We start from the raw sequence: 115,343 nt of genomic DNA on the forward strand, positions 1-115,343 counted from the left end.
TTTGAATATTTTCAGATTGATGCACCGACACCGCAGGCACTGCTGTCCGAAATCGAAAAATGCTGGCATCGTCATCGCAAACTGTGGCCGGGCCGCACCATCAACCTGGCGCTGGCAATTCACGGTCAGGTTGATCCGGTAACTGGTGTATCGCAAACCATGCCGCAAGCACCGTGGACAACGCCAGTTGAGGTGAAGTATCTGCTGGAAGAGAAGCTCGGTATTCGGGTGATGGTCGATAATGACTGTGTGATGCTGGCGCTGGCGGAGAAATGGCAAAATAATTCGCAGGGACGGGATTTCTGCGTGATCAACGTTGATTATGGCATTGGCTCGTCGTTCGTGATTAACGAGCAAATTTATCGCGGTAGTTTGTATGGTAGCGGGCAGATTGGTCACACCATTGTGAATCCCGATGGTATTGCCTGCGGCTGCGGGCGTTATGGCTGCCTGGAAACCATCGCCTCATTAAGCGCATTAAAAAAACAGGCGCGAGTATGGCTAAAATCACAACCTGGCAATACTCAGCTTGATCCGGAAAAACTGACTACCGCGCAATTAATTGCCGCCTGGCAGAGTGGAGAACCGTGGATCACCAGCTGGGTTGACCGCTCTGCCAACGCCATTGGTTTGAGTCTGTATAACTTCCTCAACATCCTCAATATTAATCAGATTTGGCTGTATGGTCGCAGTTGCGCCTTTGGTGTGAACTGGCTTAATACCATTATTCGCCAGACAGGATTTAACCCGTTCGACCGTGATGAAGGACCGAGCGTGAAAGCGACGCAAATTGGCTTTGGGCAATTAAGTCGCGCACAACAGGTGCTGGGAATTGGCTATTTGTATGTTGAGGCGCAGTTACGGCAGATTTGATGGCGCGATAACGTAGAAAGGCTTCCCGAAGGAAGCCTTGATGATCACAAACGTAAGATTGCCTGATGCGCTACGCTTATCAGGCCTACACGGATATTGCAATATATTGAATTTGCAAGGTTTTGTAGGCCGAATAAGGCGTTCATGCCGCATCCGGCATGAACAACGAGCACATTATCAGCAAATCACCGTTTCGCTTACGCGTAAACCGGGTAACGTGCGCAGATGTCGAGAACTTTACCTTTGATGCGCTCGATAACCGCGTCATCATTGATGCTGTCCAGCACGTCACACATCCAGCCAGCCAGTTCTTTCGCTTCTGCTTCTTTGAAGCCACGACGCGTAATCGCCGGAGTACCTACACGAATACCAGAAGTTACAAACGGGCTCTTCGGATCGTTTGGTACGCTGTTTTTGTTCACGGTGATGTTGGCACGGCCCAGAGCGGCATCAGCTTCTTTACCAGTCAGGTTTTTATCAACCAGATCAACCAGGAACAGGTGGTTATCAGTACCACCGGAAACCACTTTGTAGCCGCGTTCCAGGAACACTTCTACCATCGCTTTAGCGTTTTTAGCGACCTGCTGCTGGTAAGTTTTGAACTCAGGCTCCATCGCTTCTTTCAGAGCAACAGCTTTACCAGCGATTACGTGCATCAACGGACCGCCCTGACCACCAGGGAAAACGGCAGAGTTCAGTTTTTTGTACAGTTCTTCGCTACCGCCTTTTGCCAGGATCAGGCCGCCGCGCGGACCCGCCAGGGTTTTGTGAGTAGTGGTAGTAACTACGTGAGCATGAGGAACCGGGTTCGGGTAGACGCCAGCGGCAACCAGGCCCGCAACGTGCGCCATATCAACGAACAGGTAAGCACCGATGCTGTCAGCGATTTCACGCATTTTCGCCCAGTCAACCACACCGGAATATGCAGAGAAGCCGCCGATAATCATTTTCGGTTTGTGTTCTTTGGCTTGTTTTTCCAGATCAGCGTAGTCGATATGACCGGTAGCATCGATACCGTAAGGAACGATGTTGTACAGTTTACCGGAGAAGTTAACCGGAGAACCGTGAGTCAGGTGACCGCCATGCGCCAGGTTCATACCCAGTACGGTATCACCTGGTTCCAGCAGCGCGGTGTAGACCGCAAAGTTAGCCTGGGAGCCGGAGTGCGGCTGAACGTTAGCGTAGTCAGCGCCGAACAGCTCTTTCGCACGATCGATCGCCAGTTGTTCGACGATATCAACATACTCGCAACCGCCGTAGTAGCGCTTGCCCGGATAACCTTCAGCATATTTGTTGGTCAGCTGAGAACCCTGCGCCTGCATTACGCGCGGGCTGGTGTAGTTTTCGGAGGCGATCAGTTCGATGTGCTCTTCCTGACGTACTTTTTCCTGCTCCATAGCCTGCCACAGTTCGGCATCATAATCGGCAATGTTCATTTCACGCTTTAACATCCGCATCTCCTGACTCAGCTAACAATAAAATTTTTTCGCCTAATTTTGGCGGTCCTTATGGACAACGGCGAACAGTATAACCGAATCATTGTGCGATAACAGGTCTTGACAAAGGAATTTACGCAAACGATTACCTTCAAGCTGTGCAAGGCTTTGGAGAATAAAGGGCCTGCAACCGGAAACGGATTTCTTTTCAGGTTTGTGATGCAAATTTTTCACTTCATCACATTCTTGATGAAAAACACCAAAAGAACCATTTACAGTGCAGGGCTATTTTTTATAAGATGCATTTGAGATACATCAATTAAGATGCAAAAAAAGGAAGACCATATGCTTGACGCTCAAACCATCGCTACAGTAAAAGCCACCATCCCTTTACTGGTGGAAACAGGGCCAAAGTTAACCGCCCATTTCTACGACCGTATGTTTACTCATAACCCAGAACTCAAAGAAATTTTTAACATGAGTAACCAGCGTAATGGCGATCAACGTGAAGCCCTGTTTAACGCTATTGCCGCCTACGCCAGTAATATTGAAAACCTGCCTGCGCTGCTGCCAGCGGTAGAAAAAATCGCGCAGAAGCACACCAGTTTCCAGATCAAACCGGAACAGTACAACATCGTCGGCGAACACCTGTTGGCGACCCTGGACGAAATGTTCAGCCCAGGCCAGGAAGTACTGGACGCGTGGGGTAAAGCCTATGGCGTACTGGCTAATGTATTTATCAATCGCGAGGCAGAAATCTATAACGAAAACGCCAGCAAAGCCGGTGGCTGGGAAGGTACTCGCGATTTCCGCATTGTGGCTAAAACACCGCGCAGCGCTCTTATCACCAGCTTCGAACTGGAACCGGTCGACGGTGGCGCAGTGGCAGAATACCGTCCGGGACAATATCTCGGCGTCTGGCTGAAACCAGAAGGTTTCCCGCATCAGGAAATTCGTCAGTACTCTTTGACCCGTAAACCTGATGGCAAAGGCTATCGTATTGCGGTGAAACGCGAAGATGGCGGGCAGGTATCCAACTGGCTGCACAATCACGCCAACGTTGGCGATGTCGTAAAGCTGGTTGCTCCGGCGGGTGATTTCTTTATGGATGTGACAGATGAAACGCCGGTAACACTGATCTCTGCGGGTGTAGGGCAAACGCCAATGCTGGCTATGCTCGATACGCTGGCAAAAGCAGGCCATAACGCCCAGGTAAACTGGTTCCACGCGGCAGAAAATGGCGATGTTCACGCCTTTGCTGATGAAGTTAAGGAACTGGGGCAAGCACTACCGCGCTTTACCGCGCATACCTGGTATCGCCAGCCGAGCGAAGCCGATCGCGCTAAAGGTCAGTTTGATAGCGAAGGTCTGATGGATTTGAGCAAACTGGAAGGTGCGTTCAGCGATCCGGCCATGCAGTTCTATCTCTGCGGTCCGGTCGGCTTCATGCAATTTGCCGCGAAACAGTTAGTGGACCTGGGTGTGAAGCAGGAAAACATTCATTACGAATGCTTTGGCCCGCATAAAGTGCTGTGATTTGATGTTGCCGGATGGAAACATCCGGCAACCATGACGCGGTTTAAATTGCCGCGTCGTCCTCTTCACCGGTACGGATACGAATGACCCGTGCCACGTCAAAGACGAAAATTTTACCATCACCAATTTTGCCGGTTTGCGCCGTACGAATAATCGTGTCTACGCAGATATCGACAATGTCGTCCGGCACGACGATCTCAATTTTCACCTTCGGCAGAAAATCCACCATATATTCCGCACCGCGATACAGCTCAGTGTGGCCTTTCTGGCGCCCAAAGCCTTTCACTTCGGTCACGGTCATGCCGGTAATACCGACTTCGGCCAGTGCTTCACGGACATCGTCCAGCTTGAAGGGTTTAATAATCGCATCAATCTTTTTCATGCTATTCCTTGAAAAGGTCGCCTGTCTTTTGATCTGCTAAACGTAACACATTACACCGATTCATTCCTTGAAATCGTTTGCATCCAGCTCGTGTCGGGAAAGCAGTTTATAAAATTCTGTCCGGTTGCGCCCCGCCATTCTCGCCGCGTGGGTGACGTTGCCTTTGGTGATTTGCAGCAACTTGCGCAAGTAATTGAGTTCAAACTGGTTACGCGCCTCAACAAAAGTGGGCAGCGCCGTGTTTTCGCCCTCCAGCGCCTGCTCCACCAGCGCATCACTAATCACCGGAGATGAGGTCAGCGCCACGCACTGTTCAATCACGTTGACCAACTGGCGCACATTACCCGGCCAGCTGGCGGTCATCAGGCGTTTCATCGCATCGGTGGAGAACGCGCGGACAAACGGTTTATGCCGTACTGCTGCCTGACGCAATAAGTGATTTGCCAGCAGCGGAATGTCTTCCGTACGCTCCGCCAGTGCCGGAATTTTCAGGCTTACCACGTTGAGGCGGTAATAAAGATCTTCGCGAAACTCCCCGCGCGCCATCGCTTTTGGCAGGTCGCGGTGGGTCGCAGAAATAATCCGCACGTCGATATCAATATCGCGGTTACTGCCCAGCGGACGGACTTTTCGCTCCTGCAATACGCGCAGCAATTTGACCTGCAAAGGTGCGGGCATATCGCCGATCTCATCGAGAAACAGCGTACCGCCTTCCGCCGCCTGGAATAAACCTTCGCGATTGCTGACGGCACCAGTAAACGCGCCACGCGCATGACCAAACAGCTCCGACTCCAGCAACTGCTCGGGCAATGCACCACAGTTAATAGCAATAAACGGTTTACTGTTACGCGGGCTGGCGTTGTGGATAGCCTGGGCGAATATCTCTTTCCCGGTGCCGCTCTGCCCGTTAATCAGCACGCTGACGTCTGATTGCGCCACCAGCCGGGCCTGTTCCAGCAAGCGCAGCATCAGCGGGCTGCGAGTGACAATCGCCTCGCGCCAACGTTCGTCGGTGGCTGGGGCGGATTGCTCCAGCGCATCATCAATTGCCTGATATAGCGCGTCTTTATCAACGGGCTTGGTGAGGAAACTAAACACGCCCTGCTGTGTCGCGGCAACGGCATCGGGAATGGAGCCATGCGCGGTGAGGATGATTACCGGCATACCTGGCTGCACTTTCTGGATTTCAGCAAACAGTTGCATACCATCCATTTCATCCATCCGCAGGTCGCTGATGACTAAATCCACTTTTTCACGATTCAGTATCCGCAGCCCCTCGGCACCACTTTCTGCCGTGACCACGCTGTAGCCTTCGCTGGTCAAGCGCAGGCCAAGCAATTTCAGCAATCCCGGATCATCATCGACCAATAACAAATGCGCAGGTTTATGGCTCATCAGGGGTGACCTCATTGGTGGATGGCGCGTTTTTTTCACTCTCGTGCGGCGTGTCCGGTGGGAAATTTCCGGCCGGTTTGCGAGTCGAGAGTTGGCGTTCAATATCCGTCAGGTTCTCCAGCTTGCGGGTGGTAAGTTCCAGTTGTTGCTGTAGAACGTGATGTTGCTGGCGCAGGGCGTCCAGTTCGCTGTCGCTGGATTGCTGGAGTTTACTGTAACGTTGGCGCTCTTCCGCCAGTTGCAGTTGCAGCGCCTGTCCGTCGCGCCAGAGTTGATACAATGGGCGAACCTGCGCCGGGATCTCAGTACTTAACGCATCAATGCGCGCGACCAGTTGGCGGCGCTCAAAAGGCGTGATTTTGGCATCGGCAAGCAAAATCCCCTGCTTAAAGGTATTTTGCCAGCTGCCATCACCATACTTGCGCGCTTCCTGACGCGACTGCGCTGGCATTAAGCGGTTGGCGCAATCCATCGCCCGTAGCCAGTAAAGCGGGTTAGTTTCAGTTGATTTACCTTGCAGCGCCCAGATGTCGCTACATTCAGTAGGAAGATAATCAGCCAGTTGATAAACCGGGATTTTTTCTTCTACTGGCGCATTAATGGCTGGCTTATTGTGATTCTGCACGCAGCCCAGCAGCGCCAGACAAGGCAACCCCGCCAGCCACAGCCGTCGGGATAAAAATCGTTGAAAAATGTGTCGCATATTCACCAGACTCAGAGCCTATCCCAGTGGGCGTAATTGTTGCAGGCAGTTTGGACACGGACAGCGCGGAGAAACCGGAGCGTACACGTAGTACGTGAGGATTTCGAGCACTGCCCAAGGCCGAACTGGCAAATAAAATAGCCTGATGGGATAGGCCTTAACATTATTTCGTGTTTTTCGACGAAGGCAATTCAATGCGGAAGCAAACGTCTTGCCCGCTCTCGTCGACCAGATACAGTTCCCCCTGCATACGGCGAATACAATCCCTGGCAATGCTTAATCCCAGACCGCTCCCCTTCACCGCCCCTTTTCGCTGGTGACTTCCCTGAAAAAAGGGTTCGAAGATCATGGCGCGTTCCTCTTGCGGAATGGGTGTGCCTGTATTGATTACATCAATATAAACCCGTGCGCCATGTAAACTGCTGCGAAGGCAAATGTTACCGGATTCAGCCCCGTAGTGCACCGCATTGGAGTAAAGATTATCCAGCACGCTCATCAGCAGCATGGGTTCCGCCAGGCATGCTGTTGCCTTGAGATCGACGTCGGTATGCATCATTTTAGCCCGTGCTGGCAGGCTGTGAGCAGAAACCACCATCTCCACCAACGGTGTCAGCTCAACGTTCTCAAGCGCCACCACGCCATCTGCCTGTTTGCGGTTGTAATCAAGCAGTTGTTCTATAAGTTTTTGCAAATTGCGGCTGCTGCTATCGAGGATGCTTACCACCTCTTTTTGCTCTGGCGTAAGCGGCCCGACAACCTGGTCAGCCAGTAATTCAGTGCCCTCGCGCATACTCGCCAGTGGCGTTTTTAATTCATGAGATAAATGTCTTAAAAATTGATGGCGCTGGGATTCCAGCCATGACAGGCGTTCACTTAACCAAAGAATACGTTGCCCTACCGAGCGTAACTCGCTCGGTCCACTAAACGAGACGCTATTACCCAGTGAGCGTCCTTCCCCCAGACGGTTGATCATCCGCTCGATATTTTTCACCGGACCAATAATCATTCGGGTGAAAAGCAGCACCATTATCAGACTCACCAGAAACAACACCAGTGACTGCCAGCCGAAATACTGTCCGCGTTCGGCTATCTCTCGCTGAAGTTGCTGCCCGCGTGAGAACACCACGGTGCGCGTGGCCTGTACCATCTCAGCATTGGCATTGGCAAAGGCTTCCAGACGCGCAGCGGCGGCCGCATCCGGCCCGCTGTTGTTACACTGGAGTTGGGCAAGATTGTTCAAATCCTGACGCAATGCCTGGTAAAGTTTATCGTCCGGCAGCACGCCTGCGTGGGCATCGAGCATTTCGCTGTAACGTTTACGCTGGCTTTGATAGACCTTCGCCAGGGTTGAGTCGTCCAGCACGCAATACTGACGGTAGCTACGCTCCATCTCCAGTGCCACATTAGTCATTGCCTCACTGCGCCGGGCGTCAATAAGCGTTGTGCGATTGACCAGCGCCGCCTGATCGCTAAGCGCATTAAGGCTTTGCCAGGCTTGCCATGCCAGTACCAACAGAGGCAGCAGAATCAGCAAGAATGCCAGCATGACTAATTGTCGTAATGAACGGGGAAAAACAGGCCAGCGTTTCAAGGTGTTACTCTCGTCAGACGCGAATAGCCTGATGCTAACCGAGGGGGAGTTCAGATACAACAAAGCCGGGAATTACCCGGCTTTGTTGTGGAATAAGGCGGTGCCTAACTCGACGTTTCGCCCGATGGTTGATATAGCTACGCTGATATCAGAAGTTGGACGGCAGGCACCTTGTTGTGCGTCATTCGAATTTTATGTAGCACGTCCCGAAGGGACTGACATAAGTGGGTGAATGAGCCACTGGTTATTATTATGCAGTAACTGTGCCAATAAATAAAATAGTTTGATAACGTACTGATAAAACATAGCTTTAATGAATTAATGGCTGTTCCACTGGTTGGCTATAAATCAGCCAGTGTGTCGCTTAAAAGAGACGCCCAAAGCTTAAATTATTTGTTTTAAATTAAATCAATAAGTTATATGTCACCTATAAGCGACACGGCAAACCACCCATTGTCGTGATTTACAGACACAAAAAAAGCTCCCGAGTTGGGAGCTTATAATTGTTGGCTAACTGGTTGTGTGTAATGCCGGATGCGGCGTGAAAACCTTATCCGGCCTACAAAACAATGGGTTGCGTGAAATTTCCGCAGCCTTACCCCAGCTGCTTACGCGCATTACGGAAAATACGCATCCATGGGCCATCCTCGCCCCAGTTTTCCGGATGCCAGGAGTTGCTGACAGTACGGAAAACACGTTCCGGGTGCGGCATCATAATGGTGACACGACCGCTTTCGGTAGTGACCGCCGTAATACCGTTCGGGGAACCGTTCGGGTTAGCCGGGTAGGTTTCAGTGACTTTGCCGAAATTATCGACATAGCGCAGCGCAACCAGCCCTTTGCTTTCCAGTGCCGCCAGATGCGCCGCGTCGCGTACTTCAACGCGCCCTTCACCGTGAGACACAGCAATCGGCATCTGCGAGCCCACCATCCCCTGCAACAGCAGAGACGGGCTTTGGGTCACTTCAACCAAGCTGAAACGCGCTTCAAAGCGATCGGAGGTGTTACGCACGAAACGAGGCCACAGCTCGCTACCTGGGATCAGCTCACGCAGATTAGACATCATCTGGCAACCGTTACATACCCCCAGCGCCAGCGTTTGCGGACGATGGAAGAAGGTTGCAAACTCATCGCGTACACGGTTGTTGAACAGAATAGACTTCGCCCAACCTTCACCGGCACCCAGCACATCACCGTAGGAGAAACCACCACACGCGACCAGGGCGTGGAAATCCTCCAGACCAGTGCGTCCAGCCAGCAGATCGCTCATATGCACGTCGATAGCGTCGAAGCCCGCACGATGGAAAGCTGCCGCCATTTCAACATGCGAGTTCACGCCTTGCTCACGCAGTACGGCAACTTTCGGGCGCGCGCCAGTAGCGATAAACGGAGCTGCCACATCTTCGTTGATATCGAACGACAGTTTCACATTCAGGCCCGGATCAGCGTCGTTGGATTTCGCCTGATGTTCCTGATCGGCGCACTCCGGGTTGTCACGCAGGCGCTGCATCTGCCAGGTGGTTTCTGCCCACCAGACGCGCAACGTAGTACGGCTTTCGCTGTATACCGACTGGCCGTTGGCGGTAATCACAAAACGATCGCCAGATACCGCCTGGCCGACATAATGGACGCACTCAGCAAGGCCATGCTGTGCCAGTACCGCTTCGACCGCTTCACGGTCAGCGGCACGAACCTGAATCACCGCTCCCAGTTCTTCGTTAAACAGCGCCGCCAGGTGATCGTCGCCCAGAGAGGCGATATCCGCTTCAATGCCGCAATGACCGGCAAATGCCATTTCCGCCAGCGTTACCAGCAGGCCACCGTCAGAGCGGTCGTGGTACGCGAGCAGCTTACGCTGTGCAACCAGCGCCTGAATCGCGTCATAGAAACCTTTCAGTTGCGCGACGTCGCGCACATCAGCCGGTTTGTCGCCAAGCTGACGATAAACCTGCGCCAGCGCCGTTGCACCCAACGCGTTAGTGCCAAGGCCCAGATCAATCAGCAGCAGTGCATTATCTTCGGTAGAAAGCTGCGGCGTGATGGTGTGACGTACATCTTCCACGCGGGCAAATGCAGAAATCACCAGCGACAGCGGCGACGTCATTTCGCGCTCTTCGTTACCTTCCTGCCAGCGGGTTTTCATCGACATTGAATCTTTACCCACCGGGATCGTCAGGCCCAGCGCCGGGCAAAGCTCTTCGCCCACAGCTTTAACGGCTTCATACAGGCCCGCATCTTCACCAGGGTGGCCTGCCGCCGCCATCCAGTTGGCGGAAAGTTTAATGCGTTTGATATCGCCAATTTGTGTTGCGGCGATGTTGGTTAACGCTTCACCGACCGCCAGACGGGCAGAAGCGGCGAAATCCAGCAGTGCAACTGGCGCACGTTCGCCAATTGCCATCGCTTCACCGTAGTAGCTGTCGAGGCTGGCAGTAGTGACCGCACAGTTAGCGACCGGCACCTGCCACGGGCCAACCATCTGATCGCGCGCCACCATGCCGGTTACGCTACGGTCGCCAATGGTCACAAGGAAAGTTTTCTCCGCCACGGTCGGCAGATGCAGCACACGTTTCACCGCATCAGCAATGGTGATCCCTTCACGGGCCAGCGCATCGCCTTTTGCTTTCAGCGTTTGCACATCGCGGGTCATCTTCGGCGTTTTGCCAAGCAGTACGTCCAGCGGTAGATCGATCGGCTGATTATCAAAATGACGATCGTGCAGAGAAAGATGCAGCTCTTCGGTCGCTTCACCAATCACCGCGTATGGCGCGCGTTCACGCTTACACAGTTCGTCAAACAGCGGTAACTGATCGGCAGCAACCGCCAGCACGTAGCGTTCCTGGGATTCGTTACACCAGATTTCCAGTGGGCTCATACCCGGTTCGTCGCTCAGGATATCGCGCAGTTCAAATTTACCGCCGCGCCCGCCGTCACTCACCAGTTCCGGCATGGCGTTAGAAAGACCGCCTGCACCAACGTCGTGGATAAACAGGATTGGGTTGGCATCACCAAGCTGCCAGCAACGGTCGATCACTTCCTGGCAGCGACGCTCCATCTCCGGGTTGTCGCGCTGTACGGAAGCAAAGTCGAGGTCGGCATCAGACTGACCAGACGCCATAGAAGACGCCGCGCCGCCGCCAAGACCGATGTTCATTGCCGGGCCGCCGAGAACGACCAGCTTCGCACCGACGTTGATCTCGCCTTTTTGTACGTGATCGGCGCGGATATTACCGATCCCGCCTGCCAGCATGATCGGTTTGTGATAACCGCGCAGCTCTTCGCCGTTGTGGCTGTTCACTTTTTCTTCATAAGTACGGAAGTAGCCGTTCAGCGCCGGACGACCAAATTCGTTGTTAAATGCCGCGCCGCCCAGCGGACCTTCAGTCATGATGTCCAGCGCGGTGACAATGCGCTCAGGCTTACCGAAATCTTCTTCCCACGGCTGTTCGAAGCCAGGAATTCGCAGGTTGGAAACGGAGAAACCAACCAGACCGGCTTTCGGCTTCGCGCCGCGCCCGGTGGCACCTTCATCGCGGATTTCACCGCCGGAACCGGTCGCCGCGCCCGGCCACGGAGAAATCGCCGTCGGGTGGTTGTGAGTTTCTACTTTCATCAGGATGTGAGCCGGTTCCTGATGATAATCGTAGCGGCCCGTTTCGTGGTCAGCAAAGTAGCGGCCCACTTCAGAACCTTCCATCACCGCGGCGTTATCTTTATACGCAGAGAGAACGTGATCCGGCGTGGTTTCGAAGGTATTTTTGATCATTTTGAACAGCGATTTCGGCTGCTGTTCACCGTCGATAATCCAGTCGGCGTTAAAAATCTTATGACGGCAGTGCTCAGAGTTCGCCTGGGCGAACATATACAACTCGATGTCGTTCGGGTTACGACCAAGCTTTGTGAAAGCATCTTGCAGATAGTCAATTTCATCTTCCGCCAGTGCCAGGCCAAGACGCAGGTTTGCGTCGATCAGCGCCTGACGGCCCTGCCCCAGTAAATCAACGCTGGTGACTGGAGTCGGTTGATGATGGGCAAACAGCTGCTCTGCATCATCTAAAGCAAAAAAGACCGTTTCCATCATGCGGTCGTGCAGTTCAGCGGTAACCTGCTGCCACTGTTCATTGGTCAGCGTAGCGGCTTCTACATAGTAAGCCACGCCGCGCTCAAGGCGGTTTACCTGTTGCAGCCCGCAGTTATGGGCGATATCGGTCGCTTTTGAAGACCAGGGAGAGATGGTGCCTGGACGCGGGGTCACCAGCAGTAATTTGCCTTCCGGGGCATGGCTGGCGAGTGCCGGACCATATTTCAACAGGCGTTCAAGTTGCGCGTGCGCTTCTTCGTTTAACGGCGCATTGAGGTCAGCAAAATGGACATACTCGGCGTAAATGTTGTGAACCGGGAGCCTGGCAGCCTGAAAACGCGCCAGCAGTTTATTGATTCGGAATGCCGACAGTGCAGGCGAACCACGCAGAATTTCCATCATAAGTCTCTCGTCTTCTAAGCTTTCGGTGTACCCAAGGGGGGGAAACGGGCGTCATTATAAAGAATCTGATGCGCTGACGAAACCGTTTGCGTGGAAATAAAATCACCATCGTGAATTAGCAACGCGTGCCGCCAATGGCTGTAATAAGTTGCCAACTGGCACAGGTTTACGCAAAATGCCGCTCATTGATGATTATACCTTTGTTTAGCATATCGTTTTTTCAAGCCAGGACACGAACGACACAGAGAATTAACTAATTGAAAAAATTAAAGATTAATTATCTGTTCATTGGCATTCTGGCACTGCTTCTTGCGGTAGCTCTCTGGCCGTCTATTCCGTGGTTTGGTAAAGCCGACAACCGTATCGCCGCCATTCAAGCGCGGGGAGAATTGCGCGTGAGCACCATTCATACTCCCCTCACCTGGAATGAGATTAACGGTAACTCTTCCGGGCTGGATTATGAGTTGGCCAAACAATTTGCCGACTACCTCGGTGTGAAACTGAAAGTGACCGTACGGCAGAATATCAGCCAGTTGTTTGACGATCTCGACAACGGCAACGCCGACCTGCTGGCAGCAGGTCTGGTTTATAACAGTGAGCGGGTAAAAAACTATCAGCCTGGTCCTACCTATTATTCCGTTTCACAACAACTGGTTTACAAAGTGGGTCAATATCGCCCACGCACGCTGGGCAATTTGACGGCGGAACAGCTCTCCATCGCACCAGGACACGTCGTCGTTAACGATCTACAAAGACTGAAAGAAACTAAATTCCCGGATTTAAGCTGGAAGGTGGACGACAAAAAAGGCTCAGCGGAATTACTGGAAGATGTCATCGGAGGTAAGCTGGATTACACCATTGCTGATTCTGTCGCCATCAGCCTGTTCCAGCGAGTTCACCCGGAACTCGCCGTGGCACTCGATATCACCGATGAACAACCAGTGACCTGGTTTAGCCAGTTAGATGACGATAATACCCTTTCCGCAGCTCTGCTCGACTTCTTCAACAAAATGAATGAGGACGGCACGCTGGCACGCATTGAAGAGAAATACCTGGGGCATGGCGATGATTTTGATTATGTCGATACGCGCACATTTTTACGCGCCGTCGATGCGGTGCTGCCACAATTAAAACCTTTGTTTGAGAAATACGCCGAGGAAATTGACTGGCGTTTGCTGGCGGCTATTGCTTACCAGGAATCACATTGGGACGCGCAGGCCACCTCGCCGACCGGTGTGCGCGGCATGATGATGTTGACCAAAAATACCGCGCAAAGCCTGGGCATTACCGATCGTACCGATGCTGAACAAAGCATCAGCGGCGGCGCGCGTTATTTGCAGGATATGATGAGTAAAGTGCCGGAAAGCGTGCCAGAAAATGAACGGATTTGGTTTGCGCTCGCCGCTTACAATATGGGTTATGCGCATATGCTGGATGCACGCGCCCTGACGGCAAAAACCAAAGGTAATCCAGACAGCTGGACCGATGTTAAACAACGTCTGCCTTTACTTAGCCAGAAGCCCTATTACAGCAAGCTGACTTACGGTTATGCACGGGGACATGAAGCTTACGCCTATGTCGAGAATATCCGTAAGTATCAGATTAGTCTGGTGGGGTATCTGCAAGAGAAAGAAAAGCAGGCAGCAGAAGCGGCGATGCAGCTGGCTCAGGATTATCCGGCAGTGTCACCAACAGAATTGAGTAAAGGGAAATTTCCTTTTCTCTCGTTTCTTTCACAGTCGTCATCTAACTATCTGACACACTCCCCTTCGCTGCTGTTTTCCAGGAAGGGAAGTGAAAAGAAACAAAATTAATCCGCAGAAGATTTCGCTTTTTTCTGCGCTTTGATTTCCTGACGGCGCATGCGAAAGAAGTCGCTGAGCAGCGCTGCACACTCTTCCGCCAATATCCCTTCCGTGATTTCCACCCGGTGATTCATGCCCGGATGGTGCAACACATCCATTAATGATCCGGCAGCCCCCGTTTTCGCATCTCGTGCACCAAAAACTACACGACCAATGCGGCTGTGAATCATCGCTCCGGCGCACATCACACACGGCTCCAGCGTGACATATAATGTGGCGTCGATCAGGCGATAATTTTGCATCACCAGACCGCCCTGACGCAGGGCCATGATTTCAGCGTGCGCGGTAGGATCATGCCGCCCAATCGGACGATTCCAGCCCTCGCCGATTACCCGGTTGTTATGCACTAATACCGCGCCGACCGGTACTTCCCGCTCGTCCCAGGCACGCTTTGCCAGCGTCATGGCATGACGCATCCAGTATTCGTGACTAAATTCGACTTCAGACAAAAAGAAAACTCCGGTTATAAAAGCGCGGCGCATTATACACGGACGCTATGCTTTACTCTATTCCAGTTGCTGGAGTTCACCGCGCGGGGTTACTCGCCAACGATGCTGGCAGAAATAAAGCAGCGGGTTGTCCTGATTACTGTCGCTGTAACCACTGTACAACCGCAGTGGCGTGCCGATTTTGCGTTCCAGTTGCGCGACCTTCTCATGCCCGAGGCAACGCATCGTCAATACCCAGCCGCCATAACCACGCTGAATTTGGCTGGCGATAAGATTCACCCGAGGTAACCAGGGCGTATCGAAATAGACCGCTTCAACCAGCGGCTGTGGAGAACCGGTAATCAACCAGATATCAGCATCGGAACTGAGCAAGTAGGTGGTCAGGCGCTCTTGCACCAGCGGAAAGGCAGTAACATTGTCGCGAAACCAGTGTACAAAATCGGCTTGTAATGCCTGTAAACGCGCTTCGCTGTGACCAAAAGTGCATCCCCACAATAGCAGACTCATCGGCCAGCGCGCAGCACGGCCTTTTATCAATAATGCCATGGCAATAACCGGCAATAGCGGCAGGACAAGCAGTGTATTCAGCGGTTGGCGACGCAGTAAGTAGCGCAGAAAACTACCGAACATATCCTGTTGATGCAATGTTCCATCTAAGTCAAAAAACACCACACGACGCTCGTGAGTTGCCAAACCATACTCCTCTGGACTGAAACATCCTGATTAATCATCGCTACCACATAGCCTAACAGATAGATCATCACTTTTCCGGCAACAATCTACCGTATAATGCTGAATGGAATTTTTAATTCATAGATCTTACAAGCTATGGAATATAATATTCACTCGCTTGTGTCTCATATTGCCTGTTGTCGCCATTATTTCATCGCGAGGAAAGATATGAACGGCTTACTTCGTATTCGTCAGCGTTACCAGCAGCTTGCCCAGAGTGATAAAAAACTGGCGGACTATCTCCTGCTACAACCTGATACGGCGCGCCATTTAAGTTCGCAGCAATTGGCCAACGAAGCTGGGGTCAGTCAATCCAGCGTAGTGAAATTCGCACAAAAACTCGGCTATAAAGGTTTTCCAGCCTTAAAACTGGCGTTAAGCGAAGCTCTGGCGAGCCAGCCGGAATCCCCTTCTGTCCCCATTCATAACCAAATTCGCGGTGATGATCCGCTGCGACTGGTCGGTGAAAAGCTCATAAAAGAAAACACGGCGGCCATGTATGCAACGCTGAACGTTAACAGTGAAGAGAAATTGCATGAATGCGTGGTGATGCTGCGTTCTGCGAGGCGGATTATTTTGACTGGCATTGGCGCTTCGGGTCTGGTAGCGCAAAACTTTGCCTGGAAACTGATGAAGATTGGTTTCAATGCTGCCGCAGAACGCGATATGCATGCGTTGCTCGCTACTGTACAGGCATCTTCACCGGACGACCTGTTATTAGCCATCTCTTACACTGGTGTACGACGTGAGTTAAATCTCGCGGCAGATGAGATGCTGCGCGTGGGTGGAAAGGTGCTGGCAATTACCGGTTTCACGCCGAATGCTCTGCAACAACGAGCGTCCCACTGCCTGTATACTATTGCCGAAGAACAGGCGACGAATAGTGCATCGATCTCCGCTTGTCACGCTCAGGGAATGCTTACAGATTTGCTGTTCATTGCGCTAATCCAGCAGGACCTGGAACTGGCGCCTGAGCGCATTCGCCACAGCGAAGCACTGGTGAAAAAACTGGTTTGAGCAAAGAATGCGCGTATAATGCCCGCCCGGTTTGTGTTGTTTTGAGAGTTTCCTTATGGCGCTGTTAATCACTAAAAAATGCATCAATTGTGATATGTGTGAACCTGAATGCCCGAATGAGGCGATTTCAATGGGAGATCATATCTACGAGATTAACAGCGATAAGTGTACCGAATGCGTAGGTCACTACGAGACGCCAACCTGCCAGAAGGTGTGTCCGATCCCTAATACTATTGTGAAAGATCCGGCGCATGTCGAGACAGAAGAGCAGTTGTGGGATAAATTTGTGCTGATGCATCACGCAGATAAAATTTAATATTCTGCTCTGGAAGTAGAGTATTAATTATTTATAGACAAAAGCTTAACACTATTATATTTATTCAAATAATGACAACAGCATAATCATTCACCAAATGAATTCATATAATATCTGCGCAGACATTTATTTATAATTATTAAAGGCGCGCCTGGCTGGTTAACCTGACGCGCCTTAAGTACGTTTCCTTGTGTTATAAGAACAGAAGGATCAGCTGTAAAACAGCAATGATGACTTTAATGACCCGTTTAAACAGGTATCGACAATCAGTCATTCGTTTTTCCTTAAACAAGGAATGCAGCCGTTCAGATTAGCCCTTACATCTCCCCAAAACTGAACGTGCGAGTTATTGAGGATGCATGCTGCACTCCACACCAGAGCTTTGACGACACCACTCGTTTCAATGGGGGAATTCAGTGGCATGGTGTAAAGCACAGCAAAATCTCCAATAACGAAGCCAATTTTAATGTACTTACGAATTTGCAGTCACGTTAATATTTCCATCAATATCGCTTTCTTCGTAAAGGCTCGAGTTTTTATGATAAAGATTGCAAGTTGCTTGTAAAAGATAACCACCCTGATCCATAATCGCTGTTGTTGAGGGTGCATGCTGCACAAAATTAAAGTTGTAAAGTAAAACCCCCGTTCCTTACCAGTTCGGGGGTTTTACTTTATAAAGAGAACGGTATTATTTTAACTTTCAATAATTACCGTGGCGCAAGCATAATGACGTTCATCTGCCAGCGTCACATGCATATGTGCGACGCCCAGCTTTTCCGCGAGTTTTAATGCCTCGCCCCACAGTCGCAACCGTGGCTTACCAAGCTCATCATTGAACACTTCAAACTGATTAAACGCCAGACCATTGCGGATCCCGGTTCCAAACGCTTTTGCCGCCGCTTCTTTCACAGCAAAACGCTTCGCCAGAAAACGCACTGGCTGTTGGTGCGTTTTCCAGATTTCCCATTCGTTATCGCTTAATACGCGGCGAGCCAGGCGCTCACCGGATCGGGCGATCACCGCTTCAATGCGAGCGATCTCCACGATATCCGTGCCTAAACCTAATATTGCCATTAGCCACGCGCTTCCAGCATCAGACGCTTCATTTCTGCCACCGCATCTTTCAGTCCGGTCATCACTGCACGACCAATAATGGCATGGCCGATATTCAGTTCATGCATCTCAGGAATGGCGGCAATGGCTTTCACGTTGTGATAGGTCAGACCGTGGCCGGCGTTAACTTTCAGACCGAGACTTGCAGCAAAGATCGCGGCTTTAGCAATGCGCGCCAACTCTTGCGCCTGTTCAGCTTCAGTTTTTGCATCGGCATAACAACCGGTGTGGATCTCGATAAACGGGGCGCCTACCTCTGCTGCAGCTTTGATCTGCTCTTCATCTGCGTCGATAAACAGAGAAACCTGAATCCCGGCATCCGCCAGACGTTTACAGGCATCGCGCATTTTGTCACGCTGACCTGCGACGTCCAGGCCACCTTCGGTTGTCACTTCCTGGCGCTTTTCCGGTACCAGGCAGCAAAAATGAGGCTTCGTCTCAATGGCAATCGCCAGCATCTCTTCGGTCACCGCCATTTCCAGATTCATGCGGGTATCCAGCGTCTGACGCAGGATGCGCACGTCGCGGTCAGTAATGTGGCGACGATCTTCACGCAAATGCACGGTAATGCCATCCGCGCCAGCCTGCTCGGCAATAAACGCGGCCTGCACCGGGTCGGGGTAAGCAGTACCACGTGCATTACGCAGCGTTGCGATATGGTCAATGTTGACGCCCAACAGTAATTCAGCCATGACAATCCTCATCAGTCATTATGTGTTTGCACTGTTCGCTTAGGTATAAACTGCCGGAACAGTTCCCTGCTCTTTAAAGGTTTACCGCCAAGATACGGCTTAAGCGCCATGCGGGTAAAGCGTTTCGCGGCACGCAATGTGTCTGCGTCAGGAAATTCCCGCGTGTGTAACGCTTTCAACTGCCTTCCGGTGAACGTTTTATTGTCGATAACGACACTGGCGATAAACCCTTTTTCTTCGCGATAACGATACGTCATGGTGTCATCCACCGGTTCGCCGCTACCTGCACAATGGGTAAAATTGACGCCATAACCCAGATGCCCGAGCAATGCCAGTTCAAAGCGGCGCAACGCGGGTTCCGGTGTGCCTGTGGCGCCAGCCAGAGACTGGATGCAGTGCAAGTAATCGAAAAAGAGTTCCGAGAAGCGCGTCTCGTATTCCAGCACGCGGGAGAGAAGTTCGTTGATGTACAGACCGCTGTAAAGCGTGATACCGCTTAATGGTAGCGCCAATGAGACAGCTTCGGCACTGCGCAATGTTTTAACTTCACCGCGCCCACTGAAGCGAAGCAAGAGAGGTGTGAAAGGCTGTAATGCACCTTTCAGGGTAGAGCGTTTAGAGCGTGCGCCTTTGGCAACCAGACGCACGCGACCCGATTCCTCCGTGAAGACGTCCAGCATCAGGCTGGTTTCGCTCCACGGGCGACTATGCAATACGAATGCGCGCTGCCAGCCTTCCATCATACTCGTCGCCTTTCAAGTTGCAGGTGCCTTGGCTGCACCCGTTCCCCCTGGTCACTTACTTTAGTAAGCTCCCAGGGATTCACGGTCTTGCCGCCTTCCTGCACCTCGAAAGTCATAGAGTATGCTAATTAAAGATCGTCAACGTAACCGAGACTACGCAGTGCGCGTTCGTCATCAGCCCAGCCGGATTTCACTTTCACCCACAGCTCAAGGTGGACAGGCGCTTCGAACATTTCCTGCATGTCTTTACGCGCTTCAATACCGATGGTTTTGATCTTGGCTCCTTTGTTGCCAATGACCATCTTCTTCTGCCCTTCGCGCTCAACGAGAATCAAACCGTTGATGTCATAACCACCACGTTCATTGGTGACAAAACGTTCGATCTCCACGGTCACGGAGTACGGCAGTTCTGCACCGAGGAAACGCATCAGTTTTTCACGGATGATTTCAGAGGCCATAAACCGCTGTGAGCGATCGGTGATGTAATCTTCCGGGAAGTGATGGGTCGCTTCAGGCAGATGCTTACGCACGATTGCTGCGATAGTGTCGACATTCAGCCCGGTTTCGGCAGAGATCGGCACAATATCGAGGAAGTTCATCTGGCTTGCCAGGAACTGCAGATGCGGCAGCAGATCGGCTTTCTCCTGCACGTTGTCCACTTTATTCACCGCGAGGATCACCGGCGCTTTGCCATCACGCAGCTTGTTGAGCACCATTTCATCGTCCGGCGTCCAACGGGTGCCTTCAACGACAAAAATCACCAGCTCAACGTCGCCAATGGAGCTACTCGCCGCTTTGTTCATCAGGCGGTTAATAGCACGCTTCTCTTCCATATGCAGGCCCGGGGTATCGACGTAGATCGCCTGATACGCGCCTTCAGTATGGATACCCACAATGCGGTGACGAGTTGTCTGCGCTTTGCGGGAAGTGATGGAGATTTTCTGCCCCAACAGTTTGTTCAGCAGTGTGGATTTGCCAACGTTCGGACGTCCGACGATGGCAATAAATCCGCAGTAACTTTTATCGATGCTCATTCCAGCTCCAGTTTTTTCAACGCCTGTTCGGCGGCAGCCTGTTCAGCCTTACGACGGCTTGAACCTGTGCCAACCACCGGTTCGCTCAGGCCGCTAACCTGGCAGTGGATAGTAAATTCCTGATCGTGCGCTTCGCCACGTACCTGAACTACCAGATAAGTTGGCAGAGGTAGATGGCGCCCCTGCAAATATTCCTGCAAGCGCGTTTTCGGATCTTTTTGTTTATCGCCTGGGCTAATTTCGTCCAGGCGGGTTTGATACCAATTAAGGATTAATTTCTCGACGGTCTGAATATCGCTGTCGAGGAATACGCCGCCAATTAATGCTTCGACGGTGTCGGCGAGAATTGACTCACGACGAAATCCACCGCTTTTAAGTTCACCCGGCCCTAAACGTAAGCACTCGCCTAACTCAAATTCGCGTGCCAGTTCTGCCAGCGTATTGCCACGGACCAGCGTGGCGCGCATCCGGCTCATATCACCTTCATCCACTCGCGGGAAACGGTGATACAGCGCATTGGCGATAACGTAGCTCAAGATTGAGTCGCCTAAAAATTCTAAACGCTCGTTATGTTTGCTGCTGGCGCTGCGGTGAGTTAATGCCTGCTGCAGCAGTTCCTGATGATTAAAAGTGTAGCCCAGCTTCCGTTGAAGCCGATTAATTACGATGGGGTTCATGCGATACCAATAAATAAATGCGTCAACAATTCAGCACACGAAACAGACCTGATACACATAGGCTCTGTTAACCGCTTTGTCGCGGATTCATTACGCCATATATGGAAACCAACGCTGTTTCGTGTGCCGTGGCAACCAGAAGGCGCCAACCTTAAACTTCGGGGGAATATTCTATACACAACGATAAGGGATGTCGTTAGCCTGGGGAGATTTATCTCATAAATAATTCACGTTGCCGCCAGAATGACGACAACGTGAACGAGAAGCAGCAATTAATGGATGCCACCAATGCGACTTAAGCGCACACCTGTCGGCCATTCACCTTCTTGCTTATCGAAACTCATCCAGATTGCCGTTGCCCGACCTACCAGATTCGCTTCCGGCACAAAGCCCCAGTAACGGCTGTCCGCGCTGTTGTCGCGGTTATCGCCCATCATGAAGTATTGACCCGGCGGGACAATCCAGGTTGCCAGTTGTTGTCCTGGTTGCTGGTAATACATCCCTACCTGATCCTGGGCGATTGGCACAGTCAGGATACGATGCGTTACATCGCCCAACGTCTCTTTACGTTCGGAAAGACGAATACCATTTTCTTTGGTTTCGTTTTTCGGCACTTCAAAGAAGCCACTGGTCGCTTCCCCGCCGTTACGACGCGAGAAGGTCTGTACGAAATCGCTCGGTTCAACGTTGGAATAAGTTACCGGCAGCGCGTTTTCACAAGCCTGACCAGAACTGCATCCAGGTTGAATGGTCACTTCTTTCGCGACCGGATCATAAGTGACTTTATCGCCCGGTAAACCTACCGCTCGCTTGATGTAATCAAGCTTCGGATCTTCCGGGTATTTGAAGACCACGATATCGCCACGTTTCGGATGGCCGGTTTCGATCAATGTTTTCTGGTAAATAGGATCTTTAATGCCATAAGCAAATTTCTCTACCAGAATGAAGTCACCGATTAACAGAGTCGGCATCATCGAACCTGACGGAATCTGGAACGGTTCATAAATAAATGAACGCACAATCAATACGATAGCCAGCACCGGAAATACAGAAGCCCCGGTTTCCAGCCAGCCTGGCTTCGGCGCAACCTTTTTCAGTGTTGCTTTATCCAGTGAATCCCCGGCAGCAGCTTGCGCCGCTGCCTGACGTTCCCGTCGTTTAGGTGCGAAAAAGAATTTATCCACGCACCATAAAATGCCCGTCACCAGTGTGGCAATCACCAGAATCAGGGCAAACATATTCGCCATGCCAACTCCTAAGGGTTATTTGTTGTCTTTGCCGACGTGCAGAATGGCAAGGAACGCTTCCTGCGGCAGCTCAACGTTACCGATCTGCTTCATACGTTTCTTACCTTCTTTCTGCTTCTGCAGCAGCTTTTTCTTACGGCTGATATCACCACCATAGCATTTAGCCAGTACGTTTTTACGCAGCTGCTTCACGGTAGAACGCGCAATGATGTGCGTTCCAATCGCTGCCTGAATAGCGATATCAAACTGCTGGCGTGGAATCAGATCTTTCATCTTCTCCACCAGCTCACGACCACGGTTTTGCGAATTATCACGGTGGGTGATCAATGCCAGCGCATCAACACGTTCACCGTTGATTAAGACGTCAACACGCACCATGTCAGAAGCCTGGAAGCGTTTGAAGTTGTAATCCAAAGACGCATAACCACGCGAGGTAGATTTCAGTCGGTCGAAGAAATCAAGCACCACTTCCGCCATCGGGATCTCGTAGGTCAGCGCTACCTGGTTTCCGTGATAGACCATGTTGGTCTGTACACCGCGTTTTTCCACGCACAGGGTAATGACGTTACCGAGATACGCTTGCGGCAGCAGCATGTGACACTCTGCAATCGGCTCGCGCAGTTCGTAGATGTTATTTACCGCTGGCAGCTTGGATGGGCTGTCGACGTAGATAACTTCTTTTGCCGTAGTTTCAACTTCATACACTACTGTCGGTGCTGTGGTAATCAGGTCAAGATCGTATTCACGTTCCAGACGTTCCTGAATGATCTCCATGTGCAACAGGCCGAGGAAGCCGCAGCGGAAACCAAAGCCCAGCGCCGTTGAGCTTTCTGGCTCATAGAACAGTGAAGCGTCGTTCAGGCTGAGTTTGCCCAACGCGTCACGGAAGGCTTCATAGTCGTCGGAACTTACCGGGAACAGACCGGCATATACCTGCGGTTTAACTTTCTTAAACCCAGGCAACGCTTTTTCTGCCGGATTACGCGCCAGCGTTAAGGTATCGCCTACCGGTGCACCATGGATGTCTTTGATCGCACACACCAGCCAGCCTACTTCGCCGCATTTCAGTTCAGTACGATCAACCTGTTTCGGCGTGAAGATCCCCAGGCGGTCGGCGTTATAAGTCTGCCCGGTGCTCATAACTTTCACTTTGTCGCCCTTACGCAGGATGCCGTTTTTAATACGGATAAGTGAAACAACGCCCAGGTAGTTATCGAACCAGGAGTCGATAATCAGCGCCTGTAACGGACCTTCTGGATCGCCTTCCGGCGGCGGAATGTCGCGCACCAGACGTTCGAGAACGTCCTGCACGCCAACGCCGGTTTTCGCTGAACAGCGCACCGCATCGGTGGCGTCGATACCAACAATATCTTCAATTTCTTCCGCCACGCGTTCAGGATCGGCTGCCGGCAGGTCAATCTTGTTCAGTACCGGCACCACTTCGAGATCCATCTCCATCGCGGTGTAGCAGTTCGCCAGAGTTTGCGCTTCTACGCCCTGCCCGGCGTCAACCACCAGCAATGCACCTTCACAGGCAGCCAGCGAACGGGAAACTTCATAGGAGAAGTCTACGTGGCCCGGGGTGTCGATAAAGTTAAGCTGATAGGTTTCACCGTCAGACGCTTTGTAGTCCAGCGTCACGCTTTGCGCTTTGATGGTAATGCCACGCTCACGCTCAAGATCCATGGAATCGAGAACCTGCGCCTCCATTTCACGGTCAGACAGGCCACCGCAGATCTGGATAATACGGTCAGACAGCGTCGATTTACCGTGGTCAATGTGAGCTATGATCGAAAAGTTACGTATATTCTTCATAAAGTATGATTATTGTGCCTTAACGCCCGGTTAACCAGGCTTTTAGAAGTCGCTGTTCTGAGCTTAACGTCTGTATTAATAGAAAGGCCGCATTCTACACTACAACATTGAGGCGAGGAAATGTTCATACCGTATGGATTGTGGTATCTGGAAACGTCCTCGCATTTGTTATGCAAAATGCAACAAAGCCAGTGAAATCACTGGCTCGCGTCTTCCGAAGATGTTTCAAACCGCACAAGGCCTGGCGGCAATGCCACGCTTAAAATGATCGGTTGCCATTCAGCCCGGGCAGCAAGCTTTCGCGAGTAGCCGCGCGCAATCAGGAATCCACCAACGCCACCAAGAATTGCGCCGCATAACGCCGCGATGTCTGAAGCAAAGAGTAGCTGAAATAACGAAGCAACAAGGAATAATCCCACCAGTGGCGACATATAAACCAGTAATGCGGAACTAAGCAGGCTACCTTCAGCGATTCCTAATTCCACTTTTTGCCCCGGCACTAACGGCTCATCACAGGGTACGACGATGGTATGTGTCGTTTGCGGACCAAGTTTATTCAACACGCGACTGCCGCAGCCAGCGCGGGAAGCGCAGCTGCTGCATGAGGCTTTGACATCACAACTGACCAGCGCCTGCCCGTTTTGCCAGGAGACGACGGTAGCCCACTCTTTGATCATTGCGCGGTCCCGAACTTAATGTTCTCGGCAATGCGTTTCGCCGTTTGCGGCGGTAGTTCACCAACAATAGTGATTTCCGCGTTGTCACGTATGCTGGTGCTGACTGTTCGGCGTCCGGTACGCAACATCTGATCGGTGCTCGATGGCGTCGCGCGGTTAACGTTCACCGAGAAGCTGAACAAGCCGTCGGAATAGAGACGTGATTCGATGGGCATATTGTCCATCGTGGGCAACGGGCGTCGGCTACTGGAGACTTCGCTAAACCCTTGCGGCAACCAGGTTGGAGTCCAGTTGAATTTGGCTTTTTCACCTACAGGAACAGAAAGCAGTGGAGGCAAGTTCGCCTTCGCCAGCGTCTGCATACTGCTGCTGATATCCTGATTGACATTAAAAGCAATCACGCGAAATTGTTCCAGCGTTTCACCATCGCGATCAAGGAGATCAACCCGCATCGGTAATTTCGATTCGGTGTCCATCCACACAATGTAGCTGTAGCGTGTGCCATCACGGGCGACTACGCGAATGACTTCGCAAAGACGATCAGCAATACGCGTGCGTCCCACGGAGATAAAGTCGTAGTAAGGAGAAAGGCGTTTGAAATCGGTATAAATGAGCGATGGCAGAGAATCAACAATGTAATCGCCATTAAGCGTGAACGGTTCAAGGCCCGGCTCAAAGTAGCTGATTTCATTGCCGCGCTGTACCACTTCCCGGCGCGGGCCATCCATTTGCAACAGCTGTGCAAGCGGACGGTTATCGAGGCGTGCATGTCGATAACGCAGAGACTCAACACCCTGTTTATTGATGCTGATGAATGACAGCTCGTAATTCAGTGACTGACTGGCCAGGTTCATCTGCTGTAATAACGCCCCGGACGCGGGAGTGGCCGAGGCGTTAGCAGAGAATAACAGGCTACCTGTCACTAATGACATGGCAAACCAAAGTTGCTTCATTACTGCGATTGCGTTCCTAAAGTTTGAATTCCTGGCACCTGTACAGCGGCTTGCTGTGTTTGTGCCTGCTCAAACTGAAGCTGTTCAGAGTGGAGTCGACGTTGCAGTTCGTAATCCTGCAACATGGCATTAATGCGACGACGCTGCTCCTGTACCTGCTGCTGTTGACCATTGTTTGCGGTCGCTTCAGAAGGTACTCCCAGACTTACCGGACTGGCTTTCCCCATCATCGGCAGAGTATTAAATACCGGTGTTTCGGGCTGCTGGGACGTTTCAGATTGTCCATTATAGTGCTGGACGCCAACGATAACTGCAAGCGATACACATGCCGCTACGCCCATTTGGGTAAGCTGTGCCGCCCATGGACGTACTTTCTGCCAGAATGGCATTTTCTGCCATTGATGCGGCGCAGGCTGGGCCTCTGGGATCAATGTCGTCGGTTGACGAACGGGCTCTTCTTCAATGGCGGCCATCACGCGTGATGAAATATCGAAATGAAGCAACTCAGGAGTATCACCCCGCATAGAGTCACGGATTAAGTGATAGCTTTCCCAGGTTTTCTGCATTTCCGGGTTGTGAGCCAGTTCGTTAAGCAGCTCACTATCCAGCGTTTCGCCATCCATTAAAGCGGAAAGTTGTTCTTTCTGCATGCCTAATACCCTTATCCAGTATCCCGCTATCGTCAACGCCTGATAAGCGGTTGAACTTTGTTATCAATAGCTTCCCTCGCTCGGAAGATACGTGAACGCACCGTACCTACCGGACAATCCATGATAGCGGCTATCTCTTCATAGCTCAGGCCATCCAGCTCCCGCAAGGTTATTGCCATGCGTAAATCTTCCGGGAGGGACTCAATAGTTCGGAAAACTATCTGTCTCAGTTCTTCTGACAACATTAAGTTCTCAGGGTTCGAAATTTCTTTCAGCGCGCCGCCACTTTCGAAGTTTTCTGCTTCAATGGCATCCACATCACTGGAAGGTGGACGACGCCCCTGAGCAACCAGGTAATTTTTCGCTGTATTTACAGCAATCCGATACAGCCATGTATAAAAAGCACTATCTCCCCGGAACGAATCCAGCGCACGATAGGCTTTAATAAAAGCTTCTTGTACCACATCGGGAACATCACCCGACGGCACATAGCGGGAAACCAGACTCGCCACTTTATGCTGATAGCGCACTACCAGTAAGTTAAAAGCTTTCTGATCTCCCTTCTGGACCCGTTCAACCAGGACCTGGTCCGTTAACTGCTCGCTCATCCGAGGTAAAGTCTCCCCAAACCAAATTTCCACGCGCTATCGAAACGCCACTCCATTAGCTGCAATTTGAGCAAGCAAAACGTTAGAGTGTCTCGTTTTTGTAAAGTTCCGTAACGCATCTGTTTTTGTTTGTCATGCTGTAGACGGATCATTATCTATCATTATAAGTCTACAGAATCTGAACATCGCATTATCTGTGTAGAAATGCCCATTTAACTGCCTGAAGAGTACCCCAACGGCCTTTTTATTTCACCACCTAATCCTCTGCCGACGAGCAACTTCTCTTTTTTCCACCACCCAGGATCTCCCTGTTTAGCCATTGTAACAAATATTAAAATAGCAGGTGTTTAATTACACAATGTGATGCTATGCTGACCAAACTGTGTTTAGTAAATTAAACAAATAAAATGAATACTTTTCCCGAACATTCTTGTGATGTGTTGATTATCGGTAGCGGCGCAGCCGGGCTTTCACTGGCACTACGTCTGGCTGACCAGCATCAGGTCATCGTTCTTAGCAAAGGCCCGGTAACGGAAGGCTCAACATTTTATGCCCAGGGCGGAATCGCCGCCGTGTTTGATGAAACTGACAGCATTGACTCGCATGTGGAAGATACATTAATTGCTGGCGCCGGTATTTGCGATCGCCATGCTGTTGAATTTGTTGCCAGCAATGCGCGTTCCTGCGTGCAATGGCTAATCGACCAGGGGGTGTTGTTTGATACCCACGTTCAGCCAAATGGCGAAGAGAGCTACCATCTGACTCGTGAAGGTGGGCATAGTCACCGTCGTATTCTTCATGCTGCCGATGCCACTGGTAGAGAAGTAGAAACCACGCTGGTGAGCAAGGCGCAGAACCATCCGAATATTCGAGTGCTGGAACGCAGCAATGCGGTTGATCTGATCGTTTCTGACAAGATTGGTCTGCCTGGAACGCGACGGGTTGTCGGCGCGTGGGTGTGGAACCGTAATAAAGAAACCGTGGAAACTTGCCATGCTAAAGCGGTGGTGCTGGCAACTGGCGGAGCATCCAAGGTTTATCAGTACACCACCAATCCGGATATTTCCTCTGGTGATGGTATTGCCATGGCCTGGCGTGCTGGTTGCCGGGTCGCCAATCTCGAATTTAATCAGTTTCACCCTACCGCACTGTATCACCCACAGGCACGGAATTTCCTGTTAACGGAAGCCTTACGCGGCGAAGGCGCTTATTTGAAACGCCCGGACGGCACACGTTTTATGCCTGATTTTGATGATCGCGGCGAACTGGCCCCGCGCGATATTGTCGCCCGCGCCATTGACCATGAAATGAAACGCCTCGGCGCGGATTGTATGTTCCTTGATATCAGCCATAAGCCCGCCGAATTTATTCGCCAGCATTTCCCGATGATCTATGAAAAGTTGCTCGGGTTGGGTATTGACCTCACGAAAGAACCGGTGCCGATTGTGCCTGCTGCGCACTATACCTGCGGCGGCGTAATGGTTGACGATCATGGACGTACGGACGTTGATGGCCTGTATGCCATTGGCGAAGTGAGTTATACGGGCTTACATGGTGCTAACCGCATGGCCTCTAATTCCTTGCTGGAGTGTCTGGTCTATGGCTGGTCGGCAGCGGAAGATATTACAAAACGTATGCCTTATGCGCGTGGCGTCAGTACGTTACCGCCGTGGGATGAAAGCCGTGTTGAGAATCCTGACGAACTGGTGGTGATTCAACATAACTGGCACGAGTTACGCCTGTTTATGTGGGATTACGTAGGCATTGTGCGCACAACAAAACGCCTTGAGCGCGCTCTGCGGCGTATCAATATGTTGCAACAGGAAATAGACGAATATTACGCACACTTCCGCGTATCAAATAATTTGCTGGAACTGCGTAATCTTGTGCAGGTTGCCGAGTTGATTGTTCGCTGCGCAATGATGCGTAAGGAAAGTCGGGGGTTGCATTTCACGCTGGATTATCCGGAACTGCTCACGCATTCCGGTCCGTCGATCCTTTCCCCCGCCAATCATTACATAAACAGATAAAAAGCCTGGGTCAGCGCCGTATACGCTTCGGAATAGTTCTGGTCTGGCCCACGAATCACTAAGCGATCGCTAAAGCATTCTCCCGCCTGCGGGGAGAATGCCAGCAGCACCCGATGCGGCAGTCGCGCTTCGTTTTCCGCCACATCCGTTCGCAAACGTAAATGCCACCCCATGCTTAATGCCAGCTCCGTAAAACTATTACCGATTTGCTCTGGCAGCACCACGCAGAAAAATCCCTCTTCGGTAATGCACTCTGCCGCGCAAGTCAGCAAGGATTGATGATCCAGCGTGGTGGTATAGCGCGCCTGTTCCCGCTGCGGTGTTGCACACTCCACTCCCTGCTGATAATACGGCGGGTTGCTGATGATTAAATCGAAGCGTGCTGTCTGCTGTGTGATCCACTGCTGAATATCCGCCGTATGGACATTAATCCGCTCTGCCCACGGAGACTGGTTAATATTCTCCTGCGCCTGAGCTGCAGCTTCACTTTCCAGTTCAACTGCATCAATCATCACACTGTCATCGGTTCGCTGCGCCAGCATCAGTGCCAACAACCCGCTACCAGTGCCGATATCAAGGCAGCGTTTTACCCCTGCCACCGGAGCCCATGCGCCAAGCAAAATTCCATCCGTTCCCACTTTCATCGCACATCGTTCGTGGCCGACAAAAAACTGTTTAAAAGTAAATCCATTACGACGAAGCACGGATGTAGACTGTGACATGTAAATAAAACCTTGCTGAAAAAACGGCGATAGCACCGGGTAAGAACAATACCTGAGAAGCGATATCCATACAAACAGATGAAGATTGCAGCCGTAACGTCTATAATCAGCGCCCCACACAGAGGTAGAACATGACTGTAACGACTTTTTCCGAACTTGAACTCGACGAAAGCCTGCTGGAAGCCCTCCAGGATAAAGGTTTCACTCGCCCGACCGCCATTCAGGCTGCCGCCATTCCGCCTGCGCTCGATGGCCGTGATGTACTCGGTTCTGCGCCGACAGGCACCGGTAAAACGGCGGCGTATCTGCTGCCAGCGTTGCAGCACCTGCTCGATTTCCCACGTAAGAAATCCGGTCCGCCGCGTATTTTGATTCTCACCCCAACTCGCGAGCTGGCGATGCAGGTGGCCGATCATGCCCGCGAGCTGGCGAAACATACGCATCTGGATATCGCCACTATCACCGGCGGCGTGGCCTATATGAACCACGCAGAAGTTTTCAGCGAAAACCAGGACATCGTGGTCGCCACGACCGGGCGTCTGCTGCAATACATAAAAGAAGAGAACTTCGATTGCCGCGCAGTTGAAACGCTGATCCTCGACGAAGCGGACCGTATGCTGGATATGGGCTTCGCTCAGGATATCGAACATATTGCTGGCGAAACGCGCTGGCGTAAACAGACCCTGCTCTTTTCCGCAACGCTGGAAGGCGATGCTATTCAGGATTTTGCCGAGCGGTTGCTGGAAGATCCGGTGGAAGTTTCTGCGAATCCGTCTACCCGTGAGCGCAAAAAAATTCATCAGTGGTATTACCGCGCCGATGATCTTGAGCATAAAACCGCATTGCTGGTGCATCTGTTAAAACAGCCTGAAGCGACTCGCTCAATCGTATTTGTGCGTAAGCGTGAGCGTGTGCATGAGCTGGCAAACTGGCTGCGCGAAGCGGGCATCAACAACTGCTATCTCGAAGGTGAGATGGTACAAGGCAAGCGTAACGAAGCGATCAAGCGTTTGACCGAAGGCCGCGTAAACGTACTGGTTGCAACCGATGTTGCCGCGCGCGGTATTGACATTCCTGACGTCAGCCACGTCTTTAACTTCGATATGCCGCGCAGTGGTGATACTTATTTGCACCGTATCGGGCGTACCGCTCGCGCCGGTCGTAAAGGCACCGCAATTTCACTGGTTGAAGCTCATGACCATCTGCTGCTGGGCAAAGTTGGTCGCTATATTGAAGAGCCAATTAAAGCTCGCGTAATTGATGAGTTACGCCCGAAAACGCGTGCGCCAAGCGAGAAGCAGACCGGCAAGCCATCGAAGAAAGTACTGGCAAAACGCGCCGAGAAGAAAAAGGCTAAAGAGAAAGAGAAGCCGCGGGTGAAAAAACGCCATCGCGATAGCAAAAATATTGGTAAACGCCGTAAACCAAGCGGAACGGGCGTGCCACCGCAAACAACAGAAGAGTAATCATAATGCCGGGTTTAAGCCCGGCATTTTTTTATCCAGCCACAAAACACTCTTCAACACACTGAATAAAAGTGTACATCGCCGGGCTAACCGCTTTTCCGGCATGGTGTGCGCACATTGCTGTAATGGTCTGCGACTGCTCGCCAAAGGGCAATTCAATTAATTCACCGTTCGCCAGTTCTTTTGCTACCGCAAAGCGTGGCAGGTAGCTGACACCGATATTTGCCGCGACACAACGCTTGATGCTTTCGATACTTATAAGTTCAATGGTGTTTTCCACCGTGATCCGCCGCTGGCGAAGCGTGCTCTCAAATATCTGACGGAAGACACATTGTGGTTCATTGATAATAAAGCTACAGGCGTTATGTCTTCCCGACTCAGTAAAATCGACATCTGCAATTTGCGGTGAAGCCACCAGCACTAGCGATTGTTCACCCAACTCACGTCGGTTCAGGGCATCATCATTCCCTACGCGATAAAAGATGCCGACGTCTGCCTCATCATTCAGTAGTGCATCACGAATCACGTAACAGTTCAGTGACTGCAATGATAAACGCACTTTTGGCGCTCGTTGCCGAAAACGCTGCAACACCTCCGGCATACGGTAAGAGAGCAACGTTTCGCCCGAAACAACGCGTAGTTCCCCGTCCGGATCCGACTCTTTTTTGGCAGCCTCACGAAGGGTATCCATCACTCTGGTGAGTTCATAAATGTGCGGCAGCAGCTTTTTTCCTTCGCGGGTAAGGCACATCCGTCGACCAATTTTCTCAAACAACTGGACTGAGAACTCTTGCTCAAGCTGCTGAATATGAAAAGTCACCGTCGACTGTGTGCAGCACAATTTTTGCGAAGCTCGCAAAAAAGAACCCTCTTCCACCACGGTTTTAAGCGTAATAAAACGGCGCAGATCCATAACTCCAAACCTATCGAAAATATCGAATTTAGAATGTGAAAACATTCATTTTTTTAAATGTTCCGTGTCGGGTACTGTCTACCAAAACAGAGGAGATAACAAGTGACACCGACCCTTTTAAGTGCTTTTTGGACCTACACCCTGATTACCGCCATGACGCCAGGACCGAACAATATTCTCGCCCTTAGCTCAGCCACAACGCATGGGTTTCGTCAGAGTACCCGCGTGCTGGCAGGGATGAGTCTGGGATTTTTAATCGTCATGTTGCTGTGTGCGGGAATTTCGTTTTCACTGGCTGTTATTGACCCGGCAGCAGTGCATCTGTTGAGTTGGGCGGGGGCGGCATATATTGTCTGGCTGGCGTGGAAAATCGCTACCAGCCCAACAAAGGAAGACGGGCTTCAGGCAAAACCGATCAGCTTTTGGGCAAGCTTTGCGCTACAGTTTGTGAACGTCAAAATCATTTTGTACGGCATTACGGCACTATCGACGTTTGTCCTGCCGCAAACGCAGGCGTTAAGCTGGGTAGTTGGCGTCAGCGTTTTGCTGGCAATGATTGGGACGTTTGGCAATGTGTGCTGGGCGCTGGCGGGGCATCTGTTTCAGCGACTGTTTAACCGCTATGGCCGCCAGTTGAATATCGTGCTGGCGCTGTTGCTGGTCTATTGCGCGGTACGCATTTTCTATTAATGAAAAAAAGCGGAAGAGGTCGCCCTCTTCCGCTTAGTAACTTGCTACTTAAGCCTTACAGGCTTTCAGTAAAGGTACGAGCGATAACGTCGCGCTGCTGTTCCGGAGTCAGAGAGTTAAAGCGAACTGCATAACCGGATACACGGATAGTCAGCTGCGGATATTTTTCCGGATGCTTAACTGCATCTTCCAGAGTTTCACGACGCAGAACGTTTACGTTCAGGTGCTGACCACCTTCAACGCGAACTTCTGGTTTAACTTCTACTGGAACTTCACGGTATTCAATGTCACCCAGTTTGCTTACTGCAACCACTTCATCTTCTGCAAAACCTGCTTTCGCAACGATGCAACGCGCTTCGCCTTTTTCGCTGTCCAGCAGCCAGAAAGAGTTCAGCAGATCGTCGTTAGCGGCTTTAGTAATCTGGATACCTGTAATCATATGATGCCTCCCCGGCAAAATTATTTGATTTGTTCAGCCTGTCGCGGCCAATTGGTAAAACCATTGTTGCTTGAGTGTATATATACTCCTCAAGGACCCCTGATTCCTTGATTTAAATCAATAAAAAACACACACCAAATGTAGCGCCAAGTGGATTTTATTGTTTTACATCAACTTATGCGGGTGTGAAATTTTACCAATTTACATTTTTTTACAGTCGATTATGTCTATAAAATGAGCTTGATTTTGTTCTGTAGAAAGAAGCAGTTAAGCTAGGCGGATTGAAGATTCGCAGGAGAGCGAGATGGCTAACGAATTAACCTGGCATGACGTGCTGGCTGAAGAGAAGCAACAACCCTATTTTCTTAATACCCTTCAGACCGTCGCCAGCGAGCGGCAATCCGGCATCACTATCTATCCGCCACAAAAAGATGTCTTTAACGCCTTTCGTTTTACCGAGTTAGGCGATGTCAAAGTCGTGATTCTCGGCCAGGATCCTTATCACGGCCCCGGACAGGCTCACGGCCTGGCGTTTTCTGTTCGCCCCGGTATCCCCACTCCGCCGTCATTACTGAATATGTATAAAGAGCTGGAAAATACCGTTCCAGGCTTTACCCGCCCGGCGCATGGCTATCTCGAAAGCTGGGCGCGTCAGGGCGTTCTGCTGCTCAATACCGTATTGACTGTACGCGCAGGCCAGGCGCATTCCCACGCCAGCCTCGGTTGGGAGACGTTTACTGATAAAGTCATCAGCCTCATAAATCAGCATCGCGAAGGCGTGGTGTTTTTGTTGTGGGGATCTCATGCGCAAAAGAAAGGGGCGATTATAGATAAGCAACGCCATCACGTACTGAAAGCACCGCATCCGTCACCGCTTTCTGCGCATCGTGGATTCTTTGGCTGTAACCATTTTGTGCTGGCAAATCAGTGGCTGGAACAACGTGGCGAGACGCCGATTGACTGGATGCCAGTATTACCGGCAGAGGGTGAGTAAATTTGCAGGAAAACGCCGGATGGCAGAGTTGCCACCCGGCTAATTTATCAGGCTTTATTCTGACGCCACCATTCGCCAAGCAGAACGCCAGTTGCGACAGAAATATTCAGTCCAGCAACGTTGCCAGTACCGTCAATCTTCACGCGCAAATCGTTCGGATCGCGCGCGGCATCCGGTAACCCTTCATATTCCTGCCCCAGCACCAGCACCATTTTTTCTGGCAGACTGGTTTTGAACAGCGGTTTACCTTGCTCGCTGGAAGTGGTCACCACGGTGTAGCCCGCCTGACGGAAATCATCCAACACGTCAACAATGTTGTCGCCAGTAATCGGCTGAACATGCTCTGCGCCGCCTTCTGCGGTACGGATAGCCGCCCCCGACTCCAGCAGTGCCGCATCCTGCACCACAACACCTTTCACGCCGAAGTGCGCACAGCTGCGCATCATGCCGCCCAGGTTATGCGGGTTAGATTCGTTTTCCAGCGCCAGTACACAATCCTGCGCACCTGCCTTACTTACCCACTGCTGCACGGTTGTACCGTTACGCTTTTTGATCAGGAAGCACACGCCTCCGTGATGCTCCGTACCTGACGCCTTTGTCAGTTCCGCTTCATCCACCACATGGTACGCTTTGCGGTTTGCCGCCATCCAGCGCAAGGCTTCTTTAAAACGTGGCGTTACGCTCTGGATAAACCAGGCGCGAACAATTGCTTCCGGACGGCTCTGGAACAGTGCCTGACATGCATTTTCGCCGTAGACGCGGGTTTCTTCCGCACGCTGACGACGCAACACTTCCGGATCAATAAAACTTTTACCACTGATGCCACCGTGATCGGCCTTTTCCGGCGCATCATCACCAGGCGCGCGGGAAACTGTGCGCCACGGCGACTCTTCCCACTTGCGGTCACGGGGCTGATTCTGTTTGTCATCGCGGGCGGGGCGACGGCCACCGTCGGCACGAGATTTTCCTGGACGCCCGCCCCCTTTCCCGGTACGCGGGTTATGGGTACGTTTATCAGAATCATCATCACTGCGGACATACATCACTTTGACCTTGCCGCTTTTGCTTTTCATTTCATCGTTCATGCTTTTCTCCACCAGCGCTGCGCGAAGCGCGCAGATTACCCGAAGTGCGCGCGGTTCGCCATGATTTCGTTCCAAAGCCTGCGTCTATCATACCCATTGAATAAAACAGATTGTTGTCTTGAACAATGTTCTCGATAATATGCAACACATTAGAAACATACCGGTGTCATTACCGATAAGTCTCCTTACTCATCCCGAGGTTAGTTATGAATACCGTTTGTACCCATTGTCAGGCCATCAATCGCATTCCCGACGATCGGATCGAAGATGCGGCAAAATGCGGACGCTGCGGTCACGACTTGTTTGACGGAGAGGTGATTAATGCGACCGGTGAAACGCTCGACAAATTGCTGAAAGATGATCTACCTGTGGTGATCGACTTCTGGGCACCGTGGTGCGGCCCCTGCCGTAACTTCGCGCCAATTTTTGAAGATGTTGCGCAAGAGCGTAGCGGTAAAGTGCGCTTTGTGAAAGTGAATACCGAAGCTGAACGTGAATTAAGCAGCCGCTTTGGTATTCGCAGTATCCCGACGATCATGATTTTCAAAAATGGTCAGGTTGTCGACATGCTTAATGGCGCAGTGCCGAAAGCGCCGTTCGATAGCTGGTTGAACGAATCTCTTTAATCTTACCGGGGCGCATCTTGTGCCCCGTTTTCTCCTCTGCGACAATGGCGTTTTTTCGACGCTCTCTTATGACCGAAAACGCTGTTCTCCAGTTACGCGCCGAACGTATTGCGCGCGCAACACGTCCTTTTCTTGCCCGCGGTAATCGCGTTCGTCGCTGCCAACGCTGTCTTTTGCCAGAGAAATTATGTCTCTGTTCGACAATTACCCCAGCGGAAGCAAAAAGTCGCTTCTGTTTGCTGATGTTCGACACCGAGCCAATGAAGCCAAGTAACACCGGGCGTCTGATTGCTGATATTTTGCCTGATACCGTTGCGTTTCAATGGTCGCGTACCGAACCCTCGCAAGATTTACTGGATCTGGTACAAAACCCGGACTATCAGCCAATGGTGGTCTTTCCCGCCTCATATGCTGATGAGCAACGGGAAGTGATCTTCACCCCGCCTTCCGGTAAGCCACCGCTGTTTATCATGCTCGATGGCACCTGGCCGGAAGCGCGCAAGATGTTTCGTAAAAGTCCGTATCTGGATAATCTCCCCGTCATTTCCGTCGATCTTTCCCGGCTTTCTGCCTATCGCCTGCGTGAAGCCCAGGCTGAAGGACAATATTGTACCGCTGAAGTGGCTATCGCACTTTTAGATATGGCGGGCGATACCGGGGCTGCGGCCAGCTTAGGCGAGCATTTCACTCGCTTTAAAACACGCTATCTGGCAGGAAAAACGCAACATCTGGGTAGCATCACAGCAGAACAGTTAGAAAGCGTTTAAAATCATTCGGTCACTTCTGCGGGAGACCGGTATGAGTCAGCGAGGACTGGAAGCACTACTGCGACCAAAATCGATTGCGGTAATTGGCGCATCGATGAAACCCAATCGCGCAGGTTACCTGATGATGCGTAACCTGCTGGCGGGAGGCTTTAACGGACCGGTGTTACCGGTGACGCCGGCCTGGAAAGCGGTACAAGGCGTACTGGCCTGGCCGGATATCGCCAGTCTGCCATTTACGCCCGACCTTGCTGTGCTGTGTACCAATGCCAGCCGCAATCTGGCGCTTCTGGAAGAACTCGGTGAAAAAGGCTGTAAAACCTGCATTATTCTTTCTGCCCCGGCATCGCAACACGAAGATCTCCGAGCCTGCGCCCAGCGTCATAACATGCGCCTGCTTGGACCAAACAGTCTGGGATTACTGGCGCCGTGGCAAGGTCTGAATGCCAGCTTTTCGCCTGTGCCGATTAAACGCGGCAAGCTGGCGTTTATTTCGCAATCGGCAGCCGTCTCCAACACCATCCTCGACTGGGCGCAACAGCGTGAGATGGGTTTTTCCTACTTTATTGCGCTCGGCGACAGCCTGGATATCGACGTTGATGAATTGCTCGACTATCTGGCGCGCGACAGTAAAACCAGCGCCATCCTGCTCTATCTCGAACAGTTAAGCGACGCGCGACGCTTTGTTTCGGCGGCCCGTAGTGCCTCGCGTAATAAACCGATTCTGGTAATTAAAAGCGGACGTAGCCCGGCAGCACAGCGACTGCTCAACACGACGGCAGGAATGGACCCGGCATGGGATGCAGCTATTCAGCGTGCCGGTTTATTACGAGTGCAGGACACTCACGAACTGTTTTCGGCAGTGGAAACCCTTAGCCATATGCGCCCATTGCGTGGCGACCGACTGATGATTATCAGCAACGGTGCAGCGCCAGCTGCGCTGGCGCTGGATGCCTTATGGTCACGCAATGGCAAGCTGGCAACGCTAAGCGAAGAAACCTGCCAGAAACTACGCGATGCACTGCCAGAACATGTAGTAATCTCTAACCCGCTCGATCTGCGCGATGACGCCAGCAGTGAGCACTATATTAAAACGCTGGATATTCTGCTCCACAGCCAGGATTTTGATGCGCTGATGGTTATTCATTCGCCCAGTGCTGCTGCTCCAGCCACAGAAAGCGCACTGGCATTAATTGAAGCGGTAAAGCATCACCCTCGCAGCAAGTATATCTCTCTGCTGACGAACTGGTGCGGCGAATACTCCTCGCAGGAGGCGCGACGTTTATTCAGCGAAGCCGGGCTGCCGACCTACCGCACCCCGGAAGGAACCATCACCGCTTTTATGCATATGGTGGAGTACCGACGTAACCAGAAGCAACTACGCGAAACGCCGGCGCTGCCCAGCAATCTGACCTCTAATACCGCAGAAGCGCATCTTCTGTTGCAACAGGCGATTGCCGAAGGGGCAACGTCACTCGATACCCATGAAGTACAGCCAATCCTGCAAGCGTATGGCATGAACACGCTTCCCACCTGGATTGCCAGCGATAGTACCGAAGCGGTGCATATTGCTGAACAGATTGGTTATCCGGTGGCGCTGAAATTACGCTCGCCGGATATTCCACATAAATCGGAAGTTCAGGGCGTCATGCTCTACCTGCGTACAGCCAATGAAGTCCAGCAAGCTGCGAACGCTATTTTCGATCGCGTAAAAATGGCCTGGCCGCAGGCGCGGATCCACGGTCTGCTGGTACAAAGTATGGCTAACCGTGCTGGCGCCCAGGAGTTGCGGGTAGTGGTCGAGCAGGATCCTGTTTTCGGACCGTTGATCATGCTTGGTGAAGGCGGTGTGGAGTGGCGTCCAGAAGATCAAGCCGTCGTCGCATTACCGCCGCTGAACATGAATCTGGCCCGCTATCTGGTCATTCAGGGAATAAAAAGTAAAAAGATTCGTGCGCGCAGTGCGCTACGCCCATTGGATGTTGCAGGCTTGAGCCAGCTTCTGGTGCAGGTTTCCAACTTGATTGTCGATTGCCCGGAAATTCAGCGTCTGGATATTCATCCTTTGCTGGCTTCTGGCAGTGAATTTACCGCGCTGGATGTCACGCTGGATATCGCGCCGTTTGAAGGCGATAGCGAGAGTCGGCTGGCAGTGCGCCCTTATCCGCATCAGCTGGAAGAATGGGTAGAATTGAAAAACGGTGAACGCTGCTTGTTCCGCCCGATTTTGCCAGAAGATGAGCCACAGCTTCAGCAATTCATTTCACGAGTTACTAAAGAAGATCTTTATTATCGCTACTTTAGCGAGATCAACGAATTCACCCATGAAGATTTAGCTAACATGACGCAGATCGACTACGATCGGGAAATGGCGTTTGTGGCGGTGCGACGTATTGATCAAACGGAAGAGATCCTCGGCGTCACGCGTGCGATTTCCGATCCTGATAACATCGATGCCGAATTTGCTGTGCTGGTTCGCTCGGATCTCAAAGGGTTAGGCTTAGGTCGACGCTTAATGGAAAAGTTGATTACCTATACGCGAGATCACGGACTGCAACGTCTGAATGGTATTACGATGCCAAACAATCGTGGCATGGTGGCGCTGGCCCGCAAGCTCGGGTTTAACGTTGATATCCAGCTCGAAGAGGGGATCGTTGGGCTTACGCTAAATCTTGCCCAACGCGAGGAATCATGAGTAAGGTACTGGAAATGTTGACCACTTAATCGGGACTGGTGTTATTATTGCCCGCTTATGTCGTCTGCATTGCACAGAGGACCCTTCAATGAACAGAGAAGAAATGCACTGTGATGTTGTCAAAATTTAAGCGTAATAAACATCAACAACACCTTGCCCAACTACCCAAGATTTCTCAATCAGTTGATGATGTCGATTTCTTTTACGCTCCCGCCGACTTCCGGGAGACGCTGCTGGAAAAAATAGCCAGCGCGAAGCAGCGCATTTGCATTGTCGCCCTGTATCTCGAACAGGATGACGGTGGCAAAGGCATTCTGAACGCGTTGTATGAAGCTAAAAGGCAGCGTCCGGAACTGGATGTGCGGGTGCTGGTCGACTGGCATCGTGCACAACGTGGACGCATTGGCGCTGCGGCATCTAACACTAACGCTGACTGGTACTGCCGCATGGCGCAGGAAAATCCGGGCGTAGATGTTCCGGTTTATGGCGTTCCAATCAATACCCGTGAAGCTCTTGGTGTTCTGCACTTTAAAGGCTTTATCATCGACGATAGCGTACTTTATAGCGGTGCCAGCCTGAACGATGTTTACCTGCATAAGCACGATAAATATCGCTACGACCGTTATCATCTGATCCGTAACCGTAAGATGTCAGACATTATGTTTGAATGGGTTACACAGAATATTATGAATGGCCGCGGCGTTAATCGTCTGGATGATGTTAATCGGCCAAAAAGCCCGGAAATCAAGAACGATATTCGTCTGTTCCGCCAGGAGCTGCGTGATGCCGCTTATCATTTCCAGGGCGATGCCGACAACGATCAGCTTTCCGTAACGCCGCTAGTGGGGCTGGGGAAATCGAGTCTGTTGAACAAGACCATTTTCCATCTTATGCCTTGTGCCGAGCAGAAACTAACCATCTGTACGCCATACTTCAACCTGCCAGCAATCCTTGTGCGCAATATTATCCAGTTGCTGCGCGAAGGGAAAAAGGTCGAAATTATTGTTGGTGATAAAACCGCGAACGACTTCTACATTCCGGAAGATGAACCTTTCAAGATAATTGGCGCATTGCCTTATCTCTATGAGATCAATCTGCGTCGTTTCCTGAGCCGTTTGCAGTATTACGTCAATACTGACCAGCTAGTGGTTCGGTTATGGAAAGATGACGACAACACCTATCACCTAAAAGGGATGTGGGTTGATGATAAGTGGATGTTGATCACCGGTAATAACCTGAACCCGCGCGCCTGGCGTCTGGATCTGGAAAACGCCATTTTGATCCACGATCCACAACTGGAGCTTGCGCCGCAGCGAGAGAAAGAACTGGAGCTGATCCGCAAGCATACCACCACCGTTAAGCACTATCGCGATCTGCAAAGTATTGCCGATTATCCGGTGAAGGTTCGTAAACTCATCCGCCGTTTGCGCCGTATCCGCATCGACCGATTAATTAGCCGCATCCTGTAATCACAACCCCGTCCTGTACGGGGTTTGTTTTTTGGAGGCCACGTTTTGCGTATTCTTTTTGTCTGTTCGCTATTGTTACTTTCTGGATGCAGCCATATGGCTAACGATAGCTGGAGCGGGCAGGATAAAGCTCAACACTTTATCGCCTCGGCGATGCTTTCCGCCGCCGGAAATGAATATTCACAGCATCAGGGGATGAGCCGGGATCGCAGTGCCATGTTTGGATTGATGTTCTCTGTCAGTTTGGGGGCGTCAAAAGAGCTTTGGGATAGCCGCCCCGAAGGGAGCGGCTGGAGCTGGAAGGATTTGGCCTGGGATGTCGCCGGTGCAAGCACCGGCTATACCGTCTGGCAACTGACCCGTCACTAAAGACGCATCCCCTTCCCTTTGCGATGTAGCATCAAAGAAACCAGAAACGCCACCACGGCCATCAAGGTCACATACCAGAAGAAGGCTGTTTCCATTCCTATTGATTTCAGCGACAACGCTACGTACTCCGCCGAACCACCAAATATAGCATTAGCGACCGCATATGACAGACCAACGCCTAATGCGCGAACCTGTGCCGGGAACATCTCAGCCTTCAGTATTCCACTGATTGATGTATAAAAACTCACTATCAGCAGGGCACACATCACCAGACCAAAAGCGGCATAAGGCGAGGAAACGTTTTGCAATGCTGAGAGAATAGGAACGGTAAAAATGGCTGCCAGCGAACCGAAACATAACATTGAGGTACGGCGACCAATCTTATCCGACAGCGCGCCAATGAGTGGTTGAATAAGCATGAATACAAACAATGCGGCAGTCATAATGCCACTCGCCACGTTGGCATGCATTCCCGCAGTATTTACCAGATACTTCTGCATATAAGTGGTGAAGGTATAGAAACAAAGGGAGCCCGCAGCGGTAAAACCGAGAACCATGATGAATGCACGGCGATTGCGCCATAATCCTTTCAGAGATCCAGCTTCTTTTAAAGCGCGCGTTTCTTGTTGCGAAGTTTCATCTAACTGACGACGTAACCACAACGCCACAACAGCTAACACAGCTCCTAACGCGAAAGGAATACGCCATCCCCACTCTCTGAGTGCAGCGTCTTCCATGGTGTGTTGTAAAACCACGACAACCAGTAGGGCTAGCAGTTGTCCGCCGATCAACGTCACATACTGAAATGATGCGTAAAAACCTTTGCGCCCTTCAACGGCAACTTCACTCATATAGGTGGCGCTGGTGCCATATTCTCCGCCAACGGATAATCCCTGAAATAAACGCGCGAGAAGCAATAATGCCGGAGCCCACGTACCGATTGTTTCATAACCAGGCAAACAGGCGATTACCAGTGAGCCGAAACACATCATACACACCGATAGCAGCATCGATTTTTTGCGACCATGTTTATCGGCTATGCGGCCAAATAGCCAACCGCCTATTGGGCGCATCAGGAATCCCGCAGCAAAAACACCTGCTGTTTGTAGTAGTTGAGTCGTCGTGTTCCCGGAAGGGAAGAAGATGTGGGCAAAGTAGAGTGAACAGAACGAGTAGACATAGAAATCGAACCACTCGACCAGATTACCTGAAGAGGCCCCCACAATCGCCCAAATGCGGCGACGAGTATCACTACTTGTCAGTTTGCTGTCTGCCGTTACAGTACTTTCAGCCATGCCATTATGTCTCCTGCCGTAATCCGATGCTTTTGTCGGTCGATGTTGTTTATTATTTGGTAAGATAAATGTTATACATTTGTTACTTATGTTTATGCAACCATAACTGCGAATTTAGTTAGCAGGAGAATGATTATTCTGGATGACCAAGAAGGATTTCAGGTGAGGTTGTCGTATGGAAATGGGCGAACATCTGGCGTATGCAAGGGAATGGTAGGGTCTTTATTTCTTAGTCAGAACCACATCAAGTGGTTTTTACTGCCTACGCTATTCAGGACGGATGACAGATAAAACAAAAGGCCCAGTCTTCCGACTGGGCCTTTTGTTTTATTTGATGCCTGGCAGTTCCCTACTCTCGCATGGGGAGACCCCACACTACCATCGGCGCTACGGCGTTTCACTTCTGAGTTCGGCATGGGGTCAGGTGGGACCACCGCGCTAAGGCCGCCAGGCAAATTCTGTTTTATCAACACGTCTTTCTTCGACATGTCGATGTAATCTGTATCAGGCTGAAAATCTTTCTCTCAATCCGCCAAAACATCTTCGGCGTTGTAAGGTTAAGCCTCACGGTTCATTAGTACCGGTTAGCTCAACGCATCGCTGCGCTTACACACCCGGCCTATCAACGTCGTCGTCTTCAACGTTCCTTCAGGACTCTCAAGGAGTCAGGGAGAACTCATCTCGGGGCAAGTTTCGTGCTTAGATGCTTTCAGCACTTATCTCTTCCGCATTTAGCTACCGGGCAGTGCCATTGGCATGACAACCCGAACACCAGTGATGCGTCCACTCCGGTCCTCTCGTACTAGGAGCAGCCCCCCTCAGTTCTCCAGCGCCCACGGCAGATAGGGACCGAACTGTCTCACGACGTTCTAAACCCAGCTCGCGTACCACTTTAAATGGCGAACAGCCATACCCTTGGGACCTACTTCAGCCCCAGGATGTGATGAGCCGACATCGAGGTGCCAAACACCGCCGTCGATATGAACTCTTGGGCGGTATCAGCCTGTTATCCCCGGAGTACCTTTTATCCGTTGAGCGATGGCCCTTCCATTCAGAACCACCGGATCACTATGACCTGCTTTCGCACCTGCTCGCGCCGTCACGCTCGCAGTCAAGCTGGCTTATGCCATTGCACTAACCTCCTGATGTCCGACCAGGATTAGCCAACCTTCGTGCTCCTCCGTTACTCTTTAGGAGGAGACCGCCCCAGTCAAACTACCCACCAGACACTGTCCGCAACCCGGATCACGGGTCTACGTTAGAACATCAAACATTAAAGGGTGGTATTTCAAGGTCGGCTCCATGCAGACTGGCGTCCACACTTCAAAGCCTCCCACCTATCCTACACATCAAGGCTCAATGTTCAGTGTCAAGCTATAGTAAAGGTTCACGGGGTCTTTCCGTCTTGCCGCGGGTACACTGCATCTTCACAGCGAGTTCAATTTCACTGAGTCTCGGGTGGAGACAGCCTGGCCATCATTACGCCATTCGTGCAGGTCGGAACTTACCCGACAAGGAATTTCGCTACCTTAGGACCGTTATAGTTACGGCCGCCGTTTACCGGGGCTTCGATCAAGAGCTTCGCTTGCGCTGACCCCATCAATTAACCTTCCGGCACCGGGCAGGCGTCACACCGTATACGTCCACTTTCGTGTTTGCACAGTGCTGTGTTTTTAATAAACAGTTGCAGCCAGCTGGTATCTTCGACTGATTTCAGCTCCACGAGCAAGTCGCTTCACCTACATATCAGCGTGCCTTCTCCCGAAGTTACGGCACCATTTTGCCTAGTTCCTTCACCCGAGTTCTCTCAAGCGCCTTGGTATTCTCTACCTGACCACCTGTGTCGGTTTGGGGTACGATTTGATGTTACCTGATGCTTAGAGGCTTTTCCTGGAAGCAGGGCATTTGTTGCTTCAGCACCGTAGTGCCTCGTCATCACGCCTCAGCCTTGATTTTCCGGATTTGCCTGGAAAACCAGCCTACACGCTTAAACCGGGACAACCGTCGCCCGGCCAACATAGCCTTCTCCGTCCCCCCTTCGCAGTAACACCAAGTACAGGAATATTAACCTGTTTCCCATCGACTACGCCTTTCGGCCTCGCCTTAGGGGTCGACTCACCCTGCCCCGATTAACGTTGGACAGGAACCCTTGGTCTTCCGGCGAGCGGGCTTTTCACCCGCTTTATCGTTACTTATGTCAGCATTCGCACTTCTGATACCTCCAGCATGCCTCACAGCACACCTTCAACGGCTTACAGAACGCTCCCCTACCCAACAACACATAGTGTCGCTGCCGCAGCTTCGGTGCATGGTTTAGCCCCGTTACATCTTCCGCGCAGGCCGACTCGACCAGTGAGCTATTACGCTTTCTTTAAATGATGGCTGCTTCTAAGCCAACATCCTGGCTGTCTGGGCCTTCCCACATCGTTTCCCACTTAACCATGACTTTGGGACCTTAGCTGGCGGTCTGGGTTGTTTCCCTCTTCACGACGGACGTTAGCACCCGCCGTGTGTCTCCCGTGATAACATTCTCCGGTATTCGCAGTTTGCATCGGGTTGGTAAGTCGGGATGACCCCCTTGCCGAAACAGTGCTCTACCCCCGGAGATGAATTCACGAGGCGCTACCTAAATAGCTTTCGGGGAGAACCAGCTATCTCCCGGTTTGATTGGCCTTTCACCCCCAGCCACAAGTCATCCGCTAATTTTTCAACATTAGTCGGTTCGGTCCTCCAGTTAGTGTTACCCAACCTTCAACCTGCCCATGGCTAGATCACCGGGTTTCGGGTCTATACCCTGCAACTTAACGCCCAGTTAAGACTCGGTTTCCCTTCGGCTCCCCTATTCGGTTAACCTTGCTACAGAATATAAGTCGCTGACCCATTATACAAAAGGTACGCAGTCACCCCATAAAGAGGCTCCCACTGCTTGTACGTACACGGTTTCAGGTTCTTTTTCACTCCCCTCGCCGGGGTTCTTTTCGCCTTTCCCTCACGGTACTGGTTCACTATCGGTCAGTCAGGAGTATTTAGCCTTGGAGGATGGTCCCCCCATATTCAGACAGGATACCACGTGTCCCGCCCTACTCATCGAGCTCACAGCATGTGCATTTTTGTGTACGGGGCTGTCACCCTGTATCGCGCGCCTTTCCAGACGCTTCCACTAACACACACACTGATTCAGGCTCTGGGCTGCTCCCCGTTCGCTCGCCGCTACTGGGGGAATCTCGGTTGATTTCTTTTCCTCGGGGTACTTAGATGTTTCAGTTCCCCCGGTTCGCCTCATTAACCTATGGATTCAGTTAATGATAGTGTGTCGAAACACACTGGGTTTCCCCATTCGGAAATCGCCGGTTATAACGGTTCATATCACCTTACCGACGCTTATCGCAGATTAGCACGTCCTTCATCGCCTCTGACTGCCAGGGCATCCACCGTGTACGCTTAGTCGCTTAACCTCACAACCCGAAGATGTTTCTTTCGATTCATCATCGTGTTGCGAAAATTTGAGAGACTCACGAACAACTTGCGTTGTTCAGTGTTTCAATTTTCAGCTTGATCCAGATTTTTAAAGAGCAAATATCTCAAACATCACTCGTAAGTGAGTTTTGAGATACAGTGGTCGGCGACTTTCACTCACAAACCAGCAAGTGGCGTCCCCTAGGGGATTCGAACCCCTGTTACCGCCGTGAAAGGGCGGTGTCCTGGGCCTCTAGACGAAGGGGACGTATCAGTCTGCTTCGCAAGACGCCTTGCTTTTTACTTTCTATCAGACAATCTGTGTGAGCACTGCAAAGAACAGTTCTTTAAGGTAAGGAGGTGATCCAACCGCAGGTTCCCCTACGGTTACCTTGTTACGACTTCACCCCAGTCATGAATCACAAAGTGGTAAGCGCCCTCCCGAAGGTTAAGCTACCTACTTCTTTTGCAACCCACTCCCATGGTGTGACGGGCGGTGTGTACAAGGCCCGGGAACGTATTCACCGTGGCATTCTGATCCACGATTACTAGCGATTCCGACTTCATGGAGTCGAGTTGCAGACTCCAATCCGGACTACGACGCACTTTATGAGGTCCGCTTGCTCTCGCGAGGTCGCTTCTCTTTGTATGCGCCATTGTAGCACGTGTGTAGCCCTGGTCGTAAGGGCCATGATGACTTGACGTCATCCCCACCTTCCTCCAGTTTATCACTGGCAGTCTCCTTTGAGTTCCCGGCCGGACCGCTGGCAACAAAGGATAAGGGTTGCGCTCGTTGCGGGACTTAACCCAACATTTCACAACACGAGCTGACGACAGCCATGCAGCACCTGTCTCACGGTTCCCGAAGGCACATTCTCATCTCTGAAAACTTCCGTGGATGTCAAGACCAGGTAAGGTTCTTCGCGTTGCATCGAATTAAACCACATGCTCCACCGCTTGTGCGGGCCCCCGTCAATTCATTTGAGTTTTAACCTTGCGGCCGTACTCCCCAGGCGGTCGACTTAACGCGTTAGCTCCGGAAGCCACGCCTCAAGGGCACAACCTCCAAGTCGACATCGTTTACGGCGTGGACTACCAGGGTATCTAATCCTGTTTGCTCCCCACGCTTTCGCACCTGAGCGTCAGTCTTCGTCCAGGGGGCCGCCTTCGCCACCGGTATTCCTCCAGATCTCTACGCATTTCACCGCTACACCTGGAATTCTACCCCCCTCTACGAGACTCAAGCTTGCCAGTATCAGATGCAGTTCCCAGGTTGAGCCCGGGGATTTCACATCTGACTTAACAAACCGCCTGCGTGCGCTTTACGCCCAGTAATTCCGATTAACGCTTGCACCCTCCGTATTACCGCGGCTGCTGGCACGGAGTTAGCCGGTGCTTCTTCTGCGGGTAACGTCAATGAGCAAAGGTATTAACTTTACTCCCTTCCTCCCCGCTGAAAGTACTTTACAACCCGAAGGCCTTCTTCATACACGCGGCATGGCTGCATCAGGCTTGCGCCCATTGTGCAATATTCCCCACTGCTGCCTCCCGTAGGAGTCTGGACCGTGTCTCAGTTCCAGTGTGGCTGGTCATCCTCTCAGACCAGCTAGGGATCGTCGCCTAGGTGAGCCGTTACCCCACCTACTAGCTAATCCCATCTGGGCACATCCGATGGCAAGAGGCCCGAAGGTCCCCCTCTTTGGTCTTGCGACGTTATGCGGTATTAGCTACCGTTTCCAGTAGTTATCCCCCTCCATCGGGCAGTTTCCCAGACATTACTCACCCGTCCGCCACTCGTCAGCGAATCAGCAAGCTGATTCCTGTTACCGTTCGACTTGCATGTGTTAGGCCTGCCGCCAGCGTTCAATCTGAGCCATGATCAAACTCTTCAATTTAAAAGTTTGATGCTCAAAGAATTAAACTTCGTAATGAATTACGTGTTCACTCTTGAGACTTGGTATTCATTTATCGTCTTGCGACGTTAAGAATCCGTATCTTCGAGTACCCACACAGATTGTCTGATAAATTGTTAAAGAGCAGTTGCGACGCGGCTTTCAGCTCACTGTCGCGAGGTGGCGTATATTACGCTTTCCTCTTTCAGAGTCAAGCGTTTATTTTCGCTTTTCTCTGCCAGAATTCTCAGGAGAATCCCGCTGACCCGGCGGCTTGTTCGCCGTTGTTCCGTGTCAGTGGTGGCGCATTATAGGGAGTTATTCTGAAGAGACAAGCGGAAAATATAAAAAATTTATCGTTCGTTCAATTCTTAAGCAAAACACCTTAAAAACGACCATTTCCGGTTGGAAATTAGACAAAAAGCGAGCCCCGAAGGGCTCGCTTTTCTTATTTACTGGACGGCGACAATCCGGTCTTCATTAACTTCCAGGCGAATAACTTTACCCGGAACCAATTCACCAGACAGTATTTGCTGTGCCAGCGGGTTTTCGATCTGCTGCTGGATTGCACGTTTCAGAGGACGTGCACCATAGACCGGATCGTAACCGTTCTCGCTCAGCAATTTCAGCGCCTCGTCAGAAATGTGGATTTCATAACCACGTTCTTCCAGACGTTTGTACAGACGTTTCAACTGAATCTGCGCAATCGACGCAATGTGCTGTTCACCCAGCGGATGGAAGACCACCACTTCATCGATACGGTTAATGAATTCCGGACGGAAGTTATGGCTTACCACGCCGAGCACCAGCTCTTTCATGTGCGCATAATCCAGTTCACCGAAGCGTTCCTGAATCAAATCGGAACCGAGGTTAGAGGTCATAATAACCACCGTATTACGGAAGTCGACCGTTCTACCCTGCCCGTCAGTCAAACGTCCATCATCCAGTACCTGCAACAGAATGTTGAAGACATCCGGATGCGCTTTTTCCACTTCATCCAGCAGGATGACGGAATACGGACGACGACGCACCGCTTCGGTCAGGTAGCCACCTTCTTCATAACCGACATATCCCGGAGGCGCACCAACCAGACGAGACACCGAGTGTTTCTCCATAAACTCGGACATATCGATACGGACCATCGCCTCGTCGCTATCAAACATAAAGTTCGCCAGCGCCTTACAAAGTTCAGTTTTACCCACACCAGTTGGGCCGAGGAACAGGAATGAACCAATCGGGCGATTTGGATCCGCCAGCCCCGCACGGCTACGACGAATAGCGTTAGATACCGCATCAACCGCTTCGTTCTGACCAATAACGCGCTGGTGCAGTTCTTGCTCCATACGCAGCAGTTTTTCGCGCTCGCTTTCCATCATGCGAGAAACCGGAATCCCCGTCCAACGCGCCAGCACTTCAGCAATTTCGGCGTCGGTCACTTTATTACGCAACAGACGCATAGTTTTACCTTCGAGCTGCGTTGCGGCTTCCAGTTGCTTTTCCAGTTCCGGGATTTTGCCGTATTGCAGTTCAGACATCCGCGCCAGGTCACCCACACGGCGAGCCTGTTCAATAGCGATTTTCGCCTGTTCCAGTTCCGCTTTAATGGTCTGCGTACCAGAGAGCGACGCTTTCTCTGCTTTCCACTCTTCTTCTAACTCGGAGTACTGACGTTCTTTGTCGCTCAGTTCTTCGTTGAGCATATCCAGGCGTTTTTTACTGGCTTCATCAGACTCTTTCATTAACGCCTGTTGTTCCAGTTTGAGCTGAATAATACGACGATCGAGGCGGTCGAGTTCTTCCGGTTTTGAGTCAATCTGCATACGAATGCTGGATGCCGCTTCATCGATCAGGTCGATGGCTTTATCCGGCAGCTGACGGTCAGCAATGTAGCGATGAGACAACGTCGCCGCTGCAACAATTGCCGGGTCAGTAATTTGCACATGGTGGTGCAGTTCGTAACGTTCTTTCAGGCCACGCAGAATCGCAATGGTATCTTCAACAGAAGGCTCGGCAACAAACACTTTCTGGAAACGACGTTCCAGCGCAGCATCTTTTTCGATGTACTGGCGATATTCGTCCAGCGTCGTGGCCCCCACGCAGTGCAGCTCACCACGTGCCAGTGCCGGTTTGAGCATATTCCCGGCGTCCATTGCGCCATCCGCTTTACCTGCGCCAACCATAGTATGTAATTCGTCGATAAACAGGATGACGTTGCCTTCCTGCTTGGAGAGATCGTTAAGCACGCCTTTTAAACGTTCTTCAAACTCACCGCGATATTTCGCCCCAGCCACCAGCGCGCCCATATCCAGCGCCAGTACGCGGCGGCCTTTCAGCCCTTCCGGCACTTCGCCATTGATAATACGCTGCGCCAGACCTTCAACTATGGCAGTTTTACCAACACCAGGTTCACCAATCAGCACCGGGTTATTTTTAGTACGACGTTGCAGTACCTGAATAGTACGGCGAATTTCTTCATCACGACCAATCACCGGATCGAGTTTGCCTTGTTCGGCTCGTTCGGTAAGGTCGATGGTGTATTTTTTCAAAGCCTGACGTTGGTCTTCAGCTCCTTGATCGTTCACGCTTTCACCTCCGCGCATTTGTTCAATCGCTTGAGTAATGTTGGCGGTGGTCGCCCCTGCTGCTTTCAGGATATCGGCCAGCGTGCCGCGAGACTCAAGTGCCGCCAGAACGAACAGTTCTGACGAGATAAAGTTATCACCACGTTTTTGCGCCAGCTTGTCGCAAAGATTAAGAACGCGCACCAGATCCTGTGATGGCTGGACATCGCCACCTGTACCTTCAACCTGTGGTAAACGGTTTAATGCCTGAGTGATATCTGTGCGCAACTGGCCAGCATTGATGCCAGCAGATGTTAATAAAGGACTAACCGAACCCCCTTCCTGATTCAGCAGGGCGCTCATTAAATGAAGTGGTTCGATGAATTGGTTGTCGTGCCCGAGTGCAAGTGATTGGGCATCGGCAAGAGCAAGCTGGAATTTATTAGTAAGACGATCCAGACGCATAACTCCTCCCATAACGGATCAAAGTTGCTACTGGAGATTAAATGAGGTCATCCCTCAATTATTCAAGGTTATTGACCAGATTAATGTGAAAAGAAAATCACGCGTACCGGATCGTCTTGATTCTTTAGGTTATATCAGCCAAATGAAACTTGCCATACGACCGGTGGTCTTGTCGCGACGATAAGAGAAGAAAGTCTCATTTTCCGTATATGTACAACGGTCGCCGCCGAAAATTTGCTCAACACCAATGCTCGCCAGACGCTGTCGGGCAAGCTGATAAATATCCGCCAGATACTTATCACCATGCTGAATGAAAGCTGTACTCGCTTTGGCGTCTACTGCCATAAACGCCTCGCGAACCTCCGGCCCCACTTCAAACGCGCGTGGACCAATTGCCGGCCCCAACCAGGCAAGAATGTTTTCGGGCTTATCGGCAAAACAGGAAACCGTCTCTTCCAGAACGCCAGCGCACAATCCGCGCCAGCCTGCATGGGCAGCCGCGACTTCCGTTCCTGCCCGATTGCAAAACAGCACGGGCAGGCAATCGGCTGTCATTACGGCACAAACCGTGCCGGGTGTGTTGCTATACGAGGCATCCGCCCGTTTTGAGGTATAAGGTTCGCCAGTAAGCTTAAGCACATCTTTACCGTGTACCTGCTCAAGCCAGACCGGTTTTGAAGGCAAATTACCCGCAGCAAAAAGTCGCTTGCGATTTTCCTCGACGTGCTCCGGGTTATCACCACAATGAGCACCGAGGTTGAGCGAGTCGTAGGGCGGCAAGCTCACGCCGCCGACACGGGTAGAGCTACAGGCCGCAACACCTTTTGGCAGCGGCCACTGCGGGACAATCAGCTTACTCATAACCAGTCCACTTCATCCTTATGCTCTTCGAAATCGGCGCGCATCACCTCAATCAGCTCCACCATATCTTGTGGAATAGGCGCATGCCATTCCATTTCGATGCCGGAGATCGGGTGATAAAGACGCAGCATGGTTGCATGAAGCGCCTGACGATCAAACTTACGCAGCGTGGAGATAAACGCTTCCGAAGCCCCTTTTGGCGGACGCGGACGGCCACCATAAACCGGATCGCCCACCAGCGGATGGGTGATATGGGCCATATGCACGCGGATCTGGTGCGTACGTCCAGTTTCCAGACGCAGCCGCAGACGCGTGTGCACACGGAAGTGTTCCATAATGCGATAGTGAGTGACCGCCGGTTTGCCCATCGGATGCACCGCCATATGTGTACGTTTGGTCGGATGGCGACTGATTGGCTCGTCCACCGTGCCACCAGCAGTCATATGACCAATTGCCACCGCTTCGTACTCACGAGTAATTTCACGCCGTTGCAAAGATTCTACTAAACGCGTCTGAGCCGGAACGGTTTTTGCGACAACCATCAGGCCAGTGGTGTCTCTATCCAGACGATGGACAATGCCCGCACGCGGTACATCGGCAATGGGCGGATAGTAATGAAGCAACGCATTCAATACCGTGCCATCCGGGTTACCCGCGCCAGGATGTACCACCAGGTCGCGCGGTTTATTAATGACGATAATGTCTTCATCTTCATAGACGATATCCAGCGGGATATCCTGCGGTTCAAAACGCGCTTCTTCTTCAATCTCGGCGTTGATGGCAACCTGCTCGCCACCCAATACTTTTTCTTTCGGCTTATCACAAACTTTGCCGTTAACCAGCACGCGCTGGTCCAGGATCCATTCTTTTATTCGCGAACGTGAATAATCCGGGAACATTTCGGCTAAAGCCTGATCTAAGCGTTGACCGAGTTGGTTTTCGGACACTGTTGCAGTGAGTTCTACTCGTTGTGCCATATATACTGCTTCTTCGTTTATCGTTGGGGTTTTACGGCTTTGCCGTTTAATATAGTGTGCTATTGTAGCTGGTCTTAACCGGGAGCAGGAACAGAGAATCTCCCGTATTACATTTTGAGGAAAGTCAAAACGTCATGACGCGCATGAAATATCTGGTGGCAGCCGCCACACTAAGCCTGTTTTTGGCGGGTTGCTCGGGGTCAAAGGAAGAAGTACCTGATAATCCGCCAAATAAAATTTACGCGACTGCACAACAAAAGCTGCAGGACGGTAACTGGAGACAGGCAATAACGCAACTGGAAGCGTTAGATAATCGCTATCCGTTTGGTCCGTATTCGCAGCAGGTGCAGCTGGATCTCATCTACGCCTACTATAAAAACGCCGATCTGCCGTTAGCACAGGCTGCCATCGATCGTTTTATTCGCCTCAACCCGACCCATCCGAATATCGATTACGTCATGTACATGCGTGGCCTGACCAATATGGCGCTGGATGATAGCGCATTGCAAGGGTTCTTTGGCGTTGACCGTAGCGATCGCGATCCTCAACATGCCCGAGCTGCGTTTAGTGACTTTTCCAAACTGGTGCGCGGCTATCCAAACAGCCAGTACACCACTGATGCAACCAAACGTCTGGTGTTCCTGAAAGATCGTCTGGCGAAATATGAATACTCCGTTGCAGAGTACTACACCGAACGTGGCGCATGGGTTGCCGTCGTCAACCGCGTCGAAGGCATGCTGCGTGACTACCCGGATACCCAGGCTACGCGTGATGCGCTGCCGCTGATGGAAAATGCTTACCGCCAGATGCAGATGAACGCTCAGGCTGAAAAAGTCGCGAAAATTATTGCCGCTAACAGCAGCAACACTTAACAGGTGTGATAGACGCAAAACGGCAGCCCTGGAGCTGCCGTTTTTTTATTCGATTTAAACGCTAACTAAAGCGATTCAGTCGCGACTGATCCTATCAAATATGGCTCGCTTTGAGACATTCCTCAAGTAAAAAAACACCTCTTCCTGCGATTTCTCACAAAAAAACTTCGTTGACAAAAAGTGACAAAATTATGAGATTTTCATCACACATTTTGACATCAGGAGCGGTATGCTGAATTCACCAAGACGGGAAGACAAGAGGTAAAATTTATGACAATGAACATTACCAGCAAACAAATGGAAATTACTCCGGCAATCCGCCAACATGTCGAAGACCGTCTCGCCAAACTGGAAAAATGGCAAACGCACCTGATTAATCCGCATATCATTCTGTCCAAGGAACCACAAGGGTTCGTTGCTGACGCCACTATCAATACACCTAACGGCGTTCTGGTTGCCAGTGGTAAACATGAAGATATGTACACTGCAATTAACGAATTGATCAACAAGCTGGAACGGCAGCTCAATAAACTGCAGCACAAAGGCGAAGCACGTCGTGCCGCAACGTCGGTGAAAGACGCCAACTTCGTCGAAGAAGTTGAAGAAGAGTAGTCCTTTATATTGAGTGTATCGCCAACGCGCCTTCGGGCGCGTTTTTTGTTGACAGCGTGAAAACAGTACGGGTACTGTACTGAAGTCGCTTAAGGAAACAAACATGAAACACACGCCGTTCTTCTTCGCATTCTTTTTTACCCTCCCCTGAATGGGAGGCGTTTCGTCGTGTGAAACAGAATGCGAAGACGAACAATAAGGCCTCCCAAATCGGGAGGCCTTTTTTATTGATAACAAGAAAGGCAACACTATGACATCGGAAAACCCATTACTGGCGCTGCGCGAGAAAATCAGCGCGTTGGATGAAAAATTGCTGGCGTTACTGGCAGAGCGGCGCGAGCTAGCCGTTGAGGTGGGAAAAGCCAAACTGCTTTCTCATCGCCCGGTGCGTGATATCGATCGTGAGCGCGATTTGCTGGAAAGATTAATTACGCTTGGTAAGACACACCATCTGGATGCCCACTACATTATTCGCCTGTTCCAGCTCATCATTGAAGATTCCGTATTAACTCAGCAGGCTTTACTCCAGCAGCATCTCAATAAAATTAATCCGCACTCAGCCCGCATTGCTTTTCTCGGTCCCAAAGGTTCTTATTCACATCTTGCGGCGCGCCAGTACGCTGCCCGTCACTTTGAGCAATTCATTGAAAGCGGCTGCGCCAAATTTGCCGATATTTTTAATCAGGTGGAAACCGGCCAGGCCGACTATGCCGTCGTACCGATCGAAAACACCAGCTCCGGCGCAATAAACGACGTTTACGATCTGCTGCAACATACCAGCTTGTCGATTGTTGGTGAGATGACGTTAACTATCGACCATTGTTTGCTGGTTTCCGGCACCACCGATTTATCGGCTATCAACACGGTCTACAGCCACCCGCAGCCGTTCCAGCAATGCAGCAAATTCCTTAACCGTTACCCGCACTGGAAGATTGAATATACCGAGAGTACGTCCGCGGCAATGGAAAAGGTTGCGCAGGCAAAATCACCGCATGTTGCTGCGTTGGGAAGCGAAGCTGGCGGTTCCTTGTACGGTTTACAGGTACTGGAGCGCATTGAGGCGAATCAACGACAAAACTTCACCCGATTTGTGGTGCTGGCACGTAAAGCCATTAACGTGTCTGACCAGGTTCCGGCAAAAACCACACTGTTAATGGCTACCGGACAACAAGCTGGTGCTCTGGTTGAAGCGTTGCTGGTATTGCGCAACCACAATCTGATTATGACCCGTCTGGAATCACGCCCGATTCACGGTAATCCGTGGGAAGAGATGTTTTATCTGGATATTCAGGCCAATCTTGAATCCGTGGAAATGCAAAAGGCGTTAAAAGAGTTAGGGGAAATCACCCGTTCAATGAAGGTATTGGGCTGTTACCCAAGTGAGAACGTAGTGCCTGTTGATCCAACCTGATGACAAAAGCCGGATGATGTGAATCATCCGGCACAGGATTATTACTGGCGGCTATCGTTCGCCTGACGCAATAATACGCGGCTTTCATTCTGGAAGCGTTGTGCGTAATCGCCGAACCAATGCTCCACCTTGCGGAAGCTGTCAATAAACGCCTGCTTATCGCCCTGCTCCAGCAACTCAATCGCCTCACCAAAACGCTTATAGTAACGTTTGATCAACGCCAGATTACGTTCTGAAGACATAATAATGTCGGCATAAAGCTGCGGATCCTGGGCAAACAGTCGCCCGACCATCGCCAGCTCAAGACGATATATGGGCGAAGAGAGTGCCAGAAGCTGCTCAAGCTGAACATTTTCTTCTGCCAGATGCAGGCCATAAGCAAAAGTGGCAAAGTGGCGCAACGCCTGGATAAACGCCATATTCTGATCATGTTCGACGGCGCTAATGCGATGCAGTCGCGCGCCCCAGACCTGAATTTGTTCAAGAAACCATTGGTACGCTTCTGGCTGACGTCCATCACACCAGACCACGACCTGCTTCGCCAGGCTGCCGCTATCCGGACCAAACATCGGGTGAAGCCCCAGCACTGGACCATCATGCGCCGCCAGCATGGCCTGTAACGGCCCATTTTTCACTGATGCCAGATCGACCAGAATACAGTCTTGCGGTAAACGTGGTAATTTGGCGATGACCTGTTCAGTCACATGAATAGGCACGCTGACAATTACCATACCGGCATCGGCAACAATCTCAGCCGCGCGATCCCAGTCATGTTGTTCAAGAATCCGCACCTGATAGCCAGACAGCGTAAGCATCTTCTCGAACAAGCGCCCCATCTGACCGCCGCCACCAACAATGACTACGGGACGTAGTGAAGGACAAAGCGTTTTAAACCCTTTGTCGTTTTCACTGGAGTAGGACTCACGCATTACCCGACGCAGAACATCTTCAATCAGATCTGGCGGCACGCCGAGGGCTTCCGCTTCAGCGCGCCGCGAGGCCAGCATCGATGCCTCGCGCTCCGGAACATAAATGGGCAACCCAAAGCGACTTTTCACCTCGCCGACCTCGGCGACCAGTTCCAGACGCTTCGCTAATAACTTCAGCAGTTCTTTATCGACTTCATCAATTTGATCGCGTAACGCGGTCAACTCAGCAACCATAATAAACCTCTTAAGCCACGCGCGCCGTCAGCTGCCCGTTCAGATCCTGATGAATCTCACGCAGCAAGGCATCGGTCATTTCCCAGCTTATGCAGGCATCTGTTACGGATACACCGTATTTCATTTCACTGCGCGGTTGCTCGGAAGACTGATTGCCTTCGTGGATGTTACTTTCGATCATCAGACCAATAATTGAGCGATTGCCATCTTTAATTTGAGCAACCACGGATTCTGCCACCGCAGGCTGACGGCGATAATCTTTATTGGAATTACCGTGGCTGCAATCTACCATCAGTGAGGGGCGCAGTCCCGCCTGTTCCATCTCTTTTTCACATTGCGCGACATCCGCAGGGCTGTAGTTCGGTGCTTTACCGCCGCGCAGGATCACATGTCCGTCAGGATTACCCTGAGTTTGTAGCAGCGCCACCTGTCCTGCCTGATTAATACCAACAAAGCGATGCGGTTGTGCAGCGGCACGCATAGCATTGATTGCTGTCGCCAGACTGCCATCAGTGCCGTTTTTAAAACCAACCGGCATGGAAAGCCCGGATGCCATTTCACGGTGCGTTTGCGATTCCGTGGTACGAGCCCCAATTGCCGACCAACTAAACAGGTCACCCAAATATTGCGGGCTGTTTGGATCTAACGCTTCCGTCGCCAACGGTAATCCCATATCTACCAGTTCCAACAGCAACTTACGTGCAATCTTTAATCCTGTTTCAACATCAAAGGAGCCATCCATATGTGGATCGTTAATCAACCCTTTCCAGCCGACAGTAGTACGGGGCTTTTCAAAATAGACGCGCATCACCAAATAGAGGCTATCGCTGACCTCTGCGGCAAGGGCTTTAAATCGACGAGCATATTCCAGTGCAGTTTCAGGATCATGAATGGAACAAGGACCACACACCACCAGCAGCCGGGGATCGTGCCCGGCGATGATATCTGAAATAGTTTTACGCGAATCAGCAATCTGGGCCTCTTGTTGTCGGCTTAATGGAAAAGCTGCCTTCAACTGTTCCGGGGTCATCAGAACCTGTTCGTCGGTAATATGTACGTTGTTCAGCGCGTCTTTTTGCATGATGGCGATCCTGTTTATGCTCGTTTGCGATAGTTGATCCTCAGCGAGGATGACGCAACGATATCACAACGAGTAAAGATTTCAATCCATATTTCGTAAATAATAGTTTACAGAAGCAATTCATATGCGTTTTAACCATCAATAAATGTACAAATAAATTTACACACACAATAAAAACAATCCGCTATGCTTTGAAAAAGGAGAAAAAACAATGAAACACTTTATCGCACCTTTGTTAGCTTTGGTTGTTAGCGGCTGTCAGATTGATCCCTATACTCACGCACCAACCTTGACCAGCACTGACTGGTATGATGTTGGTATGGAAGATGCGATATCAGGCGTTGCTATAAAAAATGACGATGCTTTTAACGATTCACAGGCTGATCGGGGGATATATCTTAAAGGATATGCCGAAGGGCAAAAGAAAACCTGCCAGGTCGATTTTACTTATGCCCGAGGGCTTTCCGGTAAAAGTTTCCCTGCCAGCTGCAACAATGTAGAAAATGCCAGCCAATTGCATGAAGTATGGCAAAAAGGAGCTGATGAAAATGCCCGCACGATGAGACTTAATTAATTTAAATCCCACCACAAAATTAATCATAAGATTTAACTTATTCGATTTTTAATTCTCTTCTGGATGACGACTACACAAAAGAATGATATTTTAATGAACATTCTGAAAAATTTTCGATGCGTTTCGAGCGAAGATGGTGAGGATCCCTGAATGCGCTTTTCTCACCTACTGTTCTTACTGCTGCTATTCCTTCTGGCAGGCGCGCCATTACTCGCTCAGGAAACCACTGACGTTGCGAAAAATGTGCGTTTAATGGTTTCCGGTATCGTAAGCTACACTCGCTGGCCGACGGTATCTGGCCCGCCAAGACTATGTATTTTTTCATCTTCACGATTTAGCACCGCCCTGCAAGAGAAAGGTGCGACGCCTTTACCTTATCTGCCTGTCATCGTTAACAACAAACAAGAGGCGATGATTTCAGGCTGCAATGGTTTTTATTTTGGCAGCGAGTCACCGACATTCCAGACAGAATTAATCGAACAATATCCGTCTAAGGCGTTATTATTAATTGCCGAACAAAATACCGAGTGCATTATTGGCAGCGCATTTTGTCTGGTCATCAACAATAATAACGTCAGGTTTGCCGTAAACCTGGATGCCTTATCGCGTAGTGGTGTTAAGGTCAACCCGGATGTCTTAATGCTCGCACGGAAGAAAAACGATGGATAACGATAATTCTCTTCATAAGCGCCCCACGTTTAAAAGAGCATTACGCAACATCAGCATGACTAGCATATTTATCACTATGACGCTGATCTGGCTGCTGCTTTCCGTGACGTCAGTACTAACCCTGAAACAATACGCGCAAAAAAACCTGGCACTAACCGCTGCAACAATGACTTACAGCCTGGAAGCTGCGGTCGTTTTTGCCGATGGTCCTGCAGCAACAGAAACTCTGGCCGCACTAGGTCAGCAAGGCCAATTTTCAACCGCAGAAGTGCGTGATAATCAGCAAAACATTATTGCTTCCTGGCACTACACTGCCAGAGAACCGGGAGATACCTTCAGTAATTTCATTAGCCACTGGCTCTTTCCGGCTCCCGTCATTCAACCAATTCGCCACAATGGCGAAACCATTGGCGAAGTGCAGTTAACCGCACGCGACAGCTCAATTAGCCATTTTATCTGGTTTTCACTCGCTGTCCTGACTGCATGTATTCTGCTGGCATCAGGCATCGCGATTACCCTCACCCGCCATTTGCACAATGGTCTGGTTGAAGCGTTAAAAAACATCACCGATGTCGTACATGATGTGCGTTCCAACCGCAATTTTTCCCGACGAGTTTCGGAAGAACGTATCGCAGAGTTTCACCGCTTCGCTCTCGACTTCAACAGTCTGCTAGATGAAATGGAAGAGTGGCAGCTTCGTTTACAGGCCAAAAATGCGCAGCTTCTACGTACCGCGCTACATGACCCATTAACCGGGCTGGCTAACCGCGCAGCGTTTCGTAGCGGCATCAACACGTTGATGAACAGTTCCGATGCCCGAAAAACGTCGGCATTACTGTTTCTTGATGGCGATAATTTCAAATATATCAATGATACCTGGGGTCATGCGACGGGAGATCAGGTCTTGATTGAAGTGGCAAAACGATTAGCTGAATTTGGTGGGCTGCGACATCAGGCATACCGCATTGGCGGCGATGAATTCGCTATGGTCCTCTATGGCGTGCAGTCGGAATCTGAAGTGCAGCGGATTTGCACGGCACTGACGCAAATTTTTAATCGACCATTCGATCTTAATAATGGCCATCAAACCACTATGACATTAAGCATTGGTTACGCGATGACCATTGAGCACGTCTCCGCCGAAAAATTACAAGAGCTGGCCGACCATAATATGTATCAGGCCAAACACCAGCGCGCTAAAAAGCTGGTGAAATAACAAGGAAATATCTACATGATAAAGCAACTGGTAGTTCCCCTGATGTTCTCTTCACTGATACTGACTGGCTGCCAGTCACCACAAGGGAAGTTTACTCCAGAACAAGTCGCCGCTATGCAGTCTTATGGTTTTACTGAATCCGCTGGCGACTGGTCGCTGGGCTTATCTGATACCATTCTGTTTGCTAAAAATGACTACAAACTGCTCCCGGAAAGTCAGCAACAGATCCAGACCATGGCCGCAAAACTGACCTCCACGGGCTTAACCCATGCCCGTATGGATGGACATACCGACAATTACGGCGAGGACAGTTACAACGAAGCTTTATCGCTGAAGCGGGCAAATGTCGTCGCCGATGCGTGGGCAGAAGGTGGACAAATTCCTCGCAGCAATCTCACCACTCAGGGCTTAGGGAAAAAATACCCCATCGCCAGTAACAAGACCGCACAGGGTCGCGCCGAGAACCGTCGCGTCGCTGTGGTGATCAGTGCACCGTAAACGCAATTTCAATAAATAAAAAAAGGGCCAGCCAATTGGCCAGCCCTTCTTAACAGGATGTCGCTTAAGCGAAATCTTAGTTAAGACGCTCTTTGATACGAGCAGCCTTACCAGTACGCTCACGCAGGTAGTACAGTTTAGCTTTACGAACAGCACCACGACGTTTGACAGAAATGCTGTCAACTACCGGAGAGTGAGTCTGGAAGACACGCTCAACGCCTTCGCCGTTGGAAATTTTACGAACAGTGAATGCAGAGTGCAGACCGCGGTTACGAATAGCGATAACCACGCCCTCGAATGCCTGCAGACGTTTTTTGGAACCTTCAACAACCCATACTTTCACTTCCACGGTATCACCCGGACGGAAGGAAGGTACGTCCTGCTTCATCTGCTCTTGTTCAAGTTGCTTAATAATGTTGCTCATAATTTAATCTCTTATCCTGGGTAAACTGATATCTCGGGGGCTTACGCCATCCCATCATGTTTATGTTGCTGTTGTGCGTGTTCCGTTTTGAACTCCGCCAGCAACCTTGCTTGCTCTTCAGTCAGAGCCAGGTTTTCCAGAAGTTCAGGTCTTCTAAGCCAGGTACGGCCCAGCGACTGTTTCAAACGCCAGCGACGTATCTCGGCATGGTTGCCCGACAGTAACACTGACGGAACTTCCATCCCTTCTAACACCTCAGGCCGCGTATAGTGCGGGCAATCCAGCAATCCTTCAGCAAAGGAATCTTCCGTTGCTGAGGCTTCATGTCCCAATACTCCCGGAATAAACCGGGAAACCGAGTCAATCAGCGTCATTGCTGGTAACTCACCACCACTGAGAACGTAATCGCCGATTGACCATTCTTCGTCAATTTCGGTTTGGATCACGCGCTCATCTATACCTTCGTAGCGACCGCACACCAGAATCAATTTTTGATTCGTTGCCAGTTCGCTGACGCCCGCTTGATCAAGCTTGCGTCCCTGTGGTGACAGATATATCACCTTTGCGCCTTCACCCGCCGCGGCTTTTGCTGCATGAATGGCGTCCCGCAAGGGTTGCACCATCATTAACATCCCCGGTCCGCCGCCGTAAGGACGATCGTCCACGGTACGGTGCCGGTCATGCGTGAAGTCGCGAGGACTCCAGCTCTGGATGCTCAGCAGGCCATTTTTAACTGCCCGGCCAGTTACCCCGTAATCGGTAATTGCGCGGAACATTTCAGGAAACAGGCTAATTATGCCAATCCACATAGCGCCGTCTTTTACCGTTTATCCGGTGGTTTAAAAACCAGGATCCCAATCTACTTCGATTGAACGAGTAGTGAGATCGACTTTCTTGATAACCTGCCCATCGAGGAACGGTACGAGACGTTCCTTGATACCAAACGCATCTTTCAGGTTTGCCTTAATGACGAGAACGTCATTAGATCCGGTTTCCATCATATCGACGACTTTACCGAGATCGTAGCCTTCAGTGGTTACTACCTGGCAGCCCATCAGGTCTTTCCAGTAGTAGTCACCCTCTTCAAGCTGAGGCAGTTGCGATGAATCCACGACAATTTCACAATTCGTCAGCAGGTTCGCCGCATCACGATCGTCAACGCCTTTCAGCTTGATGATCATGTCCTGATTGTGGTGCTTCCAGCTTTCCAGCTGGACTTGCTGCCACTGACCCGCCTTCTGGATAAACCAAGGCTGATAGTCAAAAATGCTTTCGGCGTCTTCGGTGGAAGAAAACACTCTGAGCCACCCACGAATACCGTAAGACGAACCCATTTTTCCCAAAACGATGGGATCAACAGGTGCTTGCGCGGTGAGTTGTTTGCTCATCATGACCACCGTGACAGATTAAGCTGCTTTGTTTACTTCTTTGATCAGCGCAGCAACGCGATCAGAAATAGTTGCGCCCTGGCCAACCCAGTGAGCGATGCGATCCAGATCCAGGCGAGTGCCTTCTTCTTTTTCGCTAGCGATTGGGTTGAAGAAACCAACGCGCTCGATGAAGCGACCGTTGCGTGCATTACGGCTGTCAGCGACAACAACCTGGTAGAACGGACGCTTTTTAGCGCCGTGACGTGCTAAACGAATAGTTACCATAACATCCTCTTGTGTGAATAAAACAACCGGACCCCATCGAGGAACGGAGTCCGGTGTCATATTAAAAGCCCGAAAATTTTACTGATTTCTGGAGAAAATGCAATCAGCAGTTAATAACTCTGTCGCATAAGGTCATTTAGCGACCAGGAAATCCCGGCGGCATCATCCCTTTCATGCTTCTCATCATCTTCGCCATTCCGCCCTTCTTCATTTTCTTCATCATGCGCTGCATGTCGTCGAACTGCTTCAGAAGGCGGTTAACATCCTGCACCTGCATACCGCAACCGGCAGCGATACGACGCTTACGCGAACCTTTGATGATTTCTGGCTTAGCGCGCTCTTTCATCGTCATCGAGTTGATGATGGCTTCCATACGCACCAGCACTTTATCGTCCATCTGCGACTTGACGTTATCCGGGATCTGCCCCATGCCCGGCAGCTTGCCCATTAGGCTGGCCATGCCGCCCATATTTTTCATCTGGCGCAGCTGCTCAAGGAAGTCGTTGAGATCGAAGCCGTCGCCTTTTTTCAGCTTGCTGGCTAATTTCTCAGCCTGCGCGCGGTCAACTTTGCTTTCGATATCTTCGATCAGCGACAGAACATCGCCCATGCCGAGAATACGGGAAGCGATACGGTCCGGGTGGAACGGCTCCAGCGCCTCTGTTTTCTCGCCAACACCGAGGAACTTGATAGGCTTGCCGGTAATATGGCGAATAGAAAGCGCCGCACCGCCACGCGCATCACCGTCCACTTTGGTCAACACTACGCCGGTAAGCGGTAACGCTTCATTGAACGCTTTTGCCGTATTGGCCGCATCCTGACCGGTCATAGCGTCAACCACAAACAGGGTTTCAACCGGATTAATCGAAGCGTGGACTTGTTTGATCTCGTCCATCATCGCTTCATCAACGTGCAGACGACCAGCGGTATCCACCAGCAGCACGTCGTAGAATTTCAGTTTGGCTTCTTTCAGCGCCGCGTTAACGATATCTACCGGCTTCTGACCAACATCTGAAGGGAAGAAATCAACGCCCACCTGCTCTGCCAGCGTCTCAAGCTGTTTGATTGCCGCCGGACGATAAACGTCGGCAGAAACCACCAGCACTTTCTTCTTGTGCTTCTCGCGCAGGAACTTACCGAGTTTGCCCACGCTGGTTGTTTTACCGGCACCTTGCAGGCCCGCCATCAGCACGACCGCAGGCGGTTGCGCAGCCAGGTTCAGGGTCTGGTTCTCTTCGCCCATCGCCGCAACCAGTTCGTTACGGACGATTTTGACGAACTCCTGCCCCGGCGTCAGGCTCTTATTAACTTCATGACCAACCGCTTTCTCTTTTACGCGATTGATAAACTCACGCACTACCGGCAGAGCGACGTCCGCCTCCAGCAGCGCCATGCGCACTTCGCGCAGCGTATCTTTTACGTTGTCTTCAGTGAGGCGTCCACGGCCACTGATATTGCGCAGCGTGCGCGACAAACGATCGGTTAAATTATCAAACATTGTCTCTCGCCTGGGGTGGAAACGGTTGGCCGCAATCGCGACACATCATCTGTATTTTGCCGCAGTATAACATGAAGGCGTCTTTGTTGTTATGCAACGGTTGGAGCAGCGTTCACCTGACGCTATACTGCTTCTCTTTCTTATTGCTCAAACTGTCGACATTACTATGCCCGTTTTTGCTCTGCTCGCGCTTGTCGCCTACTCCGTCAGTCTTGCGCTGATTGTTCCCGGTCTGCTGCAAAAAAACGGCGGCTGGCGGCGCATGGCTATTATTTCTGCGGTCATCGCGCTGGTCTGCCACGCTATCGCTCTTGAAGCCCGCATTTTGCCAGGCGGCGATAGCGGACAAAACCTCAGCCTGCTGAACGTTGGTTCATTGGTCAGTTTGATGATTTGTACGGTAATGACCATTGTGGCTTCTCGCAATCGTGGCTGGTTGCTGCTACCCATTGTCTATGCATTTGCGCTTATCAACCTGGCGCTGGCGACCTTCATGCCCAATGAATACATCACCCATCTGGAAGCCACGCCTGGGATGCTGGTGCACATTGGCTTATCGCTCTTTTCCTACGCCACGCTGATAATTGCCGCCCTGTACGCGTTGCAACTGGCATGGATTGATTACCAACTGAAGAATAAAAAGTTGGCATTCAGTCAGGAAATGCCGCCATTGATGAGTATCGAGCGAAAAATGTTCCACATTACGCAGATTGGCGTGGTGCTGTTAACGCTTACTCTTTGCACTGGCCTGTTCTACATGCACAACTTATTTAGCATGGAAAATATCGACAAGGCTGTGCTCTCTATCGTGGCGTGGTTTGTCTATATTGTGCTGCTGTGGGGACATTATCATGAAGGATGGCGTGGACGCCGCGTCGTCTGGTTTAACGTTGCGGGTGCAGTCATTCTGACACTGGCCTACTTCGGCAGTCGAATTGTCCAGCAGTTAATCAGCTAAACCCAGAAAAGGAGTTTCCCCTGGAACACATTTCTACTACTACGTTGATCATTATTCTGATCATCATGGTGGTCATTTCAGCCTATTTTTCCGGGTCCGAAACCGGAATGATGACACTCAACCGCTATCGTCTACGGCATATGGCGAAACAGGGCAATCGCTCGGCCAAACGCGTCGAAAAATTGCTGCGTAAGCCAGACCGCCTGATAAGCCTGGTGTTAATCGGCAATAACCTGGTCAATATTCTTGCCTCCGCGCTCGGCACTATTGTCGGGATGCGTTTGTACGGCGATGCGGGCGTGGCAATTGCGACTGGTGTGCTGACTTTTGTCGTACTGGTTTTTGCTGAGGTATTGCCGAAAACCATTGCCGCGCTGTACCCGGAAAAAGTCGCTTATCCGAGTAGTTTTCTGTTAGCACCTCTGCAAATTTTGATGATGCCGCTGGTCTGGTTGCTGAATGCTATTACCCGCATGTTAATGCGCATGATGGGCATCAAAACCGATATCGTGGTTAGCGGCTCTTTGAGCAAAGAAGAGTTGCGTACTATCGTGCACGAATCGCGCTCACAAATTTCCCGTCGCAATCAGGATATGCTGCTGTCGGTACTCGATCTGGAAAAAATGACCGTCGATGACATCATGGTGCCGCGCAGTGAAATTATCGGTATTGATATCAACGATGACTGGAAATCGATTCTGCGCCAACTCTCCCACTCACCTCACGGACGTATCGTGCTCTACCGTGACTCGCTGGACGACGCCATCAGTATGCTGCGAGTACGTGAAGCCTGGCGGTTGATGTCGGAGAAAAAAGAGTTCACCAAAGAAACCATGCTACGCGCCGCGGACGAGATCTATTTTGTCCCGGAAGGTACGCCGCTCAGCACGCAGCTGGTGAAGTTTCAGCGCAACAAAAAGAAAGTCGGCCTGGTCGTCAACGAATACGGAGATATTCAGGGACTGGTGACGGTCGAAGATATTCTCGAAGAGATAGTTGGTGATTTCACCACATCCATGTCGCCGACCCTCGCCGAAGAAGTCACGCCGCAAAACGACGGTTCGGTGATTATCGATGGCACCGCCAACGTGCGAGAAATTAACAAAGCCTTTAACTGGCATCTACCGGAAGATGATGCTCGAACTGTTAACGGCGTCATTCTGGAAGCGCTGGAAGAGATCCCTGTTGCAGGCACCCGCGTACGTATTGGCGAGTACGATATCGATATTCTCGACGTACAGGACAATATGATTAAGCAGGTAAAAGTTTTTCCTGTGAAACCGCTGCGCGAGAGTGTGGCGGAGTAACACAATGGCGAACTCCGGTTCGCCTTTTTTATCGCCGTCTTTTAGGATTCCATCAATTCCTGTCATTTACTTAGCAATGTAATAATGTCTTTTCAAGCATTCGGAAAGGATATTGATGTTATGTCAGAAGACTATGTAATTGAATGGGATAAGGATTTTGCAGACGACCTCAACGTCGTCGCCAGCGTTTTTTTACAGCACACCCCAACCTTATGGCCCACTATTTTCGCTCAACTTTCGACGCAACCTGAAATCTTTGAAGACGAAGATGAATATGGATTGCAAGACGTCCTCGATTGCAGTGGAGGCGCTCTCGGAAATCATGACCTGGCGCAGGCATTTTTACAGGTTCTACGCGGTGAAGGATTAATTCAACTCGTTGACTGGAAAGGTGAAGATGAAGAAGGTGAGCTGGCTAATTTTGCTGCAGATCGCTTTTATGGGCTCACAAAAAACCTGACAGCTTCTGAGGAATTAAGGAGTCTTCTTGTCGAAATAACCCAAGAGGATGAAATCTCCGATGTCTGTGAAGCCGGAGACCGCTACCTTGACGAAATCTTTGAACGCATCCAAACCGAACTCAATAAAAGGGGCTTTCAGATTTTTGATCTGAATGAAGGATCTGACACCTATAACGTGGTCGTTTTGCCAATGAGCGAATATGAAAAAATAGATGATTTCAACACGCCGTGGCTGGAAGTGCAGGATTTTTTAAGCTAAAAAATGGCCGACTTAACGTCGGCCATCAGACATTTACTTCGCCTTCGCTACAGTAACCATCGCTGCGCGAATCGTACGACCGTTCAGCGTATAACCTTTCTGCATGATACCCAATACGTTACCCGGTGCAACGTCGTCAGATTCCACCATTGCGATGGCCTGATGCACGTTCGGGTCCAGCGGTACATTCGTTTCGGCAATCACATCAACGCCAAATTTACGTACTACATCCAGCATCGACTTCAGCGTCAGCTCAATGCCTTCAACCATCGCAGACATATCCGGGTTAGCTTTATCAGCCACTTCCAGCGCGCGATCCAGGCTATCAATTACCGGCAGCAATTCGTTGATGAATTTCTCCAGCGCGAATTTATGCGCTTTTTCGATATCCAGTTCAGTACGACGACGCAGGTTTTCCATTTCGGCTTTTACGCGCAAAATACCGTCACGTTCACGGGTCTGAGCTTCAGCCAGCTGAGCTTCGAGATTCGCAATTTTTTCATCGCGCGGATCCACCTGCTCAGCAGAAGCTTCTGGCTCAACTGCCTCAATCTCTTCGTGCTGATCCATGATAATTTCTTCCGGGGCTTGCCCCTCAGGCGTTTTCTGTTCTTTACTACTCATGAATTTCTCCGCGTTTTTTTTCGCATTCATCTCGCTAACTTCGCTTATTATGGGGATCAGTTTCAGGGTTTCAAGGGAAGCACTCACATTGTCATCAATCTTCGCAACAAGGACCTCGGAAAAATGAATAATCATTTCAAGTGTATTGGCATTGTGGGACACCCACGGCACCCTACTGCACTGACAACACATGAAATGCTCTACCGCTGGCTGTGCACAAAAGGTTACGAGGTCATCGTTGAGCAACAAATCGCTCACGAACTGCAACTGAAGAATGTGAAAACTGGCACGCTCGCGGAGATTGGGCAACTGGCTGATCTCGCAGTAGTCGTTGGTGGCGATGGCAATATGCTGGGCGCAGCGCGCACACTCGCCCGCTACGACATAAAAGTCATCGGTATCAACCGTGGCAACCTGGGTTTCCTGACCGACCTTGATCCCGATAACGCACAGCAACAGTTGGCCGATGTACTGGAAGGTCATTACATCAGCGAAAAACGTTTTTTGCTGGAAGCGCAAGTTTGCCAGCAAGATTGCCAGAAACGCATCAGCACCGCGATTAATGAAGTGGTACTACATCCTGGCAAAGTGGCGCATATGATTGAGTTCGAAGTGTATATCGACGAGATCTTTGCGTTTTCTCAGCGATCTGATGGACTAATTATTTCAACGCCAACAGGCTCCACTGCCTATTCCCTCTCTGCGGGCGGCCCGATTCTGACACCCTCTCTGGATGCAATTACCCTGGTGCCAATGTTCCCGCATACATTGTCAGCGCGACCACTGGTCATAAACAGCAGCAGCACGATCCGTCTGCGTTTTTCGCATCGCCGTAACGACCTGGAAATCAGTTGCGACAGCCAGATAGCACTGCCGATTCAGGAAGGTGAAGATGTCCTGATTCGGCGCTGTGATTACCATCTGAATCTGATTCATCCGAAAGATTACAGCTATTTCAATACATTAAGCACAAAGCTCGGCTGGTCAAAAAAATTATTCTAATTTTACGCCAGCCTCTTTACTGTATATAAAACCAGTTTATACTGTACACAATAACAGTAATGGTTTTTCATACAGGAAAACGACTATGTTGGCACAACTGACCATCAGCAACTTTGCTATCGTTCGTGAGCTTGAGATTGATTTTCACAGCGGCATGACCGTAATAACCGGTGAAACCGGCGCGGGTAAATCTATTGCGATAGATGCCCTCGGCCTTTGTCTCGGTGGTCGCGCTGAAGCCGACATGGTGCGTACCGGCGCTGCTCGCGCTGACCTGTGCGCCCGTTTTTCACTGAAAGATACGCCAGCAGCTCTGCGCTGGCTGGAAGAAAACCAACTGGAAGATGGCCATGAATGCCTGCTTCGTCGCGTAATCAGTAGCGATGGTCGCTCCCGTGGTTTTATCAACGGTACAGCTGTTCCTCTGTCACAACTGCGCGAACTGGGTCAGTTGCTGATTCAGATCCATGGCCAGCACGCTCATCAATTACTCACCAAACTCGAGCACCAAAAATTCCTGCTTGATGGCTACGCAAATGAAACCTCTCTGCTCCAAGAAATGACCGCACGTTATCAGTTGTGGCATCAAAGCTGCCGCGACCTCGCGCACCATCAACAACTAAGTCAGGAACGCGCCGCCCGTGCGGAACTGCTGCAATACCAATTAAAAGAACTTAACGAATTTAATCCGCAGCCCGGAGAGTTTGAGCAAATTGACGAAGAGTACAAACGTCTGGCGAACAGCGGTCAATTACTGACTACGAGCCAGAATGCATTGGCATTAATGGCCGACGGTGAAGACGCAAACCTGCAAAGTCAGCTTTACACGGCTAAACAGCTGGTGAGCGAATTGATTGGCATGGACAGCAAACTGTCCGGCGTACTTGATATGCTGGAAGAAGCTACTATCCAGGTTGCTGAAGCCAGCGACGAACTGCGCCACTACTGCGATCGTCTGGATCTCGACCCTAACCGCTTGTTTGAACTTGAACAGCGCATCTCAAAACAGATTTCGCTGGCACGTAAACATCACGTCAGCCCTGAGGCATTGCCACAGTATTATCAGTCGCTACTGGAAGAACAGCAGCAACTGGACGATCAGGCCGACTCACAAGAAACGCTCGCGCTGGCGGTAACGAAACATCATCAGCAAGCACTGGAAACGGCACGCGCGTTACACCAGCAACGCCAGCATTATGCAAATGAGTTGGCACAGCTGATCACCGATAGTATGCATGCACTCTCTATGCCGCATGGCCAGTTTACGATTGATGTTAAATTTGACGAGCATCACCTGGGCATTGACGGTGCCGATCGTATTGAGTTTCGGGTAACCACCAACCCTGGTCAGCCAATGCAGCCTATTGCCAAAGTCGCATCCGGTGGTGAATTGTCCCGCATCGCATTGGCAATCCAGGTCATTACCGCGCGTAAAATGGAAACCCCGGCACTGATTTTTGATGAAGTGGATGTTGGGATTAGCGGTCCAACAGCGGCAGTTGTCGGCAAACTGCTACGTCAGCTTGGCGAATCAACCCAGGTGATGTGTGTTACCCATTTGCCACAAGTCGCAGGATGCGGTCATCAACACTATTTTGTCAGCAAAGAAACCGATGGCGCGATGACCGAAACTCATATGGAGTCGCTGGACAAAAAAGCGCGGTTACAGGAGCTGGCGCGCCTGCTTGGTGGCAGTGAAGTCACACGTAACACACTGGCGAATGCGAAAGAACTGCTTGCGGCGTAAACTTTTTTCCTGCTTCACGGTCAGAGTAAACAGCAAAACGCCGTAAGACCGGAAAGCAAAAGGTTTTAAAGTGATGAAAGGTCTATTATCATCGGCATATTACAGATGAGCCACGTACTGCTCGGGCCCGAAAAGGAATCAAATCACTATGCGCTGTAAAACGCTGACTGCTGCAGCAGCAGTACTATTGATGTTGACCGCAGGCTGTTCCACTCTGGAGCGAGTGGTTTACCGTCCTGACATCAACCAGGGGAACTATCTGACCGCTAACGACGTATCCAAAATACGTGTTGGCATGACGCAACAACAAGTTGCGTACGCATTGGGTACACCGCTGATGTCCGATCCATTTGGTACGAATACCTGGTTCTATGTGTTCCGTCAGCAACCAGGTCATGAAGGTGTAACGCAGCAAACGCTGACGCTGACCTTTAACAGTAGCGGTGTGTTGACCAACATTGATAACAAACCCGCGCTGACTGGCAACGAATAAAATTTGCTGTTTATAGCGATTAAAAAAAGGTGCTCAATGAGCACCTTTTTTTTGCCTGCTATTTATTCGCCGATTTTTCTGCGCGCTGTCTACGAAGCTCTTTCGGATCGGCAATCAGTGGTCGATAAATCTCTACACGATCGCCATCGCGCACGATATCGCTCAGTTTTGCCGGACGGCTGTAAATGCCGACTTTGTTTTTAGTTAAATCGATATCGGTACGCAATTCCAGCAAGCCACTGGCGCGAATTGCTTCTTCAACCGTCGCGCCCTCCTGCAATGTTACCCGTTGCAGGTATTGTTTCTCGGGTAATGCGTAAGCCACCTCAACGGCAATTTTACCTGGCACTGTAGACCTCTTTTGCACGAACAGTAAAAGCCTGCACCATATTAGCTGCCAGCTCTTTAAACACGCGACCAAAGGCGAGTTCAATCAACTTATTGGTAAACTCAAAGTCGAGATGAAACTCAATACGGCACGCGTCCTGGCTCAACGGCGTAAACTTCCAGCCGCCGATCAATTTCTTAAACGGTCCATCAACCAGACTCATCAGAATACTTTGGTTACTGGTCAACTGGTTGCGGGTTGTAAACGTTTTGCTGATCCCAGCCTTAGAGACATCTACCGCAGCGGTCATCTGCCCAGGAGTGGACTCCAGAATCCGGCTTCCAGTGCACCCTGGTAAAAACTGAGGATAAGACTGAACGTCATTCACTAACTGATACATTTGCTCCGCGCTGTAGGGTACCAGTGCGGTCCGGCTAATCTGAGGCATAACAATTTCCATCAACAAAAATCCAACAAATAATATCATTTATCCTGCCGTAAAAAAACGCTATCCCAACGCTGGGTAACATCCGGTTCATGCTAAGATAGAGCCTTGTCCCCCGCAGGATTGATATGGGGTATTTTCGATTTCAGATTACCGATGATTCACGACGCTTATGACGAAGAAAAAAGCACATAAACCTGGTTCAGCGACCATCGCGCTTAACAAGCGCGCCCGTCACGAATACTTTATTGAAGAAGAGTTCGAAGCGGGACTTGCCCTGCAAGGCTGGGAAGTTAAATCCCTGCGCGCAGGAAAAGCCAATATTAGCGACAGCTATGTCCTTCTGCGCGACGGAGAAGCGTTCCTGTTTGGAGCAAACATCACGCCGATGGCAGTGGCTTCCACGCACGTGGTGTGCGACCCTACTCGCACCCGCAAACTGCTTCTCAACCAGCGCGAACTTGACTCTCTCTATGGCCGAGTGAACCGTGAAGGTTATACCGTAGTGGCGCTCTCCCTGTACTGGAAAAATGCCTGGTGCAAAGTAAAAATCGGCGTCGCGAAAGGTAAGAAACAACACGATAAACGTTCTGATATCAAAGAACGCGAATGGCAGGTTGATAAAGCACGTATCATGAAAAACGCGCACCGTTAAACCTATATAAGCGATACTAATCAAATCTTCACCGCGCCTCCCTATCCGGTGGCGCGAATGAACATCTTGTCGACTGTCAAATCTGACACTGATGTAGCCATCCTATTGCTTAATCGAAGAAAAATCATACTATGCAGGCGCTAATTCCAGGATGATAACGCCTTTGGGGCTAGTCATGGCGCTCAAAAATCTGGTATACTTAACGTTACACATTGGGGCTGATTCTGGATTCGACGGGATTTGCGAAACCCAAGGTGCATGCCGAGGGGCGGTTGGCCTCGTAAAAAGCCGCAAAAAATAGTCGCAAACGACGAAAACTACGCTTTAGCAGCTTAATAACCTGCTTAGAGCCCTCTCTCCCTAGCCTCCGCTCTTAGGACGGGGATCAAGAGAGGTCAAACCCAAAAGAGATCGCGTGGAAGCCCTGCCTGGGGTTGAAGCGTTAAAACTTAATCAGGCTAGTTTGTTAGTGGCGTGTCCGTCCGCAGCTGGCAAGCGAATGTAAAGACTGACTAAGCATGTAGTACCGAGGATGTAGGAATTTCGGACGCGGGTTCAACTCCCGCCAGCTCCACCAAATAAATCAAGGGGTTACGTGAAAGCGTAGCCCCTTTTTCTTTGGTAGTGGCGGCAAAATGGCGACGAATTTTACGACCCCGTATTGCTCTTTCTGCTTTACGCTTATAGCCTTCCCTCTCCTTTTTCAATAGAGAGAAAACCATCGCCAATGTAACAAAGATCTGGCTGTATTCTCTGTGTCCCGTACTGAATTGCATTAATACGTTCCTGACTTAAATCCGAACTTTTTAGTCCATTAATAGACCCAACGAAAATCCCCCTTGTGTTCGTTGAGCCTAAACGCAAGGAGGCACTCTTGTTACCCCTCTGCAAAAAGAATGCTGTGCTAAAAATTCCCTGCTTACAATGGGTTATAGAAAATTGACTCACCTTGCATTAAATCGCAGGGTAAGTTTATTTTAAAGTTTGAAATCATGCTTATACACGCCCCTACAATCAACAATAGAGTAATGTTTTAACTCGTTATTCCCCTAAAAAAGCATCTGGTACTCACCAAACCAAATGTTAATCATTTGTTGCTTTCGATCACAATAAGAAAACAATATGTAACTTTTGTGCGCATTTTTCAGAAATGTAGATATTTTTAGATTATGGCTACGAAATGAGCATCGCCATGTCACCCTACATCTCATAAGAGGATCGCTTCTGATGAATGCACTGACCGCCGTACAAAATAACACTGTCGATTCAGGCCAGGACTATAGCGGATTCACCCTCACCCCGTCGGCGCAATCCCCGCGTCTGCTGGAACTCACCTTCACCGAACAGACGACCAAACAGTTCCTCGAACAGGTTGCCGAGTGGCCCGTGCAGGCGCTGGAGTACAAATCGTTTCTGCGTTTTCGGGTAGGCAAAATTCTTGACGATCTCTGTGCGAACCAGCTGCAACCGTTGCTGTTGACGACGTTGCTAAACCGCGCTGAAGGTGCGCTGCTAATCAACGCCGTGGGGGTCGATGATGTGAAGCAGGCGGACGAGATGGTGAAGCTGGCAACGGCGGTAGCGCATCTGATTGGTCGTTCCAATTTCGATGCGATGAGCGGTCAGTATTACGCGCGTTTTGTGGTGAAAAATGTCGATAACTCAGACAGCTATCTGCGTCAGCCGCACCGCGTGATGGAGCTGCACAACGACGGCACCTACGTTGAAGAAATCACCGACTACGTGCTGATGATGAAAATCGATGAGCAAAACATGCAGGGCGGAAATTCGCTGCTGCTGCATCTCGATGACTGGGAACATCTGGACCACTTTTTCAGCCACCCGCTGGCGCGCCGTCCGATGCGCTTTGCCGCGCCGCCGAGTAAAAACGTCAGCAAAGATGTATTCCATCCAGTGTTCGACGTCGATCAGCAGGGTCGCCCGGTGATGCGCTATATCGACCAGTTCGTCCAGCCAAAAGACTTCGAAGAAGGCGTGTGGTTGAGCGAGCTTTCCGATGCCATTGAAACCAGCAAAGGCATTCTTTCTGTGCCCGTTCCCGTTGGCAAATTCCTGTTGATTAACAACCTGTTCTGGCTGCACGGTCGCGACCGCTTTACCGCGCATCCGGATCTGCGTCGTGAACTGATGCGCCAGCGCGGCTATTTCGCTTACGCCACTAACCACTACCAGACGCATCAGTAAGCGCAAAGGAATTGAGCGGATGTATGATTTTGTGATTATTGGCGGCGGCATCATCGGCATGTCGACCGCCATGCAACTGATTGATATCTATCCGGACGCCCGCATTGCGTTGCTGGAAAAAGAGTCCGGCCCGGCCTGTCACCAGACGGGCCACAACAGCGGCGTGATCCATGCCGGGGTTTATTACACGCCCGGTAGCCTGAAGGCGCAGTTTTGCCTGGCGGGAAACCGCGCCACCAAAGCCTTTTGCGATCAAAACGGCATCCGCTACGACAACTGCGGCAAGATGCTGGTCGCCACGTCCGATCTCGAAATGGAACGGATGCGCGCGTTATGGGAACGTACAGCGGCGAACGGTATTGAACGCGAGTGGTTAAACGCCGACGAACTGCGCGAGCGCGAACCGAATATCACCGGGCTCGGCGGTATTTTTGTGCCGTCCAGCGGCATTGTCAGCTACCGCGAAGTGACAGCGGCGATGGCAAAAATCTTCCAGGCCAGAGGAGGTGAGATTATCTATAACGCCGAAGTCAGCGGCCTTAATGAGCATAAAAATGGCGTGGTGATACATACCCGTCAGGGCGGCGAATATGAAGCGTCGACGCTGATTAGCTGTTCCGGGCTGATGGCTGACCGGCTGGTAAAAATGCTCGGCCTCGAACCGGGCTTTATCATCTGCCCGTTCCGTGGCGAGTATTTCCGCCTTGCGCCGGAGCATAACCAGATTGTTAACCACCTGATTTACCCCATTCCCGACCCGGCAATGCCCTTTTTAGGCGTTCATCTCACCCGGATGATCGACGGCAGCGTGACCGTAGGGCCAAACGCGGTGCTGGCTTTCAAACGCGAAGGCTATCGCAAGCGCGACTTCTCATTTAGCGACACGCTGGAGATTTTGGGCTCGTCGGGGATTCGCCGGGTGCTGCAAAACCATCTACGCTCAGGACTGGGCGAGATGAAAAACTCGCTGTGCAAAAGCGGCTATCTGCGGCTGGTGCAAAAGTATTGTCCCCGGCTTTCGTTAAGCGATCTCCAGCCCTGGCCCGCCGGTGTGCGGGCGCAGGCGGTATCGCCGGACGGCAAGCTGATTGACGATTTTCTGTTTGTCACCACCCCGCGCACGATCCACACCTGCAATGCGCCCTCCCCGGCAGCGACATCAGCAATTCCTATTGGTGCGCATATTGTCAGCAAGGTACAAACGCTGTTGGCAAGCCAGAGTAACCCCGGACGCACGCTGCGAGCGGCACGTAGTGTGGATGCCTTACACGCCGCATTTAATCAATAACCTTTGAAAACAGGACGTAACAATGCAACTTAACGACAGTAACTTATTCCGCCAGCAGGCGTTGATAAACGGGGAATGGCTGGACGCCAACAATGGCGAGGTCATCGACGTTACCAATCCGGCGAACGGCGACAAGCTGGGTAGCGTGCCGAAAATGGGCGCAGATGAAACCCGCGCCGCTATCGACGCCGCCAACCGCGCCCTGCCCGCCTGGCGTGCGCTCACCGCCAAAGAACGCGCCAATATTCTGCGTAACTGGTTCAATTTGATGATGGAGCATCAGGACGATTTAGCGCGCCTTATGACCCTCGAACAGGGTAAACCGCTGGCTGAAGCCAAAGGCGAAATCAGCTACGCCGCTTCCTTTATTGAGTGGTTTGCCGAAGAAGGCAAGCGTATTTATGGCGACACCATTCCAGGTCATCAGGCCGATAAGCGCCTGATTGTGATCAAGCAGCCGATTGGCGTTACCGCCGCTATCACGCCGTGGAACTTCCCGGCGGCGATGATTACCCGTAAAGCTGGCCCGGCGCTGGCGGCAGGCTGCACGATGGTGCTGAAACCCGCCAGTCAGACGCCGTTCTCTGCGCTGGCGCTGGCGGAGCTGGCGATCCGCGCGGGCATTCCGGCTGGCGTATTTAACGTGGTTACCGGCTCGGCGGGCGCGGTCGGTAACGAACTGACCAGCAACCCGCTGGTGCGCAAGCTGTCGTTTACCGGCTCGACCGAAATTGGCCGCCAGTTAATGGAACAGTGCGCGAAAGACATCAAAAAAGTGTCGCTGGAGCTGGGCGGCAACGCGCCGTTTATCGTCTTTGACGATGCCGATCTCGATAAAGCCGTGGAAGGCGCGCTGGCCTCAAAATTCCGCAACGCCGGGCAAACCTGCGTTTGCGCCAACCGTTTATACGTGCAGGACGGCGTGTATGACCGTTTTGCCGAAAAATTGCAGCAGGCGGTGAGCAAACTGCACATCGGCGACGGGCTGGATAAAGGCGTCACCATCGGGCCGCTAATCGATGAAAAAGCGGTAGCAAAAGTGGAAGAGCATATTGCCGATGCGCTGGAGAAAGGCGCGCGCGTGGTTTGCGGTGGTAAAGCGCACGAACGCGGCGGCAACTTCTTCCAGCCGACCATTCTGGTGGACGTGCCGGCCAACGCCAAAGTGTCGAAAGAAGAGACGTTCGGCCCCCTCGCCCCGCTATTCCGCTTTAAAGATGAAGCCGATGTGATTGCGCAGGCCAATGACACCGAGTTTGGTCTTGCCGCCTATTTCTACGCCAGTGATTTAAGCCGCGTCTTCCGCGTGGGCGAGGCGCTGGAGTACGGCATCGTTGGCATCAATACCGGCATTATTTCCAATGAAGTCGCCCCGTTCGGTGGTATCAAAGCCTCGGGTCTGGGTCGTGAAGGTTCGAAGTATGGCATCGAAGATTACTTAGAAATCAAATATATGTGCATCGGTCTTTAACTGGAGAACGCGAATGAGCAGCAATAAAGAGTTAATGCAGCGCCGCAGTCAGGCGATTCCCCGTGGCGTTGGGCAAATTCACCCGATTTTCGCTGACCACGCGGAAAACTGCCGGGTATGGGACGTTGAAGGCCGTGAGTATCTTGATTTCGCGGGCGGCATTGCGGTGCTCAATACCGGGCACCTGCATCCGAAAGTGGTGGCGGCAGTGGAAGCGCAGTTGAAAAAACTGTCGCACACCTGCTTCCAGGTGCTGGCTTACGAGCCGTATCTGGAGCTGTGCGAAATAATGAATCAGAAAGTACCGGGCGATTTCGCCAAAAAAACGCTGCTGGTCACCACGGGTTCGGAAGCGGTGGAAAACGCGGTGAAAATCGCCCGTGCTGCCACCAAACGCAGCGGCACCATCGCCTTTAGCGGCGCTTATCACGGGCGCACGCACTACACGCTGGCGCTGACCGGCAAGGTGAATCCGTACTCTGCGGGTATGGGGCTGATGCCGGGCCATGTTTATCGCGCGCTTTATCCTTGCCCGCTGCACGACATCAGTGAAGACGACGCTATCGCCAGTATCCACCGAATTTTTAAAAATGACGCGGCGCCGGAAGATATCGCCGCCATCGTGATTGAGCCCGTTCAGGGCGAAGGCGGTTTCTACGCCGCGACGCCAGCCTTTATGCAGCGTTTACGCGCGCTATGTGACGAGCACGGGATCATGCTGATTGCCGATGAAGTACAGAGCGGCGCGGGGCGTACCGGCACGCTGTTTGCGATGGAGCAGATGGGCGTTGCGCCGGATCTCACCACCTTTGCGAAATCGATCGCAGGTGGCTTCCCGCTGGCGGGCGTCACCGGGCGCGCGGAAGTGATGGATGCTGTCGCACCGGGCGGCCTGGGCGGCACCTATGCCGGTAATCCGATTGCCTGCGTGGCGGCGCTGGAAGTGTTGAAGGTGTTCGAGCAGGAAAATCTGCTGCAAAAAGCCAACGACCTGGGGCAAAAGCTAAAAGACGGCTTATTGGCGATCGCCGAAAAACACCCGGAGATTGGCGACGTACGCGGGCTGGGGGCGATGATCGCCATCGAGCTGTTTGAAAATGGCGATCACAGTAAACCCAACGCCAAACTCACCGCCGAGATCGTGGCACGCGCCCGTGATAAGGGCCTGATACTTCTCTCCTGCGGCCCGTATTACAACGTGCTGCGCATCCTGGTACCGCTCACCATTGAAGATGCTCAGATTCGTCAGGGTCTGGAGATCATCGGCCAGTGTTTTGCTGAGGCGAAGCAATAGCTATGTCTGTTTGTAAGAGTTAACCGTTGCTAAGGGAATGATAACGATACAGTAAAAAATAATAACGATGAGGCGATCGACAAAGTTAACAATGGCTGCGGACTGTCCCCTCGCCCCTCTGGGGAGAGGGTTAGGGTGAGGGGTAAACACGCTGCTAAACCCTCACCCCGGCCCTCTCCCTAAGGGAGAGGGAGAAAACCATCCCGCTTTCGCTTTTGAGAATTTGTTGACCGCCTCAATTAAACGCGTGACCCGACGCGGGAAATGTCGGGGCGCTCTCCCAAGTGACACACTTTCGAGAGGATTCAGGATGGGGCAATCATCGCAACCACATGAGTTAGGCGGCGGGCTGAAATCACGCCATGTCACCATGTTGTCTATTGCCGGTGTTATCGGCGCAAGTCTGTTTGTCGGTTCCAGCGTCGCCATCGCCGAAGCGGGCCCGGCGGTATTACTGGCCTATCTGTTCGCCGGATTACTGGTGGTTATGATCATGCGGATGCTGGCGGAAATGGCGGTTGCTACGCCCGACACCGGCTCCTTTTCCACCTATGCCGACAAGGCAATTGGCCGCTGGGCAGGGTATACCATCGGCTGGCTGTACTGGTGGTTTTGGGTACTGGTTATCCCACTGGAGGCTAACATCGCCGCTATGATCCTGCATTCATGGGTTCCCGGCATTCCCATCTGGTTATTTTCTCTGGTCATCACCCTCGCTTTAACCGGCAGTAATTTATTAAGCGTCAAAAACTACGGCGAATTTGAGTTCTGGCTGGCGCTGTGCAAAGTCATCGCCATCCTGGCCTTTATCGCGCTGGGCGCAGCAGCGATTAGTGGTTTCTACCCGTATGCCGACGTGAGCGGTATTTCAAGATTGTGGGATAGCGGTGGCTTTATGCCGAACGGCTTTGGCGCGGTATTAAGCGCGATGCTAATCACCATGTTCTCGTTTATGGGCGCGGAAATTGTCACCATCGCAGCAGCAGAATCTGACACGCCGGATAAACATATTGTACGCGCCACCAACTCGGTTATCTGGCGTATCTCTATTTTCTATTTGTGTTCAATTTTTGTCGTCGTGGCACTCATTCCGTGGAATATGCCAGGACTGAAAACTGTGGGTTCCTACCGTTCCGTGCTGGAGCTGCTGAATATTCCGCATGCCAAATTCATCATGGATTGCGTTATTTTGCTGTCGGTAACCAGCTGCCTGAACTCGGCGCTGTATACCGCGTCAAGAATGCTCTACTCCTTAAGCCGTCGCGGGGATGCGCCAGCGGTAATGGGTAAAATCAACCGCAGCAAAACCCCGTATGTGGCAGTATTACTCTCAACCGGCGCGGCGTTTTTAACGGTGGTAGTGAATTATTACGCGCCTGCGAAAGTGTTTAAATTCCTGATCGACAGCTCAGGCGCTATTGCCCTGCTGGTTTATTTAGTCATCGCCATTTCGCAGTTGCGGATGCGTAAAATCCTGCTGGCGGAAGGCGGCGAAATTCGCCTGCGCATGTGGCTTTATCCGTGGCTTACCTGGCTGGTGATTGGCTTTATTACCTTTGTGTTGGTGGTGATGTTATTCCGCCCGGCGCAACAGTTAGAAGTGATCTCCACCGGCTTATTAGCGATAGGGATTATCTGTACCGTGCCAATTATGGCTCGCTGGAAAAAGCTGATAATGTGGCAAAAAACACCCATTCATAATACGCGCTGATAATGATCAGGAGTCACACCATGACCATTACCTCTCTGGATGGCTATCGCTGGCTGAAGAACGATATTATTCGCGGCAATTTTCAGCCGGATGAAAAATTACGGATGAGTTTGCTGACATCGCGTTATGCACTTGGCGTCGGGCCGTTGCGGGAAGCGCTTTCGCAACTGGTGGCAGAACGACTGGTCACGGTGGTGAATCAAAAAGGGTATCGGGTGGCGTCTATGTCAGAGCAGGAGTTGCTCGATATTTTCGATGCCCGTGCCAATATGGAAGCGATGCTGGTAAGCCTGGCGATTGCCCGCGGTAGTGATGAGTGGGAGGCAGACGTTCTTGCGAAGGCGCATCTGCTCAGTAAGCTTGAGGCCTGTGACGCCAGTGAGAAAATGCTTGATGAGTGGGATCTGCGTCATCAGGCGTTTCATACTGCAATTGTGACAGGCTGTGGTTCTCACTATTTGCTGCAAATGCGTGAACGGTTGTTTGATCTGGCGGCGCGCTATCGCTTCATCTGGCTGCGGCGAACGGTACTTTCCGTGGAAATGCTGGAAGATAAACACAACCAACATCAAATTTTAACCGAAGCTGTGCTGGCGCGGGATGCCGCGCGCGCCAGTGAGTTAATGCGCCAGCATTTGCTGACGCCGATTCCCATTATCCAGCAGGCGATGGCGGACTAACCGCTATTACTCTGGAATACGCAACACTTGTCCCGGATAAATTTTATCCGGGCTTTTCAGCATCGGTTTATTCGCTTCGAAGATTTTATTGTACAGATTGGCGTTGCCATAGACCTGTTTGGAAATGGCGCTAAGAGTGTCGCCAGACTTAACGGTATAAAACTGGCTGGCAGTGGCTGGTGTCGCAGTTTTTACCTGATCGTCTACGCTGGCGATACCAGAAATATTCCCCACCGCAACAAGGATTTTTTCCTTCGCTTCCTGGCTCAAACCATCACCAGTCACCGTCGCTTTGCCATCGGTAATTTGGATATTTACTTTATCCGCATCTGGAATGCCGGTTTTGTTCAGATGCTCCTGCACCTTCTTCGCCTGATCGTCTTTATCATGCTGACCAGTAACTGTATCCCAGAGTTTTTCTCCGGCATCTTTCACAAAATTGAACAGACCCATAGTTACCTCGTTCGTTAACGGAAACACTCAGAAAGTGTAGCAGAGGAACGCGGCGCACTAACGCCGCGGAGTAAGCACAGAGTTAATCGCGGGTTTGCACCCAGAAAGCGTGAATTAAGCCAGGGATATACCCAAGCAGCGTCAACAAGATATTAATGATGAACGCCCAACCAAATCCTTTGCCCAGCAGCACGCCGAGCGGCGGCAAAATGATGGTGATGACGATTCTCCAGAAACCCATATGTACTCCCTATAAGAAAATTAACCATTGTTTAAAAAGAGATTTTATCTCCTAAGCGAAATAATTTTAGCGGAACCTGACAGTTTCAGCCTACACGTTTACCCTCATTTACGCTGCTGACGCTGGTATACGTTGAACTTTTAGTTTAGAATTTACTTAATTTAGAAAAAACTTAAATAACTATGACTGAACTCGCCCAACTACAGGCCAGCGCCGAACAGGCTGCGGCCTTACTGAAAGCAATGAGTCACCCCAAACGGTTGTTGATTCTGTGCATGCTTTGCGGATCACCAGGGACCAGCGCCGGAGAACTGGCTCGCATTACCGGACTTAGCGCCTCCGCCACGTCACAGCATCTGGCTCGCATGCGTGACGAGGGACTTATTGACAGCCAGCGGGACGCCCAACGCATTCTTTATTCCATTAAAAATGAGGCGGTAAATGCCATTATCGCCACACTGAAAAATATCTATTGTCCGTAAGGAGTGACGATGGCTTTGATAACAATTTCACCGCATGACGCGCAAGAATTAATCGCGCATGGTGCAAAGTTAATCGATATTCGTGATGCCGACGAATATCTTCGTGAACATATTCCAGCAGCCTCTCTGGCACCATTATCCGTGATAGAACAGTCTGGTCTTCCAGATAAATTACGTAGCGAACAAATTATATTCCACTGTCAGGCGGGTAAACGCACCCGTAATAACGCTGATAAATTAGCAGCGATTGCCGCCCCCGCAGAGGTCTTTTTACTGGAAGATGGGATCGATGGCTGGAAAAAAGCGGGATTGCAGGTAGCAGAAAATAAATCTCAACCGTTGCCATTAATGCGTCAGGTACAGATCGCCGCTGGCGGCTTAATATTAATCGGCGTCGTACTGGGTTATGCCATTAATAGCAGCTTCTTCTTATTAAGTGGATTTGTCGGCGCAGGATTAATGTTTGCAGGAATCAGCGGTTTTTGCGGGATGGCAAGGCTATTAGACAAGATGCCGTGGAATCAGCGAACTTGAGAAGCAACGCCGGATGCGCCATAGAGGCGGCATCCGGCGCCAGGGATTAGATCAGGAAATCGTCGAGAGATTTACCTTCTGCCAGCGCCTGAGCAATTGGCTTCGGCGTACGGCCCTGACCGGTCCAGGTTTTGGTTTCACCATTGAAGTCGGTGAATTTATATTTTGCTGGACGCGGTTCACGCTTTTTACCTGCACGCGGAGCAGCTGTGCCGTTAGCCAATAACTCTTCTGGGTTAATACCATCAGCTTTCATCAGCTCCAGCCAGGTGCTAATTTTTTCCTGGCGTTCTGCCAGTTCGCGCTGCTGCTGTTCTTCTTCTTCACGTCTTTCTTTAGTGACAACCCTGAATTTTTCGAGCATTTCTTCAAGAACGTCAATGGAGAATTCGCGAGCCATTGCACGAAGGGTGCGGATATTATTTAAGCTTTGTAACATTACAGACATAATAAAGAAAACCTTTTAACGCCAAAACAAAAAGTATTTCGCCGCGTAGTGTAAGCGATCACTTATTATATTTCCACAAAATTTAATATATTTACAATCGCGAAGGGATATTATTTCGCGCGTTATTTGCTGACGCATTAATGCTTATATGCAAATTATATAGCAGCCATTTAACTTACTTATTACAGCTACTGGTGAGTATTCCGGCGTACGATACAACCTCCTGACTAACAATGGAACACACAATCAGCATAAATATGCACACAAAAAGAATACATATTGGCCATGTCAACTTGAAACTTTGTGCTGCCATTACAGGCTTTACAACATAAAAGATACTGAATGAGGCCAGGCGCGCCCCTAAGCAGAATTCTCTACGCTTTTCTGCGTAAACACACCTTGTTCACTCAGCCCAAAAATATCAGAACTACGTCGTAACATAATGATTTAAAATAATATTATCTTTTAAGACATAAAAAAATCCAGAATGTACAATAAATGCGCCACTACGGAATATTTTATCTACAAAAGGCAAGGAAATAAAAATTTTTCACTAATTGATAAGTCATAGCCAGCGATATACGCTATGCAAAAGTGCAAGCGGTAATTTAAACCACTGCATTCACATTCATCCGATTTCGCGTTTATTAAGGAGCATGGGCATGTTCTCACCGCAGTCACGCTTGCGTCATGCAGTAGCAGATACGTTCGCGATGGTTGTTTACTGTTCTGTCGTGAACATGTTTATCGAAGTATTTCTCTCCGGAATGAGCTTCGAACAGTCCCTTTATTCCAGACTGGTAGCGATTCCGGTGAACATCTTAATTGCATGGCCATACGGTATGTACCGCGATCTATTTATGCGAATGGCACGCAAAGTTGGCTCGTCGGGCTGGGTAAAAAATCTTGCGGATATTCTGGCTTATGTGACGTTCCAGTCACCGGTATATATGGCAATCTTACTCGTCGTGGGCGCGGGTTGGCACCAGATTATGGCCGCGGTCAGTTCAAACATCGTCGTTTCGATGTTGATGGGTGCGGTCTATGGCTACTTCCTTGATTACTGCCGCCGCCTGTTCAAAGTCAGCAGTTACCAGCAGGTAAAAGCCTGACCCTTCTTTGTCGCGACTGGCAATGCCAGTCGCGTCTTTAATTGGCTTCGCCAAACAATCCATGTAAATAACGTTCAAGCGCCACACGCGAGCTGAAACCGTGTGGAATGCCGTAATGCTCGTGACGCTCACCCGCTAAATAGAGCGGGAACTGCTGGTAATGATCGCAAGTTTTAATATCGGAAGCCGGTTCTGCCAGTGTCGAACTACGTTCTTTTAACGTGGGATGAATTACCAGTGCGGTACGTCCCATTCGCGCTTCGCGATTAACATAGACATAATTTTCCCCACGGCGATAACCATAAGTTTTCTGGGTTACCACATCGACGGTAAAACCGACTTTCTCAAGTACGCGCGCCACCTCGTCTGGTCGTAAATACATATTTTATCCTCGTTATTATCTACCGCGGCCCTACCTTACCTGATTGCGCATTCACAACGCTTTCAGAAAAGTCCATAAAGCCACGATGAATCTCTGTTAAGAAAATTATGGTCTACACTGAAAATTACATTGAATCCTGATGGGAGATCATATGTTTAACAGACCGAACCGCAACGACGTCGATGATGGCGTGCAGGATATTCAGAATGATGTCAATCAATTAGCTGACAGCCTGGAATCTGTATTGACGTCCTGGGGCAGCGACGCCAAAGGGGAAGCCGAAGCCGCACGCAGTAAAGCTCAGGCTTTACTGAAAGAAACCAGGGCGCGGATGCATGGTCGAACTCGCGTCCAGCAAGCCGCGCGCGATGCTGTTGGCTGCGCAGACTCTTTTGTTCGTGAAAGACCCTGGTGTAGTGTGGGAACAGCTGCTGCGGTAGGTATTTTTATCGGCGCGTTGTTAAGCATGCGTAAATCGTAGCGAAACAATGTTGACATCCTCCACGTCCTGAAGGACGTGGATCCCTGCTACGTTCAGGCTGTCGCCTGAATCATTTCGGTGGGTACCTGCTTCAACGGGCGGCCTGACTGCTCCATCCCTCCACAGGCTACAACGGCGTGCCCCGCCGCTAAAATGTTACGAGCGCCATTTACATCGGCGTTCGCTGTATATCCACATGCCTGACACTCGAATTTACTTTGTGACGGGCGATTTTCTTTCGCTGTATGACCACAGCACGCGCAACGCTGGCTTGTGTACGCTGGCGGAACCGCAAGCACCTGACCGCCACGCCAGAGCTCTTTGTACTCAAGCTGGCGGCGCATTTCATACCAGCCCTGATCCAGTATCGAACGGTTTAAACCTGATTTTGCCCGGACATTGCGCCCCGGCTGGCTGACCGTACCCGCTGCTGACTTTGACATGTTGCTGACCTTCAAATCCTCAATGACTATCATTGCGTGGTTTTTGCTGATTGTCGTTGTGACTTTGTGAAGGTAGTCCCTGCGGACATTTGCGATACGGGAATGCAGACACTGTATTTTGCGTTTCTGCTTCTGCCAGTTGTTGCTGAATTTGACCTTGCGGCTTAACTGTCGCTGAAGTCTCGCCAGCTTTTTCTGGTTTTTCTGGAAACTGTTTACAGGCTCAAAGACTGTGCCATCTGACAGCGTTGCAAGTTTAGCCACGCCAGCATCCAGTCCGACCATTGATACTGAAGGGTGAACAGGAGTGGATACTTCACTTTCAGTCTGAATACTGATGTACCACTTACCGCAGGACTGGCTGACTGTGACATTTTTTACAACACCCGTGACCTGACGACTGTTCCGGTAGCGAATCCAGCCAAGTTTCGGCAGAAAAATACGGCTGTTTTCCTGATCGAGCTTAACGCCCTGCGGATAGCGGAATGCATCATTCTGTCCCCGCTTTTTGAATCGGGGAAAAGCAGCCCGATTCTGGAAGAAGTTTTTGTAAGCTCGCTCAAGGTCTTTCAGTGACTGTTGCAATGGCTGTGAGGGTGAATCTTTAAGCCATTGCGTTTCAGTGGCATTTTTCCACTCAACCAACCAGGAAGCCATTTTCGCGTAAGGGATGTATTTATTACCGGCCTCATGATTCTCATTCTGACGTGCCAGAGCACGATTGAAAACGAAACGACATGCGCCTGCGAAGCGCCTCATTTCACGCTCCTGTTGACCACCAGGTCTTAACTGGAATTTGAATGCTTGTAGTCGTTTCATAGGCCAAATCATACTTTGGCCTATGAAAAAAGAAACCGATATCTGGCGTGGAAGGCATTGTGTTTTCCTGAAGCATGTTCATTTGGTCTTTGTAACCAAATACCGACGTCAGATTTTTGACTATGACGCGACAGAAAAACTACGCACTTACTTTTCAAATGTATGTGCTGATTTTGAAGCTGAACTGGTTGAAATGGATGGCGAACCAGATCACGTCCATTTGTTAATTAACTATCCTCCCAAACTGGCGATATCCAGTCTGGTAAACAGCCTCAAAGGCGTATCGGGTAGGTTACTGCGACGAGAACGACCAGATATTGCAGTCAGGTATTACTACAAAGGCGTTTTGTGGAGTCCTGGCTATTTTGCCAGTAGCTGCGGAGGTGCGCCAATATCCGTCATCCGCCAATACATTGAACAACAGCAAACACCTGGTTAGGTGGAAAACCGCGCCTTATATTCCCGCCCTGATGGACGGGGTTTTACGGCGCACTGGATAATAAATACACGTCCCTGGCCCCGAAGCCTGCCTTCGGGGTTTTTAACTTAAGGCACTGCGTAATTGTTGTGCCACCTGCTGCGCCATACTTTCGCTAACGATATTGGTAAACGAGAGCAGCAATCCTCCTTCCCCATTTGAGCGGATACGCCAGTCGCTAAGTGCCTGCACCGCAAGGCCAGCAGCATTGGCTTTACGCGCGTGGGCAATATCATCGCCCACCATGCTGATAACCATCTGGATACCGCCTTTTTGCGGCACAACCTGAAATCCCTGCTGCGTCAACGCCTGCTCAATCCACTGCCGACGTTGAGCATAGTGCTGACGCATTTTCTTCAGATGCCGCCAGAAATGCCCCTCACGAATGAAATCTGCCAGTGTGTTCTGCCACAGTACGGGTACAGCACATGGCTCCAGTGACGCCTGTTGGCGGAATTGCGTAATCTGCTCCACCGGCACCACCAGCCACGCACAGCGCAGTGCCGGGAACAGCGATTTACTGAATGTTCCGGCATAAATCACCCGTTGTGGCGCGTCGAGACTTTTCAGCGCTGGTAACGGCTTACCGTGATAGCGAAACTCGCTGTCGTAATCATCTTCAATAATCCATGCCTGACTACGCTCTGCCCATTCCAGCATCTGGTGCCTGCGCGCTAAAGAGAGCGCCACACCCAGCGGGCTCTGGTGTGCCGGAGTAATCAGAGCAAAACGCGCATCAGGATAATTTTGTATTCCGCTTGTGACATACAGTCCGTTGCCATCAACCGGCACCGGTAAAATTTCCACACCGTGGCGAGTGACAATCGGGCGAATCAGTGGAAAGCCGGGATCTTCCATCCACATCCCGTTTCCCGGTTTCGCCAGCGCGTGCAGAATTAAAGCCATTGAGGCCGCATAACCATGAGTGATAAAGACCTGCTCTGGCTGACAATCAATCCCACGTGAAACGCGTAAGTAATCAACTATTGCCTCGCGCAACACCGCCTCACCGCAGACATCGCCTAATGCCAAATCAAAGCGTGTCTGGGTACGCAGACGGCGGCCCATCACCCGCGCCCACTGCTCTCGCGGAAAGAGATCGAGTGCGGGTAATCCCAATTGAAATGGCAGTGGCTGCTGGCTTTCACCAGCAAAAGCCACGACATCCACAGCAGATTGTTGCGGATGTATCTGCTCACTGACAAATGTGCCAGCCTGTCCCCGCCTGACCAGCCATCCTTGCGCCACCAGCTCAGCATACGCATTTTCGACAGTGGATCGAGAGACACCCAGTTCCTGCGACCAGGTACGACTCGAAGGTAGCCTTGCGCCAGGTTTCAGTTCCCCTTGCTCAATAGCCGTTTTTAACTGACGGGCGATATCCTGATAACGTGGCATATGGTCTGCTTTTTTACGTAATTTATGGCTCTCTTTAGCAGTCCATTATAGTGCTACATTGCGGGCGTTAATAAGAGGAGAAACTGTATGACTACATTACGTCAGCCTTACTACGAACTTAGCCCGGCAGTGTATAACGCACTGGTGCAGGCCAAAACGGCACTGGAAAATAGCGCGCTGGATACCACGCTGATGGAGTTAATTTATTTGCGCGTCTCGCAAATCAACGGCTGCGCATTTTGTCTGGAGATGCACAGCAAAGCATTACGCAAATCCGGTGTGCCACAGCACAAACTGGACGCCCTGGCAGGCTGGCGCGTAAGCCATCATTTTGACGATCGCGAGCGGGCGGCGCTGGCATGGGCGGAATCGGTAACCGATATTGCCCGAACTCATGCGGAAGACGAGGTTTATCAGCCTTTGCTTGAATATTTCAGTGCAGCAGAGATCAGCGACTTAACGTTTGCCATCGGGCTGATGAATTGTTTTAACCGTCTGGCCGTTTCCATGCGCATGTAACTTCTTGATGCCGGGTAATCACCCGGCTATAGAACAACAATCCCCCTACCCCGTCACGCTCATATCCAGGGTAACTCTGACCACTATTTGCTATATATTGTGTGGTTGAATCTTTTTTCAACTACATCTAGTATCTCTGTATCAACAGAGAGACAACCCGACGCGTATCATCGCGCCGTATCTTCATTTTAAACGGAAATACGAATCATGCGCATTACTATTTACACTCGTAACGATTGCGTTCAGTGCCACGCCACCAAACGGGCGATGGAAAACCGGGGCTTTGATTTTGAAATGATTAATGTCGATCGCATCCCTGAAGCGGCAGAAGCGTTGCGTGCTCAGGGCTTTCGTCAGTTGCCGGTTGTGATTGCAGGCGATCTTCGCTGGTCTGGTTTCCGCCCGGACATGATCAACCGTCTGCATCCATCGCCACGCACGGCCAGTGCATGAGCCAGCTCGTCTACTTTTCCAGCAGCTCCAAAAATACGCAGCGTTTTATCGAACGTTTAGGGCTGCCCGCGGTGCGCATCCCGCTCAATGAGCGGGAACGGATTCAGGTAGACGAGCCTTACATCCTGATCGTGCCCTCTTACGGCGGCGGCGGTACGGCTGGCGCGGTGCCTCGACAGGTAATTCGTTTTTTAAACGACGAGCATAACCGGGCGTTGCTGCGCGGCGTTATTGCTTCGGGTAATCGCAACTTTGGGGAGGCGTATGGCCGCGCCGGAGATGTGATAGCCCGGAAATGCGGCGTGCCGTGGCTGTACCGCTTTGAACTCATGGGTACGCAAAGCGATATCGAAAACGTTCGTAAAGGAGTAACCGAATTTTGGCAACGACAACCGCAGAACGCCTGACGCTGGAAACGATGGATTACCACGCGCTGAATGCGATGCTTAACCTTTACGATAGCGCAGGTCGCATTCAGTTCGATAAAGATCGCCAGGCCGTTGACGCCTTTATGGCGACGCATGTGCGTCCAAACAGTGTGACCTTCAGTAACCAGCAGCAGCGCCTGAACTGGCTGGTCAACGAAGGTTACTATGATGAAAGCGTTCTTAATCGCTACTCTCGCGATTTTGTCATTACGCTGTTTGCCCACGCGCACGCCAGCGGTTTTCGTTTTCAGACATTCCTCGGGGCATGGAAGTTTTACACCAGCTATACGTTGAAGACATTCGACGGTAAGCGTTATCTGGAAGATTTTGCCGATCGAGTCACGATGGTGGCGCTGACGCTGGCACAAGGCGATGAAACACTAGCGACGCAACTGACTGATGAGATGCTGTCAGGACGCTTTCAGCCTGCCACACCGACATTCCTCAACTGCGGTAAACAGCAGCGCGGCGAACTGGTTTCCTGTTTTTTACTGCGTATTGAAGACAATATGGAGTCGATTGGCCGGGCGGTAAATTCCGCACTGCAACTGTCGAAACGCGGCGGCGGCGTGGCATTTTTGCTGTCGAATCTGCGGGAAGCGGGCGCGCCAATTAAACGTATTGAAAATCAATCTTCTGGCGTAATTCCGGTGATGAAAATGCTGGAAGACGCATTTTCTTATGCCAACCAGCTCGGCGCTCGTCAGGGTGCTGGCGCAGTCTATTTACATGCCCATCATCCCGATATTCTGCGTTTTCTCGATACAAAACGGGAAAATGCCGACGAAAAAATCCGCATTAAAACGCTGTCGCTGGGCGTAGTGATCCCGGATATCACTTTCCATCTGGCAAAAGAGAATGCGCAGATGGCACTGTTTTCGCCCTATGATGTTGAGCGAGTTTATGGCAAACCGTTTGCCGATATCGCCATCAGTGAACACTATGCCGAACTGGTAGCCAATGAACGCATCCGTAAAAAATACATCAACGCCCGTGATTTCTTCCAGCGACTGGCGGAGATCCAGTTTGAGTCCGGCTATCCCTACATCATGTATGAAGACACGGTTAACCGTGCTAACCCTATCGCCGGGCGCATAAATATGAGTAATCTCTGCTCAGAGATTTTGCAGGTTAACAGCGCCTCAGAGTATGACGAGAATCTCGACTATGCCCGTACAGGCCATGATATTTCCTGCAATTTAGGTTCGTTGAATATTGCCCACACCATGGATTCCCCCGACTTTGCCCGCACAGTAGAGACCGCCGTACGCGGTTTAACAGCGGTGTCAGATATGAGTCATATCCGCAGCGTGCCGTCCATCGAAGCCGGAAATGCCGCCTCACACGCCATCGGACTGGGGCAGATGAATTTACACGGTTATCTGGCGCGGGAAGGCATCACCTATGGTTCGCCGGAAGCTCTGGATTTCACCAATCTCTATTTCTACACCATCACCTGGCACGCGCTGCGTACCTCAATGTTGCTGGCGCGCGAACGCGGTGAAACCTTCGCCGGGTTCAAACAGTCACGCTATGCCAACGGTGAATATTTTAGCCAATATTTGCAAGGTAACTGGCAGCCGAAAACGGCGAAAGTTGGCGAACTGTTTGCCCGCAGCGGAATTACGTTACCTACCCGTGAGATGTGGGCGCAGCTGCGCGACGACGTGATGCGCTACGGCATTTACAACCAGAATCTCCAGGCGGTGCCACCAACCGGTTCCATCTCTTACATCAACCATGCCACGTCGAGTATTCATCCGATTGTGGCGAAAGTAGAGATCCGCAAAGAGGGCAAAACCGGGCGCGTTTACTACCCTGCCCCGTTTATGACGAATGAGAATCTGGCGCTGTATCAGGACGCTTACGAAATTGGTGCGGAAAAGATTATCGACACCTACGCCGAAGCGACTCGCCATGTCGATCAGGGACTGTCGCTGACGCTGTTTTTCCCCGATACCGCCACCACTCGCGATATCAACAAAGCGCAGATTTACGCCTGGCGCAAAGGGATCAAAACGCTCTACTACATCCGCCTGCGTCAGATGGCGCTGGAAGGCACTGAAATTGAAGGCTGCGTCTCCTGCTCGCTCTAAGAGACTGAAAAATAATTGCAATATATTGAATTTGCATGATTTAGTCGGCCGGATAAGGCGTTCACGCCGCATCTGGCAGGAACAAAGCGCACATTGCCAAAAATCGGAGTCTGATGAGTCCGGCTTTAAGGAATATCTATGAAACTCTCACGTATCAGCGCCATCAACTGGAACAAGATAACAGACGATAAAGATCTGGAGGTGTGGAATCGCCTGACCAGCAATTTCTGGCTACCAGAAAAGGTGCCGCTGTCGAACGATGTTCCTGCGTGGCAAACATTAAGTGCCGTAGAACAACAACTGACGATGCGCGTTTTTACTGGCCTGACGCTGCTCGACACGCTGCAAAATGTTATCGGCGCGCCTTCGCTGATGCCCGATGCGCTCACGCCTCATGAAGAGGCGGTATTATCGAATATCAGCTTTATGGAAGCGGTTCATGCCCGCTCTTACAGTTCGATTTTCTCGACGCTGTGCCAGACAAAAGATGTCGATGCCGCCTACACCTGGAGTGAAGAAAACGCGCCGTTGCAGCGAAAAGCTCAGATTATTCAGCAACATTATCGCGGCGATAATCCGCTGAAAAAGAAAATCGCCAGTGTCTTTCTTGAATCATTTTTGTTCTATTCTGGCTTCTGGCTGCCGATGTATTTTTCCAGTCGCGGTAAGCTAACCAATACCGCCGATCTGATCCGTCTGATTATCCGCGATGAAGCAGTCCACGGTTATTACATCGGCTATAAATATCAGAAAAATCTGGAAAAGATCTCCCAGGCACGACGTGAAGAATTGAAGAGTTTCGCCTTCGATTTGTTGCTGGAACTTTATGACAACGAGTTGCAATACACCGATGAGCTGTACGCCGAAACCTCGTGGGCTGACGATGTAAAAGCGTTTCTCTGCTACAACGCCAATAAGGCGTTGATGAATCTGGGCTACGAACCGCTTTTCCCGGCAGAAATGGCAGAAGTGAATCCGGCAATCCTCGCCGCGCTTTCGCCGAATGCCGATGAAAATCACGACTTCTTTTCCGGCTCTGGCTCCTCTTATGTGATGGGAAAAGCGGTCGAAACAGAAGATGAAGACTGGAATTTCTGACGGGGTTATTTTTCAAAAATATCACTACCCGCAGCAGGGAAATAATTCCTGCCAAATAGCTTTATATCACGCAAATAATTTGTGGTGATCTACACTGACTCTCTGTTGCATTATTCGCCTGAAACTACAATATTCAGGCGTTTTTTCGCTATCTATAACAAAAAATATCAATTTTTCTCGATTTGCTCTCAGCCCTTATATCACGGGAAATTCCGGCAATTTGCTCGCATCAATATTCATGCCACATTTGCCATCAGGGGTTGCCTCAGATTCTCAGTATGTTAGGGTAGAAAAAAGTGACTATTTCCATTGGGTAATATATCGACATAAACAAATAACAGGAATCTTTCTATTGCATGGCAATTAAATTAGAAATTAAAAATCTTTATAAAATATTTGGCGAGCATCCACAGCGAGCGTTCAAATATATCGAACAAGGACTTTCAAAAGAACAAATTCTGGAAAAAACTGGGCTATCGCTTGGCGTAAAAGACGCCAGTCTGGCCATTGAAGAAGGCGAGATATTTGTCATCATGGGATTATCCGGCTCGGGTAAATCCACAATGGTACGCCTTCTCAATCGCCTGATTGAACCCACCCGCGGGCAAGTGCTGATTGATGGTGTGGATATTGCCAAAATATCCGACGCCGAACTCCGTGAGGTGCGCAGAAAAAAGATTGCGATGGTCTTCCAGTCCTTTGCCTTAATGCCGCATATGACCGTGCTGGACAATACTGCGTTCGGTATGGAATTGGCCGGAATTAATGCCGAAGAACGCCGGGAAAAAGCCATTGATGCACTGCGTCAGGTCGGGCTGGAAAATTATGCCCACAGCTACCCGGATGAACTCTCTGGCGGGATGCGTCAACGCGTCGGATTAGCCCGCGCGCTAGCGATTAATCCGGATATATTATTAATGGACGAAGCCTTCTCGGCGCTCGACCCATTAATTCGCACCGAGATGCAGGATGAGCTGGTAAAATTACAGGCGAAACATCAGCGCACCATTGTCTTTATTTCCCACGATCTCGATGAAGCCATGCGTATTGGCGACCGAATTGCCATTATGCAAAATGGCGAAGTGGTACAGGTCGGCACACCGGATGAAATTCTCAATAATCCAGCGAATGATTATGTCCGCACCTTCTTCCGTGGCGTCGATATTAGTCAGGTATTCAGTGCGAAAGATATTGCCCGCCGCAGCCCTAATGGCTTAATTCGTAAAACCCCTGGCTTCGGCCCGCGTTCGGCACTGAAATTATTGCAGGATGAAGATCGCGAATATGGCTACGTTATCGAACGCGGTAATAAGTTTGTCGGCGCAGTGTCTATCGATTCGCTTAAAACCGCGTTAACGCAGCAGCAAGGTCTTGATGCGGCGCTGATTGATGCGCCGTTAGCGGTCGATGCGCAAACGCCTCTTAGCGAGTTGCTCTCTCATGTCGGACAGGCACCCTGTGCGGTGCCCGTGGTCGACGAGGACCAACAGTATGTCGGCATCATTTCGAAAGGAATGCTGCTGCGCGCTTTAGATCGTGAGGGGGTAAATAATGGCTGATCAAAACAATCCGTGGGATACCACACCAGCGGCGGACAGTGCCGCACAATCCGCAGATGCCTGGGGTACACCGGCTGCTACGCCGACTGACGCTGGCGGCGCCGACTGGCTGACCAGCACGCCTGCGCCAAACGTTGAGCATTTTAACATTCTCGATCCGTTCCATAAGACGCTGATCCCACTCGACAGTTGGGTCACTGAAGGGATCGACTGGGTCGTTACCCATTTCCGTCCCGTCTTCCAGGGCGTGCGCGTTCCGGTCGATTACATCCTCAACGGTTTCCAGCAATTGCTGCTGGGTATGCCCGCGCCGGTGGCGATTATCGTTTTCGCTCTCATCGCCTGGCAAATTTCCGGGGTAGGAATGGGTGTTGCGACGCTGGTTTCGCTAATTGCCATCGGCGCAATCGGTGCCTGGTCGCAGGCAATGGTTACTCTGGCGCTGGTGTTAACCGCCCTGCTGTTCTGTATCGTCATCGGTTTGCCGTTGGGGATCTGGCTGGCGAGAAGTCCGCGAGCGGCGAAAATTATTCGTCCACTGCTTGATGCCATGCAGACCACGCCGGCGTTTGTCTATCTGGTGCCAATCGTCATGCTGTTTGGTATCGGCAACGTGCCGGGCGTGGTGGTGACCATCATCTTTGCTCTGCCGCCGATTATCCGCCTGACTATTCTGGGGATTAACCAGGTTCCGGCGGATCTGATTGAAGCCTCGCGCTCATTCGGTGCCAGCCCGCGCCAGATGCTGTTCAAAGTTCAGTTACCGCTGGCGATGCCGACCATTATGGCGGGCGTTAACCAGACGCTGATGCTGGCTCTTTCTATGGTGGTCATTGCCTCGATGATTGCCGTCGGCGGGCTTGGTCAGATGGTACTGCGCGGCATCGGTCGTCTGGACATGGGGCTTGCCACCGTCGGCGGCGTCGGGATTGTGATCCTCGCCATTATCCTCGACCGCCTGACGCAGGCCGTTGGGCGCGACTCACGCAGTCGCGGCAACCGTCGCTGGTACACCACTGGCCCTGTCGGTCTGCTGACCCGTCCATTCATTAAGTAACTCTGCACTTGCCCGGTGACGCCGGGCATATCACCCTGCCAAAAAAAGGAATAACAATGCGACATAGCGTACTTTTTGCGACAGCGTTTGCCACGCTTATCTCTACACAAACTTTTGCTGCCGATCTGCCGGGCAAAGGCATTACCGTTAACCCGGTTCAGAGCACCATCACTGAAGAAACCTTCCAGACGCTGCTGGTTAGTCGTGCGCTGGAAAAATTAGGTTATACCGTCAATAAACCCAGCGAAGTGGATTACAACGTTGGCTATACCTCGCTTGCATCTGGCGATGCGACCTTTACCGCCGTGAACTGGACGCCACTGCATGACAACATGTACGAAGCTGCCGGTGGCGATAAGAAATTTTATCGTGAAGGGGTATTTGTTAACGGCGCGGCACAAGGTTACCTGATCGATAAGAAAACTGCCGACCAGTACAAAATCACCAACATCGCGCAACTGAAAGATCCGAAGATCGCTAAACTGTTCGATACCAACGGCGATGGCAAAGCGGATTTAACCGGCTGTAACCCAGGCTGGGGCTGCGAAGGTGCCATCAACCACCAGCTTGCTGCGTATGAACTGACCAATACCGTGACGCATAATCAGGGGAACTATGCGGCGATGATGGCCGACACCATCAGTCGCTACAAAGAGGGTAAGCCGGTCTTTTACTACACCTGGACGCCGTACTGGGTGAGTAACGAACTGAAGCCGGGGAAAGATGTGGTCTGGTTGCAGGTGCCGTTCTCCGCCCTGCCGGGTGATAAAAACGCTGATACCAAACTGCCGAATGGCGCAAATTACGGCTTCCCGGTCAGCACCATGCATATCGTTGCCAACAAAGCCTGGGCCGAGAAAAACCCGGCAGCAGCGAAACTGTTTGCCATTATGCAGTTACCAGTGGCAGATATTAACGCCCAGAACGCCATTATGCATGACGGCAAAGCCTCAGAAGGCGATATTCAGGGCCACGTTGATGGCTGGATCAAAGCCCACCAGCAGCAATTCGATGGCTGGGTGAATGAGGCGCTGGCAGCGCAGAAGTAAATATTGATAACTGCGCAGATAATGCTCATGTGAGTAAAACAATTGCAGCGATGGTTTTAATCCGGCTGAAAATCGATGAGACGTTTTCTGAAGGCCGGGGCGACGCGCAGGGATGCGCGGCGAGGGCGCGTCTTACAGGGATGTTACCTCGCGCCCGTACCCGATAGCTGTAAGAAATAAGTCGAATGTACCGCGTAGCGGCGATTTTGTGCCAAAAGCCTGGGTCGCCAGGGTGGTGGCGACTGAGCCACCCTGGCACGTTCACCAGCAAAATAGTGACAAAGTAGCTATAGTCTGGAAGTGAACGTAACATTTGCCTTAGTGACATATTTCACCTTCAAATACCCTCTCCCCATTACCCGCACATTTCAACAAGCTATCTTTCATCCCATATTCATCAACATCCGCTATTATTGGTTTCCAGACTAATCATCACCTGATAAACAAAAATAATGACTAAACCCAATCATGAGCTTAGCCCGGCGCTGATCGTGCTAATGTCGATCGCCACCGGTCTGGCGGTCGCCAGCAATTATTACGCACAGCCATTGCTCGACACCATCGCGCGTAACTTTTCCCTTTCCGCCAGTTCGGCAGGCTTTATTGTTACAGCCGCGCAGTTGGGCTATGCCGCAGGTCTGCTGTTTCTTGTTCCCCTCGGTGATATGTTTGAACGCCGCCGCCTGATTGTCACCATGACCTTACTGGCAGCAGGCGGTATGTTGATTACCGCCAGCAGTCAGTCGCTGGCGATGATGATCCTCGGTACGGCATTAACCGGTTTATTCTCGGTCGTGGCACAAATTCTGGTTCCGCTGGCGGCGACGCTGGCTTCACCGGACAAACGCGGCAAGGTGGTTGGCACCATTATGAGTGGCCTGCTGCTGGGGATTTTGCTGGCGCGTACCGTTGCCGGGTTGCTGGCAAATCTCGGCGGCTGGCGCACCGTCTTTTGGGTCGCATCGGTGTTAATGGCACTGATGGCACTGGCGTTATGGCGCGGCCTGCCACAAATGAAATCTGAAACCCACCTCAACTACCCACAGTTGCTTGGTTCCGTTTTCAGGATGTTTATCAGCGATAAGATCCTGCGCACTCGCGCGTTGCTGGGCTGCCTGACCTTTGCCAACTTCAGCATTCTCTGGACATCAATGGCTTTTTTGCTCGCCGCGCCGCCTTTTAATTACAGCGATGGCGTAATTGGTCTGTTTGGGCTTGCGGGAGCTGCCGGGGCGTTGGGCGCTCGCCCGGCGGGCGGTTTTGCCGATAAGGGCAAATCGCATCTCACAACAACGTTTGGTCTGCTGCTGTTGTTACTTTCATGGTTGGCGATCTGGTTTGGACACGCTTCCGTACTGGCACTAATTATCGGCATTCTGATACTGGATCTCACCGTGCAGGGCGTGCATATCACCAATCAAACCGTGATTTATCGTATTCATCCTGATGCGCGTAATCGCCTGACCGCAGGTTACATGACCAGCTACTTTATTGGCGGTGCTGCTGGTTCGCTGATCTCGGCATCCGCCTGGCAACATGCCGGTTGGGCTGGCGTTTGCCTGGCAGGTGCGTCACTTGCCCTGTTGAATTTACTGGTCTGGTGGCGAGGTTTTCATCGTCAGGAAGTCGCAAATTAAGCAATCAGCAACCGTTTTCGTGGCTTTACACTTATAAGGGTGTTAAGAATCCCATCAGTCTGATAAGGTTAGGATATTCATCCAGACTATTAATAATATTAACAATCGTTAAGCGTACACTCTATGGTAAGCCCTACTCCACTGCCTGCTTCTGGTTCGGCGACCTTCATGGAAGGCTGCAAAGACAGTTTACCGATTGTTATTAGTTATATTCCGGTGGCCTTTGCATTTGGTCTGAATGCGACCCGTCTGGGATTCTCTCCCCTGGAAAGCGTTTTTTTCTCCTGCATTATTTATGCAGGAGCGAGCCAGTTTGTCATCACCGCAATGCTGGCAGCTGGTAGTAGCTTGTGGGTAGCCGCATTGACCGTTATGGCAATGGATGTTCGCCATGTACTGTATGGTCCATCGTTGCGTAGCCGCATTGTTCAACGCCTGCAAAAATCGAAAACCGCAGTGTGGGCGTTTGGCCTGACGGACGAAGTTTTTGCCGCAGCAACGGCAAAACTAGTACGTAATAATCGCCGTTGGAGCGAAAACTGGATGATCGGCATTGCCTTCAGTTCATGGTCATCGTGGGTATTTGGTACGGTAATAGGGGCATTTTCGGGCAGCGGTTTGCTGCAAGGTTATCCAGCCGTCGAAGCAGCATTAGGCTTTATGCTGCCGGCACTCTTTATGAGTTTTCTGCTCGCCTCTTTCCAGCGCAAACAATCTCTTTGCGTTACCGCAGCGTTAGTTGGTGCCCTTGCTGGCGTAACGCTATTTTCTATTCCCGTCGCCATTCTGGCAGGCATTGTCTTTGGCTGCCTCACTGCGTTAATCCAGTCATTCTGGCAAGGAGCACCTGATGAGCTATGAGGTTCTGCTGCTTGGATTACTGGTTGGCGCGGCGAATTACTGCTTCCGCTATTTACCCCTACGCCTGCGAGTGGGCAATGCCCGCCCAACCAAGCGCGGCGCAGTGGGTATTTTGCTCGACACCATTGGCATCGCCTCGATTTGCGCTCTGCTGGTTGTCTCTACCGCACCAGAAGTGATACACGATTCACGCCGTTTCGTACCCACGCTGGTCGGTTTTGCGGTACTGGGAGCCAGTTTCTATAAAACACGCAGCATCATTATTCCCACTTTATTGAGTGCGCTGGCCTACGGGCTGACGTGGAAAGTGATGACGTTTCTATAGACCACAAGAATCATTTTTCTAAAACAATACATTTACTTTATTTGTCACTGTCGTTACTATATCGGCTGAAATTAATGAGGTCATACCCAAATGGATAGTTCGTTTACGCCCATTGAACAAATGCTAAAATTTCGCGCCAGCCGCCACGAAGATTTTCCTTATCAGGAGATCCTTCTGACCCGTCTTTGCATGCATATGCAAAGCAAGCTGCTGGAAAACCGCAATAAAATGCTGAAGGCTCAGGGGATTAACGAGACGTTGTTTATGGCGTTGATTACGCTGGAGTCTCAGGAAAACCACAGTATTCAGCCTTCTGAACTGAGCTGTGCTCTTGGATCATCCCGTACCAATGCGACGCGTATTGCCGATGAACTGGAAAAACGTGGCTGGATCGAACGTCGTGAAAGCGATAACGATCGCCGCTGCCTGCATCTGCAATTAACGGAAAAAGGTCACGAGTTTTTGCGCGAGGTTTTACCGCCGCAGCATAACTGCCTGCATCAACTCTGGTCCGCGCTCAGCACAACAGAAAAAGATCAGCTCGAGCAAATCACCCGCAAATTGCTCTCCCGTCTCGATCAGATGGAACAAGACGGTGCTGTTCTCGAAGCGATGAGCTAACGCGTCATCTCGCTCAAAAATCCAGACTTATAAAAGAAAAACTGACCGGCCAGCATCGCAACGTGCTGGCCTTTTTGGCAAGCAGGTCGGCTCAGCCGATGAGTTAAGAAGATCGTGGAGAATACTATGAGCGCAAATGCGGAGACACAAACCCCGCAGCAACCGGTAAAGAAGAGCGGCAAACGTAAGCGTCTGCTCCTCCTTCTCACCTTGCTCTTTATTATTATTGCCGTAGCGATAGGGATTTATTGGTTTTTGGTACTGCGTCATTTCGAAGAAACGGATGACGCATACGTGGCAGGAAATCAGATTCAAATTATGTCTCAGGTGTCAGGCAGTGTGACGAAAGTCTGGGCCGATAACACCGATTTTGTAAAAGAAGGCGATGTGCTGGTCACTCTCGACCCGACGGATGCTCGCCAGGCGTTTGAAAAAGCCAAAACTGCGCTGGCTTCCAGCGTACGTCAAACCCACCAGCTGATGATTAACAGCAAACAGTTGCAGGCAAATATTGAGGTGCAGAAAATCGCCCTCGCCAAAGCTCAGAGTGACTACAACCGTCGCGTGCCGCTGGGCAATGCCAACCTGATTGGCCGCGAAGAGCTGCAACACGCCCGCGACGCCGTCACCAGCGCCCAGGCGCAGCTGGATGTCGCCATTCAACAATACAATGCCAATCAGGCGATGATTTTGGGTACTAAACTGGAAGATCAGCCTGCCGTGCAACAGGCTGCCACTGAAGTGCGTAATGCCTGGCTGGCGCTGGAGCGTACCCGTATTGTCAGCCCGATGACTGGTTATGTCTCCCGTCGCGCAGTACAGCCTGGTGCACAAATTAGCCCAACGACGCCGCTGATGGCGGTCGTTCCAGCCACGAATATGTGGGTGGATGCCAACTTTAAAGAGACGCAGATTGCCAATATGCGCATCGGTCAGCCGGTCACCATCACCACCGATATTTACGGCGATGATGTGAAATACACCGGTAAAGTGGTTGGTCTGGATATGGGTACGGGTAGCGCGTTCTCGCTGCTTCCGGCGCAAAACGCCACCGGTAACTGGATCAAAGTCGTTCAGCGTCTGCCTGTTCGTATCGAACTGGACCAAAAACAGCTGGAGCAATACCCGCTGCGTATCGGTTTATCCACGCTGGTGAGCGTCAATACCACTAACCGTGACGGTCAAGTACTGGCAAACAAAGTACGCTCCACACCGGTCGCGGTAAGCACCGCACGTGAAATCAGCCTGGAGCCTGTCAATAAACTGATCGACGACATCGTAAAAGCTAACGCTGGCTAATCCAGAGGTGCGTGTGATGCAACAGCAAAAACCGCTGGAAGGCGCGCAACTGGTCATTATGACGATTGCGCTGTCGCTGGCGACATTCATGCAGGTGCTGGACTCCACCATTGCTAACGTGGCGATCCCCACTATCGCCGGGAACCTGGGTTCATCACTCAGTCAGGGAACGTGGGTAATCACTTCTTTCGGGGTGGCGAATGCCATCTCGATCCCTCTTACCGGCTGGCTGGCAAAGCGCTTCGGGGAAGTGAAACTGTTCCTCTGGTCGACCATCGCCTTCGCCATTGCTTCGTGGGCGTGTGGTGTTTCCAGCAGCCTGAATATGCTGATCTTCTTCCGCGTCATTCAGGGGATTGTCGCCGGGCCATTGATCCCGCTTTCGCAAAGTCTATTACTGAATAACTACCCACCTGCCAAACGTTCTATCGCGCTGGCGTTGTGGTCGATGACGGTAATTGTCGCGCCTATCTGCGGGCCAATCCTCGGCGGTTATATCAGCGATAATTACCACTGGGGCTGGATATTCTTCATCAACGTACCGATTGGCGTAGCAGTTGTGTTGATGACACTACAAACCCTGCGCGGACGTGAAACCCGTACCGAGCGGCGGCGGATTGATGCCGTGGGGCTGGCGCTGCTGGTGATTGGTATCGGCAGCCTACAGATTATGCTCGACCGGGGTAAAGAACTGGACTGGTTCTCTTCGCAAGAAATTATCATCCTCACCGTGGTGGCGGTGGTGGCTATCAGCTTCCTGATTGTCTGGGAGCTGACCGACGATAACCCGATAGTCGATCTGTCACTGTTTAAGTCGCGCAACTTTACTATTGGCTGCTTGTGTATCAGCCTCGCGTATATGCTCTACTTCGGCGCAATTGTTTTGCTGCCGCAGTTGTTGCAGGAGGTCTACGGCTACACGGCGACGTGGGCAGGGCTGGCCTCTGCGCCGGTAGGAATTATTCCGGTGATCCTGTCGCCGATTATCGGCCGCTTCGCGCATAAACTGGATATGCGTCGGCTGGTAACCTTCAGCTTTATTATGTATGCCGTCTGCTTCTACTGGCGTGCTTATACCTTTGAACCGGGTATGGATTTTGGCGCGTCGGCCTGGCCGCAGTTTATCCAGGGCTTCGCGGTGGCCTGCTTCTTTATGCCGCTGACCACCATTACGCTGTCTGGTCTGCCACCGGAACGACTGGCGGCGGCGTCGAGCCTCTCCAACTTTACGCGGACGCTGGCGGGGTCTATAGGTACGTCCATAACGACGACGATGTGGACTAACCGCGAGTCGATGCACCATGCTCAGTTGACCGAATCAGTGAACCCGTATAACCCGAACGCCCAGGCGATGTACAGTCAACTGGAAGGTCTGGGGATGACGCAACAGCAGGCATCGGGCTGGATTGCTCAGCAGATCACCAATCAGGGGCTGATTATTTCCGCCAATGAGATCTTCTGGATGTCAGCCGGGATATTCCTCATCCTGCTGGGGCTGGTGTGGTTTGCTAAACCGCCATTTGGCGCAGGTGGCGGCGGAGGCGGTGCGCACTAAGGTTGTCAAAGGGAGCTGTGGCTCCCTTTTTCTTTGCTTATTCTGCAATCAGTTGTTTTATCCACTCAATCGGTGTATCTTCTCGCCGCCTCACACTCTTCCATTCACCATTAACCGGTTCTGAGCATTCGTTCAGGTTGTTAATTCTCTTTTTCCTTCGCCCTCACTTTCGCGGGTGATACTTACATTTTTCTTTTAACCCCAAAACTCGCACCCTCGCGGGCGTACATTTATTACACACCAAATAATGGATTATTATGAATACCCAACGTAAATACGGGAGAACCTGGCACTACCCTTTCTCCCCTGGCACCACCAGCGATGACCGCATTAACGCCAGTTACTGGCAAGATATGCAGGCAATTTCGCAACTGGTACATACAGAAAAACTCGACGGCGAAAATAACTGTCTTAATCGCTTCGGCGTGTTTGCCCGTTCCCATGCCGCGCCTACACAGTCGGCGTGGACTTATAAAATTCGCCAGCGTTGGCAACTGCTGAAAAACGATCTCGGCGATCTGGAGTTGTTTGGCGAAAATCTTTATGCCGTCCATTCGATTGAATATCGGGCGCTGGAACAGGACTTTTACCTGTTTGCCATTCGCTGCCAGGATATGTGGCTGAGCTGGGAAGAGGTGCAGTTTTACGCCGCCCTGTTTGATTTCCCCTGCGTCCCCGAAATCTCCGGCCCGCAGCCGGGTAACGACGAAAAAAGCTGGCAACATGATTTTCTGGCGCTGACCAATACACGCGGCGCGTTCGATCCCTGGGATACACAAACTGACCGCCCCTGTACGCTGGAAGGCATTGTCAGCCGAAATCGTGACGCGTTTTCCGTCGCTGACTTTTCGCATAACGTCTTCAAGTATGTGCGCAAAAATCATGTCAAAACCACCGTGCACTGGAAACGCCACTGGCGTCGGGCGCGGATGTCCCATGAGCTCGCTTATGGAGAACAGTCATGATTTGGCGACTTACCGACGACAAACGCTGGTCGATACTTCGCCAGCGTTTTAGCTGGGTTGAGGAGATGCATAACACGCCGCAAGACCCGGAGCATCATGGCGAAGGTGACGTTGGCGTGCATACCGAAATGGTGCTTAACGCGCTCGTTGCTATTGCAGAGTTCCAGCATCTCCCCGCTCAGCAGCAGGAAGTTTTATGGGCGGCGGCGTTATTGCATGACGTTGAAAAGCGCAGCACTACGGTACGGGAGGACGGGCGTATTCAGTCGCCTGGTCATGCTCGTCGGGGCGAACTGACGGCCCGACAAATTTTATGGCGCGATATCCCCACGCCATTTGTGCTGCGCGAGCAAATCGTTGCACTGGTGCGTCTGCATGGGTTACCGCTATGGTTACTGGAACGTCCGGAACCGGAGCGTTTACTGCTCACTGCTGCGATGCGCGTCGACACACGTCTGCTCGCCCTGCTTGCCCGTGCCGATCTGCTTGGTCGTCATTGCCCTGATAAGCAGTCAATGATGGAACGCATCGATCTGTTCGAGCTGTTTTGCCAGGAGCAACAATGCTGGGGAAAAATGCGCCCATTCGTTTCTGATTCCGCACGCTGGCATTACCTGACCCATGAACAAAGTTCTCCCGATTTTATTCCCTGGGAGGTTGAACATTTTGAAGTTACTTTGCTGTGTGGCTTACCGGGAATGGGCAAAGATCGCTATATTAGTGAACAGTGCCAGGGAATGGATGTTATCAGCCTTGATGACATGCGGCGGCGAATCAATGCCAGCCCTGACGATAAAACCGCCACCGGTCGTATTGTCCAACAGGCGAAAGAAGAGGCACGCGTATTTTTACGCCAGAAAACGCCGTTCATCTGGAATGCAACGAATATTACCCGCCAGCTGCGTAGCCAGCTTATCAGTCTGTTTACGGATTACGATGCGAGAGTCAGGATTGTCTATCTGGAAGTGCCGTGGTCGCAATGGAAGCAGCAAAATGCCAGACGCGAGTATGCCGTTCCTGAAACGGTGGTGATGCGGATGGCCTCAAGGCTGGAAGTTCCACAACCTGATGAAGCGCATAGCGTAGAATATCGGGTGACTGACAGGTAAAAAAACCGGAGAATTAAACACCAGCCCGGTACGTTTATCGTATCGGGCAGATTTACATTGCCTGAGAAGTGAATACTTTTGCACTTTTCTTAATGAGGAAATGTTTAATCTTATTATTTACGTGCATATAACCCATATCTGGAAACCAGACTTGCATTATTTTTTGATAATAATCCTGGTGTTTTTTATATCTAAAAAGATGTGCAAACAATAAACATGCAATTAATCAGTTACTGTTACTAACCACGCAAAATTCCGAAAAAACATCTTATTGATTTCTTTTGCTTTTTCTTTGCTTATTTTTTATGCCTTAAGACATTTAAAGATTTCCGCTAAGTAAAATTATGCACCTTATTTTCACCCTAACGCCTAAACCATCAAAATAAATTAATATTAAATTAACCATAAATTAAACTGATTTATAAACATTGGTTTCACGCACTACTCTTCATTTGAAGAAACAGTAACCTGTTCCAAAGACGTTAAAATCTAATTTTCTTACGTAGTTACTGTGAGTTCATTATTTATCTAAAAATAAATCATAAGGATGAGAAGGAACTTTATGAACATCAAAAAGCATCCCTTGTCAACGCTGGCAATAGCTATTTCAACCGTGTTATCAATACCCGTTTCACTGGCATGGACACCACCCACGACCATCAACAGTGATGTTACCATCGACAATAATGATGTTGTAACGCTATCCTCATCCGAAAATAATTCATCAGCCTGGGATCAATTTCATTATCTTAATGTTGGTTCAAAAAGTGAAGGAACATTGAATATAGATGGGCGGGATCTGTCTACGGCTAAAATCGTAATCGGCAATGCTACCTCCGGGGTAATGAAATTAGAAAATAATACTCATCTAACGCTTAGTCATGCATCGCCTAATGAACGCGATGTTTATTTAGGTACGAATGGTGGTTCAGGAACCTTAATGGTGCTTAGCGGCAGTACTATCACCGATTTAAATGAATTCAGAATCGGTGAATTTAATTACCAGGCACAGGGTCAAGTTGTTATTGACGGTGAGGGTTCATCCGTTGCCGCACGGTATGTGATGGTAGGCGATCAGGGGACGGGTAAACTCGAAATCACTCATGGCGGTCATCTTACAGCATCAAAAGATATGATCATTGGCTTTAATGGAAATATGGAGAATTTTCAGGGAACGGGATACGGCGAAACCCTGGTTGATGGTGACAATTCTTCATTAGCCGTGAATGAGTTTATCTCCCTTGGTGGATTGGGCTCATTGCAGAACGATGCAAAGGGTACTCTTACCGTTAGTAATAATGCCACGGTCAGCGCGAATCAATTTATCTGGCTTGGAATGGACGAAACCAGCACCGGTATTCTAAACATTGGTGGAGCGCAGGGAGAAGCCGAACAGAAAGCGGGGGCAATTAAGACACCGATTATCCATATGGGAAGCGATGTAGGGGATAGTACTGCCCAAATTAATTTCAACCATTCCAGCGAAGATTTTATCCTTGCTGCAGATATCGTTGGCAAAGGCGAGGTTAACCAAGTAGGTTCAGGTATCACTACGTTGACTGGCGCAAATACCTATTCTGGCCAAACGAATATTAGTAAAGGCACCCTGCGCGCCGGTATCAACGATACCTTTAGTCCGAACTCCAGTTATGTCGTCTCCAGTGGAGGGAATATTGATTTAGACGGTTTTTCACAAACCTTAAATACGCTGGATTTAGCAGGTGCAGCGACGCTATCGTCCTCAAAAAATGGCAACAAGTTGACACCTGCCACACTCACCATTAATGGAGATTACACCGCCAATAATGGGTTGTTAGTTATGCGTACCGAACTCGGTGATGATAATTCCGCGACCGATAAATTAATTGTAAAAGGCAACACGTCTGGTCATACCCGCGTGAGTGTTCACAATGCCGGTGGTCAGGGGGCCAGTACGCTTGAAGGAATAAAAATTGTGGAGGTTGACGGCCTGTCAGAGGGCGTTTTCAGTAAAGAAGGTCGTATTGTTGCCGGTCCCTATGACTACAACGTGGTAAAAAGCGACAACCAGAACTGGTTTTTAACCAGTGAAATTCCCGCAGGACCGTATACCCCTCCGGTACTACCTGTCATCCCGGAACCAGATCCTGAGCCACCTGTAACACCTGAGCCCCCTGTAACACCAGAACCGCCTGTGACACCGGAGCCGCCTGTTACGCCATCTGTTCCACAACCAGAACGAAAACATCTGTATCGCCCGGAAATTGGTAGCTATCTGGCCAATATTCAGGCGGCAAATACGCTGTTTAATACCCGGCTGCATGACCGTCTGGGGGAAACACAATACACCGACCTGCTCACTGGCGAACAGAAAGTGACCAGCTTGTGGATGCGTAACATTGGCGGACATAATCGTTTTAAAGATCGCTCGGATGAACTGAGCACTCAGAGCAACCGTTATGTTCTGCAACTGGGTGGTGACCTCGCGCAATGGAGCAGTAATGACCTTGATCGCTGGCATCTCGGCCTGATGGCTGGCTATGCCAACAGCAAGAGTCACACGCACTCCAGCCTGACCGGGTACAGCTCACGTGGGCAAATCGACGGCTACAGTGTGGGCGTGTATGGCACCTGGTACGCTAATGAAGCAGACAAAACAGGGACTTACGTTGACAGCTGGTTGCTCTATAACTGGTTTGATAACACCGTCTCCGGCGAGTACCTGCCGAGTGAGAAATATCACTCTGACGGCATCACCGCCGCCATTGAAGCGGGTTATACCTTCCGTCTTGGTGAAAGCGCAGATGCCCGCACCAGCTACTGGTTGCAGCCAAAAATGCAACTGACGTGGATGGATGTGAAGGCAGACAATCATACTGAAGACAATGGCACGCTGGTTGAGGACAGCACCGAAGGCAACCTGCAAACGCGTCTGGGGGTGAAAGCATATCTGCAGGGTCATCATGCTATTGATGATCATAAAGCGCGTTCTTTCCAGCCTTTCGTGGAAACCAACTGGATTTATAACTCCCGCAATTACAGCGTGAAGATGGATCACATCGGCGATGAGATCATCGGCGCGCGTAACACTGGCGAGTTAAAAGCGGGGGTGGAAGGTCAGATTACTCCGCGTCTGCAACTGTGGGGCAATGTCGCCCAGCAGTTGGGTGACAACGGTTACAGTGATACCCAGGGAATGTTGGGCATGAAATATCTCTTTTAATGCCGCTTTGCCACCTGTCACGTACGGGTGGCGCGCTCCCGTAGCACATCAGGCAAGCCGGACAGAGATATCACCGCCCGGCTTCTTCTGCTTAAACGAACCAGACTAGATGTGCAGTTCCTGCAGCTTCTCTTTCGGCAGCGCCAGCTCTTCGTTGCTGTTGATACGTACGTCGCGTTCCAGAATGCTACGTGCAATATCCTGTGCTTCCTGCAACGAGTGCATCTGGTAAGTTCCACACTGGTAGACATTCAGTTCAGGGATCTGATTCTGATCCTGCACTTTCAGCACGTCTTCCATTGCCGCTTTCCAGGCATCAGCGACACGCTGCTCATCTGGCGTACCAATCAGACTCATATAAAAACCAGTGCGGCAGCCCATTGGTGAGATATCGATAATCTCAACGCCATTACCGTTAAGATGATTACGCATAAAACCAGCAAACAGGTGCTCCAGGGTATGGATCCCTCTTTCTGGCATCACTTCTTTGTTCGGCACGCAGAAGCGAAGATCGAACACGGTAATTGCGTCGCCATGCGGGGTGTTCATTGTTTTTGCCACCCGAACTGCAGGCGCTTCCATCCGGGTATGATCGACTGTGAAGCTATCTAACAACGGCATTTAGCCACCTCCGGTAATTTTTTTTAAAATATTCTGAACTCTTTGTTCCCAGGCGAGTCTGAGTATATGAAAGACGCGCATTTGTTATCATCATCCCTGAATTCAGAGATGAAATTTTGGCCACTCACGAGTGGCCTTTTTCTTTTCTATCAGCTGTGTTTTTCCAGCCACACCTTGAACGACTCGGTATCTGCGGCTTCCATTTCCTGCTGACGGCGTTCAGACGCCTCGCGCTCGGCTACAAAATCCTCTTCGCGCAGAATTTCCAGCGGCTCTTCACGCAACAAATTGCGATAAGCCTCACCAAACGCTTTGCCGGTTCCGCCAATACCAGTATCAATCATAGACCGTAAGATACGGGCGGAGAAAGTCAGATCGGGATTATCAAAGCAGGCGACCAGTTCATCACACACTTTCTGGTACGCTTCGCCGCCGTTAATGCTATCCAGCGTTTGCGCGACGCGTTTTAGATCGCGGAACAGATCTTTCCCCACCTGCGGCAACGGGAACTGCGCGGTTTCGCAACCGATACCCAGCGTCAGCCCCGGTTTGCGACCTTCGAGGATCACCCGGTTCCAGTTAACGCGTGTACAGGCAAGTTCGCTACTACTCATTTCCGGTGCATCAGCCAGCGCACACCAGACCATAAACAGGTCGAGGAAACGCACCTGCTGTTCATCTACACCAATCGGCGAGAACGGGTTGATGTCCAGCGAACGCACTTCAATATATTCAATGCCGCCACGTAACAGCGCATCAGAAGGCGACTCTCCGCTGCGGGTAACGCGTTTTGGACGAATCGGCGCGTACAGTTCGTTTTCAATCTGCAGCACGTTGCTGTTGATTTGTAGCCGCTTACCGTCTTTCTCAATACCAATCTTCGCGTACTCTTCCGACGGCGTTTTAATTGCCCGCTTCAGACCCGCAACATACTCGTAGAGATCATTAAAGGTAATACCAAGATTACTTTGCGATTTATTGGTATAGCCCAAATCGCTCAAACGTAGCGATGTCGCATACGGCAGGTAATACATGCCGCACTCGGTTTTCTCAAACGGCAGCGACGTCGGTTTACCTTGCAGGAAAGAAGAACAAATTGCCGGAGAAGCGCCAAACAGGTACGGGATCACCCAACCGAAGCGATAGTAGTTACGAATAGCACGGAAATAGCCCGCAGAAATTTTCTCTTTGGCATCAGCGCCCGAGATATCACCGCACTTCGCTTGCCAGAATGCCATTGGCAAAGAGAAATTGTAGTGCACGCCGGAAATGGTTTGCATCAGCGCGCCGTAGCGATTTTTCAGCCCTTCACGGTACAGCGTTTTAAAGCGTCCGGTGTTAGAAGTGCCGTACTGCGCCAGTTCGATGTCCTGACCTTCTGCGATGTAGCATGGCATGCTTAACGGCCACATCCGCTCATCGCCCATATTGCGCGCCGTATAACGATGCAGGTCGCGCATAAAGGTCAGCATATGTTCAATATCACCATCCACTGGTGTAATAAATTCCAGCAATGCTTCCGCAAAATCGGTGGTTATCCATTTATGCGTCAGTGCGGAACCTAATGCTTCAGGATGACCTGTTGTTGCCAGTGTGCCATCAGCATTAACACGCAAAGTTTCGCGCTCCAGCCCACGCTGTATCCCCTTTAACGCCTGAGGATGTTTTTCCAGCCAGGCCAGCGCCTGTGATACGTCCGGGATCAAATTGACCTCCCGCCTGTCAAAATCGTTTTATTTAGCATAACTGTAATGGTGGCCATGTGTGCAGGCCTACAATTAGTGCCACCACATCATGCCCTGAACGGTAGCTACTGCAATCGCAACATAGCGTAACGCTTTACCAAGGCACAAAAAAAAGATTACCGGTCCCCACGAGATGCGCATCCATCCCGCTAACAGACACAGTAAGTCGCCAATCACGGGCATCCAGCTTAATAATAGTGTGATTGCACCATATCGTTTCAGCCAGCCGATGGCTTTCTCTTGCCAGCGCGATGTTTTGCGCAGTGGAAAGAAACGCCCAAGGATAACGTTAGTTAGCCCTCCAAGGCTATTACCCATTGTTGCTGTTAACACTAAAACCCAGGGATGACTTACCCCGGAAAGTAACATTGCAACCAGGACGACTTCGGAATTACCGGGTAATAGTGTAGCGCTGAGGAAACTACTGGCAAACAACGAGAAAAGCGATAAAGCTTCACTCACAGCAAGCGAACATCCACTGCGTCCATGCCTGCAGCGCGAGCAGCCTGAATACCGAAATCAGCATCTTCAAAGACCACACACTGCGTTGGTTGCACGCCCATACGCTGTGCGCACAACAAAAATGTGTCTGGCGCAGGTTTATGGTGTTTGACGTGATCGGCGGCAACGACCGCATCAAAATAACGGCGTAATCCCAGATGCGTTAACAGCGCCTCAGCGATGGCGCTTTCACTCCCCGTTCCAACAGCCATTGGTCGACGTCCGTGCCAGCTTTTCACCACTTCAACAAGAGGAAGCGGTTCGACGCTATCCAGCAGCATACTTCTTACTGCTTCAGTTTTTTCACGCGCTAACGCATGCGGGTCGAGATCGGCCTGATTCAGCTCAATAATCGCCTGAGCAATACGCCAGGTGGGCGAGCCATTAAGCGCAATCATCGCCTGAACATCGTACTGAAGACCGTAATGCCCTAATACTTCGCGCCACGCTTTACGGTGCGTAGGCTCCGTATCCAGGATTGTGCCATCCATATCAAAAATTAAACCTGCATAACGCTCGTACATGGTCTTCTCGCAAGTCGAAAAATATGACGCTACTTTAGCGTAATTGCTTGATTTTGTCGCTGATGGCGAAAGGGAAGATTATTCAGGATATGGATAAAATAGTTATTTAGAAATGAGATATTTTTGAAGGAAATTTTTTGGAGAAGATGGTGCATCCGGGAGGATGACTCACTGGCGTTCGCCCTTCGGGCCGTTGCTAAAGCAACGTTATCCTCCCTGGTGCCTGCGGTTAGTACCGCCACCTTTTCGATACCTTCATCGCTGAAGGTTACGGAGAATATGGTGCATCCGGGAGGATTCGAACCTCCGACCGCTCGGTTCGTAGCCGAGTACTCTATCCAGCTGAGCTACGGATGCATCGGGAAATTTATTTTACTGCTGATATTGATACCGCTACTAAAGCCATACCAAGTAAGAGATGGTGCATCCGGGAGGATGACTCGCCTTGCGGCTCGCCCTTCGGGCCGTTGCTAAAGCAACGTTATCCTCCCTGGTGCCTGCGGTTAGTACCGCTACCTCTTCGATACCTTCATCGCTGAGGATTTCGTAGAATATGGTGCATCCGGGAGGATTCGAACCTCCGACCGCTCGGTTCGTAGCCGAGTACTCTATCCAGCTGAGCTACGGATGCATCGGGAAATTTATTTTACTGCTGATATTGATACCGCTACTAAAGCCATATCAAGTAAGAGATGGTGCATCCGGGAGGATTCGAACCTCCGACCGCTCGGTTCGTAGCCGAGTACTCTATCCAGCTGAGCTACGGATGCATCGGGAAACTTACTTTACTGCAGATTTTTTGATACCGCTGCTAAAGCCATATCAAGTAAGAGATGGTGCATCCGGGAGGATTCGAACCTCCGACCGCTCGGTTCGTAGCCGAGTACTCTATCCAGCTGAGCTACGGATGCAAATGGCGGTGAGGCGGGGATTCGAACCCCGGATGCAGCTTTTGACCGCATACTCCCTTAGCAGGGGAGCGCCTTCAGCCTCTCGGCCACCTCACCACACGCCTCTTACGAGTGCTTCGAAGAACTTGTTTATCGCTCATCGTCGCTGCGTGGCGCACATATTACTTTCTGAGACTTATAAGTCAAACAATTTTTCCCACACTTTTATCGTTTGCACACTTCGCGCTCAATTAGTCTGTAAAAACGTCAAAAAGAGTGTTTTATCAACAGAAAAACAGGCCTCTGACAGGTAGCAGTGATAGAGAAAAATGAAGGCAAAAGTTAAATGAACGGGAGTAACGCGAAAAGAAAATGAAGTGAAGGAGAAATTTTGAGGGTGCGTCTCACCGTTAAAGATGAGACGCGGAAAGATTAGTAACTGGACTGCTGGGATTTTTCAGCCTGGATACGCTGGTAGATCTCTTCACGGTGAACAGAAACTTCCTTCGGGGCGTTTACGCCAATACGTACCTGGTTGCCCTTTACCCCTAAAACTGTCACGGTGACCTCATCCCCAATCATGAGGGTCTCACCAACTCGACGAGTCAGAATCAGCATTCTTTGCTCCTTGAAAGATTAAAAGAGTCGGGTCTCTCTGTATCCCGGCATTATCCATCATATAACGCCAAAAAGTAAGCAATGACAAACACATTACATCTAAGCAGTCATGGCATTACATTCTGTTAAACCTAAGTTTAGCCGATATACACAACTTCAACCTGACTTTATCATTGTCGATAGCGTCGATGCGAATGCCGTGAAGCAAGTCCACGGCATTGCCTGACACTTATATTATTGCAATTTCGCGCTGACCCAGCCTTTCACACTGGCTAACGCTGCAGGTAAGGCCGCAGCATCCGTACCACCGGCTTGCGCCATGTCAGGACGTCCACCACCCTTGCCGCCCACCTGCTGAGCGACCATACCAATCAGTTCCCCTGCTTTCACGCGATCTGTGACGTCCTTAGATACGCCTGCAATCAGAGAAACCTTACCTTCGGCTACCGTTGCCAGCACGATAATTGTCGACCCCAGCTGATTTTTTAAATCGTCAACCATGGTGCGCAACATTTTCGGCTCAACACCGCTAAGCTCGCTAACCAACAGCTTAACACCATTAACATCAATTGCCTTACTGGAAAGATTCGCACTCTCCTGTGCAGCAGCCTGTTCTTTAAGCTGTTGTAACTCTTTTTCCAGCTGACGCGTACGTTCCAGTACTGAACGTACTTTATCAGCCAGGTTATTGCTATCGCCTTTCAGCAGATGCGCGACTTCGCTTAAGCGATCGCTGTCTGCATGAACGGTGGCGATAGCACCTTCTCCGGTTACCGCTTCGATACGACGAACGCCTGCAGCAGTACCCGATTCAGAAATGATACGGAACAGACCAATATCACCGGTGCGGCTGGCGTGAGTACCACCACACAGCTCGGTGGAGAAATCGCCCATGCTCAGCACACGTACACGTTCATCATACTTCTCGCCGAACAGCGCCATCGCACCTTTCGCTTTCGCCGCTTCGAGATCCATGATGTTGGTTTCGATAGGCAAGTTACGACGAATCTGCGCGTTCACCAGATCTTCGACAGCACGAATCTCTTCTGGTTTCATCGCTTCGTTATGCGAGAAGTCAAAACGCAGCACCTTGTCATTAACCAGCGAACCTTTCTGGGAGACATGAGTACCCAGAACCTGACGCAGCGCAGCGTGCATCAGGTGCGTTGCGGAGTGATTCAGACGAATACGAGCGCGACGAGCTTCATCTACATCTGCCTGTACCACGTCGCCCACTTTCAGAGTACCCGCAGCAAGTTTACCGATGTGACCAATCGCCTGACCATATTTCTGCGTATCTTCCACCGCAAAGGAGAAGTTAGCGCCTTTCAGTTCGCCTTTATCGCCAACCTGACCGCCGGATTCTGCATAGAATGGCGTTTGATCCAGCACGACCACAGCTTCCTGGCCTGCATTGATAGCATCAACCGCTTTACCATCAACAAACAGCGCGGTCACTTTGCCGTTCAGTTCCAGATGGTCATAGCCTTTAAATTCAGATGCGCTATCAACACGGATCATCGCGTTGTAATCGGCACCAAAGCCGCTGGCTTCGCGCGCACGACGACGCTGCTCTTCCATTGCTGCTTCAAATCCAGCTTCGTCAACTTTGATGTTGCGCTCACGGCAGACGTCAGCCGTCAGGTCAACCGGGAAGCCGTAGGTGTCGTACAGGCGGAAAGCAGTTTCGCCATCCAGCGTATCACCAGAAAGTTTTGCCAGCTCTTCATCCAGCAGCGCCAGACCGCGCTCCAGAGTACGGGCAAACTGCTCTTCTTCAGTCTTCAGCACCTGCTCAACCTGCGCCTGCTGGCGCTTCAGGTCTTCACCCGCAGAGCCCATAACGTCGATCAGCGGACCAACCAGTTTGTAGAAGAAGGTTTCTTTCGCGCCCAGCATATTGCCGTGACGCACTGCGCGACGAATGATACGACGCAGTACATAACCACGGTTTTCGTTGGACGGCATTACGCCATCCGCTAC

At 50.9% G+C, this 115,343-nt stretch carries 108 protein-coding genes, 6 tRNA genes, 3 rRNA genes, 1 other RNA gene and 1 other annotated feature (2 of these 119 cut by a window edge); of the genes, 58 read left to right on the forward strand and 60 right to left on the reverse strand.

Going from position 1 to position 115,343, the window contains the following annotated elements:
* Positions 1-873, forward strand: the 3' portion of a protein-coding gene (locus FEM44_RS02740; RefSeq protein WP_135521508.1) for an ROK family protein. It extends 321 nt beyond the left edge of the window; only the last 873 of its 1,194 coding nucleotides appear in the window; its start codon lies beyond the left edge, outside the window; the stop codon is at positions 871-873.
* Between the two features lie 197 nt (positions 874-1,070).
* On the opposite strand, the gene glyA is transcribed toward FEM44_RS02740, so the two are convergent.
* Positions 1,071-2,324, reverse strand: a complete 1,254-nt coding sequence (gene glyA, locus FEM44_RS02745) for a serine hydroxymethyltransferase (protein ID WP_135521505.1) — start codon at positions 2,322-2,324, stop codon at positions 1,071-1,073.
* Positions 2,325-2,654: 330 nt separating this feature from the next.
* On the opposite strand from glyA, the gene hmpA reads away from it, so the two are divergent.
* On the forward strand, positions 2,655-3,845 hold the full coding sequence (gene hmpA, locus FEM44_RS02750) for an NO-inducible flavohemoprotein (protein ID WP_138158852.1): 1,191 nt from the start codon (positions 2,655-2,657) through the stop codon (positions 3,843-3,845).
* Between the two features lie 43 nt (positions 3,846-3,888).
* On the opposite strand, the gene glnB is transcribed toward hmpA, so the two are convergent.
* From glnB to purL, 5 genes are all read right to left on the reverse strand, one after another.
* Positions 3,889-4,227, reverse strand: a complete 339-nt coding sequence (gene glnB / locus FEM44_RS02755) for a nitrogen regulatory protein P-II (protein ID WP_000717691.1) — start codon at positions 4,225-4,227, stop codon at positions 3,889-3,891.
* Between the two features lie 60 nt (positions 4,228-4,287).
* Complete coding sequence (glrR, locus tag FEM44_RS02760) at positions 4,288-5,622, reverse strand: two-component system response regulator GlrR (RefSeq protein ID WP_135521502.1); 1,335 nt, start codon at positions 5,620-5,622, stop codon at positions 4,288-4,290.
* Complete coding sequence (gene qseG / locus FEM44_RS02765) at positions 5,612-6,325, reverse strand: two-component system QseEF-associated lipoprotein QseG (protein WP_135521500.1); 714 nt, start codon at positions 6,323-6,325, stop codon at positions 5,612-5,614. Before qseG ends, glrR begins: the two co-directional genes overlap by 11 nt.
* 163 nt (positions 6,326-6,488) lie before the next feature.
* Positions 6,489-7,916, reverse strand: coding sequence for a two component system sensor histidine kinase QseE/GlrK (gene qseE / locus FEM44_RS02770; RefSeq protein ID WP_135521498.1), 1,428 nt, complete (start codon positions 7,914-7,916; stop codon positions 6,489-6,491).
* Between the two features lie 595 nt (positions 7,917-8,511).
* Positions 8,512-12,399 (reverse strand): phosphoribosylformylglycinamidine synthase, encoded by a 3,888-nt coding sequence (purL, locus tag FEM44_RS02775; RefSeq protein WP_135521495.1) that lies wholly within the window; start codon positions 12,397-12,399, stop codon positions 8,512-8,514.
* A 257-nt stretch (positions 12,400-12,656) separates the two neighbouring features.
* Here purL and mltF point away from each other — a divergent pair, with 257 nt between their 5' ends.
* Entirely contained in the window at positions 12,657-14,213 is a 1,557-nt protein-coding gene (mltF, locus tag FEM44_RS02780; RefSeq protein ID WP_135521492.1) for a membrane-bound lytic murein transglycosylase MltF, read from the forward strand.
* Here mltF and tadA read toward each other — a convergent pair.
* Together tadA and yfhb are read right to left on the reverse strand one after the other, a co-directional pair.
* Positions 14,210-14,713: a tRNA adenosine(34) deaminase TadA gene (gene tadA, locus FEM44_RS02785; RefSeq protein WP_217496766.1), complete on the reverse strand. Its 504-nt coding sequence runs from the start codon at positions 14,711-14,713 to the stop codon at positions 14,210-14,212. The genes mltF and tadA overlap by 4 nt on opposite strands.
* Before the next feature lie 57 nt (positions 14,714-14,770).
* Positions 14,771-15,406: a phosphatidylglycerophosphatase C gene (gene yfhb, locus FEM44_RS02790; protein WP_130222054.1), complete on the reverse strand. Its 636-nt coding sequence runs from the start codon at positions 15,404-15,406 to the stop codon at positions 14,771-14,773.
* 207 nt (positions 15,407-15,613) lie between these two features.
* On the opposite strand from yfhb, the gene FEM44_RS02795 reads away from it, so the two are divergent.
* Both FEM44_RS02795 and yfhL read left to right on the forward strand, forming a co-directional pair.
* A complete protein-coding gene (locus FEM44_RS02795; RefSeq protein WP_130207550.1) occupies positions 15,614-16,462 on the forward strand; it encodes a MurR/RpiR family transcriptional regulator in 849 nt (282 codons plus the stop codon).
* A 55-nt stretch (positions 16,463-16,517) separates the two neighbouring features.
* Positions 16,518-16,778: a 4Fe-4S dicluster ferredoxin YfhL gene (gene yfhL, locus FEM44_RS02800; RefSeq protein WP_001196283.1), complete on the forward strand. Its 261-nt coding sequence runs from the start codon at positions 16,518-16,520 to the stop codon at positions 16,776-16,778.
* Positions 16,779-16,971: 193 nt separating this feature from the next.
* Here yfhL and shoB read toward each other — a convergent pair whose 3' ends face one another.
* The 13 genes from shoB to rseD form a co-directional block, all read right to left on the reverse strand.
* Complete coding sequence (shoB, locus tag FEM44_RS02805; protein WP_130214702.1) at positions 16,972-17,052, reverse strand: type I toxin-antitoxin system toxin ShoB; 81 nt, start codon at positions 17,050-17,052, stop codon at positions 16,972-16,974.
* Positions 17,053-17,471: 419 nt separating this feature from the next.
* The gene (gene acpS / locus FEM44_RS02810; RefSeq protein ID WP_064526159.1) at positions 17,472-17,852 is read right to left on the reverse strand and encodes a holo-ACP synthase; all 381 of its coding nucleotides are present in this window, start codon (positions 17,850-17,852) and stop codon (positions 17,472-17,474) included.
* Positions 17,852-18,583: a pyridoxine 5'-phosphate synthase gene (gene pdxJ / locus FEM44_RS02815; protein ID WP_135521486.1), complete on the reverse strand. Its 732-nt coding sequence runs from the start codon at positions 18,581-18,583 to the stop codon at positions 17,852-17,854. Before pdxJ ends, acpS begins: the two co-directional genes overlap by 1 nt.
* Positions 18,584-18,594: 11 nt before the next feature.
* Positions 18,595-19,323, reverse strand: a complete 729-nt coding sequence (gene recO / locus FEM44_RS02820) for a DNA repair protein RecO (protein ID WP_135521671.1) — start codon at positions 19,321-19,323, stop codon at positions 18,595-18,597.
* A gap of 131 nt (positions 19,324-19,454) precedes the next feature.
* Complete coding sequence (era, locus tag FEM44_RS02825) at positions 19,455-20,360, reverse strand: GTPase Era (RefSeq protein ID WP_000020738.1); 906 nt, start codon at positions 20,358-20,360, stop codon at positions 19,455-19,457.
* Positions 20,357-21,037 (reverse strand): ribonuclease III, encoded by a 681-nt coding sequence (gene rnc, locus FEM44_RS02830; RefSeq protein WP_001068343.1) that lies wholly within the window; start codon positions 21,035-21,037, stop codon positions 20,357-20,359. Before rnc ends, era begins: the two co-directional genes overlap by 4 nt.
* A 272-nt stretch (positions 21,038-21,309) precedes the next feature.
* Complete coding sequence (gene lepB, locus FEM44_RS02835; RefSeq protein WP_000002532.1) at positions 21,310-22,284, reverse strand: signal peptidase I; 975 nt, start codon at positions 22,282-22,284, stop codon at positions 21,310-21,312.
* 15 nt (positions 22,285-22,299) lie between these two features.
* Positions 22,300-24,099, reverse strand: a complete 1,800-nt coding sequence (gene lepA / locus FEM44_RS02840; RefSeq protein WP_135521483.1) for a translation elongation factor 4 — start codon at positions 24,097-24,099, stop codon at positions 22,300-22,302.
* Positions 24,100-24,296: 197 nt separating this feature from the next.
* Positions 24,297-24,776, reverse strand: a complete 480-nt coding sequence (rseC, locus tag FEM44_RS02845; protein WP_135521481.1) for a SoxR-reducing system protein RseC — start codon at positions 24,774-24,776, stop codon at positions 24,297-24,299.
* The gene (gene rseB, locus FEM44_RS02850) at positions 24,773-25,729 is read right to left on the reverse strand and encodes a sigma-E factor regulatory protein RseB (RefSeq protein ID WP_135521478.1); all 957 of its coding nucleotides are present in this window, start codon (positions 25,727-25,729) and stop codon (positions 24,773-24,775) included. The genes rseC and rseB overlap by 4 nt, the downstream gene beginning before the upstream one ends.
* On the reverse strand, positions 25,729-26,379 hold the full coding sequence (gene rseA / locus FEM44_RS02855) for an anti-sigma-E factor RseA (RefSeq protein WP_130214673.1): 651 nt from the start codon (positions 26,377-26,379) through the stop codon (positions 25,729-25,731). Before rseA ends, rseB begins: the two co-directional genes overlap by 1 nt.
* 32 nt (positions 26,380-26,411) lie before the next feature.
* Positions 26,412-26,987, reverse strand: coding sequence for an RNA polymerase sigma factor RpoE (gene rpoE / locus FEM44_RS02860; protein ID WP_001295364.1), 576 nt, complete (start codon positions 26,985-26,987; stop codon positions 26,412-26,414).
* Complete coding sequence (gene rseD / locus FEM44_RS02865; RefSeq protein ID WP_064526141.1) at positions 26,984-27,139, reverse strand: rpoE leader peptide RseD; 156 nt, start codon at positions 27,137-27,139, stop codon at positions 26,984-26,986. The genes rpoE and rseD overlap by 4 nt, the downstream gene beginning before the upstream one ends.
* Positions 27,140-27,394: 255 nt before the next feature.
* On the opposite strand from rseD, the gene nadB reads away from it, so the two are divergent.
* Entirely contained in the window at positions 27,395-29,017 is a 1,623-nt protein-coding gene (nadB, locus tag FEM44_RS02870; RefSeq protein ID WP_135521475.1) for an L-aspartate oxidase, read from the forward strand.
* Here nadB and trmN read toward each other — a convergent pair.
* Positions 29,002-29,739 (reverse strand): tRNA(1)(Val) (adenine(37)-N(6))-methyltransferase TrmN, encoded by a 738-nt coding sequence (trmN, locus tag FEM44_RS02875; protein WP_135521472.1) that lies wholly within the window; start codon positions 29,737-29,739, stop codon positions 29,002-29,004. The genes nadB and trmN overlap by 16 nt on opposite strands.
* Positions 29,740-29,870: 131 nt before the next feature.
* On the opposite strand from trmN, the gene srmB reads away from it, so the two are divergent.
* Complete coding sequence (gene srmB, locus FEM44_RS02885; protein ID WP_135521469.1) at positions 29,871-31,205, forward strand: ATP-dependent RNA helicase SrmB; 1,335 nt, start codon at positions 29,871-29,873, stop codon at positions 31,203-31,205.
* 31 nt (positions 31,206-31,236) lie between these two features.
* On the opposite strand, the gene FEM44_RS02890 is transcribed toward srmB, so the two are convergent.
* Positions 31,237-32,118: a LysR family transcriptional regulator gene (locus FEM44_RS02890; protein WP_135521466.1), complete on the reverse strand. Its 882-nt coding sequence runs from the start codon at positions 32,116-32,118 to the stop codon at positions 31,237-31,239.
* 102 nt (positions 32,119-32,220) lie between these two features.
* On the opposite strand from FEM44_RS02890, the gene eamB reads away from it, so the two are divergent.
* Positions 32,221-32,808, forward strand: a complete 588-nt coding sequence (gene eamB / locus FEM44_RS02895; protein WP_135521463.1) for a cysteine/O-acetylserine transporter — start codon at positions 32,221-32,223, stop codon at positions 32,806-32,808.
* A gap of 55 nt (positions 32,809-32,863) precedes the next feature.
* Here eamB and grcA read toward each other — a convergent pair whose 3' ends face one another.
* Positions 32,864-33,247, reverse strand: a complete 384-nt coding sequence (grcA, locus tag FEM44_RS02900; protein ID WP_000627804.1) for an autonomous glycyl radical cofactor GrcA — start codon at positions 33,245-33,247, stop codon at positions 32,864-32,866.
* A gap of 304 nt (positions 33,248-33,551) precedes the next feature.
* On the opposite strand from grcA, the gene ung reads away from it, so the two are divergent.
* Complete coding sequence (gene ung / locus FEM44_RS02905; RefSeq protein ID WP_135521460.1) at positions 33,552-34,241, forward strand: uracil-DNA glycosylase; 690 nt, start codon at positions 33,552-33,554, stop codon at positions 34,239-34,241.
* A 47-nt stretch (positions 34,242-34,288) separates the two neighbouring features.
* Here ung and FEM44_RS02910 read toward each other — a convergent pair whose 3' ends face one another.
* A complete protein-coding gene (locus tag FEM44_RS02910) occupies positions 34,289-35,326 on the reverse strand; it encodes a tRNA/rRNA methyltransferase (RefSeq protein WP_135521457.1) in 1,038 nt (345 codons plus the stop codon).
* A gap of 206 nt (positions 35,327-35,532) precedes the next feature.
* On the opposite strand from FEM44_RS02910, the gene trxC reads away from it, so the two are divergent.
* From trxC to FEM44_RS02935, 5 genes are all read left to right on the forward strand, one after another.
* Positions 35,533-35,952, forward strand: a complete 420-nt coding sequence (gene trxC, locus FEM44_RS02915) for a thioredoxin TrxC (RefSeq protein WP_001098726.1) — start codon at positions 35,533-35,535, stop codon at positions 35,950-35,952.
* Positions 35,953-36,020: 68 nt separating this feature from the next.
* Positions 36,021-36,719 (forward strand): tRNA-uridine aminocarboxypropyltransferase, encoded by a 699-nt coding sequence (gene tapT, locus FEM44_RS02920; RefSeq protein WP_135521454.1) that lies wholly within the window; start codon positions 36,021-36,023, stop codon positions 36,717-36,719.
* 31 nt (positions 36,720-36,750) lie between these two features.
* On the forward strand, positions 36,751-39,411 hold the full coding sequence (gene patZ, locus FEM44_RS02925) for a peptidyl-lysine N-acetyltransferase PatZ (RefSeq protein WP_135521451.1): 2,661 nt from the start codon (positions 36,751-36,753) through the stop codon (positions 39,409-39,411).
* A gap of 113 nt (positions 39,412-39,524) precedes the next feature.
* On the forward strand, positions 39,525-40,880 hold the full coding sequence (gene pssA, locus FEM44_RS02930) for a CDP-diacylglycerol--serine O-phosphatidyltransferase (protein ID WP_135521448.1): 1,356 nt from the start codon (positions 39,525-39,527) through the stop codon (positions 40,878-40,880).
* Positions 40,881-40,925: 45 nt separating this feature from the next.
* A complete protein-coding gene (locus FEM44_RS02935) occupies positions 40,926-41,249 on the forward strand; it encodes a YfiM family lipoprotein (RefSeq protein WP_001300818.1) in 324 nt (107 codons plus the stop codon).
* Here the strand turns inward: FEM44_RS02935 and kgtP are convergent.
* The 8 genes from kgtP to rluD form a co-directional block, all read right to left on the reverse strand.
* A complete protein-coding gene (kgtP, locus tag FEM44_RS02940) occupies positions 41,246-42,544 on the reverse strand; it encodes an alpha-ketoglutarate permease (protein WP_000841103.1) in 1,299 nt (432 codons plus the stop codon). The genes FEM44_RS02935 and kgtP overlap by 4 nt on opposite strands.
* A 336-nt stretch (positions 42,545-42,880) precedes the next feature.
* Positions 42,881-42,996, reverse strand: a 5S ribosomal RNA gene (gene rrf, locus FEM44_RS02950).
* Between the two features lie 101 nt (positions 42,997-43,097).
* A 23S ribosomal RNA gene (locus FEM44_RS02955) occupies positions 43,098-45,999 on the reverse strand.
* 193 nt (positions 46,000-46,192) lie between these two features.
* Positions 46,193-46,268: transfer RNA gene (locus FEM44_RS02960), tRNA-Glu, on the reverse strand.
* Between the two features lie 85 nt (positions 46,269-46,353).
* A 16S ribosomal RNA gene (locus FEM44_RS02965) occupies positions 46,354-47,895 on the reverse strand.
* Together the 16S, 23S and 5S rRNA genes with 1 tRNA gene alongside form the textbook arrangement of a ribosomal RNA operon.
* Positions 47,896-48,344: 449 nt before the next feature.
* Positions 48,345-50,918 (reverse strand): ATP-dependent chaperone ClpB, encoded by a 2,574-nt coding sequence (gene clpB, locus FEM44_RS02970; protein ID WP_130259644.1) that lies wholly within the window; start codon positions 50,916-50,918, stop codon positions 48,345-48,347.
* 129 nt (positions 50,919-51,047) lie between these two features.
* Positions 51,048-51,779, reverse strand: a complete 732-nt coding sequence (gene yfiH / locus FEM44_RS02975; protein ID WP_135521439.1) for a purine nucleoside phosphorylase YfiH — start codon at positions 51,777-51,779, stop codon at positions 51,048-51,050.
* On the reverse strand, positions 51,776-52,756 hold the full coding sequence (gene rluD, locus FEM44_RS02980) for a 23S rRNA pseudouridine(1911/1915/1917) synthase RluD (RefSeq protein WP_135521437.1): 981 nt from the start codon (positions 52,754-52,756) through the stop codon (positions 51,776-51,778). The genes yfiH and rluD overlap by 4 nt, the downstream gene beginning before the upstream one ends.
* A 134-nt stretch (positions 52,757-52,890) precedes the next feature.
* On the opposite strand from rluD, the gene bamD reads away from it, so the two are divergent.
* The 4 genes from bamD (at position 52,891) to pheA (ending at position 55,651) form a co-directional block, all read left to right on the forward strand.
* The gene (gene bamD, locus FEM44_RS02985; RefSeq protein WP_135521435.1) at positions 52,891-53,628 is read left to right on the forward strand and encodes an outer membrane protein assembly factor BamD; all 738 of its coding nucleotides are present in this window, start codon (positions 52,891-52,893) and stop codon (positions 53,626-53,628) included.
* A 270-nt stretch (positions 53,629-53,898) separates the two neighbouring features.
* A complete protein-coding gene (raiA, locus tag FEM44_RS02990) occupies positions 53,899-54,240 on the forward strand; it encodes a ribosome-associated translation inhibitor RaiA (protein WP_000178461.1) in 342 nt (113 codons plus the stop codon).
* A 102-nt stretch (positions 54,241-54,342) separates the two neighbouring features.
* Positions 54,343-54,468 (forward strand) — a sequence feature (Phe leader region).
* Positions 54,344-54,391, forward strand: a complete 48-nt coding sequence (gene pheL / locus FEM44_RS02995) for a pheA operon leader peptide PheL (RefSeq protein ID WP_100249876.1) — start codon at positions 54,344-54,346, stop codon at positions 54,389-54,391. Its footprint overlaps the feature before it by 48 nt.
* A 22-nt stretch (positions 54,469-54,490) precedes the next feature.
* Positions 54,491-55,651 (forward strand): bifunctional chorismate mutase/prephenate dehydratase, encoded by a 1,161-nt coding sequence (gene pheA, locus FEM44_RS03000; RefSeq protein WP_135521433.1) that lies wholly within the window; start codon positions 54,491-54,493, stop codon positions 55,649-55,651.
* A 41-nt stretch (positions 55,652-55,692) separates the two neighbouring features.
* Here the strand turns inward: pheA and tyrA are convergent, their stop codons facing one another.
* Together tyrA and aroF are read right to left on the reverse strand one after the other, a co-directional pair.
* Complete coding sequence (gene tyrA / locus FEM44_RS03005; RefSeq protein WP_135521430.1) at positions 55,693-56,814, reverse strand: bifunctional chorismate mutase/prephenate dehydrogenase; 1,122 nt, start codon at positions 56,812-56,814, stop codon at positions 55,693-55,695.
* Positions 56,815-56,824: 10 nt separating this feature from the next.
* Positions 56,825-57,895, reverse strand: a complete 1,071-nt coding sequence (gene aroF / locus FEM44_RS03010; RefSeq protein WP_135521427.1) for a 3-deoxy-7-phosphoheptulonate synthase AroF — start codon at positions 57,893-57,895, stop codon at positions 56,825-56,827.
* Between the two features lie 211 nt (positions 57,896-58,106).
* Between aroF and FEM44_RS03015 the strand changes: the two genes are divergently transcribed.
* The 4 genes from FEM44_RS03015 to FEM44_RS03030 all read left to right on the forward strand — a co-directional run bounded on the left by FEM44_RS03015 (position 58,107) and on the right by FEM44_RS03030 (position 60,852).
* On the forward strand, positions 58,107-58,469 hold the full coding sequence (locus FEM44_RS03015; protein ID WP_130221576.1) for a DUF2799 domain-containing protein: 363 nt from the start codon (positions 58,107-58,109) through the stop codon (positions 58,467-58,469).
* A gap of 150 nt (positions 58,470-58,619) precedes the next feature.
* Positions 58,620-59,138, forward strand: coding sequence for a YfiR family protein (locus tag FEM44_RS03020; RefSeq protein WP_130221575.1), 519 nt, complete (start codon positions 58,620-58,622; stop codon positions 59,136-59,138).
* Positions 59,131-60,354 (forward strand): diguanylate cyclase DgcN, encoded by a 1,224-nt coding sequence (gene dgcN / locus FEM44_RS03025; protein WP_130217283.1) that lies wholly within the window; start codon positions 59,131-59,133, stop codon positions 60,352-60,354. Before FEM44_RS03020 ends, dgcN begins: the two co-directional genes overlap by 8 nt.
* Positions 60,355-60,369: 15 nt before the next feature.
* Positions 60,370-60,852 carry an OmpA family protein gene (locus FEM44_RS03030; protein ID WP_130261275.1) on the forward strand — a complete coding sequence of 161 codons (483 nt, stop codon included), beginning with the start codon at positions 60,370-60,372 and terminating at the stop codon, positions 60,850-60,852.
* Between the two features lie 76 nt (positions 60,853-60,928).
* Here the strand turns inward: FEM44_RS03030 and rplS are convergent, their stop codons facing one another.
* From rplS to ffh, 5 genes are all read right to left on the reverse strand, one after another.
* A complete protein-coding gene (gene rplS / locus FEM44_RS03035; protein WP_000065253.1) occupies positions 60,929-61,276 on the reverse strand; it encodes a 50S ribosomal protein L19 in 348 nt (115 codons plus the stop codon).
* 41 nt (positions 61,277-61,317) lie between these two features.
* Complete coding sequence (gene trmD / locus FEM44_RS03040) at positions 61,318-62,085, reverse strand: tRNA (guanosine(37)-N1)-methyltransferase TrmD (RefSeq protein ID WP_000264781.1); 768 nt, start codon at positions 62,083-62,085, stop codon at positions 61,318-61,320.
* A 30-nt stretch (positions 62,086-62,115) separates the two neighbouring features.
* Positions 62,116-62,664 (reverse strand): ribosome maturation factor RimM, encoded by a 549-nt coding sequence (gene rimM / locus FEM44_RS03045; RefSeq protein ID WP_000043335.1) that lies wholly within the window; start codon positions 62,662-62,664, stop codon positions 62,116-62,118.
* Between the two features lie 18 nt (positions 62,665-62,682).
* Positions 62,683-62,931, reverse strand: a complete 249-nt coding sequence (gene rpsP, locus FEM44_RS03050) for a 30S ribosomal protein S16 (RefSeq protein ID WP_000256450.1) — start codon at positions 62,929-62,931, stop codon at positions 62,683-62,685.
* Between the two features lie 136 nt (positions 62,932-63,067).
* On the reverse strand, positions 63,068-64,429 hold the full coding sequence (ffh, locus tag FEM44_RS03055; protein WP_000460035.1) for a signal recognition particle protein: 1,362 nt from the start codon (positions 64,427-64,429) through the stop codon (positions 63,068-63,070).
* Between the two features lie 166 nt (positions 64,430-64,595).
* Here ffh and FEM44_RS03060 point away from each other — a divergent pair, with 166 nt between their 5' ends.
* From FEM44_RS03060 to FEM44_RS03070, 3 genes are all read left to right on the forward strand, one after another.
* Entirely contained in the window at positions 64,596-65,387 is a 792-nt protein-coding gene (locus tag FEM44_RS03060) for a cytochrome C assembly family protein (RefSeq protein ID WP_135521445.1), read from the forward strand.
* Between the two features lie 20 nt (positions 65,388-65,407).
* On the forward strand, positions 65,408-66,694 hold the full coding sequence (locus FEM44_RS03065; protein ID WP_010723175.1) for an HlyC/CorC family transporter: 1,287 nt from the start codon (positions 65,408-65,410) through the stop codon (positions 66,692-66,694).
* 120 nt (positions 66,695-66,814) lie between these two features.
* The gene (locus FEM44_RS03070; protein WP_135521425.1) at positions 66,815-67,414 is read left to right on the forward strand and encodes a DUF6630 family protein; all 600 of its coding nucleotides are present in this window, start codon (positions 66,815-66,817) and stop codon (positions 67,412-67,414) included.
* A 33-nt stretch (positions 67,415-67,447) separates the two neighbouring features.
* Here the strand turns inward: FEM44_RS03070 and grpE are convergent, their stop codons facing one another.
* Positions 67,448-68,038, reverse strand: a complete 591-nt coding sequence (grpE, locus tag FEM44_RS03075; protein ID WP_135521422.1) for a nucleotide exchange factor GrpE — start codon at positions 68,036-68,038, stop codon at positions 67,448-67,450.
* A 123-nt stretch (positions 68,039-68,161) separates the two neighbouring features.
* Here grpE and nadK point away from each other — a divergent pair, with 123 nt between their 5' ends.
* The 3 genes from nadK to bamE all read left to right on the forward strand — a co-directional run bounded on the left by nadK (position 68,162) and on the right by bamE (position 71,280).
* Positions 68,162-69,040, forward strand: a complete 879-nt coding sequence (gene nadK, locus FEM44_RS03080; RefSeq protein WP_001059169.1) for an NAD(+) kinase — start codon at positions 68,162-68,164, stop codon at positions 69,038-69,040.
* An 85-nt stretch (positions 69,041-69,125) separates the two neighbouring features.
* Complete coding sequence (gene recN, locus FEM44_RS03085; RefSeq protein ID WP_135521420.1) at positions 69,126-70,787, forward strand: DNA repair protein RecN; 1,662 nt, start codon at positions 69,126-69,128, stop codon at positions 70,785-70,787.
* Between the two features lie 148 nt (positions 70,788-70,935).
* Entirely contained in the window at positions 70,936-71,280 is a 345-nt protein-coding gene (bamE, locus tag FEM44_RS03090) for an outer membrane protein assembly factor BamE (protein WP_064529892.1), read from the forward strand.
* 58 nt (positions 71,281-71,338) lie between these two features.
* Here bamE and FEM44_RS03095 read toward each other — a convergent pair whose 3' ends face one another.
* Positions 71,339-71,629, reverse strand: coding sequence for an RnfH family protein (locus FEM44_RS03095; protein WP_001117835.1), 291 nt, complete (start codon positions 71,627-71,629; stop codon positions 71,339-71,341).
* Positions 71,619-72,056 carry a type II toxin-antitoxin system toxin RatA gene (gene ratA, locus FEM44_RS03100; RefSeq protein ID WP_001339419.1) on the reverse strand — a complete coding sequence of 146 codons (438 nt, stop codon included), beginning with the start codon at positions 72,054-72,056 and terminating at the stop codon, positions 71,619-71,621. Before ratA ends, FEM44_RS03095 begins: the two co-directional genes overlap by 11 nt.
* Positions 72,057-72,225: 169 nt before the next feature.
* Between ratA and smpB the strand changes: the two genes are divergently transcribed.
* The 8 genes from smpB (at position 72,226) to csiR (ending at position 81,357) form a co-directional block, all read left to right on the forward strand.
* Positions 72,226-72,708 carry an SsrA-binding protein SmpB gene (smpB, locus tag FEM44_RS03105; RefSeq protein WP_000162574.1) on the forward strand — a complete coding sequence of 161 codons (483 nt, stop codon included), beginning with the start codon at positions 72,226-72,228 and terminating at the stop codon, positions 72,706-72,708.
* 214 nt (positions 72,709-72,922) lie between these two features.
* Positions 72,923-73,285: a transfer-messenger RNA gene (ssrA, locus tag FEM44_RS03110) on the forward strand.
* 650 nt (positions 73,286-73,935) lie between these two features.
* A complete protein-coding gene (gene glaH / locus FEM44_RS03115; protein ID WP_135521419.1) occupies positions 73,936-74,913 on the forward strand; it encodes a glutarate dioxygenase GlaH in 978 nt (325 codons plus the stop codon).
* A 19-nt stretch (positions 74,914-74,932) separates the two neighbouring features.
* Positions 74,933-76,201, forward strand: coding sequence for an L-2-hydroxyglutarate oxidase (gene lhgO, locus FEM44_RS03120; RefSeq protein ID WP_135521417.1), 1,269 nt, complete (start codon positions 74,933-74,935; stop codon positions 76,199-76,201).
* A gap of 22 nt (positions 76,202-76,223) precedes the next feature.
* Complete coding sequence (gabD, locus tag FEM44_RS03125) at positions 76,224-77,672, forward strand: NADP-dependent succinate-semialdehyde dehydrogenase (protein WP_135521415.1); 1,449 nt, start codon at positions 76,224-76,226, stop codon at positions 77,670-77,672.
* A 13-nt stretch (positions 77,673-77,685) separates the two neighbouring features.
* Positions 77,686-78,966 carry a 4-aminobutyrate--2-oxoglutarate transaminase gene (gabT, locus tag FEM44_RS03130; RefSeq protein WP_135521413.1) on the forward strand — a complete coding sequence of 427 codons (1,281 nt, stop codon included), beginning with the start codon at positions 77,686-77,688 and terminating at the stop codon, positions 78,964-78,966.
* A gap of 310 nt (positions 78,967-79,276) precedes the next feature.
* Positions 79,277-80,677, forward strand: coding sequence for a GABA permease (gene gabP / locus FEM44_RS03135; RefSeq protein ID WP_135521407.1), 1,401 nt, complete (start codon positions 79,277-79,279; stop codon positions 80,675-80,677).
* A 20-nt stretch (positions 80,678-80,697) separates the two neighbouring features.
* The gene (gene csiR / locus FEM44_RS03140; protein WP_135521405.1) at positions 80,698-81,357 is read left to right on the forward strand and encodes a DNA-binding transcriptional regulator CsiR; all 660 of its coding nucleotides are present in this window, start codon (positions 80,698-80,700) and stop codon (positions 81,355-81,357) included.
* 6 nt (positions 81,358-81,363) lie between these two features.
* On the opposite strand, the gene kbp is transcribed toward csiR, so the two are convergent.
* The gene (gene kbp, locus FEM44_RS03145; RefSeq protein WP_064529911.1) at positions 81,364-81,810 is read right to left on the reverse strand and encodes a potassium binding protein Kbp; all 447 of its coding nucleotides are present in this window, start codon (positions 81,808-81,810) and stop codon (positions 81,364-81,366) included.
* 82 nt (positions 81,811-81,892) lie between these two features.
* On the reverse strand, positions 81,893-82,051 hold the full coding sequence (locus FEM44_RS03150; protein WP_000508177.1) for a YqaE/Pmp3 family membrane protein: 159 nt from the start codon (positions 82,049-82,051) through the stop codon (positions 81,893-81,895).
* A gap of 182 nt (positions 82,052-82,233) precedes the next feature.
* Here FEM44_RS03150 and FEM44_RS03155 point away from each other — a divergent pair, with 182 nt between their 5' ends.
* Together FEM44_RS03155 and FEM44_RS03160 are read left to right on the forward strand one after the other, a co-directional pair.
* A complete protein-coding gene (locus FEM44_RS03155) occupies positions 82,234-82,533 on the forward strand; it encodes an ArsR/SmtB family transcription factor (RefSeq protein WP_130208087.1) in 300 nt (99 codons plus the stop codon).
* 9 nt (positions 82,534-82,542) lie between these two features.
* Positions 82,543-83,067, forward strand: a complete 525-nt coding sequence (locus tag FEM44_RS03160) for a rhodanese family protein (protein ID WP_135521402.1) — start codon at positions 82,543-82,545, stop codon at positions 83,065-83,067.
* A gap of 46 nt (positions 83,068-83,113) precedes the next feature.
* On the opposite strand, the gene stpA is transcribed toward FEM44_RS03160, so the two are convergent.
* A complete protein-coding gene (stpA, locus tag FEM44_RS03165; protein ID WP_064529914.1) occupies positions 83,114-83,515 on the reverse strand; it encodes a DNA-binding protein StpA in 402 nt (133 codons plus the stop codon).
* Positions 83,516-84,177: 662 nt separating this feature from the next.
* Between stpA and alaE the strand changes: the two genes are divergently transcribed.
* Positions 84,178-84,627: an L-alanine exporter AlaE gene (gene alaE, locus FEM44_RS03170; protein WP_064529915.1), complete on the forward strand. Its 450-nt coding sequence runs from the start codon at positions 84,178-84,180 to the stop codon at positions 84,625-84,627.
* A gap of 37 nt (positions 84,628-84,664) precedes the next feature.
* Here alaE and FEM44_RS03175 read toward each other — a convergent pair whose 3' ends face one another.
* Positions 84,665-85,009 carry a DUF2002 family protein gene (locus FEM44_RS03175; RefSeq protein WP_130221564.1) on the reverse strand — a complete coding sequence of 115 codons (345 nt, stop codon included), beginning with the start codon at positions 85,007-85,009 and terminating at the stop codon, positions 84,665-84,667.
* A 151-nt stretch (positions 85,010-85,160) separates the two neighbouring features.
* Here FEM44_RS03175 and FEM44_RS03180 point away from each other — a divergent pair, with 151 nt between their 5' ends.
* Positions 85,161-85,490, forward strand: a complete 330-nt coding sequence (locus tag FEM44_RS03180) for a DUF883 domain-containing protein (RefSeq protein WP_135521399.1) — start codon at positions 85,161-85,163, stop codon at positions 85,488-85,490.
* Between the two features lie 53 nt (positions 85,491-85,543).
* Here FEM44_RS03180 and FEM44_RS03185 read toward each other — a convergent pair whose 3' ends face one another.
* Positions 85,544-86,752 (reverse strand): RNA-guided endonuclease InsQ/TnpB family protein, encoded by a 1,209-nt coding sequence (locus FEM44_RS03185; protein WP_135521396.1) that lies wholly within the window; start codon positions 86,750-86,752, stop codon positions 85,544-85,546.
* A 22-nt stretch (positions 86,753-86,774) separates the two neighbouring features.
* Here FEM44_RS03185 and tnpA point away from each other — a divergent pair, with 22 nt between their 5' ends.
* Entirely contained in the window at positions 86,775-87,191 is a 417-nt protein-coding gene (tnpA, locus tag FEM44_RS03190; protein WP_167850647.1) for an IS200/IS605 family transposase, read from the forward strand.
* Positions 87,192-87,293: 102 nt separating this feature from the next.
* Here tnpA and pdxR read toward each other — a convergent pair whose 3' ends face one another.
* Positions 87,294-88,628, reverse strand: a complete 1,335-nt coding sequence (gene pdxR, locus FEM44_RS03195) for a MocR-like pyridoxine biosynthesis transcription factor PdxR (protein ID WP_135521394.1) — start codon at positions 88,626-88,628, stop codon at positions 87,294-87,296.
* Positions 88,629-88,715: 87 nt separating this feature from the next.
* On the opposite strand from pdxR, the gene FEM44_RS03200 reads away from it, so the two are divergent.
* The 17 genes from FEM44_RS03200 (at position 88,716) to FEM44_RS03280 (ending at position 108,461) form a co-directional block, all read left to right on the forward strand.
* Positions 88,716-89,147, forward strand: a complete 432-nt coding sequence (locus FEM44_RS03200) for a carboxymuconolactone decarboxylase family protein (RefSeq protein WP_130208077.1) — start codon at positions 88,716-88,718, stop codon at positions 89,145-89,147.
* A gap of 207 nt (positions 89,148-89,354) precedes the next feature.
* Positions 89,355-89,600 (forward strand): glutaredoxin-like protein NrdH, encoded by a 246-nt coding sequence (nrdH, locus tag FEM44_RS03205; protein ID WP_135521392.1) that lies wholly within the window; start codon positions 89,355-89,357, stop codon positions 89,598-89,600.
* Positions 89,597-90,007 (forward strand): class Ib ribonucleoside-diphosphate reductase assembly flavoprotein NrdI, encoded by a 411-nt coding sequence (nrdI, locus tag FEM44_RS03210; RefSeq protein ID WP_135521389.1) that lies wholly within the window; start codon positions 89,597-89,599, stop codon positions 90,005-90,007. The genes nrdH and nrdI overlap by 4 nt, the downstream gene beginning before the upstream one ends.
* Positions 89,980-92,124: a class 1b ribonucleoside-diphosphate reductase subunit alpha gene (gene nrdE / locus FEM44_RS03215; protein ID WP_135521386.1), complete on the forward strand. Its 2,145-nt coding sequence runs from the start codon at positions 89,980-89,982 to the stop codon at positions 92,122-92,124. The genes nrdI and nrdE overlap by 28 nt, the downstream gene beginning before the upstream one ends.
* 138 nt (positions 92,125-92,262) lie before the next feature.
* Positions 92,263-93,222 (forward strand): class 1b ribonucleoside-diphosphate reductase subunit beta, encoded by a 960-nt coding sequence (nrdF, locus tag FEM44_RS03220; RefSeq protein ID WP_135521383.1) that lies wholly within the window; start codon positions 92,263-92,265, stop codon positions 93,220-93,222.
* Between the two features lie 356 nt (positions 93,223-93,578).
* Entirely contained in the window at positions 93,579-94,781 is a 1,203-nt protein-coding gene (gene proV / locus FEM44_RS03225) for a glycine betaine/L-proline ABC transporter ATP-binding protein ProV (protein WP_130221558.1), read from the forward strand.
* Positions 94,774-95,838, forward strand: a complete 1,065-nt coding sequence (proW, locus tag FEM44_RS03230; protein WP_135521380.1) for a glycine betaine/L-proline ABC transporter permease ProW — start codon at positions 94,774-94,776, stop codon at positions 95,836-95,838. Before proV ends, proW begins: the two co-directional genes overlap by 8 nt.
* A 56-nt stretch (positions 95,839-95,894) precedes the next feature.
* On the forward strand, positions 95,895-96,887 hold the full coding sequence (gene proX / locus FEM44_RS03235; protein ID WP_001216525.1) for a glycine betaine/L-proline ABC transporter substrate-binding protein ProX: 993 nt from the start codon (positions 95,895-95,897) through the stop codon (positions 96,885-96,887).
* Between the two features lie 452 nt (positions 96,888-97,339).
* Positions 97,340-98,524 carry an MFS transporter gene (locus tag FEM44_RS03240; RefSeq protein ID WP_135521377.1) on the forward strand — a complete coding sequence of 395 codons (1,185 nt, stop codon included), beginning with the start codon at positions 97,340-97,342 and terminating at the stop codon, positions 98,522-98,524.
* Positions 98,525-98,647: 123 nt separating this feature from the next.
* Positions 98,648-99,385: an L-valine exporter subunit YgaZ gene (ygaZ, locus tag FEM44_RS03245; RefSeq protein ID WP_138158854.1), complete on the forward strand. Its 738-nt coding sequence runs from the start codon at positions 98,648-98,650 to the stop codon at positions 99,383-99,385.
* Positions 99,375-99,710 carry an L-valine transporter subunit YgaH gene (gene ygaH, locus FEM44_RS03250; RefSeq protein WP_130210894.1) on the forward strand — a complete coding sequence of 112 codons (336 nt, stop codon included), beginning with the start codon at positions 99,375-99,377 and terminating at the stop codon, positions 99,708-99,710. The genes ygaZ and ygaH overlap by 11 nt, the downstream gene beginning before the upstream one ends.
* A gap of 90 nt (positions 99,711-99,800) precedes the next feature.
* A complete protein-coding gene (gene emrR / locus FEM44_RS03255; protein WP_000378441.1) occupies positions 99,801-100,331 on the forward strand; it encodes a multidrug efflux transporter EmrAB transcriptional repressor EmrR in 531 nt (176 codons plus the stop codon).
* A 126-nt stretch (positions 100,332-100,457) separates the two neighbouring features.
* A complete protein-coding gene (gene emrA / locus FEM44_RS03260; protein WP_135521374.1) occupies positions 100,458-101,630 on the forward strand; it encodes a multidrug efflux MFS transporter periplasmic adaptor subunit EmrA in 1,173 nt (390 codons plus the stop codon).
* A gap of 16 nt (positions 101,631-101,646) precedes the next feature.
* Positions 101,647-103,185, forward strand: coding sequence for a multidrug efflux MFS transporter permease subunit EmrB (gene emrB, locus FEM44_RS03265; protein WP_135521371.1), 1,539 nt, complete (start codon positions 101,647-101,649; stop codon positions 103,183-103,185).
* A gap of 257 nt (positions 103,186-103,442) precedes the next feature.
* Positions 103,443-104,150 carry an RNA ligase family protein gene (locus FEM44_RS03270; protein ID WP_135521368.1) on the forward strand — a complete coding sequence of 236 codons (708 nt, stop codon included), beginning with the start codon at positions 103,443-103,445 and terminating at the stop codon, positions 104,148-104,150.
* A complete protein-coding gene (locus FEM44_RS03275; RefSeq protein ID WP_135521365.1) occupies positions 104,147-105,259 on the forward strand; it encodes an AAA family ATPase in 1,113 nt (370 codons plus the stop codon). The genes FEM44_RS03270 and FEM44_RS03275 overlap by 4 nt, the downstream gene beginning before the upstream one ends.
* A gap of 562 nt (positions 105,260-105,821) precedes the next feature.
* Positions 105,822-108,461, forward strand: coding sequence for an autotransporter outer membrane beta-barrel domain-containing protein (locus tag FEM44_RS03280; RefSeq protein WP_138158856.1), 2,640 nt, complete (start codon positions 105,822-105,824; stop codon positions 108,459-108,461).
* Between the two features lie 105 nt (positions 108,462-108,566).
* Here FEM44_RS03280 and luxS read toward each other — a convergent pair whose 3' ends face one another.
* The 11 genes from luxS to alaS all read right to left on the reverse strand — a co-directional run.
* Complete coding sequence (gene luxS, locus FEM44_RS03285; protein ID WP_001130211.1) at positions 108,567-109,082, reverse strand: S-ribosylhomocysteine lyase; 516 nt, start codon at positions 109,080-109,082, stop codon at positions 108,567-108,569.
* Between the two features lie 149 nt (positions 109,083-109,231).
* Complete coding sequence (gshA, locus tag FEM44_RS03290; RefSeq protein ID WP_135521345.1) at positions 109,232-110,788, reverse strand: glutamate--cysteine ligase; 1,557 nt, start codon at positions 110,786-110,788, stop codon at positions 109,232-109,234.
* A gap of 72 nt (positions 110,789-110,860) precedes the next feature.
* Positions 110,861-111,289, reverse strand: coding sequence for a YqaA family protein (locus FEM44_RS03295; RefSeq protein WP_138158858.1), 429 nt, complete (start codon positions 111,287-111,289; stop codon positions 110,861-110,863).
* A complete protein-coding gene (yqaB, locus tag FEM44_RS03300) occupies positions 111,286-111,852 on the reverse strand; it encodes a fructose-1-phosphate/6-phosphogluconate phosphatase (RefSeq protein WP_032184973.1) in 567 nt (188 codons plus the stop codon). The genes FEM44_RS03295 and yqaB overlap by 4 nt, the downstream gene beginning before the upstream one ends.
* Positions 111,853-112,132: 280 nt before the next feature.
* Positions 112,133-112,209, reverse strand: a tRNA-Arg gene (locus tag FEM44_RS03310).
* A gap of 197 nt (positions 112,210-112,406) precedes the next feature.
* A tRNA-Arg gene (locus tag FEM44_RS03315) sits at positions 112,407-112,483 on the reverse strand.
* A 62-nt stretch (positions 112,484-112,545) separates the two neighbouring features.
* Positions 112,546-112,622: transfer RNA gene (locus tag FEM44_RS03320), tRNA-Arg, on the reverse strand.
* Positions 112,623-112,686: 64 nt separating this feature from the next.
* Positions 112,687-112,763 (reverse strand) — tRNA-Arg (locus FEM44_RS03325).
* Positions 112,764-112,766: 3 nt separating this feature from the next.
* Positions 112,767-112,859, reverse strand: a tRNA-Ser gene (locus FEM44_RS03330).
* 315 nt (positions 112,860-113,174) lie between these two features.
* Entirely contained in the window at positions 113,175-113,360 is a 186-nt protein-coding gene (gene csrA / locus FEM44_RS03335; protein ID WP_000906486.1) for a carbon storage regulator CsrA, read from the reverse strand.
* Between the two features lie 234 nt (positions 113,361-113,594).
* A protein-coding gene (alaS, locus tag FEM44_RS03340) for an alanine--tRNA ligase (protein ID WP_135521343.1) crosses the window boundary here: on the reverse strand, positions 113,595-115,343 show its 3' portion. It continues 882 nt past the right edge of the window; 1,749 of the gene's 2,631 nt are visible here — the last part of the coding sequence; its start codon lies beyond the right edge, outside the window — the gene reads right to left on this strand; it ends in the stop codon at positions 113,595-113,597.

Source organism: Escherichia sp. E4742, assembly GCF_005843885.1.
GTDB lineage: Bacteria > Pseudomonadota > Gammaproteobacteria > Enterobacterales > Enterobacteriaceae > Escherichia.

Bases quoted from the DNA above. Each gene is read 5' to 3' on its own strand.
- nrdF (WP_135521383.1), top strand. From the start codon at position 92,263: ATGAAACTCTCACGTATCAGCGCCATCAACTGGAACAAGATAACAGAC.
- luxS (WP_001130211.1), bottom strand. From the start codon at position 109,082: ATGCCGTTGTTAGATAGCTTCACAGTCGATCATACCCGGATGGAAGCG.
- tyrA (WP_135521430.1), bottom strand. From the start codon at position 56,814: ATGGTTGCTGAGTTGACCGCGTTACGCGATCAAATTGATGAAGTCGAT.
- glyA (WP_135521505.1), bottom strand. From the start codon at position 2,324: ATGTTAAAGCGTGAAATGAACATTGCCGATTATGATGCCGAACTGTGG.
- FEM44_RS02795 (WP_130207550.1), top strand. From the start codon at position 15,614: ATGAACGGCTTACTTCGTATTCGTCAGCGTTACCAGCAGCTTGCCCAG.
- proX (WP_001216525.1), top strand. From the start codon at position 95,895: ATGCGACATAGCGTACTTTTTGCGACAGCGTTTGCCACGCTTATCTCT.
- pssA (WP_135521448.1), top strand. From the start codon at position 39,525: ATGTTGTCAAAATTTAAGCGTAATAAACATCAACAACACCTTGCCCAA.
- rpoE (WP_001295364.1), bottom strand. From the start codon at position 26,987: ATGAGCGAGCAGTTAACGGACCAGGTCCTGGTTGAACGGGTCCAGAAG.
- gabT (WP_135521413.1), top strand. From the start codon at position 77,686: ATGAGCAGCAATAAAGAGTTAATGCAGCGCCGCAGTCAGGCGATTCCC.
- dgcN (WP_130217283.1), top strand. From the start codon at position 59,131: ATGGATAACGATAATTCTCTTCATAAGCGCCCCACGTTTAAAAGAGCA.
- purL (WP_135521495.1), bottom strand. From the start codon at position 12,399: ATGATGGAAATTCTGCGTGGTTCGCCTGCACTGTCGGCATTCCGAATC.
- FEM44_RS03155 (WP_130208087.1), top strand. From the start codon at position 82,234: ATGACTGAACTCGCCCAACTACAGGCCAGCGCCGAACAGGCTGCGGCC.
- grpE (WP_135521422.1), bottom strand. From the start codon at position 68,038: ATGAGTAGTAAAGAACAGAAAACGCCTGAGGGGCAAGCCCCGGAAGAA.
- lhgO (WP_135521417.1), top strand. From the start codon at position 74,933: ATGTATGATTTTGTGATTATTGGCGGCGGCATCATCGGCATGTCGACC.
- lepB (WP_000002532.1), bottom strand. From the start codon at position 22,284: ATGGCGAATATGTTTGCCCTGATTCTGGTGATTGCCACACTGGTGACG.
- stpA (WP_064529914.1), bottom strand. From the start codon at position 83,515: ATGTCTGTAATGTTACAAAGCTTAAATAATATCCGCACCCTTCGTGCA.
- rseA (WP_130214673.1), bottom strand. From the start codon at position 26,379: ATGCAGAAAGAACAACTTTCCGCTTTAATGGATGGCGAAACGCTGGAT.
- rluD (WP_135521437.1), bottom strand. From the start codon at position 52,756: ATGGCACAACGAGTAGAACTCACTGCAACAGTGTCCGAAAACCAACTC.
- grcA (WP_000627804.1), bottom strand. From the start codon at position 33,247: ATGATTACAGGTATCCAGATTACTAAAGCCGCTAACGACGATCTGCTG.
- csiR (WP_135521405.1), top strand. From the start codon at position 80,698: ATGACCATTACCTCTCTGGATGGCTATCGCTGGCTGAAGAACGATATT.
- FEM44_RS03020 (WP_130221575.1), top strand. From the start codon at position 58,620: ATGCGCTTTTCTCACCTACTGTTCTTACTGCTGCTATTCCTTCTGGCA.
- FEM44_RS03270 (WP_135521368.1), top strand. From the start codon at position 103,443: ATGAATACCCAACGTAAATACGGGAGAACCTGGCACTACCCTTTCTCC.
- csrA (WP_000906486.1), bottom strand. From the start codon at position 113,360: ATGCTGATTCTGACTCGTCGAGTTGGTGAGACCCTCATGATTGGGGAT.
- era (WP_000020738.1), bottom strand. From the start codon at position 20,360: ATGAGCATCGATAAAAGTTACTGCGGATTTATTGCCATCGTCGGACGT.
- pdxJ (WP_135521486.1), bottom strand. From the start codon at position 18,583: ATGGCTGAATTACTGTTGGGCGTCAACATTGACCATATCGCAACGCTG.
- FEM44_RS02890 (WP_135521466.1), bottom strand. From the start codon at position 32,118: ATGGATCTGCGCCGTTTTATTACGCTTAAAACCGTGGTGGAAGAGGGT.
- bamE (WP_064529892.1), top strand. From the start codon at position 70,936: ATGCGCTGTAAAACGCTGACTGCTGCAGCAGCAGTACTATTGATGTTG.
- nrdI (WP_135521389.1), top strand. From the start codon at position 89,597: ATGAGCCAGCTCGTCTACTTTTCCAGCAGCTCCAAAAATACGCAGCGT.
- lepA (WP_135521483.1), bottom strand. From the start codon at position 24,099: ATGAAGAATATACGTAACTTTTCGATCATAGCTCACATTGACCACGGT.
- raiA (WP_000178461.1), top strand. From the start codon at position 53,899: ATGACAATGAACATTACCAGCAAACAAATGGAAATTACTCCGGCAATC.
- FEM44_RS03275 (WP_135521365.1), top strand. From the start codon at position 104,147: ATGATTTGGCGACTTACCGACGACAAACGCTGGTCGATACTTCGCCAG.
- rpsP (WP_000256450.1), bottom strand. From the start codon at position 62,931: ATGGTAACTATTCGTTTAGCACGTCACGGCGCTAAAAAGCGTCCGTTC.
- glaH (WP_135521419.1), top strand. From the start codon at position 73,936: ATGAATGCACTGACCGCCGTACAAAATAACACTGTCGATTCAGGCCAG.
- bamD (WP_135521435.1), top strand. From the start codon at position 52,891: ATGACGCGCATGAAATATCTGGTGGCAGCCGCCACACTAAGCCTGTTT.
- tapT (WP_135521454.1), top strand. From the start codon at position 36,021: ATGACCGAAAACGCTGTTCTCCAGTTACGCGCCGAACGTATTGCGCGC.
- alaE (WP_064529915.1), top strand. From the start codon at position 84,178: ATGTTCTCACCGCAGTCACGCTTGCGTCATGCAGTAGCAGATACGTTC.
- FEM44_RS03160 (WP_135521402.1), top strand. From the start codon at position 82,543: ATGGCTTTGATAACAATTTCACCGCATGACGCGCAAGAATTAATCGCG.
- FEM44_RS03185 (WP_135521396.1), bottom strand. From the start codon at position 86,752: ATGAAACGACTACAAGCATTCAAATTCCAGTTAAGACCTGGTGGTCAA.
- acpS (WP_064526159.1), bottom strand. From the start codon at position 17,852: ATGGCAATATTAGGTTTAGGCACGGATATCGTGGAGATCGCTCGCATT.
- recO (WP_135521671.1), bottom strand. From the start codon at position 19,323: ATGGAAGGCTGGCAGCGCGCATTCGTATTGCATAGTCGCCCGTGGAGC.
- proW (WP_135521380.1), top strand. From the start codon at position 94,774: ATGGCTGATCAAAACAATCCGTGGGATACCACACCAGCGGCGGACAGT.
- FEM44_RS03070 (WP_135521425.1), top strand. From the start codon at position 66,815: ATGTCAGAAGACTATGTAATTGAATGGGATAAGGATTTTGCAGACGAC.
- nrdH (WP_135521392.1), top strand. From the start codon at position 89,355: ATGCGCATTACTATTTACACTCGTAACGATTGCGTTCAGTGCCACGCC.
- ygaZ (WP_138158854.1), top strand. From the start codon at position 98,648: ATGGTAAGCCCTACTCCACTGCCTGCTTCTGGTTCGGCGACCTTCATG.
- yfhL (WP_001196283.1), top strand. From the start codon at position 16,518: ATGGCGCTGTTAATCACTAAAAAATGCATCAATTGTGATATGTGTGAA.
- shoB (WP_130214702.1), bottom strand. From the start codon at position 17,052: ATGACTGATTGTCGATACCTGTTTAAACGGGTCATTAAAGTCATCATT.
- ygaH (WP_130210894.1), top strand. From the start codon at position 99,375: ATGAGCTATGAGGTTCTGCTGCTTGGATTACTGGTTGGCGCGGCGAAT.
- FEM44_RS03180 (WP_135521399.1), top strand. From the start codon at position 85,161: ATGTTTAACAGACCGAACCGCAACGACGTCGATGATGGCGTGCAGGAT.
- trmN (WP_135521472.1), bottom strand. From the start codon at position 29,739: ATGTCACAGTCTACATCCGTGCTTCGTCGTAATGGATTTACTTTTAAA.
- rplS (WP_000065253.1), bottom strand. From the start codon at position 61,276: ATGAGCAACATTATTAAGCAACTTGAACAAGAGCAGATGAAGCAGGAC.
- kbp (WP_064529911.1), bottom strand. From the start codon at position 81,810: ATGGGTCTGTTCAATTTTGTGAAAGATGCCGGAGAAAAACTCTGGGAT.
- ffh (WP_000460035.1), bottom strand. From the start codon at position 64,429: ATGTTTGATAATTTAACCGATCGTTTGTCGCGCACGCTGCGCAATATC.
- gabP (WP_135521407.1), top strand. From the start codon at position 79,277: ATGGGGCAATCATCGCAACCACATGAGTTAGGCGGCGGGCTGAAATCA.
- proV (WP_130221558.1), top strand. From the start codon at position 93,579: ATGGCAATTAAATTAGAAATTAAAAATCTTTATAAAATATTTGGCGAG.
- FEM44_RS03200 (WP_130208077.1), top strand. From the start codon at position 88,716: ATGACTACATTACGTCAGCCTTACTACGAACTTAGCCCGGCAGTGTAT.
- FEM44_RS02910 (WP_135521457.1), bottom strand. From the start codon at position 35,326: ATGAACGATGAAATGAAAAGCAAAAGCGGCAAGGTCAAAGTGATGTAT.
- rnc (WP_001068343.1), bottom strand. From the start codon at position 21,037: ATGAACCCCATCGTAATTAATCGGCTTCAACGGAAGCTGGGCTACACT.
- srmB (WP_135521469.1), top strand. From the start codon at position 29,871: ATGACTGTAACGACTTTTTCCGAACTTGAACTCGACGAAAGCCTGCTG.
- tnpA (WP_167850647.1), top strand. From the start codon at position 86,775: ATGAAAAAAGAAACCGATATCTGGCGTGGAAGGCATTGTGTTTTCCTG.
- clpB (WP_130259644.1), bottom strand. From the start codon at position 50,918: ATGCGTCTGGATCGTCTTACTAATAAATTCCAGCTTGCTCTTGCCGAT.
- nadB (WP_135521475.1), top strand. From the start codon at position 27,395: ATGAATACTTTTCCCGAACATTCTTGTGATGTGTTGATTATCGGTAGC.
- FEM44_RS03015 (WP_130221576.1), top strand. From the start codon at position 58,107: ATGAAACACTTTATCGCACCTTTGTTAGCTTTGGTTGTTAGCGGCTGT.
- hmpA (WP_138158852.1), top strand. From the start codon at position 2,655: ATGCTTGACGCTCAAACCATCGCTACAGTAAAAGCCACCATCCCTTTA.
- smpB (WP_000162574.1), top strand. From the start codon at position 72,226: ATGACGAAGAAAAAAGCACATAAACCTGGTTCAGCGACCATCGCGCTT.
- kgtP (WP_000841103.1), bottom strand. From the start codon at position 42,544: ATGGCTGAAAGTACTGTAACGGCAGACAGCAAACTGACAAGTAGTGAT.
- emrA (WP_135521374.1), top strand. From the start codon at position 100,458: ATGAGCGCAAATGCGGAGACACAAACCCCGCAGCAACCGGTAAAGAAG.
- ratA (WP_001339419.1), bottom strand. From the start codon at position 72,056: ATGCCTCAGATTAGCCGGACCGCACTGGTACCCTACAGCGCGGAGCAA.
- FEM44_RS03030 (WP_130261275.1), top strand. From the start codon at position 60,370: ATGATAAAGCAACTGGTAGTTCCCCTGATGTTCTCTTCACTGATACTG.
- recN (WP_135521420.1), top strand. From the start codon at position 69,126: ATGTTGGCACAACTGACCATCAGCAACTTTGCTATCGTTCGTGAGCTT.
- aroF (WP_135521427.1), bottom strand. From the start codon at position 57,895: ATGCAAAAAGACGCGCTGAACAACGTACATATTACCGACGAACAGGTT.
- FEM44_RS03280 (WP_138158856.1), top strand. From the start codon at position 105,822: ATGAACATCAAAAAGCATCCCTTGTCAACGCTGGCAATAGCTATTTCA.
- FEM44_RS03150 (WP_000508177.1), bottom strand. From the start codon at position 82,051: ATGGGTTTCTGGAGAATCGTCATCACCATCATTTTGCCGCCGCTCGGC.
- qseG (WP_135521500.1), bottom strand. From the start codon at position 6,325: ATGCGACACATTTTTCAACGATTTTTATCCCGACGGCTGTGGCTGGCG.
- trmD (WP_000264781.1), bottom strand. From the start codon at position 62,085: ATGTGGATTGGCATAATTAGCCTGTTTCCTGAAATGTTCCGCGCAATT.
- yqaB (WP_032184973.1), bottom strand. From the start codon at position 111,852: ATGTACGAGCGTTATGCAGGTTTAATTTTTGATATGGATGGCACAATC.
- FEM44_RS03175 (WP_130221564.1), bottom strand. From the start codon at position 85,009: ATGTATTTACGACCAGACGAGGTGGCGCGCGTACTTGAGAAAGTCGGT.
- rimM (WP_000043335.1), bottom strand. From the start codon at position 62,664: ATGAGCAAACAACTCACCGCGCAAGCACCTGTTGATCCCATCGTTTTG.
- rseC (WP_135521481.1), bottom strand. From the start codon at position 24,776: ATGATCAAAGAGTGGGCTACCGTCGTCTCCTGGCAAAACGGGCAGGCG.
- emrB (WP_135521371.1), top strand. From the start codon at position 101,647: ATGCAACAGCAAAAACCGCTGGAAGGCGCGCAACTGGTCATTATGACG.
- gabD (WP_135521415.1), top strand. From the start codon at position 76,224: ATGCAACTTAACGACAGTAACTTATTCCGCCAGCAGGCGTTGATAAAC.
- pheA (WP_135521433.1), top strand. From the start codon at position 54,491: ATGACATCGGAAAACCCATTACTGGCGCTGCGCGAGAAAATCAGCGCG.
- patZ (WP_135521451.1), top strand. From the start codon at position 36,751: ATGAGTCAGCGAGGACTGGAAGCACTACTGCGACCAAAATCGATTGCG.
- FEM44_RS03240 (WP_135521377.1), top strand. From the start codon at position 97,340: ATGACTAAACCCAATCATGAGCTTAGCCCGGCGCTGATCGTGCTAATG.
- glrR (WP_135521502.1), bottom strand. From the start codon at position 5,622: ATGAGCCATAAACCTGCGCATTTGTTATTGGTCGATGATGATCCGGGA.
- nadK (WP_001059169.1), top strand. From the start codon at position 68,162: ATGAATAATCATTTCAAGTGTATTGGCATTGTGGGACACCCACGGCAC.
- rseB (WP_135521478.1), bottom strand. From the start codon at position 25,729: ATGAAGCAACTTTGGTTTGCCATGTCATTAGTGACAGGTAGCCTGTTA.
- ung (WP_135521460.1), top strand. From the start codon at position 33,552: ATGGCTAACGAATTAACCTGGCATGACGTGCTGGCTGAAGAGAAGCAA.
- rseD (WP_064526141.1), bottom strand. From the start codon at position 27,139: ATGATCCGTCTACAGCATGACAAACAAAAACAGATGCGTTACGGAACT.
- trxC (WP_001098726.1), top strand. From the start codon at position 35,533: ATGAATACCGTTTGTACCCATTGTCAGGCCATCAATCGCATTCCCGAC.
- glnB (WP_000717691.1), bottom strand. From the start codon at position 4,227: ATGAAAAAGATTGATGCGATTATTAAACCCTTCAAGCTGGACGATGTC.
- yfiH (WP_135521439.1), bottom strand. From the start codon at position 51,779: ATGAGTAAGCTGATTGTCCCGCAGTGGCCGCTGCCAAAAGGTGTTGCG.
- pdxR (WP_135521394.1), bottom strand. From the start codon at position 88,628: ATGCCACGTTATCAGGATATCGCCCGTCAGTTAAAAACGGCTATTGAG.
- FEM44_RS03060 (WP_135521445.1), top strand. From the start codon at position 64,596: ATGCCCGTTTTTGCTCTGCTCGCGCTTGTCGCCTACTCCGTCAGTCTT.
- emrR (WP_000378441.1), top strand. From the start codon at position 99,801: ATGGATAGTTCGTTTACGCCCATTGAACAAATGCTAAAATTTCGCGCC.